The sequence below is a fragment of the Pseudoalteromonas piscicida genome (genome assembly GCF_002208135.1).
GTDB classification, from domain to species: domain Bacteria; phylum Pseudomonadota; class Gammaproteobacteria; order Enterobacterales; family Alteromonadaceae; genus Pseudoalteromonas; species Pseudoalteromonas piscicida_A.
The window spans coordinates 475,172-590,514 of record NZ_CP021646.1 but is presented as its reverse complement, the minus strand read 5'-3'; the positions used below and the strand labels follow the sequence as shown (position 1 = coordinate 590,514).

Below are 115,343 nucleotides of genomic sequence, written 5' to 3'. Positions count from 1 at the left end.
ATGTGTTTCGCGGGGGTTTGAGCCCATTCTTACTTATTTATATGGCTAACTGCAACGGCAAAGGTCATAAAAAAACGGGTACAGACGGACTTTTTCCGACCATTAAAAAAGTTTGCACAATTTTGGACGTCTAGGCGTAAAATAACTAGTCAATGCCTAGGTTTTTTGGTTAGAATACGCCCCTTAATTTTTCGCGCTGTCCCTGATGTTTGTGAAGCGCAATATTTGTGAGCATAAATACAATGGCTAAACATTTATTTACTTCTGAATCTGTTTCTGAGGGCCATCCAGATAAAATCGCCGATCAGATTTCTGATGCGGTTCTAGATGCCATCCTTGAGCAAGATCCAAAAGCACGTGTTGCGTGTGAAACTTACGTTAAAACCGGTATGGTTATGGTTGGTGGTGAAATCACAACTAGCGCTTGGGTTGATATCGAGGAATTAACTCGTAAGACCGTGCGTGAAATTGGTTATACCCATTCTGACATGGGCTTTGACGCTGATTCATGTGCAATCCTTAATACGATTGGTAAGCAATCACCTGATATCAACCAAGGTGTTGATCGTTCTCGTCCAGAAGAACAAGGTGCTGGTGACCAAGGTCTAATGTTTGGTTACGCGTGTAACGAAACTGACGTACTTATGCCTGCGCCTATCACTTACTCACACCGTCTAGTTCAGCGCCAAGCACAAGTTCGTAAAGACGGCACGCTACCTTGGTTACGTCCAGACGCTAAGTCTCAAGTAACATTCGCGTACGAAAACGGTAAAGCGGTAGGTATCGACGCCGTCGTATTATCTACGCAGCACTGTGATTCTGTATCACAAGCTGATCTCGTAGAAGCGGTTATGGAAACTATCATCAAGCCAACCCTACCTGCAGAGCTTATCACTGAAGCAACTAAGTTCTTCATCAATCCAACAGGCCGTTTCGTTATCGGTGGTCCTATGGGTGACTGTGGTCTAACTGGTCGTAAAATCATCGTAGATACATACGGCGGTATGGCTCGTCACGGTGGTGGTGCATTCTCTGGTAAAGATCCATCAAAAGTTGACCGTTCTGCTGCTTACGCAGCGCGTTACGTTGCAAAGAACATTGTTGCAGCAGGCCTTGCTGACAAATGTGAGATCCAAGTTTCCTACGCAATCGGTGTTGCTGAGCCAACCTCCATCAGTGTAGAAACTTTCGGTACAGCTAAGCTTGATGAGTCGCGTTTAATCGAGCTTATCCGCGAGCACTTCGACTTACGTCCTTACGGTCTTATCACAATGCTAGACCTTGAGCGTCCAATTTATCAGCCTACTGCTGCGTACGGCCACTTTGGTCGTGAAGAGTTCCCTTGGGAAGCGACAGATAAAGCTGACGCACTACGTGCAGCTGCAGGCCTATAATCTCCTGCCGCAAAAAGTAAAAAAGGCGCCTAGTGCGCCTTTTTTAATGCTCTCGAATAATCTTCCTATCCGATAAATACTTCGTCGACATCATCTTTTAAGTTTTGATACTCATCTTCATGCAGATTAAGCTCAATCATCACCTTATCTTTAAATTGGTACCAATCAGCTGCGCTTCTAAAGTGCTTTGCTTCAAAGCAAAGGTTTTCAGCCAGTTTAAGTGCCGCAAAAGTTTGCATATGTTGCGCATTTTTTTGTTCTTCAAGATAGCTAACGTCATGGTGGCGCAAAATCATCTGACATATTTCTTTGGGTAAGTGCCAAGACGTCGCAAGAAAGTAGCCTATCACAGTGTGAGGCACTGGATACTTTTGCTGCTCGTAGTAAATCAACGTTTGCTCTGGTCGCTCTACAGACTGCTTTATTACTTCAGCATAATCAGGATACTTTACGGCCATCGCTGGGATCCCGGCATCGTGAAACAATCCGAGCAGCTGCAAATTCTCCATGGGTAATGACGCTTTTAGATAATGTCCAACTACCATTGCCGCTTTTGAAATATCCGCAGCGTTATCCCAAAACTGCTGCAATGAAATGCAGCACTTTGACTGCTCAAACGCGTTTTTAAGTAGGTACCCTGTTACTAATTGCGTAATACAGGTGACGCCCAAAAACATCACGGCTTGTTTAATGTCTGTGATGGTACGGGCAAGGCCATAAGCAGGTGAATTAATTACCTTTAATACCGCAGCTGATGCACCAACATCAGCCGCAATAATACCTGCCACGCTAAATAAATCAGGTTCAGGTTGTGATAACTCATTTTGTAAGGCTTGCAATATTTCAGGCTTAGCAGGTAAGTTGAACCCGCCGCGCAAATCATTCAGCACTTTATCGTCAATATCGATCATTGGGCTACCTCAGAATTGATACACCCAAGTTTAGTTCATTGCCTGATATTTGCAGTATTGATTGTAATGAAGTGGTACAAAAAAGCGGGGGAAAACCCGCTTAATCTGGTTAGAACCAATATGGTTCGCTATGCACGGAAGATTGTCGACTCTGCTCCATGGCACTGATCAAAAAGTCAGATTTTTGCTTAAGCCATGCTTGCACTTCTTGTAACTCGTCTGAATTTTGGCTTTGGCAGAGCTGATATAAATACGCCAGTGTTTCTAGCTCATAAATACCATAAACGATATCAATCCACGGCGTTCTAAAGGCTTTACGCGCTTCTTTATCGTAAAGCTTGCCCAAACAGTTACCACTTAGTAGCGTATTTTCTAACTTTATTCTCACATGTAAATAGTCGCCCTCAGAAAGCGACTTATCCTGTGGGAGTAAGTTCTTAAGCTCTTGCCAGTCTTTATCAAATAATTGGCTTGCAATTTCTGTGACGGGCAACTCTGCTGCACTCAGCGCTTTTTGATCCCAATTTTTACGCCAAGCTCTATCAACAAGCCAGCGAGTAAGTGAGAGAATTAAGCGGTTATAACGAGTGCAATGAAATAGATCTTCAATGTCCGTCGGTGTCGGCTGAACATCTTGCAAATCGGTAATGACCTGCGCCAATTCAGGAAACTGATTAAGTTTCTTATGGTAAGCATGGCGCTTTGAGGTATAGGTTTTTAAATGAATTGCATTTTCAACCCAAGCAAGTTCTGACAACAACCATTTTAACTCGTTGCGAATACTTTCGGTCGAGCTTTTATCAACGATGTCATCGAACAACCAAAACGCATGACGAATAAGCGAAACCCCATCAATAACGCGCTTTAACGTCTTGAGACTTGGCTTATTAAAATAGCACTGTTCGTGCTTCTGTACGAACTGAATACCATAACTTACTGTCGCAATTAACGCTTGCTCTTGTGTTACCTGAGATTTTAGCGGTACAAAGCCTATAAACTTATTTGGTTTTAAAGGCTTATCATCGGCGATGCGATACCCTCTAGCAGCCTTTGAGTAAAGCCCCAAACGCATACCAGCTTGTTTAATTAGGTGATCGGCTAATAAGAAAAGATCTTCTTTGTTTCCCTCAATCAGCTCTATTTCAAGCTCATTGATTGGCTCCATCTTCCCTTGGGCTGCTATTTCCCCTTTATCCAACACGACTTCGATTTTGGTTCCTGAATCCGTTTCGATTAACCAAGTACGACGAATGAAATTCGTACTGAAGATCGGGAATATATTTTCTGCGATCGGCTCAAGTTGCATGCCGTGAGGCCAAATATTCGCGTCAAACGCTAACAAGTCAGGACGTCCTGACTGAATAGGTAAATTGTACTCAGGCCGTTGATGTAACCCTCCTACAACTTCTCCCGCAAGCTTAATCGTTTGCTCGCATTCATCGTTGCAACAACGTGTTCTTAGGCCAATATCTAGCGCACGCAATTCACGATTTGGCGTGTCAAAGTAGGCGTTAGTTAAGTTTTTAGCAGGCTTGTTAGTGACCGTTTTTGCAAACTGTGTGATGAGTGCAGGGATCAGCGGAACTTCATTATCTGAAACCAAAAATTTCAGTTCTATTTCAGTGTCCATTAGGGCAGTGTTTTACCTATTTGTCTAAGGGAGGATCAAAATATACAAAGGAGGCTAAGTTTGCAATCTTTTTATCCGATGAGAAGTGCACCAAATATGCGCTAAATCAATAGATAGTCGGGCTAATTTCGCTGAACGTCAACGGATTAATAACATCGTATCATTGCGTTAAATGCCGCAATTTTCATTATGTAATCAATTATTTCGCGCCATTCAAAATAAACAAAGCCTTGCTATTAGGCCGCGAAATCCCTACTATTTTGTAAACTTTACGACCCAAAGAATAAAAGGCCAACGCATGTTCAACTTTAAGCAATTTATCATTGCGAGCCTGCTCTTCACCAGCTTTGTAAGCTTGGCCGAAGAGCCAGACGAAAATAGCACAGTAAACGCGGCAACACCAAACGGCTATATTAGTGACAATCTTTTTATTTTCATGCACACAGGTCCAAGTAAAAATTATCGAATTTTAGGTTCTGTCGATGCTGGGACGCCAATCACTATTTTGAGTGGCGCTAATGACGAGTTTGTCCAAATTAAAGACGACAAAGCAAGAGAAGGTTGGGTAGAGAGTAGATTTGTCACCACTGAGCCTGGTTTAAAGCAGCAATTAGAGACGGTTAACCAAACCTTGGTAGAAACCCAAGAAGCGCTAAATGATGCCCAGCAACAGCTTCCAATGCTGCAGCAAAATAATACCAATCTGCTGGCGGAAAATGCTTCACTTCAAGACACTATTTCAGGGCTTGAAAAGCAGCTACAAAATGAGCGTTTAGCACAACAGCAAAAAGTCCAAAAAGAACAACACCAGTTGCTCACTTACGGTGGCATCATCGGGATCAGTGGCATTATTATCGGTGTGATCCTGACGCTATTTTTATCTCGTAGAAAGCGTTACGACGGCTGGTAATTAGTTATATACCTATTGAGGTTAGATAACTTCGTCACTGACGGTGCATCTAAACTTTCTTGTCAAAAATAAATAAAGGCCGGAAAAATTCGGCCTTTATTTATTCCATCTAAAACGTATTAGACTGAACTCTTTGCATTAATTTTACCCCAAATGCCAGACTCAGTAACTCCTTGCACTTTGACCTTATCGACTTCGAATACAGGTTCTTTCCCTTTTGCTCTTTGCAGATGATAATCAGCCGTAACCGCCAAGATAGTGGGTGTAAGACGCACGATGGCAATAACATTCACCACCGTCATTAAACCTAATGCGATGTCGGCAAGATCCCATACCTGTTTTAGCGTTGCCGACGCGCCCCACAACATCATAGATAAGTAGCATGCGGTATAAATTGAACGGCCAACTTTATTATCCAGATGGAATAAGTGTAAGTTACTTTCAGCATAGGCGTAATTAGCCACTACAGAGGTGAAAGCAAACAAAGTGATCGCCGCCGCGACAAAGTACACGCCCCCAGTTGCTAAATGCGCGGTCATCGCAGATTGTGTTAGCCGTATGCCTTCCATCTCACTGCCAATATCTATATCTGCCAATAAAATGATCACGGCGGTACAGCTACACAATACAATGGTATCAAAGAATACACCTAGCATTTGGATGTAGCCTTGAGTCACGGGATGATTGGGAATAGGCGTCGCACTTGCCGATGCATGCGGTACACTGCCCGCTCCCGCTTCGTTAGAATAAAGCCCGCGCTGAATACCATTTTTAATGGCCGCGCCCAGTGCACCGGCGCCCGCTTCTTGCAAGCCAAAAGCAGATAGCAAAATATCTTTGATCATGGCTGGGACTTGCGAGTAATTCATCAAGGTAATAATAATGGCTGCAAGGACAAAGACTAATCCCATCACTGGCACTACCTTTTCAGCAAATCGCGCAATCGCTTTAAAGCCGCCAAGAATAATAGAGCCAGCAAGGACAGTGATCACAATACCTGAATATAAGGTTGGAATATCAAACGCATTATTGAGCGCATCGGTGATGGTATTGGTTTGCATGGCACTAAAAGTAAAGCCATATCCCAAAAACAAGCAAAAGGCGAAGCATACTGCAAACGCCCTACTTCCCAACCCCATTTGAATATAATAAGCAGGACCACCTCTGAACTCACCTTGGCTATCTCGCACTTTATAGACTTGTCCAAGCACACTTTCGGCAAAGCCTGTCGCCATACCCAGAATAGCGATCATCCACATCCAAAATATCGCACCACTGCCACCAAGAGAAATTGCAACCGCAACACCTGCAAGATTACCGGTTCCAACTCGAGCTGATAGCCCTGTGCATAATGCTTGAAAAGAACTAATCGTATTGTCATCGCCCTGACTACTGCCCCGTAACAGGCTAAACATGTGGCGAAACTTTACAACTTGTATCCCTCGCAAAAGAATAGTGAACCAAAACCCTGCAAATAACAGGATATAAATAAGTATCTGGCCTTCTCCCCATAAGAACCCATTGATACTCTTAACTGCATGTTCAAACATAGGCGATTCCTGTTTTGTTATTATTTGCCGTTTATCTAGGGCATATTGCCCTTTGCTGTTTGATTTCTGTTCTCCTGAGTGCGCTACAAGCCCTAAGTATTGTTTAACGGTGAAGCTTGTTTTTACGCTTACTTAAATGAACTCCAGCGATCATACAACGCACTGAGCCACCAGCGGCTTCGATTGTCGGTATATCGATAGCAACAAGCTTAGCTGACTTTTCAATGACAGCAATTTGCTCGGGCAATAGCGCCCGATAAGCCGTTGTGGAAAGCGCGAGTATGCGTCCCATACTGCCTTGTAGCTCAATCGCGTTACCGCAAAAATGTTGGATCTGCTGATAAGATAGCGCAATCAGCGTGTGCCTGCTTTGCGTAAAACGATTGATAAGCTGTGCCCGCTGATATTCTGGCACCATATCTAAGCATATCATGGCGAAATCGGTGGCGACACACATTAAGACATTGGTGTGATAAACAGACATTTCATTCTTATCATAGGCATTAAATATCTCTGCCTGTAGTCCCAACTGCTCGCAAACTTGATTAACTAACACGGTGTTGGTGCGCTTGGACTCTACCGCATAGGCCACTTTTGCTTGATGATCGATAACCATAGAGCCGGTGCCTTCAAGGAATATTTCTTCAGCGGTTAGATGACTATAATCATTGATGTTTGTCACCTGATAGTGAGCACTCAGAAAATCGATAATATCGCGACGGATCTCAAGTCGCCTATTTCACATTTAACGACTTCAAAAAATATAGCGATACAGAACTGCCCCAAGCCAAAGCCTGAGGCAGTAAAGGCATTTCGCGATTAGTTTACAGAGTGTTTATATACATTGAATAAATCATGCTGTAGAGGATCTAGCACCTTCTTCTCGAAGCCAACAAACTCCTCAATTAATTCTTGCGCAGTAAGTCGTCGTGATGACTGACCTTGAATATAATTCAGTGTCGAAACTGCGATAGGAGTAGAAAATGATGAACTGTGAAAAACTGAGTATATTGGACCAGCTGTTAACACACCATAGAGAGTTAATGGGAATGTGCGTTTTCGATGTTTGATACCGTCATCTTTGTACCCTCCAGTCGAAATATAAACATCACTACAATTCCAAATATTGTAATCTTGAGTGCTTAGCTTAGCGTTGTCAATGATCCCCTCCAAAGGCACAGCTTCAACACCTAAATTTTTCATCGAGGCTAGGGGATTCGCGACCCTTAGGCGCGGGCTAATGTCCGAATCGCAATCAATCGGAAACGCAGCATCATCTTCGGAAAGTGCACGAGAAGCAGAAGAAACGGCAGCTTGAACTAGCAGTGGATGGCGAACCTCGTTCAACTCTGTAGTGTAAGACATCATTGAAAGTTTATCTATATAGCGATGCTCTAAATTGAGTAATGCACTCATCACAGATTGGTTAAATATTTTACCACATTTTGCCGCTACTGTTTCATTTAGAATTTGTCTAGACACACCAAACGACGCATTGATCATTCCAATTTCGTGTTCTTGAATCGCTGTTTGTAGGCCAGTTAAAGCGTTATCCTGTTTGCTTTTTAGCTTATTAAGCTCACTTTGAACAACATTCTCATCTTTACTATCAAGTGCATCACATGAGCTAGTCGTCATCCAATGTTTATCTTCTACCAAAAGTAATTGCGCTTTGGGATTATACTCAAATAGAAAGCTGGCTATATGAGCACCATGACCATCACCCAATGAGAAAGGTGCATCTTTCTCATTTATCAACGGAAGAAACTTAGCTGCAAAGTCTGCTGAGATACGTGAGAAGTTGATGGCTGATAAGCTTTGTGTCGAGTTACTTATTCTTTTAAAAATAAGTTCGGCGTCTTTTGGCATCTCAATTACCGGTCTATATGCTATTAAGTTAAGATTTTCATCAAACGACATTAGGTCAATAACTCGGTCCTGATAAGCAGATATTGCTTGTTTCGCAAGGCCAAAATCGATTAGCAATATGCGTTGATCTCTGTCATGCTTTTGGGGGTTAAAGGGTTTAGGCTCAAATACCACATCCACTAATTGGCAGTTTTCTTTTAGTCCATCACAGGTTGATTCTGCTGTAATCAGAGCAACTTCATCTATAATCCCTTGGTCAACTCCAAGTACAGGATACTTTGGAAAAATAACGCCTCGCTGTAAAACCAAGCGATCTTTAGGGGTTTCTTCATGAGGTTTAGGATCTGGGTTCGTTACTACAGGCTTTGATGTATCATCATGTGGCTTTGCTGAACTATCCCCTCCACAGGCGCACAATACAGTGCTTATCAACATCGAATGCATTAGTGTTTTCATAGTTGCTCCTTGACTAAATTTAATCGAGTTTTTAATTCTTCCATTTTGCTATCGGGCAATAGGAGTACTGTTTCAGAGAGAGATAGTCCCGTTGTAAATAAATCATGACTTTTTTGAGAGTATCCTGAAAATTCAACAATAACCTCAAAGTTGCTCATTAACTCATCTTGCGAGAGAGAATCCGTATATTTAAGTATTAAATCGACATAATCGTGTTCAATTCCTTTGCTCCATTCTTCATTATTTATTCTTTGGGAAAGAGCTGAAATCGTTTTCTCAATTGGTTTTCGTTGACCATTACTAGATAAGTAGCCAAGGTAGTCAATTGCAAGTAACCTTGCATGTGCTTGATTCTCGCCAAAAAGTGAGTCGGCTATGTCTTTTTTCACTAAAATATCATGTTGCAATTCGAGTATGTCTGGGTTTAAATCCCAGTTTTGAAATAATGCGGTCTTTCTTTCAGCCCGATCTGCGTACTGGTTAAAACCAATATAATCATTCACTCCCTGCTTGGCAGTTTCTAGAGCTTCACTGGTGGGTGAAATAAATTTAAGTTCTTGCTTTATTTTTGTTTCGCTTTTATGTACAGGTTTGTCTATATCGTTATTTGTATTATGATTGTCAGTTGAAACTTGTCTTGTAACTCTCTCGACTTTTTGCTCCTCTTTATAATCAAAGAGAGTTTCGCTCCCAAGGTAGAACAAACCTAACAGGGTAAAAAATGTGATAATGGCCAAGTATTTTTTATTTATCATAATAAATCCTATAAAAACTAACTGTTGATAAATAATCTCAACAGCTAGTTTTTTGCTAGATTGAATCATTGATTAAATCACTGTCTAACTTCGAATTTTGCCATTTCACTCATCAAAATGTTTTGCCAGTAAAGGTCTCCCATGACTAAACCATTAGCAATGACTAAGTGGCCTTGTTCGTCTTCAGAGTTTGTCAGTAAATTATAAACATCTTGGTTTTCTGCGCCTTGCTCAAGCGAGGTAATAATATCAATTGAGCCATCTTCTTTTACTAGCTGATCACCAACATGTAGGTTACGTGCAACATCCATCTTGCCAGAAGCCAGCAATACACCATGTTCTTCTGTTAAACCTAAACGAATACCAGATGCCGTCTTGATTACGATTAGAGGCTTTTCCTCAGGTCCTTTCGTAGTATCTGCGATCTGTTCTAGGTCAAATTGCACATTAGATAGGGTGGCAGTGTCAGCCATTGCAAGTACATTGAACTGTTGTTCATTGCTGAACAAGTTTTCAATGTTGATTTGACTATTAATGTTTGAACCATTTTCACGAGCTGAAATTTTAGTTCCTATTTCGAAACAACCACAACGACACACAGCGATTAATTTAGAAGGATCGAATTGGTTACACACTGGAGCGAAGTTCTTTGTTTTCGCGTAATAATATTCCGTATCGTTGATACAGTTACCACGCGCATAGTCACGATACTGTCTACACTCCTCTTGACTCAATTCTGTACCGTTACAGCGCGACCTTAACTGATCTACATATTTTTGGTCCAAAAACCGATTTGTTTCGGATGGTGTTGTAGGGCCACCATCTCCACAGCCTGATAACTCACATCGGTCAATTGGAATTGGTACGCGAGCTTCCGCTTTGCTCGCTAGAGTTAATGCAAATAATAATGTAAATAACAGAACCAAACTTTTTGTAATATTCATCATCTTATCCTCATTATTTTCGAAGAAATTTTATTCAGCTAAGCGAGGTTTATACCAGCACTTAGGACGAAATGCGTCGTTTGCGTTTGGAACCTCAAGGATCTTAGAAATACTTGCACAGTGATTGCGAGCAGCTTCTAGTTCTGCATAGATAGATTGACGTCCGAAAACAACATCTTTACCTGGGATCAAGTAGCTATCATCTTCTATCTTGCACAGCGCTCCTTCGACGTAAGTGTCAAGACGGCATTGTGGCTGAGGGTGGTTTTCATAGGTTTGTGTAACAACCGAATCATCTCTATCATCAAAGCTAACTCGCTGTCCGCGTCCGGCCGCTAATAACTTTGCTAGTGATAACCCAGCCATAGATGTTCTATAGCAAAGATTTTGTTCATAGAAATCGCCGTACGTTGCATTACATTGCTGTTTTGCGGTTGAATGAACACTATATCTGTATTCACTATTGTCTTCATTCCCCCAGATTTTCTTCGCGCAAGAATGTGAAGCAAAGTAGTCCGATTGACCCTCACTTGCAGCCCACCGAGTTCCTTTGAAAGGAAAACCGCCTAAGTGGTGGCCTAGCTCGTGGCAAACAACCAAGGCAAAGCCATCCTCCGTTATTTCGGGAGCTCGGGCTAGGCCACCAAACATTGACACAATCCAATTGCTACCTTGCTGCAATGCATAAGCGTTGACCGTATCATCGTTCCAGTTACGCCTCCAAACTAGATTCGCACCATGGGAGTTAATTAATGGTTCATAGTGCACACTAACTGAGTTAATAATGCGATTAAAAACCGCTTCTGTTATAGCACCGCTATTAGCGTTATGCCTTAAATGTAAATTATTTTCAGGCATAAATACCTCAGCATTGTTTGCCAGCGATATTTTCTTAAGCACACCTTCACTCATAGAGTGCGCATGAGAACTGCAAACAAATGCAGCAATAGTCCATGCAACTACCGCCCGTTTTTTCAATTTAAGCATTTTATAACCTTCCTTAATTGACTAATTTGTACACTTAATGTGCACTTGAATAATTTAGACTAAAGGAAAAAAGATAAAAAGGTGTTAAAAGTACCAAAAAACAAAATATTCACAAAAGCTGACTATTGATAAATCACGAACAATTAGCGAATTCTGCCCCCTCTCTTTGTACCTAAAAAAAATCAAAAAAAACACAAGCTTAATCTTTATTTACACTTTTGTTAAATGATTCATTTTTATTTAATGTTTTTACTTATTCAATCTTGTTATTAAAACCAAGATTATTGCACAATAAAATATAAAAAAAATTCATCAATAATCTTTATTAAAAAAACAAACTATGCCCCTTAATTATCTATAAAGAAATTTAAATATAAGACACTGATTTTAAATGATCTTAATATTAGATATAGCGTCATATAGATTACAAACCAAAGTAAGAAGACACGTGCAACCATATACATTTTTGCAACATCCCCTCCCCAACAATAAGTCCTATTTTGTTTCGGTTTAAAGTACTTTATATCATTTCAGTGATTTACTTTGAGGCCTCGGCGGGATCGCACTTTGTAAAAAGCTCTAACATTCGGCCCTTTTCTGATCTAATAATCCCCAATTTATCACTATCTACTTGTCAGTTATGTCGTTATTTAGTTACCTTGAGCTTGTTGAAGATAACCACTCTTCCATCAACCAACTCTATCAACACTAACTTCGAGAGGAGCTGACTATCTAGTTCAAGTCAAAGCAAATCAGAAAACGCTTTATAAAGCAGTCACTTCGTGTGTTGAAAAAACCTTTGAACAAGAGGAAGATTTGCTTGAAGACGTACAAGTCAGCAATGGTCATGGACGTTAGGAAACGCGCATTACTTATGCTCTGCAGCAGGCAAACTGCCTGAGAGAAAATATGACCACCACTGCATTAAGATTGGCAAAGCTTGCTGATGAGCGACAACACTGATAGTGTGATTACGTCAAGGTCCCTTGGTAATCACACTTATTCAAATAATATTATCTCCTTCTTCTGGACTTCGAGCACGCTCTGCTTGTTCTCTGATCTCGTCCGCATCGCTACTCACATCATCAATATCCGCATCAACTGCAGCTGTTGTGGTTTTGATCTTTTGTTTCACTGATTCTCTATTGCTACTACTCGGATTACTATTCGCTTCTTTAGTTGCTCCTTGCGTCTCACTATTTGCAGCTATGATTATCCGTTCTCTAGCATCATCAGGCATGCTAATTCCGTGTTCAGTAAAGCAATTAACGGTTTCTCGCATGAGTTGAGACGCCACTTTTATCGGGCTGTGCTGTTCACTATTGACCCAAAAATAAATGGTTAGATTGATAGTTGCGGAGCCTAATGCTTCAAGTAAAACCTGCGGTGGCGGATCGTTTAAAACCGCGCTTTGTTCTTTGAGTAAATCAATTGCAATTTGCTGCGTCAGGCGTATATCGTTGTCATAACCAATACCAATCTTAAAGTGTCCACGAGTCTTGGGGTTGGCGGTAAAGTTTTTAATCACATTCTTGTATACGGTCGCATTGGGGATTTGAATATGATTGCCATCATAGTCAACTAAGGTCGTTGCTCGGGCGGTGACCTTTTTAACGATACCTAAACGGTTATCCACTTCGATAATATCATCAATTCTAAACGGGCGTTGGACGCTAAGTAGCATACTCGAAATAAAGTTCTCGGCGATATCACGAAACGCAAACCCGAGAATGAGACCGACAAGTCCAGTGCCACTCATTACTGCGACGGCAAACTCACTCAACCCGGCCAAGCGCAAAAAGATATAAATACCAAAGAATATGACTAACACACTGATAAAACGGCGAGTGACTAAATGCAATAACCGACTTTTACTGACATAACCTATGGGTTTAATCAAAAGATAAGAGATTGGCCGTGCTAAATAATAACAAAGCACAATAACCACAATTCCCAACGCCAGAGCAGGTAATAATTGCCATGCAGTTTGTAAAAAGTGCACAACTTGTGCGCTTAAACTTAGCATATCTGAAGTGCTCACGGCCTCAGTCGCTTCGCGAGAAGCTGCCGCCTGAACCATATTAGCCATTTGATTTTTAATAAGATTAGTGATTTCCATATTGCACTCTTTAGGTTTTTATTCACAAGGTCACGAGTTGACTAGTAGCAAATATAACGCCAAACGAGATTGGCAGACCTTTTGCTGTATATCACTTTAGATCAACCGACCCAGAATTGATTTAGGAAAAACGAATGGCAACTCATAAACACGGCTTTAATGCAGACAGACCAAGTGATATTCCAGCACTAGGTTGGTGGGATGTAAGTAAACGTCTATATCACAGCTTAACCCAAGATAATTTATCGCTGGTTGCCGCTGGCGTGGCATTTTATGCCCTGCTGGCTATATTCCCCGCGTTGGCGGCCGTTGTTTCTGTCTATGCCTATTTTTCCTCGCCCACAGAAATGGTCGGACAGTTGCAGCCGCTTATCGAACTCCTACCACCATCCAGTCAAGAAATTATGCTGCAACAGCTCAAAGCGCTCACTCAAAAATCGCAGGCAAGCCTAAGCCTAGGTGCTGTTTTTACCCTCTTTTTAACAATATGGAGTAGCAGTAAAGGCTGCCAGGCGCTGATCACTGCCTGCAACATTACTTATCACGAGCACAATAAAAGGCAGTTTTTGCAAGCGCTAGTGGTGCGCTTTTTGTTTTCTGTGGGGCTATTTTCGTTGCGATTGTGGCGTTGTCTATTATCGGAATCTTACCCATTGTGCTTAATCTAGTGGGATTTACTACAGCGATAGATTCGATAATCCAGCTAATCACTTGGTCTATTTTAGCGGTGCTATTTCACTTTTCCTTAGCATTTGTTTATCGTTATGCGCCTCATCGCAGAGCCGCAAAATGGCGTTGGATAACACTCGGCTCGTTTACCGCCACCAGTTTATGGATCTTGGCGTCATTGGGATTTTCATATTATGTCGCACAGTTTGCTTCTTATCATGAGACTTATGGCTCATTGGGAGGCGTCGTCATTATGATGATGTGGTTATACTTAAGTGCTTACATTATTATTTTTGGTGCCGCATTAAACGCCAGCGCTGAACTTCAAACTTTAAAAGATAGTACCGTTGGCCCAGAAAAAACTAGAGGACAACGAGGTGCATTTGTTGCTGATAATTTAACCACAAGACAACGTCAAGAAAAGCAATAACAATACGTGGAATGGGTTATAGGCATAAAAAAGGAAGCGAATTCGCTCCCTTTTAAACGCCTATCTAGATAGCTTAGATACAATACCGAGCAAACAAACTCGCAACGGTTGCAGCGGTTGGTTTGCCATGTTGCCAGTCACCACCTTCAACGCCGCTACCTGCAATATCCATATGTACATACGGAATTGGCAATTCTGCATTACAACCATGCTTGTCTAAGCCACCAACAATTGCCAAAAATGCCATTGGGAATTGGTGACCACGGGCTGTCACCGCCGATGGAGCGTTGTTGCTCGATAGCACATCATCCGCAAGGGTGCGTGGTTTTACAAAGTCATAGTCTTCGCGTCGGCTACGCGATACTTCCGCGCAATCAGCCCATAGGTCGCCCATATCTGCAATCTTGCGAGATACTTGTGCTGCTCGCGCAGGACCATTCTCAACATAAGCACTGTAAGGGCCCATGGCGCGCGCCGCATGACCCGTTAGTGTTGCAACCGTAAAGATCTCAGGGTTTTTCTCACCAAGCGCTAAGTCTTTCGCTTCGCTGAGTAAATCCCCCATCGCCAAGCGACCTTCCGCATCGGTGTTACCAATACGAACGCGAACGCCTTCTCTGCTCTCAATGATTTCATCCGGCACGAAACAGTCAGAACCAATCGAATTACGAACCACGGCAAGGTAAGCAATTACCTTAATACCTTTTGGTTGGTACTTAGCAACCGCTTCCATAAAACCAACCACTGACGCCGCACCGCCTTTATCACGGCTCATGCCCGCCATAAAACCGCCCACTTTGAGATCTGCACCGCCGGTATCGTATACAAGACCTTTGCCAACAAAGATAAGGGTACGTTCAACGTCACCTTCAGGCTCGTATGCCATTTTTACAACACGAGGATGATGACGTTCAACGGCGTAAGAGGCTCGCGCTACGGTACTTAGCAGTGGATATTGCTCATCCATAACTTTACGATCAGCGATAACCTCAACGTTTACCGCTGAACCTTGGAATAGCTCAACACAATAGTCAGCAAAACGAGGTGGAGCCATGCGCTCAGGCTCTGTACCACACAGATCGCGCGCAGCATATTGGCCTGCAGCGATTGCGCTCAGTTGATCGCAGCATTGTACTGACGCTTCAAAAACATAAATCGCTTCGATTGGTTCAATCGCTTCGCCACGGTACTCACGTGCTTCTAATGGCTGCCATAAGCCTTGGCAAGCACCTAAAAAGCTGACTGCACGCGCATTTTCGTAACGAGCATCAGCAGGCACATTTACAACAGCAAGCACAGGCTTTACCGCGCCTGCCGCTTTCGCTTCTAAAATACCGGCTTTTGCCGCTTCAAAATAACGACGAACGTCATCGTAATCTCTATCGAGTGGTCCGGTTGGCGCAATCACCAATCGCTTGCCTGGTACTTTGTCTGAAACAAGCAGACTTGCCTTTTGTGCAATGCGCGCATCCACAGCTAAAAATGGTGCAGCAACGTCGTCAAGCTCTGCACTGCCAAGGTTTTGAATATCATGAGTAATAACAACGATAGCATCTGCATCGCTTTCAAATAGGGTGTTACAGGGTAATGCGATTGGAAAAGACATAAAAACGGCCCTTTTCTATATTAGAATTAGGGCCGACTATAGGTGATTTGTGGTCAAGTTCCAAGGGAACTACGACATATCACGGGCTTCATCTGGTTTCGCTTTGGTTTTGCTGATCACGGACCAAGCTTCTAACATCACCAAAATACTGACCACCAGCACGATAACGTCAAGCACAACCAACAGCCAATTGCCTTTTTGATAGTATTCACCTAGCTTGATCACTCCGGCAAAAAACGCCATCACCAGCACAAATACCATAGGGATCAAGGTGTACTTAGCAGGACGGCCTAATTTGATGAGATACACTGAGATAACCAACAAGGTTAAGCTTGCCAAGATTTGGTTGGTTGAACCAAACAGCGGCCAAATCACCATACCACCACTACCCGATGCGCCACCAGCGCCAAAGGCAAGTAGCAAGCAACATGCAACGGCCAATAAAGTCGCGATGATACCGTTGTTCAGGAACTTGATGTTATAGATCTCGCCCCACTCTTGAATAATATAACGCTGAAGTCTAACGCCAGAATCCATGGTGGTGCCTGCAAAAAGTACAACCATAACGGCAAGTAGGGTTGATGCAATTTCAACTGGTAACCCCCAACCTGTGCTGATAAGATTTGAACCACCATTAATAAAGGCTGATACACTGCCGGCACCAAGATGACTATAAATTTCATGCCATTGCTCAGGTGATACGGCAAGCATAACACCACTCACGGCGACTAAAGTGATAAGTGCTAGTGAGCCTTCACCAACTGCACCTAAGTAGCCGACAAAACGACCGTCTTTTTCTTTGTCTAGTTGTTTTGAACTCGTTCCCGACGAAACAATACCGTGGAAACCAGATACCGCACCACACGCGATGGTCACGAATAACAGGGGTATAATGCTTGGGGTATTCTCCACCGTTTGAGTATTAAACGCAGGCGCGGTGATATCAGGCATGACAACAAATACTGCACCATATAGCAGGATTAATCCCACTAACAGCTGCATGCCATTAATAAAGTCACGAGGTTGCAATAGCATCCAAACCGGTAACAATGACGCCACGGCAGCATAGATAAACAGAATGATGATCCAATTGGCTTTGTCGCTTAGACCAAACATTTCGGTTGGTAAGGTGATCGGCATACTACTGCCCATATAAATGGTCGCGTAGAGCACAATAACCCCGATAATACAGAGTGGTACTAGCGGCACTTTTCGTTTCAGCAATTGGCCGATGATAAGCGCCACGACGATAGCAGACCAAGCGGGGAATACCGCATTTGGGTTACCCACGAAGGAGTTGGCTATCACCACACCGAACACGGCATTTACCATGAGCAGTACCAGGAAGACCACTATCATAAACAATGAACGAGTGCGCTTGCCAATCACGCTTTCGGACAACGCGCCCATTGATTTACCTTTGTGGCGAGCACTTGCCCATAGCGCGCCCATATCGTGGACACCCGCAAAGAATATGGTTCCGAATACAACCCAAAGTACTGCAGGCACCCAACCCCAATAAACGGCTATAGCAGGACCTACAATTGGTGCGGCGCCAGCGACTGAAGTAAAGTGGTGTCCCCACAATACTACCTTGTTGGTAGGAACATAGTCTACGCCATCTTCAAGCTCATGGGCCGGCGTGACAAAGTTATCATCCATTTTAAATATTTTTTCAGCAATAAATTTGGAATAGACAAACCATCCAAATAACATCCCTATGATGCCGAAGAGTACGATCATTATGGATTGCATAATGCTTACCTCTTGTTGTTGTTTTAATTACACGCAGTTCGCGTGATTAGTTTGTTGCACGACAACTTCGAAGCTAGCACAAATTAAACTAATTGCAGTTATCTTTTAGTCTAGGTAAGTCAGAATTAGCCATCAAAAAGTCCCAGTTGAGCCTGAGTATTAGACTTTTCATTTAACCCCAAGTGCAAGCCCACTAGACGCACAGGTTTAAACTTTTGCCGTGACATCGCTTCAATCAATAGCTCTTCGAAAACGGGTAGATCAATATGCTGATATTGGCATTCTTTGGTGGTTTGGGTGAAATCGTAAAACTTCACTTTAACGCCAAGCTTATTAAAGCCGCGCTGTAAATAAGGCTGTGCTCGGCGAGTCAGTTCAGGTAACAATTTTTCTTTTATGACTTGTTTTAAAGTATCCAGATCGAGCGTGTCTTCTGCAAATGTGGTTTCAACACCTATTGACTTGCGCACTCTATCGGTCTCAACTCGGCGCTCATCAATACCTTGACAACGCCGCCATAATACAGCGCCAAACTTGCCAAATGACTGGCGTAACTGAGTTTCAGAGAGTGCTTTAATATCTCGGCCATACTCAAGTCCCATGGCCAGCAAACGCTGTTGAGTCACTTTACCTACACCTGGAATTTTCTTAAGCGGTAACACATCAATAAAAGCGCTCACTTGGTGAGGCGGGATCACACACTGACCATTTGGTTTGTTTTCATCGCTGGCAATTTTGGCCAAAAACTTGATTGGCGCAATCCCCGCTGAAGCTGTCAGGCCTGTTTCTGCAAATATATCTGCTCGGATCTGCTCAGCGATAAGCGTTGCACTGCCGTTACACTGCTGACATTCCGTAACATCTAGATAGGCTTCATCCAAAGACAATGGCTCAATTAGCTCAGTATAGCGGGCAAAAATAGCGCGAATTTGTTGCGAGATTGCTTTATAGACCTCCATTCTACCCGGCACAATCACCAGCTGTGGGCAGAGTTTTTTCGCTTGATAATTTGACATGGCCGAGCGCACACCATATTGCCGAGCAATATAGTTAGCCGTGGATAGCACCCCGCGATGGCTGCGGCCGCCAATCGCCATCGGCACTTTTGCAAGCTCGGGGTTGTCGCGCATTTCTACCGATGCATAAAACGCGTCCATATCAATATGAATAAACTTACGCATACCAAGATACTGTCTAAATAAACAGTGTTTATTATGTGCTAATTTTCCAGCTGTTGCAATCTTGAACATAAGCCTAAGTGTTCTGGGCTATACTTGTGTGGATGTGTGTTGCAACTTACACCGTAAAACAGAGATAATGCTAACAATATCAATACAGTTCAAAGTACTAAATCCGTTACTTTGACTATATTTAATCATTCAGCAATCAATCAGGAGCCTGCATGAAGTACTCACGACTTGGTAGTAGCCCATTAGAAGTTTCGCGCATTTGTTTAGGAAGCATGACTTGGGGCGTACAAAACAACCAGCATGATGCCGACGAGCAAATCAATTATGCACTAAGCCGTGGTATTAACTTCATCGATACCGCTGAAATGTACGCAGTTCCTCCATCCCCTGAAACCTATGGCAAAACAGAAGCAATCATTGGCAATTGGCTAAAGCGACACCAAGAAAAACGCGAAAAGCTCGTACTTGCCACAAAGATTGCGGGAAGCGGATTGCCTTGGATCCGTGAAGGTGGCCCTATTACGGGACAATCAGTGATCCAAGCGGTGGACGATTCTTTAGCGCGCCTGAATACCGACTATATCGACCTATACCAACTACATTGGCCAAACCGAACTTCTCCGCACTTTGGTAAACAATGGCCTGGTATGGTCCCTCTGAGTGCGCTTGACCGCGATGAAGAGCGCGCTGGCATGCTAGATATTTTAGAGGGCTTAGCGAGTTGTATTCAAGCAGGTAAAATTCGCCATTGGGGTCTTTCGGATGATACGCCTTGGGGCATTCACACTTACCTTAATTTAGCCACGCAACATGACTTACCTAAGCCGGTTTCAATTCAAAATGAGTTTAGCTTGCTACATGCCAAAGATTGGCCTTACTTAATTGAGAGCTGCGTAAACGAAGATATCGCCTATTTACCTTGGTCGCCGTTGGCTGGTGGGATGCTGAGCGGTAAATATTTAGGGGGCGCAAGACCTGAAGGCAGCCGCTTTACCTTAGTGCAAAGACAAGGCCTATTTAGGGACACACAACTAGCACAAGAAGCCGTTGCAAAATATTTAGAAATCGCCAAAGAATTTAATATGACTGCAGCGCAACTGGCGCTAGCTTGGTGCAACCAAGTCGATGGCGTGACTTCAACCATTATCGGCGCGACAACCATGGCGCAGCTTAAAGAAAATATTCAAGCGTTTGAAAAGCCGCTGTGTGCAGAATCTTTAGCCGAGATTGATACGGTATTTAAAGCGTACCCAGCTCCGTTTTAATATCTTCATTCACGATACGCCGCTTTTACGCTGGCGTATCTCACCTTTGTTACCTAGATTGAAGTTAAACTCCCCATGCAAAGCTTAAATAACACCCCAGCCACTCCACTTCAAGGCAGCTGCTTTACCAGAAAAACCACTCGTGCCATTGTCCTTAGAGGCAACGACATTCTTATGCTTTACACCAAGCGTTATGACGATTACACCTTGCCAGGTGGTGGTGTCGATGAGGGTGAAAGCTTAGAAGCAGCATTGGAGCGCGAGCTAAAAGAAGAAACCGGTGCAGTATCCATCACAGGTTTGACCCCTTTTGGCCGCTATGAAGAATACCGTCCTTGGTATAAAGCCGATCATGACAATGTGCATATTATTTCTTATTGCTACGTTTGTGAGATCTGTGGCGAGTTTGATGCACCTGCGATGGAAGATTATGAACACGCCAATGGGATGAAACCTTTGTGGATTAACATAAATCAAGCCATAGCTCACAATGAAGCTAAACTCAATGATGCAAATAACAAAGGGATGTCCGTTTTGCGTGAATTAACTTTACTGAAACACATATCGGCGCAACTAATCACAGAATAATTCGTCTATTGAGGGAACATTTACACGTTGATTAAGCTCTAACTCTGCATAACTCAAGGATTAATAAGAATAATGCGGCCGCTCCAAAACAACCTAATTAGTTTCACCATTATCGGCTCTATTGTGCTGCATCTACTGCTCGGCTGGTATTTGCAGCAAAGTATTTATATCCCCTCAAAGCCTTTAGAAATTAAGGCAATGAAAACCTATTTGGTTATTGAGCCTGCCAAGCCCAAGGTGGAGCATATTGAGACACCGACGATAACTGAAGATAAGCCAGTAAAGGAGTTAAAACCAACGCTGCCGGACGATACAGTTGAAGTACCAAAAACTGCGCAAACGGAACCAAAAAAGCCTGCGGTTGAAAGTACAACCAAGCACATAGCCAAAGCAGCAGTCGTCACGCAACCTAAAAAGTTAGACCATCGCAAAGCAATCTCTCAATTTCGTCAGCAACTTTTAGAGCGCACTCCCAGTGACGTTGTACTCAGCCAAAACCAAAAAAAGCCGCAGCAGATCACCGTGCCTAAAGCGCATCAAACCAGTGCTGCGAGCAAGCCAAGAGAGCTACTCGCGTCCACACCACATTATAAAGTCTACCGTGAAAATGGCCTGTGCTATACTGAGGTTAGACTCGATCCGAGTACTCCTACACCAGAGGGATTAAGTAATAACTGGCGTACTCCGCCTCGCCCTTGCGATGGCGGTGCCATTAAAAAAGCCTATGATGCCGCGATGAGTAAATGGCTAAACAAACGCTAATCTTGCTATCATAAAGCAAATTTATTGCTAAGAGTCCATTATGGAAAAAGTCACCATTTTAGTTGACGCCCAAAATGTTTATTACACCACCAAGCAAGCCTACCAAACAGGCTTTGACTATAACGCGTTTTGGCGTAAAGCAACGGCTAATCGCGAGGTATATCAAGCCATTGCCTATTCCAGCGAACGGGGTGACGATAAACAAAGGCAGTTCCAAAATATCCTGCGAGCGATTGGCTTTGAGGTGAAGTTAAAGCCTTATATTCAACGTGCCGATGGCTCCGCAAAATGTGATTGGGATGTTGGCATTACCATTGATGCCATGGAATGTGCATCGGGATCCGATGTAATTATTCTAGTTACTGGCGATGGTGATTTTGACTTACTCGCGAATAAGCTCAGAGATAAATACCATACCCGAGTCGAAGTTTACGGCGTACCGCAGCTTACCGCGGCTTCACTGATCCGTGCTGCCAGTGAGTTTATACCAATCGAAAACGAATTGTTGATTGGCAAGAAATAAAAAAGCAAAGCACCTTGATAGCAGCGGCTTTGCTTTTTGACGAATTCGTCACTTTTGATTGCTTAGTCGCGCGATAAACGCGTTTTAATCCGATAAGTAATATTCCACGCTCGTCACAACACGCACGATTTTGATCTGCGGCGTATTACTGTCTCTGTCGCGAATACTAAATTGTCCTTGCCTTGCCGATTTTATTTTGCCAAGCACAGAGTCGGAATCTTTAGCAAATTTGACCGCCACTTCTCGAGCTTTTTGTGTGGCTTCTTGCACCATTTCAGGCTTAATATCATTAAGACCAGTAAACAAATATTCAACCCGATTTTGATAGTCGTCTTTGGTGATTGCAATACCTTGTTTAGCAAGCTCACTTAACTGCCCTAGTGCTTGCGAGACTTTATCTGGATTATTGGAGTACACAGTCACTCCGGCTTTTGCCACATACCGAAACCCTTGATTGTTTTGGCCGTACTCTTGTGCGTATTTATCCGTAATAGAGGGCGCTGATAACGAAAGCTCTGAAGCATCAAAGCCATGCAAGGTTAAGAACGCGCGGATCGCTGCGTTTTTCTTTTCTGTGCGCTCAACCAACGCTTCCAGATCGTTATCTGCATCACGATAAAATACGGGCCAAATCACTGTGTCTGCTGTTACTTCCTTTTCAGATAACCCTTTTACACTTACCGTTCGTTCCATTCCCTTTACTTCTAGAATGGTCGATTTTACCATCCAGCCACTCATTATCACCGCCAGTGATAGCAAAGCCGCAGGAGCCAAATATTTACTCATAGTAGACATATCTTTGTCCTCAACGTTACGCCTCAGTCATGGTTTTCATACAATTATTATGGGGATAGATCAAAGTCTACCTGAATTGCACTCGAAAACTGCGAGCAAAATGGTAGAGTGGTGCTTATGAGCTGCGGCTGAACTAGGAAACAGTATGAGCGTAAAGCGTATTAGCCAATTTTTTAACCCCCAATCTATCGCGGTGATTGGTGCTTCTAACAATCCTGATCGCGCCGGCTTTATCGTAATGCGTAACTTGCTACAAGGCGGCTTTAAAGGGCCCATTATGCCCGTCAGCCCAAAGCATACCGCCGTGCATGGGGTGCTTGCCTACAGCACCATCAAACAGCTACCCAAAGTCCCTGATCTCGCCGTTATTTGTACCAACAAACAAACCCTAGTGCAAATCATCAATGAGCTTGGTGAGATTGGTTGTCAACATGCAATCATCATCGCGGCGGGGCTTGATAATCAGCATAAACACCAATTAAAAGAAGCGGCCAAAATAGCCAAAGTCACCTTGCTTGGTCCTAATTGTCTCGGTCTACTCATTCCTCACTTGGGTATTAATGCCAGTTTTTCTCATACGGTTGCCACGCCAGGTAAGCTTGCTTTTATTTCACAATCGGCGGCGGTATGCTCAACCATTTTGGACTGGGCACAACATAAAAAAATCGGCTTTTCTTACTTTATTTCCGTTGGAGATTGCCTTGATATTGATTTCGACGAACTACTCGACTTTCTAGGACGGGATCCAAAAACCCAAGCTATTTTGCTTTACATTGATAATATCGACGATGTTAGGCGCTTTATTTCCGCAGCTCGAGCTGCTGCATTTAGTAAGCCCGTCATTGCAATAAAAACCGGAAAAACCAAGGCTGGCGCAATCGCTGCGCTGAACCACACCGGCGGCAATACCTCCGATGACGCGGTTTATGATGCCATGTTCCAACGTGCAGGTATGCTGAGGGTAAACGATCTTAGAGAACTATTTGCTGCTACTCAAACCCTTGCTTTACACCCCAAATTGCTGCAAGTAGAACAGCTGACCATTTTAACCAATGGCGGCGGCCCTGGCATTATGGCAGTAGATACCTTACTGCAGAACTCAGGCAAACTGGCGGTGCTAAGCGAGCAAACCAAGCAAGCGCTCAGTGCCCTGATCCCACAAACGGATCATGCTTGTAACCCGATAGATATTTTTGGTGATTCCGCACCAAAACGTTACCAGCAAGCACTAGAGATTTTATTAAAGGCCGACGAAGTCAAAAACTTACTGATAATTCATACTCCATCAGCACTTGCGCCAAGTACCGCTTATGCCGAGATCATTGCACAAACGCTAGCCAAAATTCCAAAAATGGCACGCCCTTATGTGATGACGAACTTTATGGGTGAAGAAGCGGCATACGCAGCAAGGCTCGTGTGCGCAAACGCTAAGATCCCAACCTATCGCACACCAGAAGGTGCAGTTGGCGCTTTTATGCACTTGGTTAGCTACCGCCGAAACCAAAAGCACCTCACGCAAACGCCTGAATCCTACAGTGATGAAGGCCAGCTGCAACACCTGCAAAGTAAACGCTTAATCAATGATTTTTTAAACTCAGGTGCCAATAAACTCGCGACCCATTTGGCTTCTCAGGTGCTGGCTAATTACGATATAGAATGCATAGAGACGCAAATCGCACTCACCCCCTCAGAAGCAAAAGAACAAGCTCAGCAGCTCGGTTTCCCCGTTGCACTTAAACTGATAAGCCATGATATCCCCTCTAAATCGGAAGTTGGTGGAGTTGTACTCAACCTCAACGACGCCGAAGAAGTAGAACAAACCGCATTTTCTATGTTACTAAGGATCCGTGAGGCAGCACCCGATGCTGAAATAGAAGGCTTCTCCTTGCAACGCATGGCAAAACGCGCTGGTGGACAAGAATTACGGATAGCAGTAAAAACAGAACCCGGCGTTGGCCCAGTTATTTTACTTGGTGAAGCGGGCACCGGACTGAATTTCTCGCAAGCCGCAGTGGCACTGCCGCCACTGAATATGAACCTTGCGAAGTACCTGATTGCAGCCGCCCACGACAAAGGCTTTATCAAAGATCGGGCACTGCCTGAAAAGGTCGATAAATACCGCCTGTGCGCCCTACTCACTCGTGTCTCTCAAATGGTAGTCGACCAGCCCGATATCATTGATATGGAGCTCAATCCTATTTTGGCCTGCTCTGGCCAGTTCCAAGTACTCGACGCCAGTATTACGCTCAGACGATACGAGCCTGTATCTGGCCGTAAACGCTTGGCTATCAGACCTTACCCTCGAGAGCTGGTAAAAACCGTTACGTTAAAGGATGGCCGCCCTGCAACCTTAAGGCCTATTCGTCCTGAAGATGAAAGAGCGCACCAAGAGTTTGACCAGTCTTTAAGTAAAGAAGATAGATACCGCCGCTTTTTTGGCGAGCTGCCACAATTTAATCATGATCAGCTCGCCAAAATGACACAAATTGACTACGACCGAGAAATGGCGTTTATTGTCACTGTGCCTAACAAGTCTAGCTATCAAACGCTTGGGGTATCACGCGTGTTGATGGATCCGGATAACCAAGTGGCTGAATTTGCTGTGGTTGTACGCTCAGACTGCCAAGGACTTGGGCTTGGACGCATACTAATGGAAGCCGCGATAAAGCACTGCCGTAAGCAAGGCGTACAAAGCATAGAAGGGATAACCCTACCAGAAAATAGCGGTATGATTGGTCTTGCTAAAAAGCTCGGATTTACTGTATCTCGAGATTTTGAGGAAGGCACGATTCAGATGGTGTTACACTTAAACTAAAACGCAAAAAAGATAAGGGACGTTGACAACTTGATGCAACTTCACATCAGAGAAAAAACGGCTGCGGTACTCGAGGCCACAGGGCAATATCGCCGACTAGGGCGCGTAGTCGATATCTTCCTCATCACCCTGATTTTAACCAATGTCGTTGCTATTGTGTTGGAGTCTGAGCGCGACTTAGCAAGTGTATACCATCACTACTTTCTCACCCTAGAATTAGTCAGTGTGACCATTTTCGCCATTGAATACTTACTGAGATTTTGGTGCTGTGTCGATAAGCTTGATTATCGTCATTTGGAAATACCAAATTGGAAAAAGCGCCTAAAGTATTTGATATCACCGCTTGCGGTGATTGATCTCATTGCTATTTTACCAACCATATTAATGGCCTTTATCACCTTTGATCTGCGTTTTTTACGTGTTATTCGATTACTCAGGATCTTTAAGCTGACGCGCTACTCTCGGGCTATGCAGCTGCTACTCGCGGCATTTAGAGAAGAATCGAGCTCGTTGCTTGCCGCCTTTTTTATCATGAGTGTGGTGCTTATCATGGCCTCTTGCGGGATTTATCTTATAGAACACGATGTGCAACCGGATAAGTTTGGCTCCATTCCCAAAGCCATGTGGTGGGCGATGGCCACTCTAACCACAGTGGGTTACGGCGATGTTGTACCAATCACCCCGCTTGGACAATTTTTTGGTGGTCTTATCACCTTACTCAGTATGGGCATGGTCGCAATCCCCACAGGCCTCTTGGCTTCAAGCTTTGCCGACCAAATGCGCAAACGTCGAGATGCGTTCAATGAGGCTGTACTGCATGCATTAGTTGATGGCGATGTCGACAAAAGTGAAAGAGCCCATTTAGAAGCGCTACGTATTGAGCTTGGCTTAAGTCAACTGGAAGCAAACCAAGCGATTAAACTGATGAGTAGCCAACGCGTCCATCATATGTACTGTCGTCACTGTGGTAAAAAGCTGTAGCAAAAAGCTACAGCGATGTTTCAGAGAGTAATTGCGCGACTTGTTCGCCACTAATCGCCGAGCTAAACCTGTAACCTTGATAATAATCGACTTGCTCAGCCTTGACGCGCTGATACTGAAGGTCGTTTTCCACCCCTTCTGCGACACATTTTAATCCCAACCCATGCGCTAAATTTACACATGAGCGAATGATTAAATAGCTTTCTGGATCCTCAGCAATTTGTTGTACAAAACTTTTATCTATCTTAATGACATCAATAGGCAACTGTTGCAGATAGGTCAAAGAGGCGTATCCCGTCCCAAAGTCATCCATATAGATATGACAGCCCAGTGCTTTTATTTCTTTCATCACTTTCACTGCACTATCGATATTAGAAAGCAGAGCGGTTTCCGTTATCTCAAAAGCCACAGAGTGACCAGACACTTTACTGCGACTCAGTGCTTGTTGAATATCCTCAACTAAGCTTGAGGATTCAAAATCGATAGCCGATAGATTAATGGATATATATAAGTCGCGCTCAATGGTTTGCCAGTGTCTCAATTCAACTAATGCCCGAGATAGGGTTTGCAGGGTAAGCTCGGTAACTACACCGGCATGTTCAGCTGCGAGCGCATACTCCTGAGCACAAAACTCGCTATTTTCAGGCCAGCGTAATAAGGTTTCAAAGCCAAGCAAGGTATCACTTTGCACATCGACAATAGGCTGATAATGATTACTAAATTCACCATTTTTTAGCGCTCTCATAAGCGCTTGTTCGACCTCTAGAGAACGCCTGACCTTGCCATTCATCTCTTCGCGGAAAAACTGATAACTGGAGATTTGTTGTACATTGACATGCTCAAGTGCAGCCTTTGCCGCTTGATTGAGCTCAAAAGCGTCAGACGCATCATCGGGATACATCGCAATCCCAATCGCTGGTTGCATCAGTACGGTGTGTCCTGCGGCCTCCAGCGGTATGCTAAATGAGTGAACTAAACACTCTACATATTGATGAACCTTTTCAGGGTTGTCGAGATGCTCCATCAATACATAAAACGACTTATCATGCCCCGTTGCTAAACTATCTAATTCACGGAAGCAACAGCGTAGCTTTGTTGCAAGCAGCGGAAGCAACTCGGCAACAAAGTCCGCACCATAAATATCGTATAGATTCTGTAAACGATTGAACTTGATTACTAACAGCGCAAATTGTGTCTCTTGGGCCTCAGACTGCTTGATTGCATGCTGTACTCTATCCATCAATAATGCTTTATTTGGCAACTTAGTCTGTAAATCGTAGTTAGCGAGCTGATATAACTCTTTTTCAGTGCGCTTTTGCTGGCTAATATCAGTCAGCACTACAACATAACTGTATAGTTCGCCATCACCATTCGCCACAGCACTAATTTTAATCAATACGTCTCTTTCGTCACCATTTGGCAGGCTAACGACTTCCTCAGAACTTAAGTGCTGATGTACAGCCAACGCCAACGTTTGGCGTAGATACATCATCCGCTTTTGTCTCGACATCCCAAGTTTCACCGCTGTGCTTGATGACGGGATGGACTCAAGATTAAAGGCATTTTGCATCGCCCGATTACAAGCCTGGATACGCAGTCTTTTGTCTAAGATCATGACCCAGTCACGGGTCTGCTCAAACGCAGCCCCAAATAATGCGGCACGCTCTTCAAATAAACGTTCACGCGTTAAGTTGGTATAGGTACCAGCCACTTGTGTGGGATTACCTTCATCCCATTCGAGCACCTTGCCAAAATCCTTATACCAACGCCACTGACCTTTACTGTCTTTTAATCGATAAGTACAGTCGATAAAACCTTTGTTCGTTGTGACGAACTCAAGCCACTGTAAGCGGAACATGGCTCTATCCGAGGGGTGTATCTTTTGCAGATAATCATCCAAACCAACACTCTCAAGCTCGTAATCAAGCTCCGTCACAAGTCGAGGCTGATAGATTAACGTACTACCCGCATGCCACTCCCATACTCCAGAATTACTCCCTTCTAGCGCCATTTTCAATCTAGCTTCTCTGTCTTGTGTTTCCTTATGGGCGGCAAGAATAAGTTGCTCAACGCGATACTTTCGATAACTCCAAAGAGACAATAGTAAGAGCGTAAGAAACACATATCCGGCAATCGCAACGGGTGAACGCCACGCAGGGTAATTTACATTAATGGTTAATTTTGCAGGCGGTGTGTAATCTCCCGTTAATGGGTCTTTCGCCCACACTTTTAATGCATATTCACCGGGGTTAAGTTTAGGGAATACTACGCGGTTTTGATTACGACTTAGGATCTTCTGACCACCCGATATTTGATATTCATAAATAATCCGATCCTGATAACTAAATGCCATCGCAGAAAAAGAGACTTCGAGTCCGATATCATCATGCTCAAGTTCGATGTGATCAAATTGCTTTAATCCGGCTTTTTGATTTGGACGAGAAATTAAATCCACGCTGGTGATGTTTACATGATCAAGTAATGGCTTTTTAGGCCGATTGTCATCAGGAGAAAACACTACAAACCCTTTCAACATACCATACGCGATGCGACCGTCTTCCAACATCACTGATGCGCCACCGTTAAACTCGTTAGAGAGTATGCCATCTTCGGTCGTGAATTGTTGTAAGTGCAAATTATCCGGGTCTAGACGCCAAATCCCCTTGTGAGATGACATCCAAATCATTCCCTCTTTGTCTTGGCGCATTTCATACATCAAAGTATCTATTTTGTGGGCTTTTAAATCGATGTTATAAATTGGCTCATAACCGTCCAGCGTCAGGCCAATCAAACCAAACGATGATAACGACAACCACAAAATATTGTTTTTATCTATGGTGTAGGTCGTAATATCTACAGCTAAATGCTTATTTGCCTTCGGCGCTTTATAAATCTCAGTTAACGTTTCTAACTGCGGATCATATTGCAACAATACGCCAGCATAGTAATAAAGGGGTTTATGCGGTTCATTTGGAAGTGGTGGATAGAAGCCATAAGTGAGAAACGGGTCAACATTTTCAAATGACTTAGTAAGGTGTGTTAGCTCAGCGGTATTAATGTCATAAACAAACATTCCTGCATCACTATTGACGAAATAAAACTTACCGTCAGCTAACAACTCCCCTCCTTTCACAAAGGATGTCAGTATCTCTTGGTCTTCTGGGTTATTAGCCTTGGGTCTTGTCACTTCGTGAGTAATAGGGTCAAAGACAAACAGTCCTTTTACGGTCGTTAGCCAAAGCTTATTTTTATACTCCGCGATCTTCCAAATAATAAACTCTGAGAGAATTTCGTCACCTAAGTAACCCTTAAGAAACTGTTTGGTCTCTCTGGTTTTTGGATTGTAACGCGTTAAGCCGTCATTCGTGGCCAACCACAAAAACTGATTAGATTCATGCATCGCCCAGACATTACTGTGAGAAAACCCCTCACCTTCAACAGTGAGATCGCTGACGTTATCAAATGCTAGCGTGCTGTCTGGCAAGTAAAATGCGCCATCTTCTTTTGTGGCAACCCAAAGTCCCCCGTAACTATCCTTAACGATATCTATAATGCTAGTATTGGATGGTAAGAATATGCTTGAAGACAAACGCTTATCACGAACTGCACTGCCATCTTCAACCGTGTAATAAACAAGGCCTTTATCGGTACCAAGCAGCAAGGTATGTTCATCATGCCTGAGCATTTTCCATATGTTTAGCTCAGGAAGCAGTGTTTTAAACGATACCTCTGCGTCAAAATCTTTTAGCAATTGAGAAATATCTAGCTCGTACATCCCCTGAACTGCACCTAAGAGCAAGGTATCTTGGTCTAAAATAAATAGCGATTTAGTATTTGTTTGGTAGGGGTGATCAATAGGAGCAAGGTGCTCCAGAATTCTTAGTTTTTTCGCTGTTAAATGATATGCGAATAAGCGCTCAGAAGTGGCGATAAACAAGATGTCTTGATGTTGATAAACGGCGCGTATAAAACCGCTTTCTTCATCAAGTGGTAAGGTCACCTCACTCTCGAGTTTGCCAGTATGGATATTAAGGATGGCTACATCATTAGTGCGTACGACCCACATGTGGTCATCATCTTTGGTCAAAACAATATTAACCAAATTGGAATAAAACTCGTCCTCTGTGGAAGGGGGTTCTATGTACTTTCTATATTCATCTTTCATGGGATCGTATCGCAACAGTCCCGCGATGCCCGTGGTGATCCAAATCCCACCAAGGTTGTCCTGATAAATATAATTCACCTGCACTTTATCAAGTACGCCATCGGGTCCATTCACATCCAGTACTTGATAACCATCGTAGCGGTTAAGTCCACCTTCGGTAGAAAGCCACAAATACCCCTGCTCATCAATAAGCAAAGTATTGACATAACTTTGTGATAATCCTTCCGCGGGTGAAAGTCGTGAAATTTGTGCGGCACTTACCAGTCCTGTAAACAAGCAAATGCAAAATATAAAACACAGGCGAAACATAAAAAGCCGAGGTTGTTAACTAGACGTAATACATTGCCACGAGTTGGCGGTTTTGTCCAAGATAACTAGATAAGCGAGAAGCAAGTTCGGGTGGTAATTCTCGTGAATTGCTTTGAAACCCAAGTGCGCTGTAAAAGTCATGGAGATAGCAATATGCAAAAGTATAAATTACCTGCTGTGGCTGCAGACTTCGAAACTGTGTAATCACTGTTTCAATTAATTTTTTCGCAATACCTTGTTTTCTATGCTGTGGTGCAACATAAACGCCCACAAGCAACCAATAGCCGTCTACAGGCTGCAAACGACAAGCCGCGATAATCTCAAAACTATCTTTGACCACCCAAACTTTATCGTGCTTTGCTGCTCGTCCTCGCGCCTTGTGTGCATCATAAAACTTGTTTACAAGCGGCGTCATTACCGCTGGAAGCAATTCAACGCTCAACATCAAGCAAGCATTAGACTCAGGTAATACTCAAACTTTTGCTTTAGCGTGTCTTGTTCAGACAAAGGCCTCTGATTGATCGCGTCATAAATCGCTTCTCTACTTTTTTTGCCTCGTTTAATTTGGTAAGCCCAAAACGACGCTTCATACTCAAGTTGAATTTGGTATTTTTCTTGTCTAGGTAGCAAACACAGGTTATAGCTCATTACGCATCATTCAGTTCTAAACAAAGGAGAACTTGAGTGTATCACAAGGCAGTACATCTATTGCAGCAAAATCTAGTTTTGATTAAAGCGCGATAGCGTGCCTTTTATTGTAAAAATTATGTATACTTAAATCCACGTAAATCACTGAGTGACCCACCGAAGGAGTTTGATTGAAAGCCGTATTACTGTGTGTATTAATGATAATTTCAATTGGTGCACACGCTACTAATGAACTACCAAAAGTGATGCGCTTCAATAAACCTCCGCACACTCCGCAAGCACTCTACGTAATCGAACTGATGAGAATGGTTTATCAATCTCTCGGAATAGAGTTACGACTAGAAGAGTTTAATCATAAAGGCTCTTTAATTGCAGCTAATGCAGGTAACTTGGACGGACAGCTGGCTCGAGTTGCTAGTGTAGAAAAAGAGTATCCAAACCTGCGCCGTATTGACTATCCGTTATTTCAGTTCAATTTACAGCTATTTACCCTATGTGGGCATTGTGAACTTAAAGAGCTTCAATCGTTAACTGTCCGCAGCGGCTATCCAGTGGCAGCTACTTACTTGGCTGAACACCATACTACAGCCTATATTATTGGCGTTAAAAGCGCGGTGTCACAGCTCAACTTAGTCATGCAGAAGCAAGTTGAAGGCGCATTGATACTCGACTTCCACTTAAAGCCACACTTAAAAAATATCAATGAAGAAACATTACAAATAAAAAACTTAGCCGTTGTTGAAAGCTTTCACTTTGTGCATAAGCACCATGAACAACTAGTTCCACTTATCAAAGCAAAATTAGAAGAGTTTGAGCAGGAAGGAGTAATACAAATGCTCAAAGCTAAATATCAAATTTAAAGTTTTCTCCTGTTTGGTTCTCAGTTTGCTCCGCTTTTGATTTACGTTGCAAATACCTTTTATAACGCTGCTGGCACAACGCGATAACTTTACGCTTTTGCTCGTTATTCAAATTATTCCACTCAAAGCGCTCCTCACGACTGCGATAGCAACCTTTACAATAACCACGATTATTTACCTGACAGATCCCCTTACACGGACTTGGGATCTCAAATATCTCAATTTGTTCCATGTATACGCTACGCCATTAACCCTAACCTAAGCATACTGGCTAGGGTAGGCTCTGCCAAGGTGTAATTCTTATTAGCTTTTTTGCATCCAACAGCAATCAAATAACGTTTATATTCAAAATCACTTAACCTTCGAGGGCGACTTTCTCGACCTTTTTAAGGATAAAGCTTGCTTGTGAATTAGCGAAATTGAAATGGGAACTGACATGCCTTCAAAAAACAATAACTACAAATATCAACTGTATCTCACTCTTTTTACATCCCTAAATGAAAAAGGCTAGATACTCTGTAGCCTAGCCTTTTTAAAATGAGATGTAGGTGAACTAATTTAGTTTACCGTTACTTTTGCAAACTTACGCTTACCTACTTGGTAGATTTCGCAAGAACCTTTGGCAACTTCTAATTTGGTATCCGTTACTTTGTCTTCACCATTTAGTTTCACTGCGCCTTGCTTAATCATGCGCATCGCCTCTGAAGTACTCGCCACTAAACCTGCTTCTTTTAGCAAGTTAGTGATAAACGTGCTTTCACCTTCGATAGTTACCGTCACTTCTGGGATCTCATCAGGTAACGCATTCTTTTGGAAGCGTTTGATAAAGTCTTGATGTGCCGCTTCAGCGTCTGCTTCACTATGGAATCGAGCAATCATTTCCTTGGCAAATTCAATCTTAATGTCACGAGGATTACGGCCGCCCGCTACTTCATCTTTAAGTGCAGCGATATCATCCAGCGTTTTCGCGCTTAGCAATTCATAGTAACGCCACATTAAGTCGTCAGAAATCGACATTACCTTACCGAACATGTCGTTTGGTGCATCAGTGATACCGATGTAATTACCTAATGACTTAGACATTTTTTGTACGCCGTCTGTGCCTTCAAGTAGCGGCATCATCAGTACAGTTTGCGGCTTTTGCCCTTCGTCTTTTTGTAGCTCACGACCCATTAATAGGTTGAAGCGCTGATCGGTACCACCAAGCTCAACATCCGCCTCTAATGCTACAGAGTCCCAACCTTGAACCAGTGGATATAAAAATTCGTGGATCGCGATTGCTTGGCCATTTGCATAGCGCTTTTTGAAATCGTCTCGTTCAAGCATACGCGCCACAGTTTGACGTGCAGCGAGCTTGATCATGCCAGCTGTGCCTAGCTTTTCCATCCATTCAGAGTTGAACGCAACAGTGGTTTTGGCTGGATCAAGGATTTTGAATACCTGCTCTTTGTATGTTTCTGCATTTGCCAGCACGTCTTCGCGAGTGAGTGGCTTACGAGTTACATTTTTGCCCGTTGGGTCGCCGATCATACCAGTGAAATCACCAATCAAGAAAATCACCTCATGACCTAAGTCTTGAAAGGTTTTCATTTTATTGATTAGCACTGTGTGTCCTAAATGCAAATCAGGCGCTGTTGGATCGAAACCCGCTTTAATACGTAGTTTTTTACCTGACTTCAGCTTTTCTTTTAATTCATCCTGCAACAGAATTTCTTCTGCACCACGGCTAATCTCTGCAAATGCAGTTTCTAAATCCACTATTCTCACTCCAACAGCTATAACTTGTAATCGCTCGATTCTAGCCTATATTTAACCGAGTTTAAATGCACAAAACACTGGTATTACGGGTTTATTACGTATATCCTGCAATATTATCTACAATAATTCTTGACAGCAGAAAAGGCGCATTATGGTTCATGTGGTTCATAAGCTCCCCAAAAAGCACAAAGTGCTCATCATCGGCTTCCTATCTGCGATGGTCGGAATTGCCCTGATCCCCTCTGAAAAAGCAACAGCTTCAAAAGACAATGACGGAAAAGCTTTGGAAGTTGGGAAACGTTACGAGTTGCCAGTAAAAATATCAGAAAAAACAGAGCAACTGACTGAATTAGATGCAGCGCCAGTCATCACGCCTGAGTCAGCTCCTAAACAACCTGTATTTGAATTTAAAGATCACAAAGTCAAGTCTGGCGATAGCCTGGCCGTGATTTTTAAACGCGCAGGTTATTCTGCCAAAACGTTACACAATCTGGTCAATACCAACGCAGAAACTCGCAAGCTGACAAAAATCCACCCGGGAGAAGTGCTTAGCTTTGCTAGCAATGATGGTGGTGAATTAGCTCAATTAAAATACATCTTGTCAAAAACAGATACCTTATTGGTAACGTTAAATGACGAGGGTAGTTACGAAACCAAAATCGAAAGCAAAGAAATCGAAACTCGAGAAAAGTCAGCGGGTGGCGAGATCAACTCCAGCTTTTGGAGCGCAGGTATTTCAGCTGGTCTTAGCGAACGTCAGATAATGAACTTCGCCGACATTTTTGGCTGGGATGTCGACTTTGCAAACGATATTCGTAAGGGCGACTCTTTCGCATTAGTGTTTGAAAAGCACTATGTAGATGGGGAAGAAATCGGTAATGGTAAAATTATTGCCGCAGAATTTATCAACCAGGGCGAGCGCTACAGCGCGGTTCGTCATACTGATGATGAGTTCTATACCCCTGAAGGCCGCAGCATGAAAAAAGCCTTCTTAAGAGCACCAGTTAACTTCAAATATATCAGCTCGAGCTTTAATCCACGCCGTCTTCACCCTGTGACTGGCCGAGTATCTTCTCACAATGGTATAGACTATGCGGCACGCGTAGGCACACCGGTGGTTTCCTCCGGTAATGGTAAGGTACTAAAGTCTGGCTACAATAAGCTCAATGGTAACTATGTGTTTATTCAGCACGGCAGCAAGTATGTGACTAAGTACTTACACTTAAATAAACGCGCCGTGAAGACAGGTCAAAAAGTGAAGCAAGGACAGAAAATTGGTACCGTCGGCTCAACTGGTCGCGTTACAGGGCCTCATCTTCATTATGAGTTTTTAGTGAACGGCGTACACCGTAATCCTAAAACAGTAAAACTGCCGAAGTCTGAGCCATTACCTCAGTCTGAGCTTGCGAAGTTCAAACCCATCGCAGATGCGATGCTGGTAAAACTAGAGCGCAATAGAGAATTGATGCTTGCAGCAGCAAATAAAGACTAAAAACAAAAAGGTAGCCAAGGCTACCTTTTTACTATGTTAGATAAAATTAATGCGTTTATTTTCGGTTAAACAAAGCCAGTGCGCTATTGGTCATTGCTCTTACCCCTGTCGCGATGGCAATAGGATAATCCGGCGCAAATTTACTAGAGTGCAACGAAGGTAAAGGATCACCGCTTTTCTGCGCTTCATCAAATACCGCTTGGTTAACACCACCTAGCCAAAAAATCGTGATTGGTACATTGTCATCAGTACGGCCATATAAACCGAAGTCTTCTCCCGCCATAACAGGCTGAGACTGCTCAACATTTTCAGCACCTATTTCTTGCTCAATAGCAGTTGTTACAAACTTTGCCAGCTCTGGATTGTTGTAGGTAGATGGAATACTTTCGCTTTCATGAACGATAACCTCAGGCACAAGACTGTCTTCTAATCCAGCACTTAGTGCTATACCTGCAGTCAGGCGTTTGATCGCAGCTATTTGCTGCTCACGCACATCCGGATTATAAGAACGTAGCGTCAATTGTAGCTTTACTTCGTTTGAAATGATGTTGTGCTTAGAACCACCGTGAATGGAGCCTACCGTGATCACTGACGGTTCTAACGGAGAGATTTCTCTTGATGTAATGGTTTGTAGTCCTAGTACAATCCGAGATGCCAACACCACAGGATCAATAGTAGTATGTGGATAGGCTCCATGCCCCCTTTGCCTTTAACTATGATGTCAACTGAGTCAACATTAGCCAACGCATAACCCGGTGCAATCGCTACTTTACCTGCAGGGACGGCCGCGCTTACATGCAAACCAATAACGTGATCAGGTTTAGCAAACTTAGTATAAAGCCCTTCCTTTAACATAGCTTTCGCGCCGCCCCCCACTTCTTCTGCGGGCTGAGCAACTAGCATCAATGTACCTTGCCACTTTTCCTTATTAGCCATTAGCTGTTTCGCAGTACCGATTAAACTGGTCATATGGATATCATGACCACAACCGTGCATCACACCAACCAAATTCCCCGCATCATCTTTCACCTTTACTTTTGACGCGTATGGCTTCCCTGTTTCTTCAATAATTGGTAAACCATCCGTATCAGCTCGGATCATCACAGTTGGACCGTCACCATTTTTCAGCATGCCAACAACACCAAAGCCACCTATATTTTCTGTGACGTCATATCCAAGCCTGCGCATTTCATCGGCCAAACGCCCTGCTGTTTTTTCTTCTTTATAAGAAAGCTCCGGATTTTGATGTAAATGTAGGTACAAAGACTCAAGTGCAGGCATAGACTCTGCAACTTGTTGTTTCAAATCGGCATTTGCTTGCCAAGATAAAGTGGTAATGAGGCCAAAAGCCAAGGGAGATAAGCGCATAAGATAGACTCCTTTTCGTTTCTTTCAGGATGCGGGTTTGTCGGCGAAAAATCAATCATATTTATGTTTTAGTCCTTTCTATTTTACTAAGTTTTGCTACGCTTAAATACACAACTTAAGGAACCTCCATGCCAGAGATTAACATTAATATCAGTAATTTAGAGCCAGGTATGTTTGTTGTCGGTGTGACAAAGCAGACAGGCTCAGTTGCGATTAAAACCAAGGGCTGGGTGAGAACGAAAACAAGCATTACAAAGCTACAAAAAAGCGGCGTTTTAGAGGTAACAGTCGACCCCAGTAAGCGCCTTTCTGAACACGATCCTAACGATGAACCTCCTCATGACGAAAACATAGAGGAGCCGCACAAGCCAGAGCATGACCCTTGGCAGATAAAGTGTAGCGTTGCAGCAGAAATGCAGCACGCCGTTACGCTTTACAACGAAGCAAAAGCAATTCAAAGCAAAGCATTTGCGGACATTAAAGCAGGTAAAGCGATAGAAATAGAGGCTTTTAAAGCAACAGCAAGCGGCTTTATCGACTCCGTGTTTCGTAATCAAGACGCGCTTTCCTGTATTGCTCGGATCAGAGAAAAAGACACCTATTTATTGGAGCACTCTATTAATGTTTCTATCTTAATGGCAATTTTCTGTAAACACCTTGGTTACTCACGGGAGTTAACAGAGGAGATGACCACAGGAGCGCTGCTCCACGACATTGGCAAGATAGAAATTCCTGATGATATTTTACATAAGCCAGGGAAGTTGAGCTTAGATGAATACAGCATCATGAAGTCACACGCAAAATATAGCTTTGATATTTTGCTCAATGCTGGTCTTGGACGAGTTGCTTGCGAAATAGCTGGCTATCACCACGAGCGCCTAGATGGCACAGGATACCCTTATGGTAAAACCGCAGATGAACTGCCTCAGCATGTCAGAATGGCCGCAATTGTGGATGTTTATGACGCATTGACCGCCGAGCGCGTCTATAAAGAGGGGATGACGCCAATCAAAGCCTTTAAGCTAATGCGTGAAGGATGTCCTCATCATTTTGACGAACAATTACTAAGTCGGTTTATTGCTTGCATTGGTGTATACCCAGTAGGCACTCTAGTAAAGCTCACCAGTGGTAAGGTCGGTGTTATTGCCCAAAGCAATCCCCAAACGCCACTAAAACCCGTAGTTAAAGTGTTTTATCACGCTAAGCACATGCATTACATTGAAGTTCAGGATATCGATTTAAGCGCAAAAAAAACAAACGATGAGCTAGAGTCAGCGATCAAGCCTGAAGAATTCAAGCTTGATCTTATTCGGTTTTTTAAACACTCAATGCTGCCTTGATATTAAGGCAGCCAGTCCTCCATTGCCTCGAGGCTGAATTCTATACCGTCAAAATCAAAACGAGTTTGTTCTGGTGTAATTTCTACAACGGTTAAAGCCCCTAAGCTATCGCCCTCGTATAAGGGTCTATTGTTTATTTTTATCCACCGCTCATGAGAGTCGGTAGCATAAATATGTGCTTGATAACGCAAGCTTGGAATACTATTTTGCAGTCGCGCTGGCAGCAGCGCGATGGGCGTAGCTGAAGCAGAGTCCTTAGTCGTAGAAAGCACCTCAGGCTCTTCATGAGGCGCCGTTTCTTTCACTGCCTCGGCAAAGGCCTTTTTAAGCTCTTCAGATACACCGGCAAGTTCATCATCTTGTGGTTTTGGCTTAGCGCCGAATACGCGATAACCCGCATATTCTCCCGCAGTTCGGATCTCTCCTGGGGATGAGTCTTGGGTAACCTGATTAGGTTGAACGGTATCTGGTTCAGGGGTTGAAACAACAGGCACAGCTTTAACGGAATTTACTGGTACCAATTGTTGTTGATATAAAGGCTTGCCTTGGTTATCAACGCCAATTTGCACAGATACCCACTGGAAGTGCTGCTCAGGCTCAGCAGTTTGCGTCGCTAGATTAGGATTAACAGTGTTGTTTGTCGCTGAAGTAGTCGCTGGTGTACTCACTTCTTGACTAGCAACATTGGCTTTTTGCGCCTGCTGTTTATTCTCCACCGCAAGATCTGTAGCAAGCTCAGCTTGCTCTTCTTTTTTCGACTCCACTTTAGACGTTACTGCTGGTTGCACTTCTGCTGGGGTCGTTATCTTACCAATATAATACCCTGCACCAAATGAAGACAAAGATAAAATACCCGCACCGGCATAGGTGACGAGCTTTTTATAGAAAATGAGTTGGGCGTCCTGCCGTTGGCTCAAATAATTCTGCTCGGCATCTGCGCCTTGTTGCGACTGTTTCATTGCACTTGTTAAATACGACATGTTTCCCTCTACACCAATTTTGCAAGACTAAAGCCTGCAGCAAATAACACGCTCAACCAAACAGTGAACAATAATGGTACGCGACGCTTTTCTTGGCTTGCTACTGGAACCAAATTAGTTGGTAACGCCTCCTTTGCTGCTTGAACAGCTATCGCTTTCGTTACCTGAGTTTGCGATGCTGAGTACGCACCTAATAAGCATCTGTCAGCCAATAAATTTATTAATCTCGGGATCCCAGCTGTCACTTGATGTACATAGGCTACTGCATCATGGTGGAACAAAGCTTGCTGACAACCGGCTTTTTGAAGTCGGTGCTGTATATAAGCAAAGACTTGAGATTCGCTAAGTGGTAGCAAGTGATAACGCGCCGTGATCCTTTGTGCCAATTGCCGCAACTCGTTGCGCTGTAACAAATGCTGTAGCTCTGGCTGACCTACCAATACAATTTGTAGCAATTTTTTATGATCTGTTTCTAGGTTAGTCAGCAATCTAAGCTGCTCAAGTACCTCTGGTGCTAAATGCTGAGCTTCGTCAATGATCAACATGGTATGACCACCACTATGATGGTTCTCTAACAATCTATGCTTAATCACATCTGTAAGTGATTTTAATGTGGCGTTGTTGCTGTCATAGTCGATACCCAGTTCATCACAAATCGTCGCGAGCAGTTCGAGCTCAGATAGTGACGGGTTAAGTATAAAAGCAACCTTCGTTGATTCAGGTAGTTGAGCCAACATGCTGCGCGTTACGGTGGTTTTACCCGTTCCCACTTCACCTGTCAGTAGCACAAAACCGCCCGCGTCACCCAACCCATAGGTTAAGTGTGCAAGTGCTTCCTTGTGACGTTCGCTCAGGAATAAAAATTCAGGATTTGGAGCAATCGAGAAGGGTTTTTCAGTTAACCCAAAATAGCGTAAATACACGACTTGTCTCTTTATTGTTATGATGCGATCTATAATGGCAAAATCCGGTTCAAGATAAAACCTCGAATCGCAGAAAATGGAACATAGAAAATGAAAATCTACCTCGTCGGCGGTGCAGTTAGAGACGAACTGCTAGGGCGCCCAATAAAAGAAAGAGATTATGTGGTCGTTGGCAGCACACTCGAACAAATGATCAAGTTGGGGTATCAGCAAGTTGGTAATGATTTTCCTGTGTTTTTACATCCAACCACCAAAGATGAGCACGCACTTGCACGCACTGAGCGTAAAAGTGGTCAAGGATATACCGGATTTATTTGTGACTTCGGCCCTGAAATCACACTGGAAGAGGATTTGCTGCGCCGAGATCTCACTGTCAACGCTATCGCCAAAGATGATGATGGTTCCCTTATCGACCCATACGGCGGCAAGAAAGATATAGAAAGCCGCGTATTACGTCACGTAAGTAGCGCTTTTAGTGAAGATCCACTTAGAGTATTACGAGTAGCTCGGTTTGCGGCTCGCTATAAAGAATACAACTTCACCATTGCAACTGAAACTTGGCACCTGATGCAAACCATGGTTGCTAACGGTGAATTACAAACCTTAACCAAAGAGCGTATTTGGCTAGAAATAGAAAAGACGATCCAAGATAAAGGTTTAGGACACTTTCTACATACCGTTTGGAGGCTTGACGCACTTGATGCCGTTACTCCATACCTCCCCAAATGGGATCAAGCAATCTATGACAAATTCCAAAATGCACTCTCTAGACTTGAAAAGAACGATGCGTTCGATGGCTTAGCACAATTCAGCCTTGCCTGTTACTTTTCAGGTACTTGCTTGATTCAGTTGGAGCAAGCAAAACAATTCAAAGTGCCGAATGTTTACATAGAAAGCAGCAAAGAGCTCATCACAAATCTTGATTTATTGAGCAAGGAAAATAAAACGTCGGATGATTGGCTTATCATATTACAAAATATTGACGTATGGCGCAGACCAGAGAAACTAGAGCGTTTTTGTTATATTTGTAGCAAGGTAAGTGATAATTTCCGCGCGCTTTGTGACAAACTTACGCAGAACTTTTTAGCAACTCGCAACATAGACGTACAAGAGATCATTGCAGAGGGCTATCAGGGAAAGGCTATTCAAGAGCAGCTCAATCTCAGGCGCTTAAAAGCTATACAAAAATAGCCATTTCATATAAAAAGATAGGTTGATTTTCAGCCTATCTATAAAAGTTCCAACAAAAATGACCACCAGAATACCAAACGCTCATTTTTAGCACAGCAAATACCACATAAAAGTTACAAATCCAGCTACAAAAACGCTCAAAATTACCGCTAAAACTTATACCACTTCTATCAAATTTGAATTTATTGTTTTCAAAACAATAACAGCATTTGTAAACGCTCACTAACCGTAAACAAAAGATGACACAAAGCAATACGCCAACCACCTGATTTACAATGGAAAAATAAAATCGAGAACAACAAAATCACACATTACACCTTTTATAAACATCATACACATTTAAACAAAAGCTATATTTAACAATTGTTTATGATAAAAACACGGCACCTATATTGCGATATATCACCTTTCAAAGTATGGAAAGAGTTGACCGTCGTTATAAACAAAGTAAATAAGGGTCAAAATGTTGAAGAAGTTAAATCTAGTTACCGCAGGTATCCAAGTTGCCTTAGTGGCTGGTGCCGTAAGTAGTTCAGTAGCTGTTGCAAACGAACAAACAGAAGCAAAATCAGTAGAGCGTATTCAAGTTACTGGTTCTCGAATCAAACGTGTGAACCTAACTTCACCTACTCCAGTTACTGTTATTGGTGGTGTGGAGCTTGAAAACCAGGGCATCACAAACGTAAATGACCTTTTAGCTGAAATGCCTCAAGCAACAGTTGGCCTATCTCCAGAGAATACAACTAACTATATCTATGCATCAGGCTTAAATACAACTGACCTACGTGGTTTGGGTTCAGAGCGTACGTTAGTACTAGTTAATGGTCGCCGTTTTGTGCCTGGCTCTGTTGGTGACACTGCGGTAGATTTAAACAACATCCCAACTTCAATCATTGAGCGTGTAGAAATCGCAACGGGTGGTGCTGCGGCAGTATACGGTGCTGACGCTGTAGCTGGTGTTGTAAACATCATCACCAAAAAGTCATTCGATGGTGTAGAAGTTGATGTATCTACAGTAAAGCCTGAACAGAGCGGTGGTGAAGAATACTTCTTCTCTATTACAGGTGGTCAAGAGCTAGAAAAACTATCTTTCATTACATCATTAAACTACACCAAAAATGAAAGCTACGCGAAACTAGACCGTGACTTCTTCAAGCGCGGCATGAGATCTATCTCTAACCCTAAAAATACAAGTGGTAGTGACGGTATTCCTGCTGATATCGAGTTTAATCACCCAACAGCTCTTGGCTATTACTCAGAGCGTGGTGACTTCTTTGCTTGGAAAGGTACAAAGACACGTGAAGCTTTTGAAAACAACCACTTCACTTTCGATGAAGACGGTACAATGCGTCCTTTCGATTACGGTCTTGGTCTAATCGACGATCCTAACCCAGCAATTTCAAAGCGTGCTGCTGGCCGTTACACTTACGACGAAGCAAACCCTGGTGATGCTATCTTCAGACACGGTTATAAAGATTATTTCCGCACACCTCTTGAGCGAATGATCGGTACTCTTTACGGTACTTATGAGCTGAATGATGAACATGCACTAACATTTGATGCGACTTATTCTAAGACAGAAGCAACGACTGAAAGTAGCCCAGCATTTTTCTCACACACAATCCGTCGCGATAGCGCATTTGTAAATGATGCCATGGGTAAAGTGATGGATGACGCAGGTCTAGACTCAGTAACACTTTATCAAGCAAATGAAAACTTATGGGGTGACCGTAAGTATAACCAAGAGCGCGAAGTGTTCCGTTCATCAATTGGTGCTGAAGGCATCATTAACGATGACTGGAGCTACAGCACATACTTCCAATTCGGCCGCATCGAACAAGACACGCTGTGGACTGGTGAAGTTTATAAAAACAATCTAGCATACGCTATCGATTCAGTAGTTGATGATAACGGTCAAGTTGTGTGTGCTACCCGTGATGCTGACGGTAACGTGACTGGTGCGCGTGAAGGTTGTGTACCATTCAATCCAATGGGTGCGACAAGCGCAACTCAGGAACAACTAGGTTATATTTCAACGACTGCAACTCGTTTTGCAAGACACGACCAAGCAGTATTTGGTGCTACGGTTGATGGTGTATTATTTGAATTACCAGCAGGTTACGTAAGTGCAGCGTTTACAGCTGAGCACCGCCGTGAAGTTGCTAAGATCCGTCCATCTGAAAACATGGAGCTTGGTCTTATCAAAGGTAACTCAAGCCTACCTATGGATGGCGAAATCGAAGTTAAAGAACTCTCAGCTGAGATTTCTGTACCGCTACTGATGGATGAGTTCCTAGCGACTGACCTTACTTTTGAAGGTGCATACCGCTACATGGATTACTCTGTAACAGGTGGTGACGATGCTTGGAAACTAGCACTAAACTGGGGCGTAACTGACGAACTACGTGTACGTTTAAACCGTTCTAAATCAGTACGTGCGCCAAACCTAGGCGATCTGTTTACTCCTAACTCTAAGACATACAGTTCAGGCCGTGCAGACATTTGTCGCGCAGATTCAATCGCTGAGCTAAGCGATGACTACAAGTACAGAAACAACATCATCAACAACTGCCAAGCTGCTGGCCTAGCTGCTGGTTGGATGCCTTCTGATGAGTGGTTATCTGGTGGTAGCTTACCTGGTTACATCCAAGGTAATACAGAGCTAAAGAACGAAGTATCTAATGACTACACTATCGGTGTGATTTACACGCCAGAGTTTGTTGAAGGTCTAGACCTAACTGTTGATTACTGGTCATTTGAAATCGACGGTGCAATTGAGTACTTTGGTCGTGACAGCATTAAGCTATGTTACGAAGCCTCTTCTTTAGACAATCCTTTCTGTGGTAACTTTGTACGTAACAAAGATACGGGTGAAATTGAAAACTTCTACTCGCGTCCAATTAACGCAGCACAAATCACCAAAAAAGGCATGGACTTTGAATCTGCATACAAATTTGACGCATTAAACGGTGAGTTTGCACTTAAACTAACTGCGACTTATTTGATTGAAGATAACCAAAACTCAACAGGCCGTGCGGAAGACTTCCGTAACTACATGGGTGAGACTGATGACGCACCTCGCTGGAAAGGTCGTTTCAGTGCACTATACACGCATGATGATTCCGCATACGTAGTAACAGTAAACTATCGCCACAGCACTGTTGAAGATAACGAGTGGACACCTGAAGATAACAACTTCAATGCGGTTTCTTCCTACACTACTGTAGATTTCATGTATAAAACATACTTGGTTGAAGATCTACAATTACGTGTTGGTATAAATAACGTATTTGATAGAGAGCCGCCTCGTACACCGTATACATACGATGACGGTGAATTCTTCGATGTTAAAGGTCGTCGTCTATCACTAGGTATGAAGTATAACTTCTAATCTGCTGTAAAATTACGACCTGTAAGCCTCCTTTTTGGAGGCTTTTTTATTTAATCCCCACCTTTTATCGTATTTTCGACGCAATTGGACAAACTTGAGTATTCACCTCTCCCGCTTATGATTTAATACTCTTGTTAATTTTTTTGTAATAAGCATTTCGTGTAGCAAGGCAGCTAATCATCCATGAAAACAAGCAAGTTAAGCATTCGACTTCTTTGGTATATCACACCACTTGTGATACTACCCTTGTTGTTTCTTGGCGGCTTTACACTCACGAACGTAACTAGCTCAACGCAAAAACAAGCCAAACTCATTGTTAGTCGTTTCGTTGAACAACAACAGCAGAAGATGTTCAATTATATTGAGATCTACCAGTCCACAACAAAACTGCTCTCAACCTCTCCTGTACTTAGTGACTTTCTTAATTCTGCCAACCTTGAAAGGATGGAAAAAACCAAGCGTTTAGGTGCACTGATGGATGTTTTTGCCAGTTACAGTGAAGCGTATCCTGATATTATCAGCATCAATCTTTTATCTCCCAATGGCAGAAGTTCCGCATTTTATTCCAGTAACTTGGGGGAAGCACCAAACCTCTACCCTTTCGCCAAACAAATCATGCAAAGTAACTTGCGCCAACATCAATTTATGGTTGCCTCAAGTGCAGGTACTCAGCTGTATTTTGTCCAGCAAATCTACAGCGTAGATTACGAACTCAAGCAACCTAGACAACAAGGTTATATCGTCGTACAAGTCTCTCCTTCTCTTTTAAGTACCAGTATTCTCGAAGCACCATACGACAATACGCTAAACCTATTAGTGAGCATTGATGGTGAGGTGCTATTTAGTTCAGACACGAACCTCATTGGTCACTACTTAAGCGCCAGTGAAATAGAAGAAATTGGCTATATTGCTGACCTTGGGCAATTAGACTCAACCGTTATTCATAGTATTGATAACGTAGAAAGGATGACCTATAGCGCTCAACTAAGCGGTGGCTACTTCTATATTTCAACGATCCCCAAATCACTACTTTATCGCTCAGGTAAAACCATTAGTCTGATCACGGCTCTGATCGTTATTCTATCTGTCGTTACATTGCCGATTTTGATTTTTATTGTGGTCCGCAATCTGTTGCTCAACCCCATAGAATTACTGGGGAAGCGAGCCATCGGGTCGGAGATGGCGACCTGATGGTGGCGCTACCAGAGCATAACAGTGACGAAGTTGGCATTCTTTTCAGAGATTTCAACCATATGATCGGCCAAATTCGTACCTTTCAGCGCGAGCTTGAGGATTACAAAGAGCACTTGGAAGAGAAAGTTGAAGACAGAACCAAAGAACTGGAAGAAACCAATAGCAAGCTAGAAGTTGCCATTGTGGAAGCAGAGCAAGCAAACCAGCTTAAAAGTCGCTTTTTAGCTAACATGAGTCATGAGATCCGTACTCCGCTTACCGCTATTATGGGGTTTACCGAGCAGCTTATACAGCATCCTAATTCTCCAACCTCAAAGCAACATCTAGACACTATTTTGAGAAACTCTAAACACCTTTTAGAGCTTATCAATAACATCTTAGATCTTTCGAAAATCGAGGCGGAGAAACTCGATGTTGAGGAATCTGAGGTTATGGTTATGCCACTCATCAATGATATCGAGTCCATCATTGAACCGATGACAAATGAAAAGTTACTGAACTTTTCCACAGAGTTTATTCTCCCCTTACCTGACAAGCTTTACACCGACGTTACTCGCTTAAAGCAAATCTTGCTTAACATCGCAACAAATGCAGTGAAATTTACTGAATACGGCGGCGTTCATTTAAAAGTAGAATTTAAGCCAGAATCCGAGAAGTTTATCTTTAGTATCAAAGACACCGGAATTGGCATGTCGCAAAATGAGCTAGAGCGTGCATTTAAGCCATTTGAGCAAGCTGACACAACAACAACTCGGCGCTTCGGTGGCACAGGACTTGGCCTTTGTATTTCAAAGAATCTTGCACAATTGCTTGGCGGCGATGTACACGTACAAAGCCAACAAGGCACAGGAAGCTTATTTTCTGTTGAAGTATCGGGTAACTTCAAAGATCGCGCTTACACTTGGCTAAACGCGCTTGAACGACCTACACAGCCAGATAATCAGAAAACTCATATTGCGGCGGTAAAAGAGCTTGATGCCAAGGTCCTCGTTGCGGAAGACAACCCCGATAACCAAGAGCTTATTAGGCTGCTACTGTCTAACTGGGGTATAGTTCCTGATATTGCTAATAACGGTGCTGAAGCGGTTGAAATGGCGCTGGTTGAAGACTATCAACTGATCTTAATGGATATGCAAATGCCAATCATGGGTGGTGAAGAAGCGACACAAATGCTCAGACATGCAGCCTATGATGGACCAATCATCGCGCTTACCGCTAATGTGATGAAACACGATATAGACAACCATGTTAAAGCAGGGTGCGATGCCACTCTTGGCAAGCCGATAGATAAAGAATTACTAGGTAAATTGCTACTAGAGTATCTTGAACTTCAAAATGACAAGTCCTCTTCGTGGGATGCCTTGTTACACACCGAAAAGTTCTTACAAATAAGTCGCAATTACGTCGAAAAACTGCCGTCACAGCTAGTTGAGCTGCAAAAACTTTATGATACACAAGAATGGGAATCTTTAAGGGCACTGGCACATAGTATCAAAGGCAGCGCGGGTTGCTTTGGCTTTATGAATATTCATGAAGCCGCAGGGGAATTAGAAACAAGTTTGCAAAAAACACAAAATAGTAACCGCCATTACTATTTGCTTAAGCTCACTGAGGCTATGCGCTATACCCTATCAATAGACCATCAAGCGGATAATAGTCACTTAGGCTAATGGTAAAGCCATGAGCATTGCATCTTCACGACCATGAGTGCTCGGGTAGTAGTTTTTTCTCAAGCCCATTTCGACAAAACCATAGCGATGATATAACGCGATTGCCGCAGTGTTTGACGCTCTTACCTCAAGAAAGATATTTTCTGCCTGCAAGCTCTCCGCTTGCGCTAACAAATCTTCCATTAATGGCTTCGCGTAGCCCTTACCTTGATAATTAGGACGAATACAAATATCCATCAAGGTTAAGTCTGGGCCCGCACGCTCTGCAACGTAGAAGCCTACCAGCGTATTACCATCAACAATAGCCGTATTAAAGTAACGACCGTGAAGGCAAGACTGCATGGTTTTCTCACTCCAAGGAAAAGCATGACAAGCTTGTTCTACTTGCATAATCTCATTAAGTGGAAACTGCAGTAAACCACCTTGCTTAACTTGCATCTTGCTGACTCCAGATTAATTGCCACAACTCACGCTTTTGACTTGTACTTAGTTGTACACTTGGCAAACTCAATTGGTTATTCTTAAGTGCGATCGTATTGCCCATGACAACCTCAATTTTTCTACCCATCACCAATTCAAAGTCCTGCAACAAAACAGCCGGTAAAGTTACTTGTTGAAGCTCATTCGCAGCAGTAGTAACAACAGCGTTAGGGTCAAGATGTGCAAATGTAGAATTTAGCTTTAGCGGTACAATATCAAGAATATCTGCGTAAATCGGATTCATGGCTAAGCAGCTTAATTTTTTAAGGGAGTTTACTTTGAAAAAATGCGAAGTGCAAAATAAGAAGTGGCAGGGGCGGCAGGACTCGAACCCGCAACCATCGGTTTTGGAGACCGCTGTTCTACCAATTGGAACTACGCCCCTGCAATGTCGACGCATTATAAAGCGCTTTTTTGAAAGGTAAAGTGAAAAAATCACTTTTTTGATTCAACTGCTTCTAAAACAAGCAAAATGGCGAATATTTATCATATTCGCCCTTTTCTTAAGCGGGGTGCTAACTCATTTTAGAGTCATTATTCCCGCTAGAAGATCAACAAGAAGAAAATATATCTACATAGCAGCTAGTTAGAAAGCTAGCTGTTCTCGATACCATCATCTATACTATGCGCAGAATTTTTTTGATTTTTTGCGTCTCGTCGACGTTTTAGTTCAGCTTTGCCCCAAGCTGAGGACTCTTGCATATCACGACGAAGCTCTTTTTCTCTTCAATACTCAGCCATCGCGGACCCGAGGTAATTCTATCCATCTTGCGCCCCCCAACTTATCGCAGTACATTTTAAAACACATTAAAGCATGGGTTACCAGCAAGAAATATTGGGGATATCTTTAGATTATTCCTCATACACATCTTGAAAGCCATCAATACTGCCCAAAAATCACACAGCGAGGAATAACCTCATTAAATAAAAGGATCAAATCATGGGTTTGAAACCAGGGCCAAAACCAATTGCCAAATCAACTGGCAAGCCAGTTCAACGTCGACGTGACAACAAAAAAACGCCAGGCAACACTCCGGGCTTAAAGCCGAGCAAATCCTCGACTAAGTAACGCCACCTCAATATCGGGTCAGTGTAAGCGGTACTGACTCTTGTTGTTAAAACCCCCAAACACGCTTCTGCCCCAAAATGAGTTAGAGTTAAGGTCTCAGTCGAGCGAAAAGCAGATCTTCTCCTTATCTATTTTCGGCTGTCCATTTACAAGTTTCTCGTATAGTCAGGAAAACGAGCGATTGGATCCTTTTCGCCCTCAAGTAACTTTAGCTGCAAAGGCTGAAAGCTATTTGTAGCAATAAGTTATCCATTATGATAAAAATCCCTTAGATAGAAACTCGAGACGGTTCACGGCAGAAAAACGACCCAATCGCTCGTAGATTAAGATTGTTATGTTCAAAGTCGAGGTTTATAGTGCAGTTTGTAAAAAGATACGAAGAAGCTACTGGTTTAGATTTAGGTGGGGCTATCACTTTATTTATCGTGTTTCTTGTATCGTTATTATTACTCGCCTGCGTATCTAGCTTTTATGACTTAAAAGAAACTATATTTGGTGCAAGCATAACTAAACATGTTAGTGACATAATGACAGAACATGAAGCTGGTAAGAGTATTTTTTTATTATCATTTGTAGTGCTAGTTTTAGGGTTCATTAAATCAACACAAATAAAAGAAGGGGTAAATCAGTTTTTTGAAAATCGTATCGTGATCCCAACTACGAATTTCTTGATTGGATTGATTTCTGTCATGTTGGCTGTTTCAACCTCTGTATCTGTTAGTTTAGTTGCTACTTATGGTGTTACTGACCAAGTTATAATAATTTTATTCTATGCTTATTTGAAAAATATTGTATTAAGCTTATTTCTTTTGTATCCATTAATTATTTTAAATTTCAATTCTTCAGGAACAATGCCTAATTCTAAAAAATACATTTTAGCTTTAGTCTCTGTTGTTATGTATATAGCTACCCTTTCTTTCTATCACGAAATAGACATATTTTAATAAATTGAACATAACACATATGAACCTTATCCGGTCAAGTAAGCATAACGATTCTTTTTAGCTGCTTTTAAGCAGCTAATTTGTATTGGCAAAGAGTACGAATCGATGACACCCAATACTATTTGCATCAACGCTGGACAAACTTAGGTTAAAAAGTATCAAAATACTTAAATCACTGGGTACAGAAACGCTCATCTATAGGCCAATTTTGAGCGCCCAAGCGTATCTCCGCACTAAAATTGGGTTATCACGCACGGCAACGCGCTGCAAATACGGCAGTTATAGATTTTCGAGTTGATAGTGTTCGCTTTACTAAGCCAACAAGCGCTCGCAGTTTGTTAGGTTTGTCCGTCGTCGTTTTTGCAGTGTTTCACAGTAAGCGGTTATTGTTCGCTCTCGACCAACTGCACCGTGGAATACCCGAGAAAATTGCGTAGTGAGTTTTATCCAGTTCTCAGGTTCGATATTTAGTCGAGTAAGAATGGGTTGTGACTCAAAGATATAGCCTCGTTTGTCGGCGCGAATACATTGGCCTGTGAGTTCAACCAACTCAATATAGGATTTGAGTTCAAAAGGTAGGCCTTTAGGCATATGTTTTCGTGGGCTACCAGCAAAGCGTAGGAGACTTTTTGGTTGTTTACCTAATTTCGCATGGTCAATGCGCTTTTTGATGCTGGTGTAGTCTGAGGTCTCGGGCGTTGCGGCGATTTTGGCTCTAATTGGGTTTAGGTCTACGTAAGCGAGACAAGCAGCCAGTGCTGCCTCGTCTAGTAATGCTTGGGATTTAAACCGTCCTTCCCAAAACCGACCTGTACAATTATCTTCTTTATTTGCTCGGCGGGCGATGTCTTCGTTAAGTACCCGCATAAACCAGCTAATATCTGCGAGTCTTTCTCTGTACTCATGAACCAGCTCGTCGAATATCAATTGTTCCGACTCATTGAGTGGCTCACCTTCAGTAAATTTACGGCTTATCCAATTACCTTTAAACAACTTGTGCCATCGTATCACAATCGTTTTATCCGACAGGCGCTTAGCCTTTTTATCATCAACATATAAAACAATGTGGGTGTGATTACTCATCACAGCATAAGCACAGACATCAATACAAAACACGGAGCCCAACATCAGGAGCTTTTCTTCAACCCAATCACGGCGGTGTTCGTATGATTTGCCAGTAAATTTATCTTCACCGCACAAAAATGCGCGCCTTACGCAACGGGAGATGCAGTGGTAGTATTTGGTGTCGGTTAGACTGATTTGTCTTTTACGGGCAGTAGCCATAGTTTGGTTTCCTCAATCCTTTGAGTGCAGAATTAAAGCTTAGACGGCATCTTAGGATGATGCAAATTAGTGATGGGTGTCAGCGATTTACTTTCTGCGAGCCAAAGGGTATCTGTTGTTGATGGCAGCAATACCGTGCTCTGGCCATGTTTGAATTGCAACAGTGGCGGCTGGGGACGGGCGCTGGCACAGCAGGCTGAGCAGCCACAAAGGAAGACTGAGATTTCTGAGGCGCTTTTTTCTTATGATGCTTAGCGCGATGATAATAGAAGGATTTTGTACTGAGGTTGTGCTGCTGGCAAAAATCAGTGATAGACAAGCCACTAAGCGCTTGCTGCTCGATAAGTGTAAACCATTGCTGCGCGGTCTTATGTTTAGGCATGATTAGCTCCGAGTTAAAATCAGAGCTTTACTTTATAAGTTCTGATCACTCAGCGGCTAGGTGTGGTTTGGCCGACGCTTACAGCCTTTCTATCATCAACATATAAAACAATATGAGTGTGATTACTCATCACCGCATAAGCACAAATATCAATACAAAACACGGAGCCCAACATCAGGAGCTTTTCTTCAACCCAGTCCCGGCGGTGTTCGTATGATTTGCCAGTAAATTTATCTTCGCCGCACATAAAAGCAAGCCTTACGCAACGGGAGATACAGTGGTAGTATTTGGTGTCGGTTAAACTGATTTGTTTTTTTACGGGCAGTAGCCATAGTTTGGTTTCCTCAATCCTTTGAGTGCAGAATTAAAGCTTAGGAAGGTGCAAATTAGTGGTGGGTGTCAGCGATTTGCAGCGATTTGTTCACTAGCGTAATTGCTTATTAAGGCGAATTTAGATGTAATGAATACATAATGAGCGCTGAGCAATGCAGGGAAAGCTTACATAACACTAGCTAGGAAAGTGAGGGCCTCCAAAAAGCTTATTTTTTCTAAGTAAGCCATAGCATAGACAACACCAACTCTGACACACCGAGCAGGTAGCGGCTCAGTCCAACAAGCGATTATGCTACACAAACTGCGTGTCGCATAAATACTAAATGTTAGTAGTCTATTTAGACTACTACCGAATAGGATTCAGATGTCTGAGAAAAACGATAACATAAATGATTTCCTAGATTACTATTTTGAGTTTGAACAGGCTCCAGAATATGCTGTCATGATCAAAGGAGCATGGGGTTCGGGTAAGTCGTGGTTTATACAAAAAGCGCTTGACCGTCTGACGGAAAACTCAGGTAAATATTTATATGTAAGTCTTTATGGGATGGTTTGCTTTGAGGATATTGAAAACTCGTTTTTTGAGCAAATGCATCCTGTGCTTTCTTCAAAGGGAATGAAACTGACTTCAAAGATTGCTAAAGGACTATTAAAAGCAACGATTAAATTAGATTTAGATGGTGATGGGAAGAGTGAAACAACAGCTAAAATCCCAGCTGAAGAGTTAAAATTGCCAGATTACCTGAAAAACACAGATAGCTTTGTACTCGTCTTTGATGATTTAGAGCGATGTTCAATGAAAATTGGTGATGTATTAGGTTATATAAATCAGTTTGTTGAGCACCAAGGCTATAAAGTACTAATCGTTGCAAATGAAGATGAAATACTTGATAAATCTGATGACAATAAATGTTACTCAAGAGCAAAAGAAAAACTAATTGGCAAAACCTTTGAGCTGGTTCCAAATACCGATTTAGCACTTGAATCTTTTATAGATTCTTCATCATCAGATAAAATAAAAAAAATCTACAAAGATAACTTGACCAATATAATTTCAGTTTATTCCAGTTCGCAATGTAAAAATTTACGGCACTTAAAACAAGCGCTATGGGATTTTGAACGACTTTACAATGCGTTGCCAAGCTCCAGCTTTGATAAAGTAGATTTGATCACTGAACTTCTTAATTTATTCTTATGCTTCGCATTTGAAACAAGGAGCGCAAATTATTCAATCCAAATAATATCTCGCGTAAAAGATAGTATATACGATGGCTTACTCGATAAAGACAAAGATAAGCCCAAATCACTATATTCAGTTTTATCTTCAAAATATCCGATGATCAATTTTAGTGATTCTTTAGTAGAAGAATCAGTATGGGTTGATTTTTTGATAAGGGCATAACTGATAAACAGAAGATAAAAGAATCAATAGAGCGTAATAAGCATTATCAAGATACTAATACTGAAAACTGGGTTAAGTTATGGCATTACCATGACCTTTCTGATTCGGAATTCGAATCGCTTTTTGAGATTGTGAATCAAGAAGTAATTGACCATAAATATACGCATCATCAGATTGTTAAGCACTTGGCCGGTTTGTTCATTCGACTATCAGATATATCTTTAATACCTTTCGATAAGTCTAAGGTTTTAAGCTTGTTTAAAATATATGTAGATTTCCTTTTTGATAATAACCACCTTCCCTCTGAATTAAATCACAATAGCTTTGAATATGACAGAGATGGCTGGGGTGGCCTAGGTTTTTCTGGAAGGGATCTTAAAGAGTTTGAGCAATTTGAAGAGTACCTTAATGAAAAAATAGAGCTATATAAAGTAAAGTGCATACCAAACATTGCTGGAGAGCTGATTGAATTAATGCAGAGTGATACAGACTTATTTACACTTAAATTAATCCAGTGTAATAGGGAGGAAAATTTATATTACAACACTCCAATATTAAAGGACATTGACCCAAATAAATTTGTTGAAATACTGCTTTCTCTTCCTGGAAGTAAATTTAGACAAGTCGGCTATATGTTTAAACATCGCTACTCGGTTAAACAATTTAATGCAAACCTATTAATTGAATTAGAGTGGCTAAAAAATATTGAATCATTACTGGAGCAGAAACAAATCGAGTCAAGAGGTAAATTAAGTGGTTACAGAATAAGTCTTTTAATCAATGGCTACATAAAAACCTCTATAGAAGCTTTGGAAGAAGACAACTAACAAGGCACTCAAGTCGGAGCAGAAACAAGTTACAGCTTCACCATAATCGGTTTGATATATGTGAAATGAGGTGCTGTGTAGCCACGGCCCCAAAAAAATAGCAGGCCTGCATCACTATAAACATCACTGCGAAGAAACCGAATACCTCCGAAAGGTTTTTAGGAAAGTAAAAATTCATAAAAAAGGCCAGTCAGAAATACTGACTGGCCTTTTCTTAATCTAACGAAAGCTAGGTTAAGTTTTTACAAACAAGCTTATTCCCACTCGATTGTCGCTGGCGGCTTACCTGATACATCGTAAACCACGCGAGAAATACCATCGATTTCATTGATGATACGGTTTGAAACGTGGCCTAGTAGCTCGTATGGTAAGTGTGACCAACGTGCCGTCATAAAGTCAATCGTTTCAACACAACGTAGTGAGATCACCCAATCGTATTTACGTGCATCGCCCATCACGCCAACAGAGCGTACAGGTAGGAACACGGCGAATGCCTGAGACACTTTGTGGTAAAGGTCCGCTTTATGTAGCTCTTCAATGAAGATAGCGTCAGCACGGCGCAGTAAGTCACAGTATTCTTTCTTGATTTCGCCAAGTACACGAACACCAAGACCTGGGCCTGGGAACGGGTGACGATAAAGCATGTCATATGGTAGGCCAAGCTCTAGACCAATCTTGCGAACTTCGTCTTTAAATAGTTCACGTAGTGGCTCAACCAGACCAAGCTCCATATCTTCAGGTAATCCACCCACGTTGTGGTGAGATTTGATCACATGCGCTTTGCCGGTTTTTGATGCTGCCGATTCGATAACATCAGGGTAAATCGTACCTTGTGCTAGCCATTTCGCATTCACACGCTGGCTTGCTTGCTCATCGAATACTTCAATAAAGGTATGACCAATTGCTTTACGTTTGTCTTCAGGGTCGTTTAAGCCGTTCAGCGCGTTAAGGAAGCGCTCTTCAGCTTCTACTTTGATGATGTTCAGACCAAACTTATCACCGAACATATCCATTACTTGCTGGCCTTCGTTCAAGCGCAGTAGGCCATTATCAACAAATACACAGGTTAGCTTATCGCCAATCGCACGGTGAATAAGCATTGCAACCACTGACGAATCAACACCACCAGATAGGCCAAGGATAACTTCGTCATCCCCTACTTTCTCTTTGATACGCTCAATTGCATCTTCAATGATTTGCTCAGGCGTCCATAGTTTTTCACAACCACATATATCAATTGCAAAACGCTCTAGTAAACGCAAACCTTGCTGAGTGTGCGTTACTTCTGGGTGGAACTGTACACCGTAAAAACGCTTTTCTTCCCAAGACATTGCCGCATGAGGGCAAGTATCCGTTCTCGCTGAAGTTTTGAACGTATCTGGAATTTTAGCAACTTTATCGCCATGGCTCATCCACACGTCTAGGTAACCTGCACCATCTTCGATGTGATCTTCAATCGCTTCAAATAGCTTACAGTCACCTACTTTCTCTACTTTTGCGTAGCCGAACTCTTTTTTATCTGAGCTATGAACCTGACCACCAAGCTGCATTGCCATCGTCTGCATACCGTAACAGATACCCAGTACTGGCACGCCTGCTTCGAATACGTAATCTGGTGCTTTTGGGCTACCTTCAAGCGTCGTTGACTCTGGGCCACCTGATAGAATGATACCTTGAGGATTGAACTCACGGATCTGCTCTTCTGTCACATCCCAAGCCCAAAGTTCACAGTAAACACCTATTTCACGTACACGACGTGCAATTAGCTGAGTATATTGCGAACCAAAGTCTAAGATCAAAATTCGGGAATCGTGGATATCTTTGCTCATTGATAATCTCGTTAGTTAGGAACTAAACAGGATAAAGCCGCATTGCGCCTCTATCAAAAGTAATAAGGGCTAGCAATTTGCTAGCCCAGAAACACGCCTTGAGGCTTAACCCATACGGTAGTTAGGCGCCTCTTTGGTGATCTGCACGTCATGTACGTGAGACTCACCCATCCCCGCAGAAGTCACACGGACAAACTGCGGCTTAGTATTTAATTCTTCAATGGTTGCACATCCAGTTAGACCCATTGCACTACGAATACCACCGATTTGCTGATGGATAATCGTTGCGATTGGTCCTTTGTATGCTACGCGGCCTTCGATGCCTTCAGGTACTAGTTTGTCAGCAGCATCGCTCTTCTGGAAGTAACGGTCAGACGACCCTTCTTTTTGGTTCATCGCACCAAGTGAACCCATACCACGGTAAGACTTGTAGTAACGGCCTTGGTACAGTTCAACTTCACCAGGAGACTCTTCAGTACCCGCCAGCATTGAACCGACCATTACGCATGAAGCACCAGCAACTAGCGCCTTCACGATATCGCCAGAGAAACGGATACCACCGTCAGCAATCACTGGAATATCACGGCCTTTTAGGCCTTCAACTGCGTCTGAAATCGCGGTAATTTGAGGTACACCACAACCCGTAACGATACGAGTAGTACAGATAGAACCTGGGCCGATACCTACTTTAACGGCATCCGCACCAGCGTCAGCCAGTGCAATTGCACCTTCAGCTGTTGCTACGTTACCTGCAACGATCTGTAGTTCTGGATAAGTTTCACGCGTGGCTTTAACGCGGTCGATAACGCCTTGAGAATGGCCGTGAGAAGTATCGATTAGTAGTACATCAACACCCGCTTCAACCAAAGCAGCAATACGCTCATCAGTACCAGCACCGACACCAACAGCAGCACCAACACGCAGACGGCCTTGCTCATCTTTACATGCGTTTGGTTTATCTTGCGCTTTTTGGTAATCCTTAACGGTGATCATGCCTTTTAGTGCAAATGCGTCATCAACCACTAAGATTTTTTCGATACGGTGTTCGTGCATTAGGCCAAGGATCTCTTCACGAGATGCGCCTTCTTTTACGGTCACTAAGTCATCTTTCTTAGTCATGACCGTTGAAACTGCTTTTTCTAGCTTAGTTTCGAAACGCATATCACGGCTAGTTACAATGCCTTCAAGTTGGTTGTTTGCACCAACAACCGGGAAACCTGAGAACCCCTTGTCCTGTGCAAGTTCCATTGCTTCTGCAATCGTAAGATCAGAAGTAACTGTCACAGGGAAAGAGATAATACCCGCTTCATACGTCTTAACTTTACGTACGTTGCGAGCTTGTTCTTCGATAGTCATGTTTTTGTGGATAAAACCAATACCACCTTCTTGTGCCAGAGCGATCGCTAAGCGTGCTTCTGTCACTGTATCCATTGAAGCGGAAACAAGCGGTAAGTTTAATTCAATCCCACGAGTCAAACGCGTTTTCAGGTTTGCTGTGTGAGGAAGAACAGTTGAATGAGCTGGTACTAAAAGTACGTCGTCAAAGGTAAGGGCTTCTTTTGCAATTCTTAGCATGTTCGCGGCTTCTCTCAAGTGAACTGAGTATAAGGAATTGCGTGCGAATTTTATCAGCGTTCCTTATGGGAGTAAATAAAATTTAGCAAAAAATGTGATAAAGTGACTGTGAATTTTTTATGGAGGCCAACATGGGATACCCCAATAATAATAAAACCTATTCTGTATCAAGACTTAACAGAGAAATACGCGCGCTCTTAGAACAAGGTTTTGCCTCTGTACAACTTACCGGAGAAATTTCAAACTTTGTTGCTCCGGCCTCAGGGCATTGGTATTTTTCTCTAAAAGATGACAAAGCACAGATAAAAGCGGCCATGTGGCGAGGTAATAATCGTTACTGTAACCACCGCCCTGCCAATGGTCAGCAGGTAATGGTACAAGCTAGAGTGTCAGTGTATGAACCGCGAGGCGACTATCAATTGATAGTCGAGCAAATGGCCCCTGCTGGTGAAGGTTTGCTCAAACAGCAGTTCGACGCCCTTAAAATGCAGCTAGCCGCAAAAGGCCTGTTTTCAGCTAGTCACAAAAAGCCTTTGCCAAGTGCCATTAATCGCGTGGGGGTCGTCACCTCAGCGACAGGGGCTGCCATCAAGGATATTTTGACTGTACTTAAACGCCGTGCCCCACAGTTACAGGTCGTTATTTACCCAGCCTTAGTGCAAGGCGATGAAGCCAAACAGCAGATTTGCAAACAAATCGCTCAGGCGAATACTAGACGCGAGGTAGACGTATTGATCGTTGGCAGAGGTGGCGGCTCATTAGAAGACTTATGGAGCTTTAACGAGGAATCCGTCGCAAGGGCCATTTTTGCCAGCTCAATTCCGGTGATAAGCGCAGTAGGCCATGAGATAGATACTACCATTTCCGACTATGTTGCAGATGTCAGAGCGCCAACCCCATCGGCGGCCGCAGAGCTAGTGAGCCCAGACTCAGAAGCGCTAAAACAGCGTACTTCACAATTGCTACAATATCTCCATCAGGCTTTTAAACGTCGCCTTGAAGGTGCATCACAGCGTTTGGCAAATTTTGAAGCCCGACTGCAGCTACAACACCCTAAAAATCAACTTATGCAGCAAACACAGCGAGTTGATGAATTAGAGCAACGATTAATTCGTGCTCAAGCTCATCACTTACGTCAAAAGCAATCACAATTTCATTTGCTGCAACATCGATTTGATCGATTACATCCAGAACAAAGGATTGCTCAATTCAAGCAATTGGTCGCACAACTCAGTGATAAGTTGCAGTATGCAATGGAGCAAAAGCTTAACACACAAAGGCACCAACTCGCGGTATCAAGTGCAAGGCTGGACAGTGTCAGTCCACTGGCGGTGCTAGCTCGAGGCTATAGTATCGCTAAACAAGAAGATAAAGTGATTAAGTCTGTGGCGGATGTCGACCCAGAAAAGCCGATAGTCACACAACTTGCAGATGGTGAGGTGGTGTCTATGGTAAAAGCAACCCAATAAGTGGATATAAAAATGGGGAAGTTGATTTCCCCATTTTTAATCTAATAACCTTACAACATCGCTGAAGTGATTGACTCGTTTTCGAGCTTATCATCATCTTCGAGGAAGTTTTGGTTCATGCTCTCGGCAGGACATGGGCAAGACGGCTTACCAACCACCTTAGCAGGAATGCCCACCACAGTAGTATGCGGTGCAACAGGGCTGAGTACAACGGAACCTGCCCCAATTCGAGCGCCCTCTCCTACTTCAATGTTGCCAAGTACTTTAGCACCCGCGCCAATCAATACACCGGCGCGGATTTTCGGGTGACGGTCACCCTGCTCGTTACCCGTACCACCAAGCGTAACTGATTGCAAAATAGAAACATTATCTTCAATAACTGCGGTTTCACCAATGACTATACCAGTCGCATGGTCAAACATAATACCATGACCGACTTTACAAGCAGGATGGATGTCAACACCGAATACTTCAGAGGTTCTGCTCTGTATAAAGCGAGCCAGCTCTTTTCTGTCTTGACGCCATAAGCAGTATGCCAATCGATGTGCTTGGATTGCATGAAAACCTTTCAGATTTAAAATTACGTTGAGATAACTATCGGCAGCCGGGTCGCGATCTTTAACCGCTTTTATATCATGTGCAACATGAGTCAGCATGGTATCGCAGTGCACAAAGGCTTGATCGAACAGCTCGCGAATTGTAAATGCTGAGACCACGGCATCCGCTAGCTTATTCGCGACGATAAAGCTCAGTGCAGAACCAAGACACTCGTGATTTAAAATACTCGAGTAAACGTGACTAGCAAGCAGTGGTTCGCGAGCAACCAACTCATTGGCTTCTTCGCGTAACTTATTCCAAATCTCATGTCTCATGTGACGAACTTCCGATAATACTGATACTTCTCATAGTGTAACGCTTAGAGTCATTGAGTGTCATGTATTATAAAAAATCAGGCTTCAAACACTTGGTTATATCTAATAACCAATTCCCTTTTTCTATCTCAAAGCCATAGCGGCAACACAGTCCCAAGTATTCTTACAATTTAGCACTGTCGAACTGAACAGATCTTCGTATAATAACGCCCCATTGAATACTACCAACGCGGGATCGCTAATATGTCGATAAAGATCAAGACAACGAATACCAACAAACCAAATGGCACAGGGCTTGCGCGGATAATCAAAGCAACGCATTGCTCAGCGAAAGGAATGAAAGCAGCCTATAAAGAAGAGTCGGCATTTAGACAAGAAACGTGGCTACTGGTGGCAAGTCTTCCTTTATCAATCATATTGGCGCAAAGTATTGCTCAGTGGGCCTTATTGGTCGGTAGTGTACTGTTGATATTGGTCATAGAACTTATCAACTCGGCAATCGAAGCGCTGACAGATCGAGTGAGTACCGAGCACCATTTACTATCTGGTCGTGCAAAAGATATGGCGTCAGCGGCCGTTACGCTGACATTATTAATTAGCTCGTTAATTTGGATAGCTGCCGCAGTGGAGTGGTTCAACACCATAACCTAATATTACGCGTGGTTTTGACACAAAAAATGGCGGCTAAGTTTTTAGCCGCCATTTTTATTACTTATTAATAGTTATTCAAACACTTTTTCTACATCTAACGTTTTAACATTCTTACTTGGAATATTCAGCGGATATGTAGCAATTTCAGCATCTTCTGCCAGTAATACATCAGGCTTTTTCGTGTTATAAGTCATAGGAGATGACTGCTCAGCACTTAAACGCTGCGCCATATCTTTGGCATCACCGGTGATAAACACATAGTGAATATCGTTGGTCTGCAAATTCTCTTTGATCACACGATTGATGTCTTCAACAGACAGCGACTCTAGCTGCTTTGTCACATAAGCAACAAACTCTTCCGTGTCGTAGAACTGGCTATCTAACGCATAACCAAGCTGTCTATCTTGGCTCGCCACCATTTGCGGCACAAAGTTGATCAAGAAGTTACGTGTCGCTTCAAAATCTGCTTTGCTCATCCCTTCTTTGATCAGCTTGTCGAGTTCAAACAATGCGGTACGCGTTGCAAAATGGGCATCGTTATTAGAGCGAAGTGGGCGTAGCCACACTTGGAAAATTTGCTCACTACGGCCTAAGTTTGCATCCGGCTTAGTTTGGAACATACCGCGCGGAAAGTATTCGATGTAAGCATAGTCACCATAGTTCATACCACGAACCTGACGGATACGCTGGTACAAGTGGCTGTTTGAACTGCGGTGCTCACCAAAGTATGAACGCACTAACCAAAGCGCAGCCCAATCTTTGCTGCTACGAACGGTGTCGATTGGGAAACCAAATGAGACCGCCGTTGATTTTGCATTCTTTTCTACGATGGTTGCATGATGGCCAGATAGCTTAGGGGCATCAGGCACTTGTAAACGTGCTTCTTCACCTTTAGGTAAAGCCGCAAGATCGTTAAACATCGCTTCTTTTAGCTGTTTATCGAGTGCACCTGTGATACCCACGTTTAGTTTAGCTTGAGTAAATTGCTCAGCATAGAAGGCCTTAACGTCATCCAATGTGATTGCTTCTAAGTCTGATAGATCACCAAAGTTATAGCTTTCGTATGGATGGCCTTTGTACAGCTCGTGATAGAGCACTTCTTTACCTAGCTCTTCATCATTTGACGCTTTCAAACCTGCCTTAATACCGTCGATTAGCTCTTTTTTCAGGCGTTTAAAATCATCTTCTCTGAACCCTGGGCTCAAAAGCTGCTGACTCACAATGCCATACCACTGGTCGGCATTGTCTTTATGAATACGACCACGTAAAGAAATCATTTCTTTATCGATTTGATAGCCAAAGCTACCAGCAATCGGGTACAGCGCCTTTTGAATTTCTTTGTATGATTGCGACTCACTTCCACCATTGGCAATCATAGCTGCAGTAAGCGCAGCAAGACCTTTTTTACCTGCAGGATCGGCAGCAGCACCTGTGTAAAAAAGAAAGTTCACATCTACCAGCGGTGAGTTATTGGTCTTGTCTAATACGTTGAAATGACGCGTTACTGGCTTGTCCATTTTTGCCACTAACTTATCTAAGTTAACTTCTTTATCAAAACCAGGCACAGATTCAAGCGCAGACATCGTCACCGTGGTGCGGCTGCTGTCCACAAAGTATTTATTGGCAATATCACGAATATCTTTTGCTGTGACTTTATCTGCACTTGCATACAGTTCATTCACCACTTCGGGGTCACGCTCAAAATGCATGTAGCTTGCAAGTGTCGAAGCAATAGATTGTGATGAGTCAAGGCCGTTAATAAAGCTGTACTTTAGGTTTGATTTAAGTGCAGCAAGTTTATTTTCATCTACCAGCTCTGTGCGTGCTTTTGCGTAAGTGTTATTGATTGCATCACGCACGGTTGCTAAATCTTTTTCATCTTCTACTTTAACGAAAACATGCAGAAGACCTGGGTCTTTGGTTTCAGGGTTATAGGTAAACATTTGGCTTGCAAGCTGTTTGTCTACCACTAACTCTTGATACAACGCTGAATTTTCAGAGAAATAAAGCTGCGAGATCAAATCAAGTGCCGCTCGGTCTTTTTTCTTCGGCTCCCATGCAGCGCCTTTATACGAAACTAGCAACCAGTGACCCGGTAAGCCATCATACTTTTCGTGAACGTAACGCGCTTTGTCTTGCTTTGGCTCAACAGGAATATCGGCTTGGTAGTCACCCTTTTTCCAATTACCCCAGTGCTTCTTCACCATAGCCATAGTTGCTTTAGGATCTACATCACCTACGATCACAAGTGATACATATTCAGGCTTGTAAAAACGCTCAAAGAAGGTTTTACCATAGGCCATTTGATCAGGCATTGCTTCGATGTCTTCAAAAAAGCCCATCGTTGTGTGTTTATAGGTATGTTTATCAAATGCTTCTTTTCTTACCGCAGAAAGCAGTTTTCGAACTGGGCTGGCATTATTTTTAAGGTATTCACCTTTCACGGTTAGTGCTTCAGTACGGAACTGCTCTTCACTGTAAGTCAGATTTTGAAAAATATCTGCTTCGATTTCTAATACTTTATCTAAATGCTGCTTCGAGAAATTTAGGTGATAGTTAGTGTAGTCATTGGTCGTGTAGGCGCGATTATCCACACCTGAATTTTTCAAAATGTCTGAATAAACATCTTGCGGATACTTTTCTGAGCCTTTGAACATCATATGCTCAAAGAAGTGAGCAAAGCCGGTTTTACCCGCTTCTACTTCATTACGCGAACCAACAGAAACCGGAATTTGTAGCGATACCACATCAGGATAGTTAGTTTTAACTACCATGACGCGAAGGCCATTTTCTAGCTCTTCCAAAACATAATCTTGGGCGAATACTTTATTGGATTGGGCAGCTTGAGTACTTACAGCTGACTGTTGAGCTTGGTCTGAATTCGTCGCTGCGCAGCCACTAAGCGCTAAGCTTACGGCAAAGCTGGTTGCTAGTAATTTGAATTTCATGAATTTGGTCCTAATCATATTTTTTATTCTAAGTAAGTCGTGTTCACTTACGTTAGCAAACCTCCTGATTATGCCCCAAAGTCATACTAATTCGCTAATTTCCAAGGTGATTTACCACCCTAATGTGTAAACAAATATGAAATTTTGGTTTGAGCACTTGAGATAAATTCATAATTATTGAAATTCTTTCATTAAAAAAATCTATCTAGACGTCTAAATGGCTGCTATATTAGTAAAGAGATACAGAAATGCTTTTGTGGAATGAGGATTATGGCTTTAACGCTTCAAGAGAAAATCATTGACCCTAACCAAGGGGTATATTTAATTGGTACCACACCACCTAAGATTGGCACCGACCCAGAGCAGCTAAAATCAATTGCCGCTAAACTTTTGGGCCGTTTACATGAGATTGAATACGACGGCGTGATCATCTATGACATTCAAGATGAAAGCAGCCGTACTCAAGTACCACGTCCATTTCCTTTTAAGCACACCGTTGATCCGTGTGAATATAGCCAGTTGATCCGCGAATTGTCGCATCTTGATGTAATTACGTATAAAAGCGTGGCACAGCGCGATAGTGAAGCTTTCGGTAATTGGTTAAGCAGCACTAAACAACAATATGGGTTAAACAATCTAGTATTAGTGGGTAGTCCGTCTTCACAAGGCGACATTAAGTTGCCGCTTTCTGAAGCCTATAAAGTACTGAAGCATCACCAAGATGACTTTTTCTTGGGTGGTGTGACCATTGCAGAGCGCCACGCCAGTAAGCGTAATGAACACGAAAGGCTGATTGATAAAACAGAGCAAGGCTGCCAATTCTTTGTTTCCCAAGCGGTGTATGATGCTCAAGCAACCATAGATCTTATCACGAGTTATGCTCGCACCTGTAAACAGCAAGGGCAAACACCAAAGCGCATTATTCTTACCTTTACTCCATGTGGTGGAGAAAAGACCTTACAGTTTATGGAGTGGTTGGGGATCTCAGTGCCAGAAGCGACTAAATGGCGCATGTTAGATGCGGATAATACGCTAAGTGAATCAATCCGTATTTGCAGAGAAAATCTTGATCAAATCTTAAAGAGCTGCTCACATCTAGATATTTCTCTCGGCCTAAATATTGAGAGCTTAACAAACCGCAAAGAAGAAATTGATGCGTCTATAAACCTTTATAGACTGTTGAAAGCGACCATGGAATTATGCCTTGCGGAAAAGCAAATTGCTTAATGCACTCTAGGGCCTGTTGATCTTCCAAGTTTGTTTTTGCAGCAGTTTGATTGGTATTTATACAAGACAGAGCCTGCGTGGCATAGTCATTCTATGTAAATCTGGCGATAAAGACTTTGTGCTCCTGCAAAGTCACCTTACCCCACATCCTTGTGGGGCAACACAGAAGAAATACCAATCAAGCGCTGGCCTTTGGGTTCACCTGAGTGCGCTTTGTTCATTGTTGCTCAACTTTTGCCTAGATTACTAGGCGGCAAGTCGAGCGTCGCGACCAAAACACACTCAGGAGAACAAAAGTCAAACAGCGAAGGCCAACAGGCCCTAGTAAATTGAAAAAGCCAGCTTCATCAAGCTGGCTTTTCTGTTAACCTTGCTGGATTATTCAAAGCCCAGATTAACTTAGACTCAAGAAAGCGATTAATCCCACCCCAAGTAACAAGCGGTAAATGACAAATGGCATCATGCCCATGCGCTCTATAATTTTCAGGAAAAAGAAGATACAGGCATAAGCCGAGATAAACGACAGTGCCGCACCACTTAATAGTGCATTCCAATCAACCACTTCATCGCCTGTTGCGAGCTCTAAACTGTAATACAGCCCCATCATAGAAATGACCGGAATAGACATTAAAAACGAAAAGCGCGCCGCACTTTTCTTATCAAGCCCGAGTAATAAACCTGCGGTGATGGTAATGCCTGAACGCGATGTGCCGGGAATAACAGCGGTAATTTGCGCAAGCCCCAGTATCAATGCGCTTTTCCAGTTTAAGGCAAATTCGTCTTTGATTTGTTTCGCTTTCACGTCGGCATACCAAAGCAGTAAACCAAATACTATCGTCGATGTTGCAATCACCCAAGCGCTACGTAAATAAACTTCTACGATATCTTTAAGTAGTGGAGCTAAGATCACGAATGGTATGGTGGCAACCACAATACACCAAGTCAGCCGGCTTTCTTTCGAGTGCGTACCTGAGAATGACTTGAACCATCCTGCCAGTAGGCTGACAATGTCTTGTCGAAAATAAATAACGACAGCCAGCAAAGTACCAACATGAACAGCAACATCAAAGGCAAGGCCCTGATCTTGCCAACCTAGTACCTGAGAAGGTAGTAGTAAGTGGGCAGAACTCGAAATAGGTAAAAATTCAGTGAGACCTTGAATAATTGCAAGGACGACAATCTCAATAAAGCTCATTGCTTGGGAAACTCCACTTTCCATAATTTTTGAGTTGGGTTGTGATACTCCTGCCATAACTGAGCAATGGTTTTACCCTCAACAGGATGGATAAAATCAGGAGCCAGTTCAGCTAATGGTTGAAGCACAAAGGCATTTTTGGTTATTTCATCCCGAGGCAACTGAGCGGGTGATGAACAAATAAGGTGGTCATAAAAGAGAATATCGAGATCTAATGTGCGTGGACTAAACTTCTTTTCACTACAGCGACGACCATGATCGTACTCTATCGATTTGAGTAGTTTATACACGTCATCCAAAGACATTTCCGTTTCTGCAGCAAAGACTGAGTTATAGAAGTTATTCCCTGCAAAGCCGACGGCTTCACTCTCAAAAACATTCGAATGTTGAAAATTCGGAAAGTGTGTGATCAACTCGTTCAAACCACTCAGCAAATTTTTTTCTTTTTCTATATTTGAGCCGAGACTGATATAAATTTGTGCCATGATAATTCTACTTCTTACGCACGATTTCTACACCAACCGTTTGCGCTTGTGGCACGGCTGCGGGTTTACTCACTTTTATAAGCACTTGTTGTACATTAAATTCGTTTAGAATCATTGCGGCAAGTTGTTCGACTAGAGTTTCTAATAGCTCAACCGGCTTTGCTTGAGTATGCGCAATAATACGCTCACTTACTTTGGCATAATCAACCGCCAAATTAATATCGTCATGACGTGCAGCGGCGCTAATATCAGTCAACATCTCAACATCAAAGTAAAGGCTTTGTTTACTTTCTTTTTCAAAGTCGTACACTCCTATTATGGCTTCGACGTGTAGCTGTGAGATATAGACTTTATCCATGTAAACTCCAAACATGTTTATCGCTGTAATTCACCCGCATTTACTAATCGCATCTCGCGAACTATGCAGGACTTAAGACCGCCGATCATAGCCCAAAACACCGCAATAAAAAATAAGGAAGACAGTGTTAATCAGTTTAATGTGCGTATGTGCTTATTTATTGGGATCGATTTCTTCAGCGATTCTGGTGTGTCGGTTGTTCAAACTTCCAGATCCACGGTTTAATGGTTCTAATAATCCAGGCGCAACCAATGTATTAAGATTAGGAGGAAAGTTCCCTGCAGTGCTGGTGCTCATCTTCGATATTTTAAAAGGAACTATTCCAGTTTGGGGAGCATACTTTCTGAAGATAGAGCCGGTATGGTTAGGTGCTATTGCCGTAAGTGCATGCCTTGGTCATATCTATCCTATTTTCTTCCACTTTAATGGTGGTAAAGCGGTAGCAACTGCATTTGGTGCGCTGTTGCCCATCGGCTTGTCATTGGGTGGACTATTGATTAGTACTTGGCTCGTGGTGCTAGCGATAACACGTTACTCTTCGCTCGCGGCTATCGTTGCAGTCGCTGCGGCTCCACTTTACACATGGTGGATAAAACCGCTGTATACGTTGCCAGTGAGCTTCTTAACTGTGGTGATTATTATTCGTCATAGAGCAAACATCAAAAGGCTCCTAAGTGGTAAGGAGCCAAAAGTGGGGAAAAAGTCTAAAGACTAAGGCCTAGACTTTTTCTAGACTATCCAGCGGCCAACGCGGTTTAGTCTTCATATCAAGTGGTGCATGCTGACCTGCTTTTAGGCGCTGCATTCCAGCATAAGCTATCATCGCCCCATTGTCCGTACAAAATTCAGTGCGTGGGTAATAAACTCGCCCTTTCATGCCAAGCATCATGCGCTCAAGCTTTTGCCTAAGTTCAGTATTGGCGCTGACACCACCTGCAATCACCAGGCTTTTAATGCTAGTTTCTTTCAGTGCCCGTTTACACTTAATCGCTAGCGTTTCTACGACCGCTGTTTGAAAGGCATGAGCAATATCTGCTTTGGTTTGCTCATCACCGCCTTCGTTACGGATAGTGTTTGCCGCTGCGGTTTTTAATCCACTGAAACTGAAATCGAGACCGGGCCTGTCTGTCATCGGCTTTGGAAAAGTAAATCGTCCTGCCTTCCCCTTTGTAGCCATTTTCGCAAGCATTGGGCCGCCAGGATAATCGAGACCGAGCAGTTTGGCAGTTTTATCAAATGCTTCACCAGCGGCATCGTCCACAGATTCACCAAGTACTTCATATTCACCGATACCTGAGACTTTTACCATCATAGTGTGACCACCAGAGACTAGCAGTGCAACAAATGGGAAATCTGGTTTATCGTCTTCAAGCATAGGGGCAAGCAAATGACCTTCCATGTGATGCACGGCAACGGCAGAGATCCCCCAACCAAATGCTAACGAGCGACCAATTGAGGTGCCAACTAGCAAAGCCCCGACTAACCCCGGTCCTGCAGTATAGGCTATACCGTCAAGATCTTTAGGACCACAGCCGGCTTCCGCGAAAGCAGCTTCAATAAGTGGAATCGTTTTGCGTACATGATCGCGAGAAGCGAGCTCAGGCACGACCCCACCATAATCGGCGTGTACTTTTACCTGAGAATATAATTGATGTGCCAACAAGCCTTGCTCATCATCATAAATAGCAATGCCCGTCTCATCACATGAGGATTCTATACCCAAAATACGCAAGTTACTTTCTCCAAACTCTTTACTGCAGCCGCTGATTATACGAAATCAACTACTCAAGTTCCAAACCAATATTTGTTTGGCCGTCAGCGAGTGCCAAAGCCTTTAGCGACTTCACCGATTCGCTGCTAATACGCCCCATATTCTCGACATGCTCGATAAGCTCAGCGAGGATTTCGATTTCATACTGCATCTGCGGGTGCTCACGAACCAACTCATTCGTTGGAGATATATCCTCCGCCATCAACATAAACTCGATGTACTTAGCGACCGTTGCCTGAGAAATTTTGGCAACGCTAACAAACTCATGTTCATCTTTTGTCATCAGGCCTTGCAACATGCCTAACAACGCCGTAGCTACGTCGATTGCAGGGTACGTACCAAACATATCAAAATCACTCAGCTCCGGCACATTAGGTTCTACCTTTTCAACCAGCTTTTCTAAGCTAATTTTGCTCTTTGGCAGTAATATTTTCTCCCAAATTAAATTAAGTGCATTTCTGAGCACCTGCTCGTCGCCAAAACCCGTTGCCTCGCTAAATAGTGAATAGTTTGGCAACATACGCTCAATAATGGCAGCACCTAAGACTGCCTTTTGAAGATAATTTAACTCTCTAATTCTTTGAAAGTTATTTGCTTTGCTCATGCTTATTTCCACATTGCCAGCAATATTCAAACGCTGGTCCATTTAATTCTGCACAGTGGTTACACAGCCAATCCGAAAGTTCAGCGGCACTGCGATGACGTGATTTGTTATAGTTTACCAATATTTCTCGAGCCTCGGGTAACTTTATTGCATAAACAAAGAGCTTGATAGCAGCTTGCTCTGCTGGAATTTCACCGATTGCGCCTGACAAATGTTCACCTTGTAAACGAACTTGAATATTCGCTTGCTCTAGTTGACCTTTGAGCAGATGGGCATCAACAAAGCCACCGATAGCGCATAACTGCACCCAATGAAAAGGCTGTTCACTCATTGTATTATCTTCACGATTGAATAAGCACTCAATGTGCTCATTTGTTTCTTGATAAAATCACTCATAATCATCACACTTAAACATCTAGATATTCCATTAAAATACAACTATGACTCTAACAACACCGGGCCTACTATTCCCAGCAATTTCTTTACTGTTGCTCGCTTACACCAATCGCTTTTTGGTGCTCGCACAATTGATCCGTGAATTAAACGCCCGAGAAGGCGACACCATAAGATCCTTGGTCAAAGCACAAATAGAAAATTTAAGAAAACGAATTAGATTAATCAGACGAATGCAAGTATGGGGCGTAATCGCGTTTTTACTTTGTACTTCTTCAATGTTTGCCTTGTTCCTTGAAATATCCTTACTTGGCGTCACATTGTTTGGTGCTAGCCTCTGCAGCCTAACGTTGTCGTTGTTACTTTCACTTTATGAAATCCACATTTCTTGCGATGCAATCGAACTAGAATTGCAAAATATCGAGAAAAAACCTCAACAAGATTAGCGACCTTGTTACTGCCGACTATACTAACGTTGAGTCAGCATAAAAAGAGGAGCAATCTGTGAGCGGATTCTTGTTCTCAGATGAAGTGCTAGAAAGCCCTACGAATAAAATGGCAGATAACTACTGGGATATTCTGGTTGTAGATGATGAAGAAGATATTCACCAAGTGACTAAATTGGTGTTGTCTGGCTTTAAGTTTGAGAATAAAGCACTGAGATTCCATCATGCCTACTCAGCACAAGAAGCAAAAGCCATTTTGGACACGGAGCAAAATATCTCTGTAGGCCTAATTGATGTTGTAATGGAAAGTAATCATGCTGGGCTTGATTTAGTACGATATATCCGCGATGACTTGGAAAACTTTGATATTCGTCTTGTACTTCGTACAGGTCAACCAGGAGAAGCCCCGGAAGAATCAGTCATTCGCGATTACGACATTAATGACTATAAGAACAAAACCGAACTCACTGCCGTCAAGCTCAAAACACTACTCTATTCTGCTTTGCGCGCTCACCGAGATATTCAAACCATCGAAAAACACAAAATGGGACTTGAACGCATTATTGATGCATCTTCTAACTTTTTGAAGTGTAGCAATATTCAAGATTTTGCATCAACCATATTATCCCATGTATCCGCCGTAATGGGATTATCTGATTCGGAAATATATTGTGCAGCAGCGATAAATCACCAAGCCAATGAGCCGACAAAATTTAAACTACTTGCAGCCTCAGGAGCGGGCGTAGAGCCAAGTAATGTTACCTTGCCTAAGAATGTACAAAAACTGTTTATAGAAACACATAATAAAAAAGCATCGATAAAAACCCGTAACGAATATATCGGCTATTTCCCTTCACGAGAAGGGAGTGAAACGATGATTTACGTAAGTAAAGATAGCGAACTTCATAGCATGGACTTCCAGCTACTTGAATTTTTTGCAAACAACATTGCGCTAGCCTATGACAATTTAAAGTTACGTGAGACCGTCAAAGATTCTCAAAAAGAGCTTTCTTATATTCTTGGTGAAGCCGTCGAAAAACGCTCAAAAGAAACGGGCTCACACGTAAAACGCGTGGCACATTATAGTATGCTTTTAGCTCAGCTTTATGGCCTCTCTCACTACCAGGCAGAAATCATTAAACTTGCCTCACCGCTCCATGACATTGGAAAAATCAGTATCCCAGATCAAATCTTAAATAAGCCTGGAAAACTCACTGATGAAGAATGGATAATTATGCAGACCCATGCGCAGCAAGGTTTTGAAATCTTAAAAAATTCAACAAATGAGATTTTGCAATGTGGCGCATTAATCGCCCATCAGCATCACGAAAAGTGGGATGGCTCAGGGTATCCTAGAGGTTTAAAGGGAGAGCAAATTAACATCGTCGGCAGGATCACCGCGCTGGCGGATGTATTTGATGCACTCGGGAGTGAGCGCTGTTACAAGCCCGCTTGGCCACTAGATAAAGTAATAGATTTGCTAAATACTCAAAGTGGTAAACAATTTGAACCTAAATTGGTTGACCTTTTTCTAAAAAATCTGGAACAATTTATTGAGATACGTGACAGGTATCCTGACTAACTTTGTAATCAGAATGTAAAAACTTCACTTTCTTTTTCCCGTTTGGTGTATTATTATTGGGAAAAGACGTAATAAATGTGTTTTAGTTGAAATTAAAAGGAATTTCACATGAGATTTGAACAACTCGAGCAGTTCGTAGCATTAGGTAATCTAAGACATTTTAGACAAGCCGCAGAACAAACCCAGATCAGTACTTCAGCGCTTACTCGAAGCATCCAAACCCTTGAAGATGAAATAGGTTGTGAACTCGTTAAACGCTCAACACGTTCAGTAAAACTGACTGAACAAGGTGAGCTGTTTTTAAAGTATTGCAAAACAACCTTATCAGAACTCGATCTAACCAAGAAAACCATTAAGCAAAGCTTGTTTGGCCGTGATAACCAAAAGTTAATTATTGGTTATACGACTCAAGCTAGTAGCATCGTGCCAGTTTCTTGCGGTCAGTTTTTAGCTCAGTACCCTAATGTAAAGATCGAAATGCAGTTGCAAGATGAGTTGGAGCTTACGCGTAAGCTGCAGCTTGGTGAGATTGATATCAGCGTATATTTACAAAGTGCGAATAGCATAGTGAGTGATATTCACCTGCCTGATCAGTTAGTTTTATTTGTTTCGAGAAACCACCCTCTGGCAAATCAGGACAGCATTAGAAAAGCCGAATTAACGCAATACCCTATGTATGGCTGTTTCTCACAGTCGAAGCAAGTACAAAGTATGTTAAATGAAGCCGTTGACTCGTTAAATAAATCAACGAGCGTTAAAATTGGTAATATTGAACAAGTTATTGATGGTTTGAAGAATAGCAATAGCTTTGCAATCGCAAGTATCGAACATTCAAAAACCATCGCACAAGATCCTAACTTAGTTTTCTTAAAAACCAATAAGGCATTGGACAGAGAACAATTGATTGTACAAACCAATCATCAAGTTGGTTCAAATGCACATATAAACCATTTGCTTGAGTTAATTGAAGATGCTGCATCTTCATCTAGTAAGCAAACAGTAACTTATTAGTTGCTAAAAAACGGGCAAATAATCTACATTGCTTGCCCGTTTTTAATAACCTGCTTTAGAGCGGTAAAAACCCCAGCACGACTCCTACAAAAATCGCCAAACCAACATAATTATTGTTTAAAAAAGCCCAAAAACATTTGTCTCTATCTCTGTGGCGTATGACATATTGTTGTCTAATAAGTAACACTGAGGCAGCGAGTAAGCCACACCAAAAAGCAAGATTCAACTCAAACGCCATACCAACTGCCGCCATAATCGCGACAAATGTGAGGTTAAGTAGCGCAATAATATGGAGATCCCATTTGCCAAATAAAATCGCTGTAGATTTTACCCCAATTTTCAAATCATCATCCCTGTCTACCATGGCGTACATAGTGTCATAAGCGACCGTCCAAATTAAATTAGCAGCAAACAAGACCCAAGCAAGCACTGGCACATTCTGATTTACTGCCATAAAGGCCATTGGTATTGCCCAGCTAAAGGCAGCCCCTAACACGATTTGCGGTAAGTTTGTATAACGTTTCATAAACGGATAGATAGAGGCCAACACTAGCGCGCCAAAGGATAACGCAATAGTCTGCCAATTTAAAAAAAGCACCAGAATAAAAGCGATTACAACTAAAAAAGCAAATAGACCTAGTGCTTCTTTACTCGTCACAGCACCTCTTGCAAGCGGTCTTGTCGCCGTACGCTTTACAGCCCCATCAACCTTGCGATCTGCAAAATCATTGATAACACACCCCGCACTGCGCATTACAAACACACCCATCGCAAAGATAACAATGAGCCAAATACTTGGCACACCTCCAGCTGCAAACCACAGTGACCAAAGCGTTGGCCACAATAATAGTAAAGTCCCGATGGGCTTATCTAATCGCATAAGTTGGCTGTAAGCTTGCCATTTCTGGTTATCAATCATAAAAGCTTTCCGATATAAAGACTTCGCAAACTAAAATTTTTGCCTTACCGTTTTTAAACCAGCTTCTTCTGGCAAATAAACTTTTAGGGACACTACGGATTGGTGCCATGAGTTCAATAAACACAGGATAGTCGCAAGTAGATAAGCGAAGATACTCAAGTGCTCCACGCTGCCAATTTGAATCAGTGAACAATAACTCACCTAACGGTGTTTCACCAATTGCATCCATGCCGACGATACATGCTTCCTCATTGAGCCAACTTTGTCCAAATACAGCCGCTTTACCGTTACAATTTAACGTTACCTCTCGACACCAAACCTGTTCAGAAAGCTCCGAACGTAAGGCATCAGGAGCGTTCCTGTGTTCATTAGCAAGCACAGTCACTGAAAATCTCTCACAAGTGTCTTTTAATTTTGCGGTTAGAGATTGAGTCTCTAGTAAGTAGGGAGAAAGTGCAGGCTCAACATCCACCAACTGCGTGTTTTTCAGCCAAGGGAGCTCTAAGGGTAATTGCAAAGGCAACGTTCTATTTCCGTTTTAAAAATCCGCGGTCATAATAGCAGAGCAGACGCTTTCTAAAAAGTTTATGTTTGTATTGAAGCTACCTGTAAAATCAACGCAATTATGTATAAACTAAGTAAAAAGTAATTTGTATTGGGATACCTAATTAAACATGAGACTGTTGGCTGTTGTACTCACACTATGCATTGCATTAACCACGGCTTTCCCTGTAAAAGCGGACTCAACTATTGGGTATTTCGGGTTTGAGCCAGATATCATCACAAACTACATAGGCCAGTCCAACAAAAAGCTTGGTTATGTCCGTGTTACCGTTGACCTAATGTTAAATGACGTTGCGAATATTGCCGTGGTTGAACACCATACTCCTCTACTAAGAGATGCGATCGTACAGATCCTGAGTAAAGAAAACGAAGAAACCATTAAATCATTAACTGGCAGAGAAGAAATCAGAAAACGCTGTGCTGAAAAGCTAAAGACACTGCTAAAAGAAGAAACTGGGCAGGAGATTGTTCGTGATGTGCTTTTTACCAAATATTTATATCACTAACCGAATCAACTCATACACGAACTCGGAAGCGCAAGATCCCGAGTTCGAAGTAACTAGCTACTCTCTTTAAGCAGCCTGTTGATAGGCCAAAATATCGCAACCAACATACCTGATAGTAATCCAAACAAATGCGCCCAGTTAGCCATGTTAATAAAAAACATATCCGTAAATCCAAACAGCATCCAAAGCAGCATAAAACCAATAACAGGCTTAGAGACCAAAGCGGTTCCGGCAGGATTTCGATGACCAATTACCCAGCAAAAGCCTAGTAGCCCGTAGACCACACCACTTAGTCCACCAAAATTAGCATCAACGAATAGGAACTGCATAAAATTACTGGTTAAGCCGGTTACAAAGTAGATGCAAACTAATGCCCAGAGCCCGAGTTTCTCTGAAATTTGCGCTCCAAGGTGTAACCACCAGCTTAAATTAAAAATCAAATGTATGGCGCTAAAATGTATGAGTGTAGGTGCTATCCAAGTCCAAGGTTTATCTAGGGAAAAACGTAGTGCAGAAAAGATGCCATTAGCGTCACCAAATAACATGGCCACAAAAATAATAATACTGACACCAAAAACGCCCTGCAATAACCAGTTTAATCCCGCAAAGCGCCGCACCAAGTTTAAGTTTTGGCCTTGATAGCTAAATAACCCCTGTGTACTTCCCGTTTGCCAAGAAGCCGCTTGATATAACTCAGCATCGGGATGTTCCAAAAACATTTGCCAAAGGCGCATGGCAAGTGCTTCATCACCATGCTCTAGCCAAACTTCAACTTGTTGCCCATCATGACTTTGCAAAACACAATAAATCCCTTGTGTCTTAAAATAATCGACCGCACCTTGTGCAAGCCGTGCATTGTGGTAATGGGCTATTAATTTCACTTTTCAATCTCGTTTGGCAACTCACTTGCCCACTGCGTAAAACCACCATCCATACTGTAAACATCTTCAAAGCCCTGCTCTACTAGATAGTTGGCCGCGCCTTGTGAGGAGATCCCGTGATAACACACAACCACGATTGGTTGGTCAAACTCTTTCTCCTGCATGAAATGCGCAAGATTAGCGTTAGATAAATGTTCAGCGCCTGGAATATGCCCTTGTGCAAAAGTATTTTCATCGCGAATATCCGCTACCACAACATCATCATTGCCTAAAAGCGCTTGTGTGTCTGCTACTGAAATATGTTTAAAAGACATGTGTTACCCATTTAAAACTAAAAAATAAAAGACGGCTTAAGCCTTATCGACCTAGCCGTCTTTCTATTATAACTACTCATTCATGCACTAAGCAAAGTTGAGCATTAATCCCAATTCAGAATAACTTTACCTGATTGCCCTGAAATCATCGTATCAAAGCCAGTCTGGAAGTCATCAACATGGAACTGATGTGTAATGATTGGATCAAGGTTTAAGCCTGACTGGATCAAACTTGCCATTTTGTACCAAGTTTCAAACATTTCACGGCCGTAAATACCCTTGATCACTAACCCCTTGAAGATCACTTGGTTCCAATCCACCGCCATGTCAGAAGGAGGAATGCCCAGCATTGCAATCTTACCACCATGGTTCATGCTGTTTAACATGCCTTTAAATGCAGAAGGAACACCTGACATTTCAAGTCCAACATCGAAGCCTTCTGTCATACCAAGATCTTTCATAACCGTTTCTAGGCTTTCGCTTGCAACATTTACTGCTCGCGTAGCACCCATTTTAGTGGCAAGTTCAAGGCGATATTCATTTACGTCTGTGATCACCACATGACGCGCACCAACGTGTTTCGCCACTGCCGCAGCCATAATACCAATTGGGCCCGCACCAGTAATGAGTACGTCTTCACCAACTAAGTCGAACGACAATGCGGTGTGCACTGCATTACCGAATGGGTCGAAAATAGAGGCGAGTTCGTCAGAAATGTTGTCAGGGATCTTAAACGCATTATAAGCAGGAATAACTAAGTATTCTGCAAATGAACCTTCGCGGTTTACGCCGACACCAATAGTATTACGGCATAGATGCACGCGACCAGCACGACAATTACGACAATGACCACATGTGATATGACCTTCACCAGACACTCGGTCGCCAATGCTAAAACCGCGTACCTCTTGGCCCATATCGACCACTTCGCCCACGTATTCGTGTCCCACAACCATTGGTGTTGGGATCGTGTTTTGTGCCCACTCATCCCATTTGTAGATGTGTACGTCGGTACCACAAATTGCCGTTTTACGGATTTTGATCAATAGATCGTTGTGCCCTACTTCCGGTTTTGGCACATCCGCCATCCAAATTCCTTCTTCAGCTTTCAACTTGGATAATGCTTTCATAGTATTCGCTCGTTAGCTGCACCGACTTAATGCCGGTGACAAAATTAAATGACGCCTAGGTCTTTACCAATACGGGTAAAGGCTTCGATTGCTTTATCTAGCTGCTCAGTAGTGTGCGCAGCTGAAATTTGTGTTCTGATCCTAGCTTGACCTTTTGGTACGACTGGATAAGAGAAACCGATTACGTAAATCCCTTCAGCTAACAGTCTGTCAGCCATTTCTGAGGCTACTTTGGCATCGCCTAACATGACAGGAATAATGGCGTGATCTTTACCCGCACAAGTAAAGCCAACGGCTTCCATCTTAGTACGGAAGTAAGCTGCGTTATCCCATAGTTTAGCACGTAGGGCGTCGCCTTCTTTCATCATGTCTAACACTTTGATTGAAGCGGTGACGATTGAAGGAGCCAGCGAGTTTGAGAATAAGTAAGGACGAGAACGCTGACGTAACCATTCTACGATTTCTTTCTTACCAGAGGTATAACCGCCCGATGCACCACCTAGCGCTTTACCAAGCGTTCCTGTAATAATATCCACTCGGTCTAATACACCACAGTATTCCGGTGTACCGCGGCCATTTTCACCAACAAAACCTACTGCGTGTGAATCATCAACCATCACTAGCGCGTCGTACTTATCCGCTAAGTCACAAACCGCTTTTAAGTTACAGATAACGCCGTCCATTGAGAATACGCCATCGGTCGCGATAAGCTTGGTTTTCACACCAGCTTCATCAGCGGCTATTAACTGCTGCTCAAGATCAGCCATATCGTTGTTTGCGTAGCGGAAACGCTTAGCTTTACATAAACGCACACCATCAATGATAGAAGCGTGATTTAATGAGTCCGAGATAATTGCATCTTCAGGGCCCAAGATAGTTTCGAATAAGCCAGCATTGGCATCAAAGCATGAAGAGTAAAGGATAGTATCTTCTGTTTCTAGAAATTCACTGATCTTTGCTTCAAGCGTTTTGTGAATATCTTGCGTACCACAGATAAAGCGCACCGACGCGACACCAAAACCATGGTCATCAAGGCCGCCTTGCGCCGCTTTAATTAGCGCTGGGTGATTCGCCAAACCTAGATAGTTGTTTGCACAGAAATTAATTACACTTTCGCCAGTCGATACTGCAATTTCAGCTTGCTGCTGAGAAGTGATAATACGCTCTTTTTTATATAATCCTTCAGCTTTTACTTCTTCAATTTGTTGCTGAAGCTGGCTGTAGAAGGCCGATGCTCTCATCTGGGAGTCTCCATTTTTTGCACGGTGATAGTAAGCTACGCATCGCCATAGGCGGTTGTCATTCTCACTATCAGAAGTTAACGCTTGCGCTTATTCTATATTAATTAGCTCAAGTTAATTGGAACGTACCAATTCAATCATACCTGGTACATTAAAAGATATCTTTATTTTAAAAGGTTCACACAATAAATGCACGATTTGCGACAACTGGCAGCAAACTTTATTTTACTCAGACAAAGATAATACGGCTGGTACCTCCGCCAACGAAGCACATACTTTATCCGCGAGCTGTTGTTGCTCTTGACTAAAACTCTGCCCAGACTCAACTAAAATGGCTGTTTTTACGCCAGCAGCGCGGGCAGCCTTAATGTCTGAGACTTTATCACCAATCATAATACTTTGCGCAGGATCCAAGTCATGCTCGGCTATCGCTTGCAGCAGCATCCCAGGTTCAGGCTTACGACAGTCACACTCTACTTTATATGGGCCTTGTGCCTTTTCAGGGTGGTGAGGACAAAAATAAACACCTGCGATGTCAACACCATGCGCCATAAACTGCGCGCACATCCACTCACTTAACGCGTGAAATTGTGCTTCATCATAGTAACCTCGGCCAATGCCCGACTGATTCGTCACGACCACAATTTTATAACCGGCTTTGCTAAATGCTTGGCAGGCACTGAATACCCCGTCGATAAACTCAAAATCCGCGATTTGATGAACATAGGCGTGATCTTTATTAACAACGCCGTCTCTGTCTAAAAATACAGCCTTATGCATTGGTAACAATCCCCTGCTCTTTTATTACTCGCTCAAACATCGTAATTACGGCATCAACGGAAATTTGAGACATGAGTTCGCTACCTTTTACGCGTGTTCCCCACGGTAATTGCTCAGCGGCTTTGCCCTTTTGCGCAATGAGATTTTGATGATAAACCTCAACCACATAGTCTTGATATAGGTATGGCCCTGTGCGAGTTGGGTTGGAGTGAGCATATAAACCGATCACCGGCGTTCCAACTGTCACAGCCATATGAGCAGGCCCGGTATCAGGTGCTAGCACCAATTCGGCTTGCTCCAACACACAAAGTAGGGTTTTCAAGTCAGTTTTTCCCACTAAGTTTAATAACTCAGCTTGGCTGTGTTTTTGAATTTCGGCTGCTAAGTTTTGCTCAAGCTCCGTCGGGCCACCCGTTATCACCACCTGAAACCCCAATGCAGCAGCATGATCTGCAACCCTAGCATAACGCTCAGGAAGCCAATTGCGCTCGGCTTTACTTGCCGCTGGCGATATCACAAACACTTTCCCTTCGGGCAACAGCGATTTTGCCGTAGCTTGATGCGCTGCCGTCACTGGCATCTGCCATGTCGGCTCACCACATTCAGCTCCAATTGCACGGGCAAAGTTTTGGAAACCTTCGAGCACATGTGGCGACTTTTGAGGTTCGATCCGCTTGTTAATAAACAAACTGTGTAACTCTTTTGAGCGCCCTTTATCAAAGCCTATTTTTTGCTTTGCAGGAATAACTCGCGCAACAAGGTTAGCTCGTAACGCGACCTGCATATGGAGTAATACGTCAAACTTTTGCCCTTTGAACTTTGCCTTTAACGCCTTGAGCGCGGCTTTACCCTGTTTTTTGTCAAATACGACGAGCTCAACGCCGGGTAAGTCAGCCAGCAACATAGCTTCCACTTTACCTATCACCCACGTTATTTTCGCTTGCGGATGTGCGCGTTGGATCGCCTGTACAGCACTCACTGCATGGCACACGTCGCCAATCGCAGAAAGTCGCAAAATACAAATAGAGGTCAAGGATTTGCTCAAAACAATAGTTCTCATGGAAAGTAACAAGCGCTTGATCTTAAATTAATCAAACAAGTTTGCAAGTTTCACTAAGAATGAAAAATCGTTAGAATGTCACAATTGACTCTTAAGAATCCTATATTGTGCAAATCACCAAACAGCCGCATAGCTATTTACTAACGCCTTCAACCCTAGATTATGATGTTTCAGAAGAAATGTTTGACCCTGAATATTGGCAGAAAAATAATGCGATTGTCGGCTCGAAAGAAGGCCGAGCAACGGCGTGGTTCGTGCGATTTAATCAGAGCATTGCGGTACTTAAGCACTATTATCGAGGTGGCTTAATCGGCAAGCTGTTGAGTGATCAGTATATTTTCACCAAACTAGAAAATACTCGCGTATATCAAGAGTTTGCTTTGCTAGAGCAACTACAACAGCTAGGTTTACCGGTCCCGACACCGCTCGGCGCAAGAATATCACTTCATTTTGGTATCTATCGTGCAGATATATTGACCGAAGCCGTGTCTGACGCCACCAGTGTTTGCGAAATTTTGCAAGCAAGAGCGCTTAGTACAAATGAACTGGAAAGTATCGGCCACACCATTGCTCAGTTTCATCAAGCCGGTGCCTATCATGATGATTTGAACATCAACAATATTTTGTTTGATGCCGACGGCAGAGTATTTCTGATTGATTTTGATAAGGGCAAAATCATGCAGCCAAATCCAAGTTGGCAGCACGCAAACATGGAGCGTTTGCAACGTTCATTTAAAAAAGAGGCCGGCAAATGGCCGACCTTTTATTTTGATGAAAATCAGTGGCAAGTATTAATGCAAGCCTACCGCAGCGCACGTTAACTTTTTTGTAGCTGTGCCTTTTTAATCACATTGGAAGTCGAGCAGCCATCCAAAAATGCTAACACCTCAACTTTTCCACCTTGATTAAGCACATGCTCTGCACCTGCGATCTCTTCTACTTTATAGTCACCACCTTTGACCAAAATGTCAGGGCTGACCATTTCTATCAACTTAGCTGGTGTATCATTTTCTTCAACACTGCCAAACGGAATAACCCAATCCACAGAAGCGAGTGCAGATAACACCATGGCCCGCTCTTTCAATGGATTGATTGGACGTTCAGGCCCTTTGAGACGCGAGATTGATTCATCATTATTTAACCCAACGACGAGTCTGTCGCCCATCGCTTTAGCTTGCGCTAAATAACGCACATGGCCAGCATGAAGAATATCAAAGCAGCCATTGGTAAATACAATGGTTTCGCCGTTTTGCTTGGCAAAAGTAATGTGCTTAAGCACTTCTTCAAACGGCGTTTGGTAGTGTTCGCCCGTTTCTCTAAGATATTGACCCAGTTTGCGACTCAACTCTTCCGGTGACACCGTTGCAGCACCTAACTTACTCACGGCAATGCCTGCGGCAATATTTGCAACTTCCACTGCGTCTTTAGCAGACATTCCCGCACCTAACATAGTCGTCAGTGTGGCGATCACGGTATCACCAGCTCCCGTAACATCACTTACTTCCTGTACTTGAGCTGGGAAATCAAACTTTTCGGTATCGGTGATCAAAGACATGCCTTGCTCGGAGCGCGTCAGCAACATCGCGCCGATCCCTGACATTTTCAGCAGTTCGCGCGCACTAGAGGTGAGTGCTTCCTCGCTACTTGCATCTCCACCAGCGAGTTTAAATTCGTTTAGGTTCGGCGTGATAAAATCAGCGCCTTGATAGAGGCTCAAGTCACTATTTTTAGGGTCAATAAGTACCGTTTTACCAGCAGCTTTAGCCACCGCAATCATTTCTGAAATGGCGCACAAAGCGCCTTTGTTGTAGTCGCTAAACAACACAAAGTCATACTTATCAACTTCTTGCTTTAGACGCTCAAGCAGTAGTTGACTATGAGATAACTGAAAGGGCTCTTCTACATCGAGTCGGACTACTTGCTGATGACGGCTGATCACACGCATTTTTGCGATAGTCGGCAGCTCAACGACGTTAACTAAGCTAGATTCAATGTTTTCTTTGGTAAGGATAGCCTCTAGCGTTTTGCCATTGTCATCTTCGCCGATAAGCCCAAGCAAACCCACTTTACCATCTAGGTGAGCGATGTTTTTGGCAACGTTCGCCGCACCACCAGCTTTGTCTTCCAATGCGCTGACTTTAACCACAGGTACTGGAGCCTCAGGAGAAATACGCCCGGTATCTCCATGCCAGTATCTATCCAACATCACATCACCAACCACCAATACCTTGGCTTGATTCAGCTGTTGAAGCGCTGCTAACTTCATGCCTTTTGCTCCGCCGCAACGAGCATATCGACCGCTTCGCATAGCCAGTGACCAATAAACATATGCGCTTCTTGAATACGTGCTGTCTCGTCGTTTGCGATAATAATCGGTAATTTAGCAATGTCCTTCACTTTGCCACCCGTTCTTCCAGTCAGTGCAACGGTAAACGCGCCAATTTCATTTGCGGCTTGAAGTGCCAAATTGATATTAGGGCTCGTGCCTGATGTGGTTAAACCAATCACCATATCTTCCGGTTTACAAAGTGCCTGAACCTGACGTTCAAATACGGAGTCAAAGTGATAGTCATTGCTGTGTGCTGTCAAAATTGAGGTGTCGGTCGTTAGTGCAATCGAAGCCAAAGGGCCTCGCTCTAATTTGTAACGCACCACAAATTCTGCAGCCAGGTGCTGCGCATCTGCCGCGCTGCCACCATTACCAAACCAAATGACCTTACCACCGGCTGCTAATGTGCTTTGGCATGCTTCAAGTAGTTCAACACATTCTTGGTGATAGTTTGCCATTGTTTCAAAAACATCAACATGGCGCTGTAAGCTTGCGAAGTAGCTTTGTGCTACTTGTTCATTCAATGACATATTTGTTCCTAAACTATTCTATGCTTGTCCCGCGTGATACCTACCAGTATACATGGACTGATAACCAAGTGTAATTCTCACCGAAGACATCTTTACCCAAGGTTAATTTCGTTTCGATTTGCTTGCTATAGGCTTCACCAATATGTGCCAGTTCAAACTCGTAACCACGTTCGTACTCAGCACCAAGCTCACCAAGTTCATTCAAATAATTACTTTCATTATCGATAACTGAAAGCTGAGCTCTCCATAATGAACGATAATCTGATTGGTAAGTACCTTCTAACACATGAATTTGCGTCGGTGCACCATCATCGAACTGGCGATGGTTTGCAGCAAAATGCCCAACGCCAAATCCGTCGATTGTATTTCCATAAGTATCGTAAATTTCGTTTACATACCATAAGCTTTCCATATCAGTAAACTCATAGCGTAATGAGGTCGTTGAGGTCAATTGAGGGAGAAAAACACCAACATTGACAACCGTATTACCAAACAAATAGTTTTTATGGTTATTGCTATCCTCACCACCGTATTCTAAATACCATTGTGCTTGAGTGCCGTAATTTGTGGTAAAGCTGGTCGTGATAGTTGCCCATTGATCGCCCAATTCATCATCTTGAGTCAAGTCACCTATCTTATTATCGTTTCCAACAGGGTCAAAATATGCCTTAATAAAGTCCTTAAAATCTACTTCTCTTGGTCCGCCTCCGAATTGCATGACTCTGTTTAGACCGATTTTCCATCCTGCTAATGGCTCTATACTAAAGTGACTACCCGCTATTTTAGGTGTTCCATCGTGAAGCGTGCCTTGAAAGCGAATTCCGTCATGGACTTTCTCAAGTTCAGAATAAAACAGCTCAAAATCGAAGTTCCACCAATTTCTAATAGGCACAATTAAACCCAAAGAAGCTGATAATGAAGGTCTCGCGTTATTAGAGTATACTTGAGCCGAATGCTTAAATGGTGAAAACCAATGTTCCTTGTAACCTAAATTAAGCTGCAAATTACCGTAGGACATGCCATAAAAAGTGTTGTAAGGAACAAGCTTATTTGCATCCACTCGATACTCAGCACCTATTTGTAGAATACTCGAGTCGCTTCCACGCCAAACACCACCGAGTCCTAACTCAGCATATTCACTGCTGTAATTTCCTCTGTCGTTGGCGATTTGCTTTTCTTCACCATTATCTACGCGTAATGTTATCGATCTTTGTGTCACCGCATCATTCTGCAGATAAGGCGCTATCCCTTGACTAATACTCTGCTGTAACGTTGCATCAATATGCCTAAGTTTCATCAAATGCATCTTGATTTCACTGATACGGTAAGGCTTAGCCATAGGTGTACCAACGGTCAACGCAAACATTTTATCAATTTGATATTCCAACAGCGGATCTTGCCCAATGGGTAAATAAGCCGTGGGGCTCGCAAAAGCGAAATTCGAAGCTAATAAACTACAGCAAGCCAGTACTCGAGCTAAATTCATTTTGTTATTCCATTACTTTTAATGCGCTAAATACTATCAAACCAAAAGCTCATAGGCATCTGTTGAACTGTGTAAAATTGTGTTGTTCATTCAATTTCGCCTTGGAACAAGGTAAAATACTGATTTTTGAGCTTAAGCGACTCCTATGGCGCGCCGACTATATTCCTTATTGTTGCTAGTATTAGCACCTATTTTATTGAGTTATCTGTATTTTATTCGAGGCAGGAAAAACCCTGACTACCGAACTCACTTTACAGAGCGCTTCGGCTTTGGCCTAAACAAGCTTCCGTCAGATGCTGTTGTGATCCATTGCGCCTCTGTTGGGGAAGTGCTTGCAGCCACCCCCCTCATAAAATCAGTACTTAAAGAACAAGCTGCAGCTCCAATCATTGTCACTTGTAATACCCCGACAGGTAGAGAAGAGATAACAAAGGCTTTTCATAACAATGTTCAAGTACATGTCTGTTATTTACCCATAGATTTTGCTTTTGCGGTCAGAAAATTCTTCACTACCTTGAAGCCCAAACTCCTTATTGTGATGGAAACCGAGCTGTGGCCTAATCTTTTTCATTACGCCAAACAAAACCAATGTAAAACCTTGGTAGTCAATGCTAGGCTCTCTGAAAAGTCATACCAAGGCTATCAAAAGCATGCTTGGTTAACGAAAGGCTTGATAAGCAATATAGATCTGCTTGCAGCCCATAATGAAGAAGACGGCGAGCGTTTCATCAAACTTGGGCTTGTTCAATCTAAGCTTCACATTACCGGCTCAATCAAGTTTGATATTTCAGTCACTGAAGAAGAAATTGCAAAGGCAAGACAATTCCGAATAGGTTACCCCGAGCGGCTAATTTGGCTTGCAGGGTCTACCCATCCTAAGGAGCATGAGCAAATCATTGCTGCACATCAGCGAGTATTAAAGCAGGTAAGTAATGCGCTACTCATTATCGCGCCTCGCCACCCTGAACAGTTTCAAGCGGTAGCTGACTACCTCGACGAACAAAAGGTCGCTTTTACCAGAAAAAGTAGTAACAACATAGACACTGAAGCACACGTGTTGCTAGCTGATACTCTAGGCGAATTAAAGTGGTTATTTGGCAGTGCCGACATCGCTTATATCGGTGGTAGCTTGATTGAGCGCGGCGGTCATAACCCACTAGAGGCGGCATCTCATGGAGTGCCAATTTTAACCGGCCCACATACCTACAATTTTGCGCATATATATCCTCAGCTACTAACGCAACAAGGTGCCATCATCGTCGATAATACGGGCGAGCTCGCTGCGCAAATTGTTAGGCTATTTGAAGATAAATCACTTCGAGCACAAATCGGTACTAACGCTAAATCGGTGTTACTTGAAAATGCCGGAGCTATTGCTAAAACCATGAAACTAATCAATAAGAGCTTGGAGTAATTCATGAATACAGTCACCTCTACAATGCAAAACTGGGTTAGCCAAGTCATTGTGAAATACAACTTTTGCCCGTTTGCTCGAAAAGAAGTTGAAAGTAACAGCATTCATTATTTCGTGTCTCCGGCGATAAGCCACGACGATGCTGTGATGGATATGTTAGAGCAGTGCTCTGAGCTAAACCACACCCCAGAGCGAGAAACAACATTAGTTATATTTGATAAGGGTTTTAGCAATTTTGACGACTTTTTGGATCTCGTCGACCTTGCAAATGCTTTATTGGTAGCGCAAGGGTTTGAAGGTACTTATCAAATTGCCAACTTTCATCCCGATTATGTTTTCGCTGATAGTGATGAGCATGATGCAGCAAACTACACTAACCGCGCGCCCTATCCGACACTCCATCTGATCCGTGAAGAAAGTATGGCTCAAGCATTAGAAGAGTATGATGATCCTGAACAGATCCCAGAAAATAATATCCGTCTCGCAAGACGTAAAGGAGAGGCGTTTTGGCAGCATTTGCTGCAGCAATGCCATAAGGTTGAATAACCTAAGCTTCGGTTAAATAGTCAAAAGGCTGGTTTAGCCAGCCTTTACTTGTCAGGTTTTGGAGTGCTACTTTTTCACCCAGCTGCCATTGACTTGAATAAAATGACCTGATTGCGTTTTGTTATACGCTTTTTTAGCAGCTAAGGCTTCCACTTGTTCAAGGGTAATGCCGTTCTTTTTCGCTAATTGCTGGTATTTCTCTTTGCGCTTTTCATTCACTTCATTAACTAGCTGCTGTACACCTTGACCATTTTTAACAACACCAAGATAGCCCGATGTGGTTTCGCCGACTAAACCCTGTGATTTAGCATCATCAATGGAAATTGCGAATGCGGCGAAACTCATACTGAGCCCAATAATTAGGGTAGAGATTGCTTTAAGCTTCATAAATCCTCCTTAGAATAGCTCGCTGTCTTCGCTGAATAAATTGTCGAGTTCTTTATCCACTTTCACGCGGATCTCGTGATCTACTTTTACATTTAAGTTGATCGTAATGGGCTCTTTAGTTTCTACCTGCACCTTGTGGGTACAAGCACTCAACACGAACAGAGCTGATATCACTAGCATCCATTTCATTCACTAACGCTCCTCTTTATTTAACGCATTTTCCACTTCGCGCGTAATCTCGTCGCTTAAGCGTAAGGCTCGTAATAAGGTAAACACATTTTCTGAGTGTGTATAGTTAAAGTTTACTGGTTGTTGTTGGAGTTTGTTAATTCCTGTAATTTTAACATCTAAGTCCAACCAGCCGTCTTCACTTAAATTTACGCCACTACTCAATTGCTCAATGGTCAATTCGTCAAGCACACCAATCACCGTTTGTAAGCTAGGTTGCTGCTCTTTTAGGGCAGTAATTGACGCATTGTTTTCAACCTTTAACAGCCCTTCACCAACACTGTGTATCTTGCCTGAGTCAATTCGCACACCCGATGAAGAGAGTTGCACTGGCAATTTCCCTGAGATGAGCCCTCTCAGCTCAACGCCGGCATCATGACCAGAGGCAGCGATACGATCTAAACTCAATTTATCTAGCGACACCTGAACAACCTGCGGCCTTGGTACCAAACTAACTTCATCAATACTCACGTTACCGGCAAAAACCTGTGCATTAATGTCTTTCAGTTTTGCCACACCAGCTTCGCTGAGTAGTTGGGCAGTTATTGCTTGAACGATAACACCGGCCCTCAACTCTTCAACACTCAGTGTGGTTGGCTTGAGTTGAATATTAGCTGAACTTAATAAACCGGAGACATCAACCGCTGCATTTTGAACAAGCCGTTCATTAAATAACGCAGAGCCTTCTTGAACGCCCCCATCTAGGGTAAATATACGCGTGGATAAATCCCCTTCGAGTACTGCATAGAAGTTACCATGGGTAATTTTAAAGTTTGGTAAAAGCGCGTCAATATATGGCTGAAGTTGAGTGAGTTGCTGCGTGGGTACGTATAATTGTACTGGATGTTTTAAGCTTGAATATTGATGCTCAAGCAACGCCTTTACACCATCAATATTAATCACGTGTGACGCCATCAAACCACGGCTTTGCTGCCCTTTGCTTTCAATGTTTACGTTTTTCAAACTGAGATCAGCTAAGTTAACTTCTCCGGCCTTAGTATTACCAGTTAAGGTTGAAAAGATTTCACCTGTTGCGACTGAGCCTTGCCAGTGGAGTGTCTGCGCTAATTCATTCAGTTTGTAATTCTGCTGTTGTATCTGTGCACTGGTTAAGGTGAGGTTGATGTCAAAATCGTGTGTAGGCTCAAGCACAACTCGCCCGCTCAACGCACCCTGTTTTGCTGTTACATTCTCAACACTCAGGTTTTGCAGTTTTGAATCAAGCGTTATCGCAAAACTCATTCCTTCAGGTAAGACTCTGTGTAGTAGATGTCCACTTTTGAGCTTTGGCACATCTAGCTGCGCATGTAAATCAAGCGTCAGAGATGGGTTATCAATCACTAAACCTGATGTCGACAACTGGGTTGAGAAAATGGTCGGCTGAGCCTCAAATGTAATTAGCTCGGTTGGATCACCCAATATTTTGAAGCGGCTATTGAGCTCGAGATTCTCAGCAATAACACCTGACAGTGTAAGCTTGTTAAGATCACTTGTGATTTCCCCGCTTATATTGACAAAATCTGGCCGCGCACTAAGCGCTCCAGCCAGTGTATGCGCCCCCCACTTTTCGTTAGAAAGTTCAAGGCGAATACCACCATTGACGAAAGGCTCAGTTAAGTCGACTGCCAACTCGTTAACTTCAAGCTGTAACAATTTATCTTGACCTGTCACTTCAAGTAAATCTGTCGCGATTGAATCGGTAGAAATGGTAATTTCACTCGGTAAACGGACCTGCCAAGTGGTCGGTAACAGTTTGCTATATTTAAAAGTAAGACAATCAAGCGTTGATTTCGCTGAAATCGGCTCGGCAAGTGCTACCTTCCCTTGCTGCGTGGCTAAATCATAGCGCCCTGACAAAGTGCCTATATAGGCAGCGCTACCTTTACACTCAGCCTGTTCGAGCGCCACTAGAGTCTCAAGTTCCAGCTCTGCGTCCATAGCCAGACCATCGAATTCAAGTTGGCTAGTTCCTGAAAGGGCTTGGATCTGAGGGGGTAACAAAGCGCCAATGTACTCGCCACCAAGCTCAACTTTTGCAGCAATACGCTCTGGCTGCAACGTAACTTCGGCAGCGATGTCACCTGCTATTACAAATTGATTCAGCTCGGACTCCGAAATCGACACAACTAATGGCTTTGGTAATGGTTCGCCAGATATGGATAGTTTGGCAATACGCACATTGGGTCTGGTGATGTCGAGTGGCAATGCAAGGCGCTGTGGTTGAGTTACATCTGACTTTTTGGGCTGAAGAAGTTGCATGTCCGCTTTTTCAATATTGACTTGTTGCATGCTTAGTTGCGCATCATAAAGCAGGGCATTGAACGCATCTGTTCGCACACATGCTTTTGTAATATGGATACGATTGAAGCCCGACAAGCGCCAGTCAAGACAACTGACCTGAAGTTCATTAACAGGTATAAAATGTTTAATGGCCCAGAGCGAAAAAGGAACTCTGGCAAGGTAAACACCCACTAACACAATGAGTATCAACACTAAGCTCCAAAGCCATTTTTTCATTCGTATCCCTAAAATATGATTGGTATTTTCCTTTCAGTGTATCCGATAGATAATTATCAAGCCATGAATAAAAAAGGTCACCGAAGTGACCTTTTTCAAATATATCGCGTTAGCCTACTAGCTTACGCGCATTGCGGAACATACGCATCCAAGGGCTATCTTCTTGCCACTCATCTGGGTGCCAAGAGTTTGCTACTGCTCTGAATACACGTTCAGGGTGCGGCATCATCACAGTTGCACGTCCGTCTGTTGACGTCATGCCCGTAATACCAGCAGGAGAGCCATTCGGGTTAGCAGGGTACTGAGTGGTTGGATTACCGTAGTTATCAACAAACTTCACAGCAACTGAACCTGAATTCAGTGCAGTTTGTACCGCCGCTTCGCTTGCAAACTCGGCATGGCCTTCACCATGTGATACCGCGATTGGCATACGAGAGCCTGCCATACCATCAAAGAAGATTGACGGGCTTTGCTGTACTTCAACTAAGCTGAAGCGCGCTTCAAAACGCTCTGACTTGTTGGTAACAAAGCGTGGCCAGTTTTCCGTGCCAGGGATCAGCTCTTTCAATGTAGAAAGCATCTGGCAGCCATTACACACACCTAAACTGAAGGTATCTTGGCGTTGGAAGAAGCCTTGGAATTGCTCGCGTGCAGAGTCATGGAATAGGATTGATTTAGCCCATCCTTCACCAGCACCTAAAACGTCACCGTATGAGAAGCCACCACACGCCACTAGGCCTTTGAATTGCTCTAGTGTTAAGCGGCCTTCAAGGATGTCACTCATGTGTACGTCGATAGCTGCAAAGCCAGCACGGTTAAATGCTGCTGCCATTTCGATATGCGAGTTAACGCCTTGCTCACGCAAGATGGCAACTTGAGGCTTCACCCCTTTTGCAATGTAAGGTGCAGCGATATCTTCGTTAAGATCAAAGCTTAGTTTCACATTAAGACCCGGATCTTTGTCATCGAACTTAGCGTCAAACTCTTGCTTCGCGCAATCTGGATTATCACGTAGTGCTTGCATTTGATAAGTTGTCTCAGCCCAGATAGTACGAAGCTCAGTGCGAGTATTTTCAAGTACCGCCTGACCGCCACGAGTAAAGATAACCTTGTCTTCACCGTTTAGCGTACCGATGCGATGCGCAATATCAGCAACACCGTGCTCGGCAAATATCGCTTCAACCTCGGCGATATCGTCATTGCGAACTTGCAATACTGCGCCAAGCTCTTCATTGAATAGCACTTCTAAGTCAGTACCGTGCAGCGCATCTAATTCAATGCTCACACCGGTGCGGCCTGCGAACGCCATTTCCGCAGCTGTGGTGAATAGACCACCGTCAGAGCGGTCGTGGTAAGCGATAAGCTTGCCAGACTCAACTAATGCTTGTACGGCATTGTAGAAACCTTTTAACAGCTCAGGGCTGTCAACATCAGGCGTCTTGTCGCCAAGTTGCTTGTACACTTGCGCTAAGCTTGACGCGCCAAGGCGGTTTTGGCCCGCACCTAAATCAAGTAGGAACAGACTGGTTTCGCCCTTATCAGTACGAAGCTCAGGCGTTACTGTTTTGCGAATATCTTCAACACGACCAAATGCAGTGATGATAAGTGATAATGGCGCAGTCACTGATTTTTCTTCGCCATTCTCATCCCACTGAGTCTTCATCGACATCGAGTCTTTACCAACTGGAATTGTTAAACCTAATGCAGGACATAGTTCTTCACCAACCGCTTTAACCGCTTCGTAAAGACCTGCATCTTCACCTGGGTGACCTGCTGCCGCCATCCAGTTTGCAGAAAGCTTAATGTTGTTTAGGCTACCGATGTTAGCACCAGCGATATTGGTTAACGCTTCTGCCACCGCTAGACGAGCAGATGCTCCATAGTTAAGTAATGCCGCAGGGGTGCGCTCACCCATCGACATCGCTTCACCGTGGTAAGTATCGTAAGTTGCTGCTGTTACCGCACAGTTAGATACTGGTACCTGCCATGGGCCAACCATTTGGTCACGAGCAACCAGACCCGTTACGGTTCTGTCACCAATCGTGATAAGGAATGTTTTCTCAGCAATCGTTGGTAGACGAAGTAAACGCTTAGCCGCATCTTCAAGTTCAATAGCCGCAGTATCTAATGCAGTACCCACTACACGCTTTGACTCAACGTCACGATGCATTTTAGGTGGCTTGCCAAGTAATACGTCTAATGGCAGATCCACAGGATTATTATCAAAATGACTATCAGCTACTGTTAGATGACGTTCTTCTGTCGCTTCACCAATCACCGCATATTGTGCGCGCTCACGCTTACAAATCGCTTCAAAGCGAGCGAAGTCTTCAGCTGCAACTGCCAATACATAACGCTCTTGCGACTCGTTACACCAGATTTCGTGTGGTGCCATGCCTGGCTCATCGTTCGGGATGTTACGCAACTGGAATTTACCACCACGGCCGCCATCGTCGACAAGCTCTGGAAATGCATTTGATAAACCGCCCGCGCCCACATCGTGAATAAACGCGATTGGATTGTCATCACCAAGCTGCCAACATTTGTCGATAACTTCCTGACAACGACGCTCCATTTCAGGGTTTTCACGCTGAACTGAAGCAAAGTCTAAATCTTCATTTGATTGGCCAGATGCCATTGAAGAAGCTGCACCACCACCAAGACCGATGTTCATAGCAGGACCACCAAGTGCGACTAGCTTAGCTCCCACAGGGATTGAGCCTTTTTGCACGTGATCTTCACGGATGTTCCCTAAACCACCTGCAATCATGATTGGCTTGTGGTAACCACGTACTTCAGCGCCATTGTGGCTTTCTACTTTTTCTTCGTAAGTACGGAAGTAACCCAATAGGTTTGGACGACCAAACTCGTTGTTAAATGCAGCGCCACCTAGTGGGCCATCCAGCATGATGTCTAATGCATTAACAATACGTCCTGGTTTACCAAAGTTGGTTTCCCAAGGCTGTTCAAAGCCTGGAATACGCAGGTTAGAAACCGTGAAGCCAACCAGACCTGCTTTTGGCTTGGAACCACGACCAGTTGCACCTTCATCACGGATCTCACCACCAGAGCCTGTGGATGCGCCAGAAAACGGGGCAATCGCCGTTGGGTGGTTGTGCGTTTCCACTTTCATCAGAATGTGGATATCTTCCTCGTGGTAAGCGTATTCGCCGTCAGTATTTGGGAAGAAACGACCCGCTTTAGAGCCAGTCATTACTGCCGCGTTATCCTTATAAGCCGACAATACATTGTCGCTATTGGTTTCGTAGGTGTTCTTAATCATTTTAAACAGCGACTTAGGCTGCTCTACACCATCGATAGTCCAATCAGCGTTGAAAATTTTGTGACGACAGTGCTCAGAGTTTGCTTGAGCAAACATGAACAGTTCGATGTCATTAGGGTTACGACCAAGCTTTTCGAAGCTTTCTACTAGGTAGTCGATTTCGTCATCAGCAAGTGCAAAGCCCTGCTCAACGTTCGCAACCGCTAATGCTTCACGGCCACCGCCAAGAATATCCACTGAAGACATTGGGCGAGGCGTTTCCGTGCGGAATAATTTAGCTGCATCATCAAGCTCTGCGTGAACAGACTCGGTCATGCGGTCGTGAAGTAACTGTGCTACTTCTTCGAACTGAGCTTGTGTTAGTTCACCCTCAACATAATAAGCAATACCACGCTCAACACGGTGTACTTGCGTAAGACCACAGTTGTTTGCAATATCTGTCGCTTTAGAAGCCCAAGGAGAGATGGTTCCGATCCTTGGTGTTACCAAGATCAGTTTGCCCTCTGGCGTGTGCTCCGTAATAGTCGGTCCATACTTTAACAGGCTATTTAGCTTAGTTAACTCAGTCTCTGAAAGCTCAGCCGTTAAATCAGCAAAATGCATGAACTCGGCATAAACATTGGTAACTGGTAATTGAGCTGCAGCGCAGGTTTTAAGGATCTTTTGGACTTTGAAATCTGAAAGTGCAGGTGCACCACGTAGGATTAACATAGGTATTTTCATCCGGGGTTAAGGATTGAACGATATCTTTGGGCGCTCATTATAGTGGAAATAGCGCGCGGAATTAACACTAATTTGTCAAAACTAGAAAATATCATGCAAATCTATCATTACCTTAAGTTAATTCGGCTTTTGCAATTATGATTTTGCTGCGGTAAGTTGAGATTTCGAGCGCAAAAGAGAGCCTAGGTCATGTTTAAATACGTCTTTATGTGCTTTGTTGTCATCTGTTTAGTTGGGTGCGACAAAGCCCTCTTAATCAATTGCAACATATAAAACAAAATAAGGTATTACGTGTTGGCACGCTCGCGGGACCGGGGAACTACTACCAAGGCCCCACTGGAGAACAAGGGTTCGAGTATGAGTTGGCGAGTGAATTTGCCAATGAGCTCGGTGTTGAATTACACATCGTTCCTTATTTTAACTTAGATGAGTTATTTGCAAGGCTAGATGCCGGAGACTTAGATATCGTTGCCTCCGCGGTGAGCTTTCATCCATCAAGAACAGCGCAATATCGTTTTGGCCCAACATATAGAATGATCAGTCAAAAGCTCGTGTACAAACAAGGGAGAGAGTGGCCCAGAGACTTTGATGATATTAAAGCGCCAATTACCGTACTTGCACACAGCAATCATGTTATCGCGCTTGAAGAGGCGAAAACAAGCCATCCTCATTTGAGTTGGGAAGTTGTCTCAGATAAAGGTGAGGAAGAGCTGCTTCAGGCCATCATTGACGGAGAGATTGACTACACCATCACAGACTCTCATTCTCTGGCCCTATTTAGACGCTACCACCCAACCGTCAGCATTGCGTTTTCTGTTACTAGAGATGAACATGTAGCATGGATGATGCGTAACGAAAAGGACGATTCGTTATATGCGTTGCTGCCTGCATTTTTCGCTCGAGTACAACAAAACAACTTTTTGGCCACGCTCGAAGAGAAGTATTTCGGTCATATCGAAGAGTTTAATTATGTAAATACTTTAGCCTTTGTCGAAGCCGTTCATAGTACCTTGCCAGCCTATCTCAAGTGGTTTAAAAGTTACTCGAAACAGCACAATATCGATTGGCGTCTGCTTGCTGCAGTAAGCTATCAAGAATCGATGTGGGACCCCAGAGCTAAGTCTCCCACAGGGGTTCGTGGAATCATGATGTTGACACAACCTACGGCTAAAAAAGTTGGCGTGACAAACCGTCTTAATGCACAACAAAATATTGAAGGTGGCGCCAAATACCTACGTATTTTATTTGACCGTATGCCTGAAGAAATACAGCAGCCCGATAGTACCTGGCTCGCCCTTGCTTCTTACAATGTGGGCTGGGGACATGTACGAGATGCACGTAACATTACTGCTGATCAAGGAGGCGATCCGAATAACTGGGCAGACGTTAAAAAACGACTACCACTACTGACTAAAAAGCGCTACTATCGAAATACAAGATATGGATATGCTCGTGGTGATGTCGCGGTAACGTATGTAGATAATATTCGCCGCTATTATGATGCACTCGTGTGGTTGGAAGACAACGGTGCACTCCTACCAGATAGCAGTAAAGCCTCTTCGCAAACGACTCCGGTTGATAATCCTGGCAAAGCCAGTGAAGTCGAGAAGCAACAGTAATTTAATATTTACTAAACTGGCTTGATAAATGCTTCAAATGGTCATAGATCTGTCATAGGCATAGCGTATTTATACTAATTATCATTGGGGATCTCCCCAGTTAATCTCTCACATTCGGAGGTTCTATGTTGAGAAGACGTCGGAATCATCAATTTAAACGTAACACCAAATACACGTCGCCAAATCGCCGCCGTGTAATGATGAAAAATGCACACCGCAAAATGCTATTACGCCATCGTATTTTTGCGCTAATCCAAATGGAAGAGCAAAGAGACGCGAAAGCAGCCACAGCGGTAGTACAGTCCTAAGTACTACCGTTTTTCAATTTTTTTGCCGCTTTAATCTCTTGGCGTCTGCGCTTAAAAAATGCAGACAACTTTTCGCCACATGCCTCACCCAGTACACCCGATGTAACTTCTAGTTGATGATTGAGCTTATCATGCTGTAACAGATTCATTATCGAACCAGCCGCGCCCGTTTTTGCATCAGAGGCGCCAAAAACCACTCGACTCAAGCGGCTATGGACCAATAAACCGGCGCACATTGGACATGGTTCAAGCGTCACATACAAAGTGCAATCAATTAGCCGATAGTTTTCAACGACTTTGCCTGCTTCTCTAATGGCAATCATTTCAGCGTGAGCCGAAGGATCATGACAAGTAATTGAGCGGTTCCAACCTGCAGCTATCATTTCGCCATTTTTGACTACTACTGCTCCGACTGGGATTTCGTTTTCGCCTTCAGCCTTACCTGCATACTCAAGCGCCAATTGCATCCAGTATTGATCGTCTTTTACTTCTGGCATGGGTAACTTTGTTTTCATATTCACTTAATTTGAATTATATCACCTTGAGCAGGAGTGCGGTTAAGCTGCTATTCTTAAATAATCACAGCCTCAGATAAAGGTGTTTTTATAAGCAAACTCAGGATGTTACCAACACTTTTTTAATATTTTGCGGACATTATTGATAATTTTCGTAATTTTGCCGTGGCTCACAGGGTTGGATTTACGCTATAATTCGCCGCTTTTTTTATTTCGTAAGCTCTAAAACACACGGGTAGAATATGAAATTTCCGGGACGCCGTAGGCATAAACACTATTTTCCGGTGGAAGATAAAGATCCGCTTATTAACCAGTTACACGCTGATGATCGGCTAAAAAGGAGCTATATCTGTGGTATAGATCAAATCGTCGTTGATATCGAAGCGAAAGTGGATCAAGCTTTTCTTGATGAATTCCACTTACAGCGTGGTATGTCACAAGTGATAGACAATGATGTCACCAACGCCCTTTATGATAGGCTAAAACGTGATGACATGATCGACTATGAATTTGCCGGCGGTACCATAGGTAACACCATGCACAACTATTCGGTGCTAGCAGATGACCGCTCAGTACTGCTTGGGGTGATGAGTGAAAACATAAAGATCGGCAGCTACGCCTATAAATTTTTATGTAACACCTCAAGTCGAGTTGATCTGGACTACTTGCAGCCGGTTGACGGCCCTATAGGTCGTTGCTTTACACTTATCGATGATAGTGGTGAGCGAACTTTTGCTATCAGCGCAGGGTTAATGAATCACCTACGTCCTGAGTCTATTTGCCAAACACTGATCGAAGAATCATCGGCGTTAGTGATCAGCGCTTATTTGATGCGTACTAGTGGCGACGAAACCATGACACAAGCAACGGTGCAGGCGGTTGAGTATGCCAATAATGCAGGTATACCCGTAGTATTAACGCTTGGCACTAAGTTCTTAATTGAACAAGACCCAAAATGGTGGGCAGACTTCGTTGCTAAACATGTTGATATCCTTGCGATGAACGAAGAAGAAGGTGAGGCGATCACAGGCTTTAGCGATCCTCTTCTTGCTGCGGATAAAGCGCTAGATTGGGTTGATCTAGTCATCTGTACTGCAGGCCCTAAAGGGCTGTTTATGGCAGGTTATGTTGATGATAGCTGCAAGCGTGTGACTGAATACCCGCTGCTGCCCGGTGCTATCCCTGAATTTAATCGCTACGAATTCTCACGTGCAATGAAAAAGGCCCAATGTGAGCAGCCGATCAGAGCATACAGCCACACTGCCCCTTATATGGGTGGACCGGATATCATCAAGAATACCAACGGTGCTGGTGACTGTGCCCTTGCCGCTGTTTTGCATGATATTTGTGCCAATGAATACCATAAGCTGAATGTACCAAACTCAGCAAAGCATGAGCAAAGTGCAATTACCTATTCATCTCTGGCACAGATAAGCAAATATGCAAACCGTGCAAGCTATGAAGTACTTGTTCAGCATTCTCCAAGGCTTTCTCGAGGTCTACCTGAGCGTGAAGACTCGCTAGAGCAATCATACTGGGAACAATAACGGTTCTTGGACAGCTTTAAGTTGTATAAAAATAGCGACTACGGTCGCTATTTTTATATTCTATAGTTTGGCTAGCTTGAAGATGTCTTGCCATCAAAAAATAGCGGTACTAAGTTCGTTAGATAGATATTCTAATGCCGCGATCCCTGCTAAAGAGTTACCAACTTTATCAAGCCCAGGTGACCACACCGAAATCGTAAAACGATTCGGCACGATAGCGATTATCGCCCCCCCGACACCCGACTTGCCAGGCATCCCCACTCGATAACCAAAGTCACCTGCGGCATCGTAAAGGCCACTAGTGAACAGCAGCGAGTTCATTTGCTTGGTTTGTTTTTTGGTAAGTATCCGCTGTTTTGATAGGTTGCAGTAACCCTGACTAGAGAGGTATGAAAATGACTTTGCCAGCTCAGTGGTATTCATTTCAATTGCGCAAAAATTGAAATATGACCATAACACATCCTCGACTTCATTGTTGAAATTACCAAATGACTTCATCAAATAAGCCATTGCTGCATTTCTATATCTGTGATCATATTCAGACTGTGACACAACCTTATTGATACACAACTTGTCGTTACCAGACATTGCTCTATAGCTTTCTAGCATAGTATGAATTGGCGCGGATAAACGAGAGTAAAGGGCATCACAAGTTACAATGGCACCTGCATTTATAAAGGGGTTTCTTGGAATACCATTTTCGAACTCAAGCTGAGTTAAGGAGTTAAAAGCGGTGCCCGAAGGCTCTTTCCCTACCCGATTCCAAAGCTCGTCACCATATCGCTGCAGCGCTAGCGTCAATGTCATTACTTTGGATACTGATTGAATTGTAAATCTGGCTTTAGTATCACCGGCACTATAAGTTTCGCCATCTACCGTATGTAATGAAACAGAAAATTGCTCTAATGGCTGCTCAGCTAAAGCGGGAATGTAGTCAGCAACTTTTCCTTGGCGTAACAACGGTTGAACTCGCTGCGCAGCCTGATCTAAAATTTCTTGGTAATTTGGCATATGCTCGTAATTAAGGCTAGCTTGGATGATTGCTGAAGTGTATCAAAAAAGGCCCCGTAGGGCCTGATGTTTATTGAAAACTAAGGTTATTTCAGTTCCATTTCTTGAATAATCTCGTGCGCAATTGGTGGGGTTGTACTCACCGGCTTCTGATGTTTATTGGCTTTTAACTGACCTTTACGGTGCTTCAAGGCTGCATCGAGCTTTTTAGACGCTTTAGCAATAGCTGGATACATCACTTCATCTTCACCTTTTACCGATATTCGACTACCAGCGTAGTTGGTACTTATCTCCGTGTAAAATTGTTTGTGTTCTTTGCTGACGATGATGTCTAGGGATAACAACGACGGAAAATGGTTGGCGATCTTGGCAAACTTTTCATGAACGTGGTTTTTAACAGCATCGGTTACATCTACGTGATGGCCAGATAAATTAATCTTCATATGCAATCCTTCTTTTGCGTTTACCCTTAACAATAGTATTGGCACGATTACTCGATTTCTCAAGAGCCTTAGCAGAAATTTATTACAATAATTGGAAGGAAGCTGATTCTAGTCAAAAAACATTATGGGGTAATTAATCTCAAGTTTAGGTTTATTAGAAAGATCAAGCATAAAAAAAGCCCTAAGTAAGGGCTTTTCTCATATTGCGTAAACTTTAAAATTAAAGGCCTGCACGCTCTTTGATTACAGCAATCAATGCTGAACCACTGTGGTTTGACTCAGCCCATGCTAAATCTTTACCGTCTTCTAACGCGCTTTTTGGAATACTTTTAATAATGTACTCGCCTGCATCGTTTGCGTTGCTAGCAATTGCATGTCTTAGTAAGTTATTACCGTTGCACAGGATTGCATCGTAAACATTGCGCATTTTCAGGCGTGATGTTTTCAAAGTGTTACGAATGCGATTTTTATCGTCCGCAGCGATATATTCACATATAGAAAGCGCCAACTGATCGTTTGCACTTACTGGTTTGCTGAAAGAAAAAGCTGCAATAGCGATGGAAGCTGACAGTAGCACGGTAGTTAATTTCATTACACAGACCCTTTAATACTTTATTCGTAGCATATAACTGGCTATATTTTAGCAACCTAAACAATTGTTAGCAAGAAACTCATAGTTTTTTGTTCAGAGTTACGAATTTATAACTATGATTATTTCTTTCATCAGGTTCATTACACTCAGTTTCAAGCACTTCCCATTCAGCAACTTGCTCATAGTCAGGGAATTGAGTATCCCCTTCAACGTCTAAATCGATGAAGGTCAAATAGAGTCGCTGAGCATAAGGTAGAAACAAGTCATATATATGACCACCACCAATTATCATCATTTCGTCGCAATCCCCAACAGCACTGAGTGCCGCTTCAGGTGAAGCGACGACTTCTATACCTTCTTGAGTATAGTCAAGATTTCTGGATATCACTATGTTTCTACGACCTGGCAGAGGCCTACCAATAGACTCAAATGTCTTTCGGCCCATAATCACAGGTTTACCTAGCGTAACCTTTTTGAAATGTTGAAGGTCTGCAGGTAAATGCCACGGCATATCGTTATCTTTTCCGATAACACGGTTATTTGCCATCGCAGCTATCATTGAAATTACCACAACGCACCTTTATAGTATTTTAGTATTAGTTTTTACACACAATTAGCATGCAAGATGTTTGGTTAGTATATCACCTTCAACGGAACTGCGGCGAGAATACTGAGTCGAAGTGATACTGCACCATTCGAATATGCATAAAAAAGGCCCATATAATGGGCCTCTTAGAGTAAAATCAATGCAACTTAGCGCTCGTAAATAACTTCGACATCGTAGTCGTCGTCATCCCAATCATCCCAGTCATCATCGTCGCTCTTATCATTTTTAGTTGCATGTCTGTGGTAGGTGTCCCACTTAAATTCAACTTCTTCTTGCTGCTCTTCTTCGAATTTATCTTTTGGCATGCTTTCAAGAAGGGTCATGATATCAAAGCACAAAGGCTGTGTGTTTAGCTTGTTCGCAGCGGAGATCATATAAAAGTTTTCAGCGTCTAGCTCTTCTGCAATACGGGCACATACTTCTTCTCTTTCTTCTTCAAGCAACAAGTCCACCTTATTTAGCACTAGCCAGCGAGGCTTTTCAGCTAATTTAGGACTGTATTGATGCAATTCGTTAATAATAGCGAAACCATTCTCGACAGGGTCGCTGCCATCAACCGGCATCACATCAATTATGTGTAATAACACTCGACAGCGCTCTAAGTGCTTCAAGAAACGAATGCCAAGACCCGCCCCATCCGCAGCGCCCTCTATTAGACCTGGGATATCAGCAATTACAAATGACTTGCTCGCCTCTGGTCTCACAACACCCAAGTTAGGTACTAGTGTGGTAAAAGGATAATCAGCGACTTTTGGTTTAGCAGCAGATACACTGCGAATAAACGTAGATTTACCAGCATTCGGCAGACCTAATAAGCCGACGTCTGCAAGCAACATTAATTCTAAGCGAAGGTTACGGATTTCACCTTGGGTACCCAGCGTTTTCTGTCTTGGGGCGCGGTTAGTACTTGACTTAAAACGCGTATTACCAAGTCCATGATACCCACCTTTCGCTACGATCAGCTTTTGTCCATTTTTGGTTAAATCACCTAGACATTCTTCAGTATCGACATCTGTAACTCTTGTACCAACTGGTACCTTAAGCACTAAATCCTGACCTTTTTTACCGGTACAATTACGGCCTTGACCGTTGGTACCACGTTCAGCCCTGTGAAAGCGTTCAAACTGATAGTCGATAAGCGTATTTAAATTTTCATCAGCCTGCAGGAATACACTGCCGCCATCGCCACCATCACCACCGTCTGGGCCACCATCAGGCACAAACTTTTCGCGGCGGAATGAAACGACACCACTGCCCCCATCTCCGGCTTCCGCTCTAATCTCTACTTCATCGACAAACTTCATGGTTTAAACTCTTTAACTCTGTCTGAATTCACTACACCATTATAGCAGCAGCGACAAATCGCTCCTAATACCAATTGTATTAATACGCCTTGATATAGCTAATTTGGTAATTGATGTGCTGAAAACAAAAAACCCCGCCTAAGCGGGGTTTTTTAGTATCTAATACCGATTACTCAGCAACGATGCTAACGTATTTACGGTTTAAAGGACCTTTCTGCTCAAAAACAACTTTACCGTCTGCTTTTGCGAAGATTGTGTGGTCTTTACCGATACCTGCGTTAGAACCAGCGTGGAAACGTGTACCACGTTGACGAACAATGATGCTACCCGCTAGAACTGATTCGCCACCAAAACGTTTAACACCTAAGCGTTTACTTTCTGAATCGCGACCGTTACGAGTACTACCAGCTGCCTTCTTATGTGCCATCTTTCTGTACCTCTAAAAATTAAGCGCTAATGCCAGTGATTTTAACTTCAGTGAACCACTGACGGTGGCCCATCTGCTTACGAGAATGCTTACGACGTCTAAACTTAACAATCTTAATCTTCTCGCCACGACCGTGTGATACAACTTCAGCTGTAATTTTTCCACCGTTAACAAACGGTGCACCGATCTCGATCTTTTCACCATCAGCAATTAGAAGTACTGAATCAAATTCAACTGCTGCACCAGTTTCAACGTTTAGCTTTTCTAAACGAATTGTTTGACCTTCAGTCACACGGTGCTGTTTACCACCACTTTGGAAAACCGCGTACATAATTAACTCCGTCTGTGCGCCCTCAAATCGACGCAACTTAATATTCTTCAATAGGGCGCGAAGTTTACGCTAATGCGTATCTTGGCGCAAGAGTAAATTTGAAGAAAGTGAATAAAATTTAGCTCGCATGAGGGCAATCAAATATTTTCCCCTATTCTAGTCAAAAAAATGTCAAAGCCAAGCTCTTTTTTCTCTCAATTCATCAGACAAAAGGCGAATCTATGGTTTACCTAATACAGTACCAAACAAGATTTTAATGTACCCATTTCGATAACTGCACAACCATTAAAAGAGCAAAAAATAAGCATAAAAACGTTTTTTTATAAGCAACTACGACAATTTATCGAGTCGATGATTTTTTTGTAGTACAATTGCAGAGTTTATTCATTTTCGGTTAATAGATTGGCTCGGAGCGCAATGGATATAAAAACTATCCAAAATTTGGTTGAGCAAGATATGCTTGACGTCAACCAACTTATACATCAACAAATGCAATCTGATGTTGCACTTGTAAAACAGCTAGGTTTATACATTGTAAATAGCGGAGGAAAACGCATCCGCCCAATGTTAGCCCTTTTGGCTGCACGAGCATTAGGTTACGAAGGTGATAAACACATCACACTAGCGACAATTGTAGAGTTTATTCACACTGCAACTTTACTCCACGATGACGTGGTTGATGAGTCATTACTGCGCCGTGGAGAACCGACTGCAAATGCTGAATTTGGAAATGCAGCAAGCGTATTGGTCGGTGACTTTATCTACACTCGTTCATTCCAGTTGATGGTTGGTCTTGGTAATATGGAAGTCATGCAGATCCTAGCGGATGCGACTAATATTATCGCTGAGGGCGAAGTGTTACAGCTAATGAACTGTAATGACCCAGATACAACTGAAAAGAGTTATATGCAGGTTATCTACAGCAAAACGGCAAAGCTATTTGAAGCTGCAACTTTACTACCCGCAGTGGTGTTAGAGCAATCAGACGAAATTAAAACTGCGCTTAAGCTTTACGGTATGCATTTAGGCACAGCCTTCCAACTTGTAGACGATATTCTCGACTATAGTGCTAACGCTGAATTGCTTGGCAAGAATATTGGTGATGATCTCGCCGAGGGAAAACCTACGCTTCCGCTTATTTATGCAATGCAGCATGCAAATACTCAGCAAACAGCTCAGATCAGAACAGCGATTGAAAGTGGTAATGGGCTTGATCATCTTGAAGATATTTTGGCAACATTAGCTGAAACCAAAGCACTTGACTTCACGATGGCTAAGGCTCAAGAAGAAGCCCAAAAAGCGATTGCACAATTGAGTGTTTTACCCGACTCAGTGCATAAAGAGGCACTTGTCGCACTTGCTAAACTATCTGTGGATAGAGAATATTAAGCCAGATTAGTATTGCTATCATTAGCAAGTTTCTGAATGACAAAAAAGGTCGCTGATGCGACCTTTATTTTTCTGGTGGTCTGTAGCCTTCAATTTCGACTTCTTTATCTTCAAACAAAAAACCGACCATCTGTTCTTCAAGCATTTGCCTATGCTCAGGATCCATCATATTAAGATGCTTTTCGTTAATAAGCATAGTTTGCTTATGTTGCCATTGCTGCCAAGCTTCTTTTGAGATGTTATTAAATATACGTTCACCAACTTCTCCTGGATACAGTTGAAAATCCAGTCCAGGCGCTTCCTTTTGTAATTTTTGACAAAATACCGTACGTGCCATGCGTATCTACCTCTTCAATTTTAATCGTGCACTCAATGAGAGTCAGCACCAATGATGGTGTCAGTTTACCCTATTGCGGTTAATACTTTAACCAACTTTTTAGTCGGCGCAGCGAGCCCAACCTCTGGTGGGTTATGAATATCGAACCACAGTAATTGCTGATCATGAACACAATCAGGCATGCTTTTCACATCGACAACCACGGGAGTAATAGTTAACTCGAAATGCGTAAAAATATGCACAAAGGGTTCCAGTGTATTTGTACACTCGAGTTTAAGTTCTTGCTGCTTAATAAAAGCGTCTAGCTCACCTTGCTCAGCAAACTCAAAAAAGCCGAATAATCCCCCCCATATTCCACTAGAAGGGCGCTTCTCCATCAGTACTTTATCATCACATTTGATTATTAAGTGGTGGGCATGCTTTTTTGGTTTCGCTTTTTTTGGTTTAGGATTTGGAAACTCGTTAACCCGATTATTGTTGAACGCCGCGCATTCCTCGACTAGCGGGCAGGCCTTACAATTTGGCTTACTTCTGGTACATACACCTGAGCCTAAATCCATCATAGCCTGGTTAAACGCTCTCACATCACAGCTCGGCGTGACGGCATCACTCAAGGCCCATAACTGATTTTCGACCTTTTTTACTCCGTACCAACCCTCAACCATATAAAACCTAGCCAGTACTCGCTTAACATTACCATCAAGTATTGGGTGATGCTGACCAAGGGCAAGAGAGAGTATCGCACCTGCGGTAGAACGACCAATGCCCGGTAAGTCCATCACCGCTTCTAATGTTTGTGGGAATTCACCCTTATAGCTATCTCTGATCACCTTTGCAGCTTTATGAAGGTTTCTTGCTCTGGCGTAATAACCAAGTCCAGTCCAATGGTGTAACACTTCATCTTCTGGTGCATCGGCCAACGCAATTACTGTTGGGAAGCGCGCCATAAAGCGCTCAAAATAAGGAATAACTGTGGTTACTTGAGTCTGCTGTAACATCACCTCTGAAATCCATACTTTATACGGTGTTTTTCCGAGTTGCCACGGCAGTGTTTTTCTACCGTGAAGGTGATACCAAGACACAACTTGCTCACCAAACCACTTAGCTTGTTGCTGGCTAACTTTCATAAACCTGACTAGTACTTGCTACAAAAGCCGCCAGTGTAATCACAATTGCTTTAATAGTCACCACGTAAAATTTCACTCTATACTTGTTTATTGCTAACTGAATGACGATAATGTGCGACCATTTTCACGAGCATAGAAATGACCATGAACGAATCAAGCAAAAGTGCGCTCGAACAGGCGCAGGAAGAAGGCAAGTACATCAGAAAAGTGCGTAGCTTTGTTAAGCGTGAAGGACGTCTAACTAAAGGCCAAGCGGCATCGTTAGAAAAATGCTGGCCAGCAATGGGACTGGAACACCAACAAGGTTTACTGGACTTTACAGAAGTATTTGGTAACAGCAATGAAGTCGTTCTTGAGATTGGATTTGGTATGGGTAAGTCGCTCGTTGAGATGGCAAAAAATAACCCACAACAAAACTTTATCGGCATAGAAGTACACCGCCCAGGTGTTGGTGCTTGCTTGATGGATGCAGATGAACAAGGCGTAACTAACTTACGTGTTTTTGAACATGATGCTGTTGAAATCTTAGCGGATTGTATCGCTGATGGCAGCCTTGCTAAATTACAGCTATTCTTCCCTGATCCATGGCATAAAAAGCGTCACCACAAACGTCGCATTGTACAACTTGAATTTGCTGAAAAAATACGCCAAAAACTTAAAGTTGGTGGCGTATTCCACATGGCAACTGACTGGGAAAACTACGCAGAACATATGCTTGAAGTAATGAGTGCAGCACCTGGCTATCAAAACCAGTCGCAGAGCAATGATTATGTTCCTCGCCCAGACTTTAGACCGCTTACTAAGTTTGAACAACGTGGCCATCGTTTAGGGCATGGCGTTTGGGATTTAATGTTCAAGCGTATTAGCTAAGTAATCTATACGTGAAGCGGATTAGCCAATCTGCTTCATTTATTCGCCTCGCCTCACAATTTTACCCTATTACTAGGAGCTAGCGTTGCAGTTTACCAACCCGAGTTTATTACTACTTCGTAATGAAGAAGAGCTTATTGCCAACAATATTCTGGTTATTAACCATCAGCGCGATGGCTTCCTACGTGAATTAAAAGCGCTCAATCCAAGTTCGGCAATTCATGCGTTTAGTTTCGATTTTGCTGACCACCTTCACGCCGATAAAATCGCCGATGTTAAGAGCTATGTAGCTCATCAGCTACCGCAATTGCAAAATATTGATTTAGTTATTTATTATTACCCTAAGTCAAAACCTGAAGCGCAAATGGTGTTTGATAATATTCGTCACTTGAGCACGGCTGAAACTAGGTTACTCGTTGTTGGCGAAAACAAAAGTGGGGTGAAAAGTGCAGAAAAGCAACTTAAAGAACACGCTGCACACTGTTATAAATTAGAAAGCGCAAAACACTGCATTTTGTATGAGTTTGATCAGCTTACTGCCAACCCAAGTTTTGACGTAAGCCATTATGTACAGACATTTTCAGTGCGTATCGCCAAGACCGAGTTTACTGCCGCAAGTTTGCCTGGTGTATTTAATCATGGGAAGCTCGACGCAGGTACTCAATTATTGCTAGAAAATGTCACCCTGCCCTATAAAGGTAAAGTATTAGATTTTGGTTGTGGTGCTGGGCTTATTGCCTGCTACGCCTTATTGAACAGCCCAACTCTTAAGTTTACCTGCTTGGATGTCAATGCGCTTGCGCTGTTTGCCACGCAGCAGACTTTAGCTTTAAACAACCTCAGTGCAACTTTGTTACTTAGTGACGGTTTAAGTGAATTGAATGGTAAATTCAACCTTATTTTAAGCAATCCACCATTTCATACAGGCCTTTCAACAGACTATGATATCGCTGAGCAATTTCTACATAACATTAAGCGTCATATGGATACCAAGTCTAATATTCAGTTAGTTGCAAATAGCTTCTTAAAATACCCACCTATTTTAGAAGCTCAGTTTGAACAGTTTGAAGTTGTCACTAAAAACACTAAATTCGCCATCTATAAAGCGCAGTAGTTTACTAACTCTAAGGTTTACTTGCTTATATCAAGTAAACCTTAACTCAAACCCACCTTTTATCTTTTCATTTTCAAAGATTTGCTCTACTTTATTATAATGAGTTATTGGATCTCAAAAGCTCTGTAGCCGCAGCTAAGGCTGATCATACAGCTGGAATAAGAATGAGTAAGCAATTAACCAAAACGAGCATAAGAAAAGTATTGATCAGCGCAGTGATGCTTGTAACCGCGCTGTGCCTCTCTTTATCCATATCTATTTCCACTTACCTTGATGTAAAAGAGCAAAAGCAACTGATCATCAACAAAATAGAGATGATAGCCGACATCGTTGCGTTCAATTCTCAGATAACAATTTTATTCGATGATCGAAAAACTGAAGATGCACGTCTAAAGTCTTTTCAACAAGTGGATATCATTAAAAACATCCATATCTATGCCATGGATGACGTAACCAACAGCCCTGTATTTTTTACCAGTTACAACGCCAGTCGAACACCACCAGTACCGCTAAAGGTTAATCAAATTGAAGAGTTAAAAACCCCCAAGGTCTCAGAAGACTACATTGAATTGATTAAACCTGTCATTTATGAGGGGAATATTGAAGGTTATGTTTATGTCCGCGGCGGTTTAGAAAGGCTCTCAAACTATATAAATAAAAAAATATTGGTAGATATCGCGCTTACCTTATTCGTACTACTCCTCGTATTGTTAGTTTCTAGAGGTATCCAAAAACGTATAGCGACGCCAATTGAAGGACTCTCAGCACTATTGCAGGACGTTTCAAAAAATCATAATTACAGTGCTAGAGCGCCAGGCAGCAATATTGCTGAACTAAACGTATTAGCAAATAACTTAAATATCATGTTAGCTCGCACAGAAAATCAACTTGAGCGTCATAAAGCGGATAAACAAGAAATAAAACAGCTCAACCAGAGCTTGGAAGAAAAAGTGAATCAACGCACGATCGCGCTGAGAGAGGCTAACCAAGAACTGTTGAACGCTTTAGAGCGTATGCATCAATACCAGAACCAAATCATTGAGAACGAAAAAATGGCTTCGCTGGGGCAAATGGTGGCTGGTGTTGCCCACGAGGTAAACACCCCTATCGGTTTGGGTATCACAGGCTCTACGTTGTTAAGAGACAAATTATCCGATATTCGCGAAGCGTTTCAAACAAAGTCTCTGACTTCTAAGCAGTTAGAACGCTTCGTTAATGATGGAATTGAAAATCTTGACCTCATATACCGCAACCTGAACCGAGCAGCAGAACTGGTTTCTAGCTTCAAGCGCCTTGCCGTAAGCCAAGATCTGGAAGTGAACTCACAAATAGATTTGTCAAACCTGCTTACTGAAGTCGTAGCATCTATGCGAGCTGAACTTTCCACAAAACAACCTGAAGTGACAATTGACTGTGACACTGGACTTGCCATTGAAAGTAAAGCTGGACCATTACAACAAGTGTTAGAGCAGCTAATATCTAACTCCTTACTCCATGGCTTCAAAGACCAACAAAACAATAGCATTTCAATTACTGTGAAGTCATCAATGGGACAGCTTACAATTGAATATGCAGACAATGGAATGGGTGTACCCAAAGCAATTAAAAAGCGCATCTTCGACCCGTTTGTCACTACCCGTAGAGGCGAAGGTGGAAGCGGACTGGGTATGCATTTAGTTTATAACTTAGTAACCCAAGCACTTGGAGGCTCGATCACTTTAGATGAAGAATTTAGCCAAGGTGCCAAATTTATTATAACGCTTCCTCTTTCGGGTAATCTAAAATGAGGTTGATTAATCTAGTAATTTTGCTTTTATTTGTCTCCTTAAATACAGCTGCAAAATCACCAGATCAGGTTCGTTCCGCCTTTCTCTATCAGATGGCAAAATTCGTCGAGTTTCCCGACGAAAACACAAAAACCAGTATTCAATTTTGCTTCTATTCACTTGAGTCAGGACCGGCTTCTGAACTAAAAAGTGCAACAAAGCTAAATGTGCGAGGCAAACCCATTGAGCTCGTAGAAGCAAAAAAAACGTGGAGTTATAGTGAACTTTCCAGCGCTTGCGATATCACATACATTGATGAAACTAGCGAAAATGATATACTGTCCGCTTGGACCGATACAATAGAGTCAAACATGTTGACCGTGGGCGAAAGTATTGAGTTTTTAGAAAGAGGCGGGATTGCTTCTTTGGTCCAAGAAGGGAGCAAAATTCGACTGTATATAAATAAGCAAGCGCTAGAAAAACAGTACTTCATCGTGCGCTCAAGGCTGCTTGCCGTATCCAAGTTTCATCCCAACTGATTTTACTTGTTAACAATTGGATAAGCTCCTATAATCGTAAATATTCGGATTTATTATATAAGTCCGGACACATTGTAAATTATATATTCCGAAAAGGTTAATTAATAATGCAAACGCCAGTCATTCTAATTGTAGAGGATGAAGACGTAACTCGACTGAACCTCGTTAGTTTATTTGAAGCGGAAGGTTACAAAGTAATCGAAGCCATTGATGGCGATGACATGCATGACAAGTTGACATCACATGATGATGTAAACCTTGTAATCATGGATATCAACCTTCCTGGTAAAAATGGTTTAATTTTGGCGCGTGAGTTACGCCAGAAGAAAAACATCGGCCTTATTTTCCTAACAGGTCGTGACAATGATGTTGACCGTATTCTTGGTCTTGAGATTGGTGCTGATGATTACATCACAAAACCATTTAACCCGCGTGAACTAACGATTCGTGCTCGTAACCTAATCTCTCGTACAGGCTCGTCTGCAGAAGAGTCAACAATTGATAGCAACGGCGTTATTACTTTTAACGGTTGGGAGTTAGATGAAAACAGTCGCTGTTTAACATCTCCAACTGGCGATTCAAAGCGTCTACCGAAAGGTGAATACCGTGCACTTCGTCTAATGCTAGATTCTCCTGGCCGTATTTTTAGCCGTGAGCAGCTTATCAAGCACATGACAGGTCGTGAACTTCGTGCGAATGACCGCACTGTTGACGTTACTATTCGTCGTATTCGTAAGCATTTCGAAACTGATAACAATACACCTGAATTAATTAGTACAATTCACGGTGAAGGTTACCGTTTCATCGGTAAACTCGACGCTCAATAATCGTTTTTACTGATCTTCAGCGAGTTTTGCAATTAATGGATGAAGGGCTTCTTGCCCTTCTTCTATTTTTGCCTCTAGCTCAGATACCCAATCCAATAGCGTCTTTACTTCTTTTCCTTCTGACTCTAATTCCATTTTCTTTGCTTGTAATTGGGCAAGTTGCAATCCTACCGACCCAGCAGCACCTTTAACCTTATGCGCAACCGCACCGTATTCTTCAATATCATTTTGTGCAACAGCCTCTCTGAGCTCCTGGCAGTACTTAGGATTGAGCTTAGTAAATAAATCACAGCTTCTTTGGAACGCTGCCGCTCCCATAGACTCAACAAAATCGCAAATGGTCTCTATATCTAAATCTGAGTATTCAGGCTGTGACAATGCTTCTCGAATATCGATGCTTTGTTTGTTTTTCTGTGCCTCAATTCCAAATAACTCTGCGAGCATTTTGTCGAGCTTAGTGGTATTTATTGGTTTGGCTAAAGCCCCCTGAACATTGATCCCCTCTAGCTCTTGCTCGGCACTTCTGACGTTCGCGGTTAAGGCAACAATTGGTAAATGATCGAAGTGGCTATCTTCTCTTATTTGACGTGCCACCACGTCACCATTGATATCTGGTAACTGCATATCCAATAGAATTAGGTCTAGGTCGTCCTCAGTTTCAACAAACGAGAGCGCGTCCTCACCAGTTTCGGCCCAAATAACTTCATGCCCTCGCTGTTCTAATAGATTCGTTGCAATTTCCGCGTTTAACGGCACATCCTCAACAAGTAAAATGTATAAGCTTCTGCCAGCATAACTCTGTTCTTTCGGTGCGTTACATAGCTGCAATGGGATCTCAACATCAAAACGGCTCCCCTTTCCTTCTTGACTAGTAACCGCTATCGTTCCTTGCATAGCCTGAACGAGGGCTTTAGTAACCGCAAGGCCAATTCCCGAGCCAATCGCATTGCTACCTGATGCGTCCGGAGCCTTGTAATACATTTCAAAGATCCGCTCAAGCTGATCTTCGGATATTCCCATACCAGTATCTATGACACTAATTGTCAGCCATGGTCCATCGTCTCGATTCTCACGGCGACATTCCAGCGTTACATTACCTTTATGGGTAAATTTCACTGCATTGTTAATTAAATTCCAAAGTACCTGACGTAAGCGTGTCGGATCCAGTAACGCATAAACGTCTAATACCCCAGAGCGATTAATAGTAAATTCAAGGCCCTTTTGATCAGCAATTAGACCCGCAAAGTTGACCACATCGTTGATAAAATCAGAAACATTGATACTGTCTGTTGCAATATCCAGCTGCTCCCTGTCAATTTTATCTAAATCAATAATGTCGTTAAAAATATTGCCAAGCGTCTCCGCGCTTGAAAACACGGTATTACACCAGCTTTTTTGTTGCGCAGTCAGATCGGTGTCTAACATCATGCGCGTCAGACCAACGATACCATTAAGAGGGGTTCTTAATTCATGGCTTAGCGTAGCAATAAACTTACCTTTATCCTTGTACGCTGTTTCTAGAGCCTGCTCGGCTTCTTTACGACTAGTAATATCCCGACCAAAGGCCAACAAGCCTATATATTCGCCTTTATCATTGATAAATGGCAGCTTGCGCATTTCAAACCAACGCGGTTCGCCTTTAACTGGATATTCAACGTCCAGTGTTAATGGTTGCTGTGTTTCTGATACCTGACTATCTGTTTCAAGTACTTTCGGAAGGTATTGTTTTGAATATATTTGTTCAACTGACTTACCAATTAGCTCTTCACTGCTTTTACCCATAACTAATTCAAACATTTTGTTACAACCAGCGAATACACCGTTTTCGTCGCGGTAATAGAATAGGTCAGGAGATGAGTCAACGATGCTTCGCAGTAACATACCTTGCTGCGCAAGCTCTTGTTGGGTCTTTTTACGTTCAGCAATTTCTTTTCTTAGTTCATCTATCGCGCGGTGTTTAGCATGCAGAGCAATTTTACGCTCGTCAATTTCACTATTTAAACGATTTATATTGTCCTTTAGCGTTTGGTTCAGCATCTTTTCTTGTTGTGTTGCCGACTCCAAATAAGCTTTGGACGAGTGTACCTCCCGCATTGCCGCGACGGACATCATAATGAGGGCGGGCGCGATAACAGCGGTTAAGAAAAAGAGTGCCGATATATCGACAATTTCAACTACACCTAATGCAACATAGTAAAACATGCAAGACAGAATGACGGCAACGAAGAGCGTAAAAGCATAAGCGATGGCAAACGCCCGCTTGTTGCCATATTTTTCTACCAAGTTTGATAAAATTCGAGCCCACGAGCCAAACGAATTTTCTGTCATATTATTACTTCACCATTGTTAAACACTTGTCAGGTAAGTTTATATTTTACCGCTTGAGCTTGACTGAATTGCTTTTCAAGCCCTCAAAGTAAATATTATACAAAAGCCTTAGTAATAAGCGAGTATAGAAATTGCAGCGCCAGATCATTCCCCCAATTTCAAGCACACAAAAGAGAGCGATAGATAACGGAAATGAGACTCTGTATCACTAAATGCACAAATCATCTAATTTAGTGCGGATAGATTTAAGCTCACCATCCCAACTTAACCTGATTTCGTGTAATATGCCCGTTTTTTAAGTCGAGAGAAAAGAGAGCGTCGATGCAAAATAACATGCCAGACATTGCACACAATGCTAGTGCGTTACAAACAGGAACTTTAGACTGGGTAGGCATGGGTAACATAGAGTTGCCTTTAGTATTAGAAAGCAAAGGCCTAAATCAAGTTACTGTTACAGCCAAAGCCGATGCATTTGTTAATTTGCAAAAAGAAGACGCAAAAGGCATTCACATGTCACGCCTCTTTCTCGCACTCGATATTCTTTCTTGTGAGCAAGTACTTACACCAAGCACTCTAAAACAGCTGCTAGATAACTTTTTAAGTACACATAGTGACTTAAGTACAGGCGCAAAAGTAACATTGCGGTTTGAGTTGCCGATCAGACGTCCTTCGCTTTTAAGTAAAAAAATGGGATGGAAATCATACCCAATTACCCTTGATGCAACGTTGAATAACGGTATTTTTAAATTGGAGCTAGCACTTGATGTTGCCTACTCGTCGACTTGTCCCTGTTCAGCCGCACTATCACGTCAGCTGATCCAAAATGCTTTCCAGCAAAGCTTTGACGGTAAACAATTAGATTTCCATAGTGTGCATGATTGGCTAGGTAGCACAGAAGGGATCGTTGCAACACCTCATTCTCAGCGCTCAATTGCAAATATAAAAGTTAAACTTATAGATAATTGTAATGAGTTTGAGATTTTAGAGCTGATCGAATTGGTTGAAAACGAGTTGAAAACTCCCGTTCAAGCTGCAGTAAAACGAGAAGATGAACAAGAGTTTGCGCGTCTTAATGGCCAAAACCTAATGTTTTGTGAAGATGCAGCCAGGAAGTTAAAAGCATTACTAAACCAGCAAACCTATTCAGATTTCTACGTAAAGATAAACCATTACGAATCTCTTCATGCCCATGACGCAGTGGCTTATGCTGTGAAAGGGGTTGAAGACGGCTACAGCGTTTAATTTATTCCGCTCCGTTTGCTATTAATCAGAGCTAGTTCATAGCTCTGATTAATCTAAACCCTATATTCAATCTAGTCAGCACAATATTACTTTCAGTTACCTACTCAACGGTGAGTACTGTTTAATTTTCGAATAAACTGTTCAACTAGTACCTCTTGGTTATCAAGAGCCTGCTCTGTTTTTTTCATCGTCTCATGCGTCTTACGCGCACTTTCCATAGACTCATCCGCAAGGCCGGAAATTGTCACTGCATTTGCGTTAAGCTCATTAGAAACACTCGACATTTCTTCTGTGGATGTTGCAATTTGATAGTTCAACCCCGAGATTTCATTTACTATCGTATTTATCGTTTCAAGGCTCACTTTAGTGCCTTCGGCCTTTAATACACATTCAGAAGAGCGTTCTACTCCACTTTGAATTGCTGTAACTGCCCTTTCTGCGCGCTGTCTCAAATCAGCAATAATGCCGTTAATTTCAGCGGTGGAATCTTGGGTCCTTTGCGCAAGCGCTCTTACCTCATCAGCAACAACCGCAAACCCTCTGCCTTGTTCACCTGCACGTGCAGCCTCTATAGCTGCATTTAAAGCGAGTAAGTTGGTTTGCTCGGAGATCCCACGGATCACGTCGACAACCCCTTCAATGTTAACCGTTTGCGCATTAAGATCTTCTATATCTTTTTGTGTGCGAGATAACTCTTCCGATAAGGCATAATTATTCTCCATATTGTCATCAACAGCTTTATTGCCTTTAACAACAGATTCAAGCGCTGCTTCTGATTGCTGCGCTGCATTGTTAGTATTAGAGGCTATCTCACCAATCGACACTGTCATCTGATTAATTGCTGTTGCTAATGAACCGGTTTGCGCTTGCTGTCGATTTAAAATATCAGAACTCGTTTTGCATTCTTGCACCGTTTTGGTTGCGTACTCTGA

General features: G+C 42.9%; 98 protein-coding genes, 1 tRNA gene and 5 pseudogenes (1 of these 104 cut by a window edge). 40 read left to right on the top strand and 64 right to left on the bottom strand.

From position 1 onward, the window contains the following. Positions 1–242 precede the first annotated feature (242 nt). The gene (gene metK, locus B1L02_RS02810) at positions 243–1,394 is read left to right on the top strand and encodes a methionine adenosyltransferase (RefSeq protein ID WP_069022573.1); all 1,152 of its coding nucleotides are present in this window, start codon (positions 243–245) and stop codon (positions 1,392–1,394) included. Positions 1,395–1,459: 65 nt separating this feature from the next. On the opposite strand, the gene B1L02_RS02805 is transcribed toward metK, so the two are convergent. Together B1L02_RS02805 and B1L02_RS02800 are read right to left on the bottom strand one after the other, a co-directional pair. Continuing rightward, complete coding sequence (locus tag B1L02_RS02805) at positions 1,460–2,305, bottom strand: HDOD domain-containing protein (protein WP_088529834.1); 846 nt, start codon at positions 2,303–2,305, stop codon at positions 1,460–1,462. Positions 2,306–2,414: 109 nt separating this feature from the next. Further along, positions 2,415–3,935 (bottom strand): CYTH domain-containing protein, encoded by a 1,521-nt coding sequence (locus tag B1L02_RS02800; RefSeq protein ID WP_088529833.1) that lies wholly within the window; start codon positions 3,933–3,935, stop codon positions 2,415–2,417. A 172-nt stretch (positions 3,936–4,107) separates the two neighbouring features. Between B1L02_RS02800 and B1L02_RS02795 the strand changes: the two genes are divergently transcribed. Continuing rightward, positions 4,108–4,845 carry a TIGR04211 family SH3 domain-containing protein gene (locus tag B1L02_RS02795; protein WP_088529832.1) on the top strand — a complete coding sequence of 246 codons (738 nt, stop codon included), beginning with the start codon at positions 4,108–4,110 and terminating at the stop codon, positions 4,843–4,845. A gap of 119 nt (positions 4,846–4,964) precedes the next feature. Here B1L02_RS02795 and B1L02_RS02790 read toward each other — a convergent pair whose 3' ends face one another. The 7 genes and pseudogenes from B1L02_RS02790 to B1L02_RS02760 all read right to left on the bottom strand — a co-directional run bounded on the left by B1L02_RS02790 (position 4,965) and on the right by B1L02_RS02760 (position 13,525). Further along, complete coding sequence (locus B1L02_RS02790; RefSeq protein WP_088529831.1) at positions 4,965–6,395, bottom strand: alanine/glycine:cation symporter family protein; 1,431 nt, start codon at positions 6,393–6,395, stop codon at positions 4,965–4,967. Positions 6,396–6,498: 103 nt separating this feature from the next. Further along, a pseudogene (locus B1L02_RS02785) lies at positions 6,499–7,134 on the bottom strand (arginine deiminase-related protein); the annotation flags it as partial. 80 nt (positions 7,135–7,214) lie between these two features. Beyond that, complete coding sequence (locus B1L02_RS02780) at positions 7,215–8,720, bottom strand: hypothetical protein (protein ID WP_088529830.1); 1,506 nt, start codon at positions 8,718–8,720, stop codon at positions 7,215–7,217. Beyond that, the gene (locus B1L02_RS02775; RefSeq protein WP_088529829.1) at positions 8,717–9,544 is read right to left on the bottom strand and encodes a hypothetical protein; all 828 of its coding nucleotides are present in this window, start codon (positions 9,542–9,544) and stop codon (positions 8,717–8,719) included. Before B1L02_RS02775 ends, B1L02_RS02780 begins: the two co-directional genes overlap by 4 nt. A gap of 8 nt (positions 9,545–9,552) precedes the next feature. Continuing rightward, positions 9,553–10,422, bottom strand: coding sequence for a Hint domain-containing protein (locus tag B1L02_RS02770; protein WP_088529828.1), 870 nt, complete (start codon positions 10,420–10,422; stop codon positions 9,553–9,555). A 27-nt stretch (positions 10,423–10,449) separates the two neighbouring features. Beyond that, positions 10,450–11,406, bottom strand: coding sequence for a hypothetical protein (locus tag B1L02_RS02765; RefSeq protein WP_088529827.1), 957 nt, complete (start codon positions 11,404–11,406; stop codon positions 10,450–10,452). A gap of 1,003 nt (positions 11,407–12,409) precedes the next feature. Beyond that, positions 12,410–13,525, bottom strand: coding sequence for a mechanosensitive ion channel family protein (locus B1L02_RS02760; protein ID WP_088529826.1), 1,116 nt, complete (start codon positions 13,523–13,525; stop codon positions 12,410–12,412). Positions 13,526–13,659: 134 nt separating this feature from the next. Here B1L02_RS02760 and B1L02_RS02755 point away from each other — a divergent pair. After that, positions 13,660–14,624, top strand: a pseudogene (locus B1L02_RS02755) (YihY/virulence factor BrkB family protein). 73 nt (positions 14,625–14,697) lie between these two features. Here B1L02_RS02755 and B1L02_RS02750 read toward each other — a convergent pair. From B1L02_RS02750 to dinB, 3 genes are all read right to left on the bottom strand, one after another. Further along, on the bottom strand, positions 14,698–16,230 hold the full coding sequence (locus B1L02_RS02750) for a M17 family metallopeptidase (protein WP_088529825.1): 1,533 nt from the start codon (positions 16,228–16,230) through the stop codon (positions 14,698–14,700). A gap of 69 nt (positions 16,231–16,299) precedes the next feature. Further along, the gene (locus B1L02_RS02745; RefSeq protein ID WP_088529824.1) at positions 16,300–17,985 is read right to left on the bottom strand and encodes a carbon starvation protein A; all 1,686 of its coding nucleotides are present in this window, start codon (positions 17,983–17,985) and stop codon (positions 16,300–16,302) included. Positions 17,986–18,110: 125 nt separating this feature from the next. Further along, positions 18,111–19,235 carry a DNA polymerase IV gene (gene dinB / locus B1L02_RS02740; protein WP_088529823.1) on the bottom strand — a complete coding sequence of 375 codons (1,125 nt, stop codon included), beginning with the start codon at positions 19,233–19,235 and terminating at the stop codon, positions 18,111–18,113. A gap of 152 nt (positions 19,236–19,387) precedes the next feature. On the opposite strand from dinB, the gene B1L02_RS02735 reads away from it, so the two are divergent. The 4 genes from B1L02_RS02735 (at position 19,388) to B1L02_RS02720 (ending at position 22,313) form a co-directional block, all read left to right on the top strand. Further along, positions 19,388–20,440, top strand: coding sequence for an aldo/keto reductase (locus tag B1L02_RS02735; RefSeq protein ID WP_088529822.1), 1,053 nt, complete (start codon positions 19,388–19,390; stop codon positions 20,438–20,440). A gap of 75 nt (positions 20,441–20,515) precedes the next feature. After that, a complete protein-coding gene (locus B1L02_RS02730; protein WP_088529821.1) occupies positions 20,516–21,028 on the top strand; it encodes an NUDIX hydrolase in 513 nt (170 codons plus the stop codon). Between the two features lie 72 nt (positions 21,029–21,100). Further along, the gene (locus B1L02_RS02725; RefSeq protein ID WP_088529820.1) at positions 21,101–21,790 is read left to right on the top strand and encodes a hypothetical protein; all 690 of its coding nucleotides are present in this window, start codon (positions 21,101–21,103) and stop codon (positions 21,788–21,790) included. A gap of 40 nt (positions 21,791–21,830) precedes the next feature. Continuing rightward, positions 21,831–22,313 (top strand): NYN domain-containing protein, encoded by a 483-nt coding sequence (locus B1L02_RS02720; RefSeq protein WP_010374680.1) that lies wholly within the window; start codon positions 21,831–21,833, stop codon positions 22,311–22,313. Positions 22,314–22,397: 84 nt separating this feature from the next. Here B1L02_RS02720 and B1L02_RS02715 read toward each other — a convergent pair whose 3' ends face one another. Next, the gene (locus tag B1L02_RS02715) at positions 22,398–23,108 is read right to left on the bottom strand and encodes an SIMPL domain-containing protein (protein WP_088529819.1); all 711 of its coding nucleotides are present in this window, start codon (positions 23,106–23,108) and stop codon (positions 22,398–22,400) included. A 145-nt stretch (positions 23,109–23,253) separates the two neighbouring features. On the opposite strand from B1L02_RS02715, the gene B1L02_RS02710 reads away from it, so the two are divergent. Both B1L02_RS02710 and B1L02_RS02705 read left to right on the top strand, forming a co-directional pair. Further along, a complete protein-coding gene (locus tag B1L02_RS02710; RefSeq protein WP_088529818.1) occupies positions 23,254–25,923 on the top strand; it encodes a bifunctional acetate--CoA ligase family protein/GNAT family N-acetyltransferase in 2,670 nt (889 codons plus the stop codon). A gap of 33 nt (positions 25,924–25,956) precedes the next feature. Next, positions 25,957–26,904, top strand: a complete 948-nt coding sequence (locus tag B1L02_RS02705; RefSeq protein WP_088529817.1) for an ion transporter — start codon at positions 25,957–25,959, stop codon at positions 26,902–26,904. Positions 26,905–26,911: 7 nt separating this feature from the next. On the opposite strand, the gene B1L02_RS02700 is transcribed toward B1L02_RS02705, so the two are convergent. From B1L02_RS02700 to B1L02_RS02690, 3 genes are read right to left on the bottom strand one after another with little or no spacing between them, the layout of a single operon-like run. Continuing rightward, the gene (locus tag B1L02_RS02700; protein ID WP_410477286.1) at positions 26,912–31,378 is read right to left on the bottom strand and encodes an EAL domain-containing protein; all 4,467 of its coding nucleotides are present in this window, start codon (positions 31,376–31,378) and stop codon (positions 26,912–26,914) included. A gap of 19 nt (positions 31,379–31,397) precedes the next feature. Continuing rightward, positions 31,398–31,823: a GNAT family N-acetyltransferase gene (locus B1L02_RS02695; RefSeq protein ID WP_088529815.1), complete on the bottom strand. Its 426-nt coding sequence runs from the start codon at positions 31,821–31,823 to the stop codon at positions 31,398–31,400. Next, on the bottom strand, positions 31,823–32,026 hold the full coding sequence (locus tag B1L02_RS02690; RefSeq protein ID WP_088529814.1) for a DUF3283 family protein: 204 nt from the start codon (positions 32,024–32,026) through the stop codon (positions 31,823–31,825). Before B1L02_RS02690 ends, B1L02_RS02695 begins: the two co-directional genes overlap by 1 nt. Before the next feature lie 170 nt (positions 32,027–32,196). Between B1L02_RS02690 and B1L02_RS02685 the strand changes: the two genes are divergently transcribed. Next, positions 32,197–32,886: a transporter substrate-binding domain-containing protein gene (locus tag B1L02_RS02685; protein WP_223191941.1), complete on the top strand. Its 690-nt coding sequence runs from the start codon at positions 32,197–32,199 to the stop codon at positions 32,884–32,886. Here the strand turns inward: B1L02_RS02685 and B1L02_RS02680 are convergent. Together B1L02_RS02680 and tyrS are read right to left on the bottom strand one after the other, a co-directional pair. Continuing rightward, positions 32,870–33,118: a DUF1289 domain-containing protein gene (locus B1L02_RS02680; protein ID WP_088529812.1), complete on the bottom strand. Its 249-nt coding sequence runs from the start codon at positions 33,116–33,118 to the stop codon at positions 32,870–32,872. The two genes, B1L02_RS02685 and B1L02_RS02680, sit on opposite strands and share 17 nt — an antisense overlap. Before the next feature lie 326 nt (positions 33,119–33,444). After that, on the bottom strand, positions 33,445–34,644 hold the full coding sequence (gene tyrS / locus B1L02_RS02675; RefSeq protein WP_088529811.1) for a tyrosine--tRNA ligase: 1,200 nt from the start codon (positions 34,642–34,644) through the stop codon (positions 33,445–33,447). Positions 34,645–34,795: 151 nt separating this feature from the next. On the opposite strand from tyrS, the gene B1L02_RS02670 reads away from it, so the two are divergent. Next, positions 34,796–36,136, top strand: a complete 1,341-nt coding sequence (locus B1L02_RS02670) for a peptidoglycan DD-metalloendopeptidase family protein (RefSeq protein ID WP_088529810.1) — start codon at positions 34,796–34,798, stop codon at positions 36,134–36,136. Between the two features lie 55 nt (positions 36,137–36,191). Here the strand turns inward: B1L02_RS02670 and B1L02_RS02665 are convergent. Next, a pseudogene (locus tag B1L02_RS02665) lies at positions 36,192–37,504 on the bottom strand (M20 metallopeptidase family protein). Between the two features lie 128 nt (positions 37,505–37,632). Here B1L02_RS02665 and B1L02_RS02660 point away from each other — a divergent pair. Then, a complete protein-coding gene (locus B1L02_RS02660) occupies positions 37,633–38,844 on the top strand; it encodes an HD-GYP domain-containing protein (protein ID WP_088529809.1) in 1,212 nt (403 codons plus the stop codon). Positions 38,845–38,846: 2 nt separating this feature from the next. On the opposite strand, the gene B1L02_RS02655 is transcribed toward B1L02_RS02660, so the two are convergent. After that, complete coding sequence (locus tag B1L02_RS02655; protein WP_088529808.1) at positions 38,847–39,824, bottom strand: general secretion pathway protein GspB; 978 nt, start codon at positions 39,822–39,824, stop codon at positions 38,847–38,849. Positions 39,825–39,832: 8 nt separating this feature from the next. Beyond that, positions 39,833–40,747 carry an ExeA family protein gene (locus B1L02_RS02650; RefSeq protein WP_088529807.1) on the bottom strand — a complete coding sequence of 305 codons (915 nt, stop codon included), beginning with the start codon at positions 40,745–40,747 and terminating at the stop codon, positions 39,833–39,835. A 90-nt stretch (positions 40,748–40,837) separates the two neighbouring features. On the opposite strand from B1L02_RS02650, the gene B1L02_RS02645 reads away from it, so the two are divergent. From B1L02_RS02645 to B1L02_RS02635, 3 genes and pseudogenes are all read left to right on the top strand, one after another. After that, positions 40,838–41,938 carry a tRNA nucleotidyltransferase gene (locus B1L02_RS02645; protein ID WP_088529806.1) on the top strand — a complete coding sequence of 367 codons (1,101 nt, stop codon included), beginning with the start codon at positions 40,838–40,840 and terminating at the stop codon, positions 41,936–41,938. A 463-nt stretch (positions 41,939–42,401) separates the two neighbouring features. Beyond that, positions 42,402–45,329 carry a TonB-dependent receptor domain-containing protein gene (locus B1L02_RS02640; protein ID WP_088529805.1) on the top strand — a complete coding sequence of 976 codons (2,928 nt, stop codon included), beginning with the start codon at positions 42,402–42,404 and terminating at the stop codon, positions 45,327–45,329. A gap of 183 nt (positions 45,330–45,512) precedes the next feature. Continuing rightward, positions 45,513–48,193, top strand: a pseudogene (locus B1L02_RS02635) (ATP-binding protein). Here the strand turns inward: B1L02_RS02635 and rimI are convergent. The 3 genes from rimI to B1L02_RS02620 form a co-directional block, all read right to left on the bottom strand. Further along, on the bottom strand, positions 48,185–48,631 hold the full coding sequence (gene rimI / locus B1L02_RS02630; RefSeq protein ID WP_088529804.1) for a ribosomal protein S18-alanine N-acetyltransferase: 447 nt from the start codon (positions 48,629–48,631) through the stop codon (positions 48,185–48,187). The pseudogene B1L02_RS02635 and the gene rimI sit on opposite strands and share 9 nt — an antisense overlap. After that, positions 48,621–48,917, bottom strand: coding sequence for a hypothetical protein (locus B1L02_RS02625; protein ID WP_088529803.1), 297 nt, complete (start codon positions 48,915–48,917; stop codon positions 48,621–48,623). Before B1L02_RS02625 ends, rimI begins: the two co-directional genes overlap by 11 nt. 64 nt (positions 48,918–48,981) lie before the next feature. Further along, positions 48,982–49,058, bottom strand: a tRNA-Trp gene (locus B1L02_RS02620). Positions 49,059–49,613: 555 nt separating this feature from the next. Here B1L02_RS02620 and B1L02_RS24980 point away from each other — a divergent pair. Both B1L02_RS24980 and B1L02_RS02615 read left to right on the top strand, forming a co-directional pair. Further along, a complete protein-coding gene (locus B1L02_RS24980; RefSeq protein ID WP_257790106.1) occupies positions 49,614–49,742 on the top strand; it encodes a hypothetical protein in 129 nt (42 codons plus the stop codon). A 356-nt stretch (positions 49,743–50,098) separates the two neighbouring features. Beyond that, positions 50,099–50,686 carry a hypothetical protein gene (locus B1L02_RS02615; protein WP_088529802.1) on the top strand — a complete coding sequence of 196 codons (588 nt, stop codon included), beginning with the start codon at positions 50,099–50,101 and terminating at the stop codon, positions 50,684–50,686. A 312-nt stretch (positions 50,687–50,998) separates the two neighbouring features. Here the strand turns inward: B1L02_RS02615 and B1L02_RS02610 are convergent, their stop codons facing one another. From B1L02_RS02610 to B1L02_RS02600, 3 genes and pseudogenes are all read right to left on the bottom strand, one after another. Continuing rightward, the gene (locus B1L02_RS02610) at positions 50,999–51,970 is read right to left on the bottom strand and encodes a transposase (RefSeq protein WP_088529801.1); all 972 of its coding nucleotides are present in this window, start codon (positions 51,968–51,970) and stop codon (positions 50,999–51,001) included. A 79-nt stretch (positions 51,971–52,049) separates the two neighbouring features. Further along, entirely contained in the window at positions 52,050–52,352 is a 303-nt protein-coding gene (gene tnpA, locus B1L02_RS23655) for an IS66 family insertion sequence element accessory protein TnpA (RefSeq protein ID WP_157757219.1), read from the bottom strand. A gap of 82 nt (positions 52,353–52,434) precedes the next feature. Next, positions 52,435–52,684, bottom strand: a pseudogene (locus B1L02_RS02600) (transposase); the annotation flags it as partial. Positions 52,685–53,049: 365 nt separating this feature from the next. Here B1L02_RS02600 and B1L02_RS02595 point away from each other — a divergent pair. Together B1L02_RS02595 and B1L02_RS02590 are read left to right on the top strand one after the other, a co-directional pair. Continuing rightward, complete coding sequence (locus tag B1L02_RS02595; protein WP_088529798.1) at positions 53,050–54,087, top strand: P-loop NTPase fold protein; 1,038 nt, start codon at positions 53,050–53,052, stop codon at positions 54,085–54,087. Between the two features lie 131 nt (positions 54,088–54,218). Further along, positions 54,219–54,914: a hypothetical protein gene (locus B1L02_RS02590; RefSeq protein WP_088529797.1), complete on the top strand. Its 696-nt coding sequence runs from the start codon at positions 54,219–54,221 to the stop codon at positions 54,912–54,914. Between the two features lie 254 nt (positions 54,915–55,168). On the opposite strand, the gene guaA is transcribed toward B1L02_RS02590, so the two are convergent. Continuing rightward, positions 55,169–56,743 (bottom strand): glutamine-hydrolyzing GMP synthase, encoded by a 1,575-nt coding sequence (gene guaA / locus B1L02_RS02585; RefSeq protein ID WP_088529796.1) that lies wholly within the window; start codon positions 56,741–56,743, stop codon positions 55,169–55,171. A gap of 105 nt (positions 56,744–56,848) precedes the next feature. Beyond that, positions 56,849–58,318, bottom strand: a complete 1,470-nt coding sequence (guaB, locus tag B1L02_RS02580; protein WP_088529795.1) for an IMP dehydrogenase — start codon at positions 58,316–58,318, stop codon at positions 56,849–56,851. Positions 58,319–58,449: 131 nt separating this feature from the next. Between guaB and xseA the strand changes: the two genes are divergently transcribed. Continuing rightward, entirely contained in the window at positions 58,450–59,787 is a 1,338-nt protein-coding gene (gene xseA / locus B1L02_RS02575; protein WP_088529794.1) for an exodeoxyribonuclease VII large subunit, read from the top strand. Positions 59,788–59,837: 50 nt separating this feature from the next. On the opposite strand, the gene cysE is transcribed toward xseA, so the two are convergent. Then, positions 59,838–60,659, bottom strand: a complete 822-nt coding sequence (gene cysE, locus B1L02_RS02570) for a serine O-acetyltransferase (protein ID WP_045987778.1) — start codon at positions 60,657–60,659, stop codon at positions 59,838–59,840. Between the two features lie 243 nt (positions 60,660–60,902). Between cysE and B1L02_RS02565 the strand changes: the two genes are divergently transcribed. Continuing rightward, positions 60,903–61,310: a diacylglycerol kinase gene (locus tag B1L02_RS02565; RefSeq protein ID WP_088529793.1), complete on the top strand. Its 408-nt coding sequence runs from the start codon at positions 60,903–60,905 to the stop codon at positions 61,308–61,310. Positions 61,311–61,381: 71 nt separating this feature from the next. Here B1L02_RS02565 and B1L02_RS02560 read toward each other — a convergent pair whose 3' ends face one another. Beyond that, entirely contained in the window at positions 61,382–64,258 is a 2,877-nt protein-coding gene (locus B1L02_RS02560) for a M16 family metallopeptidase (RefSeq protein WP_088529792.1), read from the bottom strand. Positions 64,259–64,528: 270 nt separating this feature from the next. Here B1L02_RS02560 and B1L02_RS02555 point away from each other — a divergent pair, with 270 nt between their 5' ends. After that, positions 64,529–65,485, top strand: a complete 957-nt coding sequence (locus B1L02_RS02555) for a methylenetetrahydrofolate reductase (RefSeq protein WP_069022749.1) — start codon at positions 64,529–64,531, stop codon at positions 65,483–65,485. A 394-nt stretch (positions 65,486–65,879) separates the two neighbouring features. Here B1L02_RS02555 and B1L02_RS02545 read toward each other — a convergent pair whose 3' ends face one another. Genes B1L02_RS02545 through folB form a run of 3 tightly spaced genes read right to left on the bottom strand, consistent with a single transcriptional unit; the run spans position 65,880 to position 67,523 of the window. After that, positions 65,880–66,680, bottom strand: a complete 801-nt coding sequence (locus B1L02_RS02545) for an undecaprenyl-diphosphate phosphatase (RefSeq protein WP_010607635.1) — start codon at positions 66,678–66,680, stop codon at positions 65,880–65,882. Continuing rightward, positions 66,677–67,165, bottom strand: a complete 489-nt coding sequence (folK, locus tag B1L02_RS02540) for a 2-amino-4-hydroxy-6-hydroxymethyldihydropteridine diphosphokinase (protein ID WP_088529790.1) — start codon at positions 67,163–67,165, stop codon at positions 66,677–66,679. The genes B1L02_RS02545 and folK overlap by 4 nt, the downstream gene beginning before the upstream one ends. 7 nt (positions 67,166–67,172) lie before the next feature. Continuing rightward, positions 67,173–67,523, bottom strand: a complete 351-nt coding sequence (gene folB, locus B1L02_RS02535) for a dihydroneopterin aldolase (protein WP_017216518.1) — start codon at positions 67,521–67,523, stop codon at positions 67,173–67,175. 124 nt (positions 67,524–67,647) lie between these two features. On the opposite strand from folB, the gene plsY reads away from it, so the two are divergent. Next, positions 67,648–68,238: a glycerol-3-phosphate 1-O-acyltransferase PlsY gene (plsY, locus tag B1L02_RS02530; protein ID WP_088529789.1), complete on the top strand. Its 591-nt coding sequence runs from the start codon at positions 67,648–67,650 to the stop codon at positions 68,236–68,238. A 3-nt stretch (positions 68,239–68,241) separates the two neighbouring features. On the opposite strand, the gene tsaD is transcribed toward plsY, so the two are convergent. The 3 genes from tsaD to B1L02_RS02515 are packed head-to-tail and all read right to left on the bottom strand — an operon-like array spanning position 68,242 to position 70,229. Further along, a complete protein-coding gene (gene tsaD, locus B1L02_RS02525) occupies positions 68,242–69,255 on the bottom strand; it encodes a tRNA (adenosine(37)-N6)-threonylcarbamoyltransferase complex transferase subunit TsaD (protein WP_088529788.1) in 1,014 nt (337 codons plus the stop codon). 49 nt (positions 69,256–69,304) lie between these two features. Further along, positions 69,305–69,898, bottom strand: a complete 594-nt coding sequence (locus tag B1L02_RS02520; protein ID WP_088529787.1) for a YjaG family protein — start codon at positions 69,896–69,898, stop codon at positions 69,305–69,307. After that, entirely contained in the window at positions 69,882–70,229 is a 348-nt protein-coding gene (locus B1L02_RS02515) for a DUF2007 domain-containing protein (RefSeq protein ID WP_088529786.1), read from the bottom strand. Before B1L02_RS02515 ends, B1L02_RS02520 begins: the two co-directional genes overlap by 17 nt. Positions 70,230–70,338: 109 nt before the next feature. Between B1L02_RS02515 and B1L02_RS02510 the strand changes: the two genes are divergently transcribed. The 3 genes from B1L02_RS02510 (at position 70,339) to B1L02_RS02500 (ending at position 73,330) form a co-directional block, all read left to right on the top strand. Further along, positions 70,339–70,737 (top strand): DUF2721 domain-containing protein, encoded by a 399-nt coding sequence (locus B1L02_RS02510; protein WP_010374626.1) that lies wholly within the window; start codon positions 70,339–70,341, stop codon positions 70,735–70,737. Between the two features lie 58 nt (positions 70,738–70,795). Continuing rightward, positions 70,796–72,319 (top strand): DUF3369 domain-containing protein, encoded by a 1,524-nt coding sequence (locus B1L02_RS02505; RefSeq protein WP_088529785.1) that lies wholly within the window; start codon positions 70,796–70,798, stop codon positions 72,317–72,319. A 108-nt stretch (positions 72,320–72,427) separates the two neighbouring features. Next, the gene (locus B1L02_RS02500) at positions 72,428–73,330 is read left to right on the top strand and encodes a LysR family transcriptional regulator (RefSeq protein ID WP_017216523.1); all 903 of its coding nucleotides are present in this window, start codon (positions 72,428–72,430) and stop codon (positions 73,328–73,330) included. Between the two features lie 55 nt (positions 73,331–73,385). On the opposite strand, the gene ubiA is transcribed toward B1L02_RS02500, so the two are convergent. Together ubiA and B1L02_RS02490 are read right to left on the bottom strand one after the other, a co-directional pair. Further along, positions 73,386–74,249 (bottom strand): 4-hydroxybenzoate octaprenyltransferase, encoded by an 864-nt coding sequence (gene ubiA, locus B1L02_RS02495; protein WP_088529784.1) that lies wholly within the window; start codon positions 74,247–74,249, stop codon positions 73,386–73,388. Further along, positions 74,242–74,766 carry a chorismate--pyruvate lyase family protein gene (locus B1L02_RS02490; RefSeq protein ID WP_223191942.1) on the bottom strand — a complete coding sequence of 175 codons (525 nt, stop codon included), beginning with the start codon at positions 74,764–74,766 and terminating at the stop codon, positions 74,242–74,244. The genes ubiA and B1L02_RS02490 overlap by 8 nt, the downstream gene beginning before the upstream one ends. A 157-nt stretch (positions 74,767–74,923) precedes the next feature. On the opposite strand from B1L02_RS02490, the gene B1L02_RS02485 reads away from it, so the two are divergent. Then, positions 74,924–75,319 (top strand): flagellar basal body-associated protein FliL, encoded by a 396-nt coding sequence (locus tag B1L02_RS02485; RefSeq protein ID WP_010374621.1) that lies wholly within the window; start codon positions 74,924–74,926, stop codon positions 75,317–75,319. Between the two features lie 53 nt (positions 75,320–75,372). On the opposite strand, the gene glpG is transcribed toward B1L02_RS02485, so the two are convergent. The 6 genes from glpG to B1L02_RS02455 form a co-directional block, all read right to left on the bottom strand. Beyond that, positions 75,373–76,200: a rhomboid family intramembrane serine protease GlpG gene (gene glpG, locus B1L02_RS02480; RefSeq protein WP_088529782.1), complete on the bottom strand. Its 828-nt coding sequence runs from the start codon at positions 76,198–76,200 to the stop codon at positions 75,373–75,375. Then, entirely contained in the window at positions 76,197–76,514 is a 318-nt protein-coding gene (gene glpE / locus B1L02_RS02475) for a thiosulfate sulfurtransferase GlpE (protein ID WP_010374619.1), read from the bottom strand. Before glpE ends, glpG begins: the two co-directional genes overlap by 4 nt. Before the next feature lie 104 nt (positions 76,515–76,618). Then, positions 76,619–77,644, bottom strand: coding sequence for an L-threonine 3-dehydrogenase (tdh, locus tag B1L02_RS02470; RefSeq protein WP_010374618.1), 1,026 nt, complete (start codon positions 77,642–77,644; stop codon positions 76,619–76,621). A 44-nt stretch (positions 77,645–77,688) separates the two neighbouring features. Further along, positions 77,689–78,885, bottom strand: a complete 1,197-nt coding sequence (locus tag B1L02_RS02465) for a glycine C-acetyltransferase (protein ID WP_088529781.1) — start codon at positions 78,883–78,885, stop codon at positions 77,689–77,691. A gap of 225 nt (positions 78,886–79,110) precedes the next feature. Continuing rightward, on the bottom strand, positions 79,111–79,665 hold the full coding sequence (gene gmhB / locus B1L02_RS02460; protein ID WP_088529780.1) for a D-glycero-beta-D-manno-heptose 1,7-bisphosphate 7-phosphatase: 555 nt from the start codon (positions 79,663–79,665) through the stop codon (positions 79,111–79,113). Next, positions 79,658–80,725 (bottom strand): glycosyltransferase family 9 protein, encoded by a 1,068-nt coding sequence (locus B1L02_RS02455; protein ID WP_088529779.1) that lies wholly within the window; start codon positions 80,723–80,725, stop codon positions 79,658–79,660. Before B1L02_RS02455 ends, gmhB begins: the two co-directional genes overlap by 8 nt. A gap of 107 nt (positions 80,726–80,832) precedes the next feature. Here B1L02_RS02455 and B1L02_RS02450 point away from each other — a divergent pair, with 107 nt between their 5' ends. Further along, on the top strand, positions 80,833–81,546 hold the full coding sequence (locus B1L02_RS02450; RefSeq protein ID WP_088529778.1) for a 3-deoxy-D-manno-octulosonic acid kinase: 714 nt from the start codon (positions 80,833–80,835) through the stop codon (positions 81,544–81,546). Here B1L02_RS02450 and hldE read toward each other — a convergent pair. Genes hldE through B1L02_RS02435 form a run of 3 tightly spaced genes read right to left on the bottom strand, consistent with a single transcriptional unit; the run spans position 81,543 to position 85,070 of the window. Beyond that, a complete protein-coding gene (gene hldE, locus B1L02_RS02445) occupies positions 81,543–82,991 on the bottom strand; it encodes a bifunctional D-glycero-beta-D-manno-heptose-7-phosphate kinase/D-glycero-beta-D-manno-heptose 1-phosphate adenylyltransferase HldE (RefSeq protein WP_088529777.1) in 1,449 nt (482 codons plus the stop codon). The genes B1L02_RS02450 and hldE overlap by 4 nt on opposite strands. Continuing rightward, the gene (locus tag B1L02_RS02440) at positions 82,988–83,584 is read right to left on the bottom strand and encodes an SIS domain-containing protein (RefSeq protein WP_039491395.1); all 597 of its coding nucleotides are present in this window, start codon (positions 83,582–83,584) and stop codon (positions 82,988–82,990) included. The genes hldE and B1L02_RS02440 overlap by 4 nt, the downstream gene beginning before the upstream one ends. Positions 83,585–83,624: 40 nt before the next feature. After that, positions 83,625–85,070 (bottom strand): capsule assembly Wzi family protein, encoded by a 1,446-nt coding sequence (locus B1L02_RS02435; protein ID WP_088529776.1) that lies wholly within the window; start codon positions 85,068–85,070, stop codon positions 83,625–83,627. A 145-nt stretch (positions 85,071–85,215) separates the two neighbouring features. Between B1L02_RS02435 and waaA the strand changes: the two genes are divergently transcribed. Then, a complete protein-coding gene (waaA, locus tag B1L02_RS02430; protein WP_088529775.1) occupies positions 85,216–86,484 on the top strand; it encodes a lipid IV(A) 3-deoxy-D-manno-octulosonic acid transferase in 1,269 nt (422 codons plus the stop codon). Between the two features lie 3 nt (positions 86,485–86,487). After that, positions 86,488–87,030, top strand: coding sequence for a DUF1415 domain-containing protein (locus tag B1L02_RS02425; RefSeq protein ID WP_088529774.1), 543 nt, complete (start codon positions 86,488–86,490; stop codon positions 87,028–87,030). Between the two features lie 66 nt (positions 87,031–87,096). On the opposite strand, the gene B1L02_RS02420 is transcribed toward B1L02_RS02425, so the two are convergent. The 4 genes from B1L02_RS02420 to purL form a co-directional block, all read right to left on the bottom strand. Next, on the bottom strand, positions 87,097–87,417 hold the full coding sequence (locus B1L02_RS02420) for a YdbL family protein (protein ID WP_088529773.1): 321 nt from the start codon (positions 87,415–87,417) through the stop codon (positions 87,097–87,099). Between the two features lie 9 nt (positions 87,418–87,426). Further along, positions 87,427–87,606, bottom strand: a complete 180-nt coding sequence (locus B1L02_RS02415) for a YnbE family lipoprotein (RefSeq protein ID WP_088529772.1) — start codon at positions 87,604–87,606, stop codon at positions 87,427–87,429. 3 nt (positions 87,607–87,609) lie between these two features. After that, entirely contained in the window at positions 87,610–90,162 is a 2,553-nt protein-coding gene (locus tag B1L02_RS02410) for an intermembrane phospholipid transport protein YdbH family protein (RefSeq protein WP_088529771.1), read from the bottom strand. Between the two features lie 109 nt (positions 90,163–90,271). After that, on the bottom strand, positions 90,272–94,156 hold the full coding sequence (gene purL / locus B1L02_RS02405) for a phosphoribosylformylglycinamidine synthase (RefSeq protein WP_088529770.1): 3,885 nt from the start codon (positions 94,154–94,156) through the stop codon (positions 90,272–90,274). Between the two features lie 209 nt (positions 94,157–94,365). Between purL and mltF the strand changes: the two genes are divergently transcribed. After that, positions 94,366–95,787, top strand: a complete 1,422-nt coding sequence (gene mltF / locus B1L02_RS02400) for a membrane-bound lytic murein transglycosylase MltF (protein ID WP_157757270.1) — start codon at positions 94,366–94,368, stop codon at positions 95,785–95,787. A gap of 125 nt (positions 95,788–95,912) precedes the next feature. Further along, positions 95,913–96,095 (top strand): hypothetical protein, encoded by a 183-nt coding sequence (locus B1L02_RS02395; protein ID WP_088529769.1) that lies wholly within the window; start codon positions 95,913–95,915, stop codon positions 96,093–96,095. Here B1L02_RS02395 and tadA read toward each other — a convergent pair. After that, positions 96,092–96,592: a tRNA adenosine(34) deaminase TadA gene (gene tadA / locus B1L02_RS02390; protein WP_088532230.1), complete on the bottom strand. Its 501-nt coding sequence runs from the start codon at positions 96,590–96,592 to the stop codon at positions 96,092–96,094. The genes B1L02_RS02395 and tadA overlap by 4 nt on opposite strands. Positions 96,593–96,852: 260 nt before the next feature. On the opposite strand from tadA, the gene B1L02_RS02385 reads away from it, so the two are divergent. After that, positions 96,853–98,157: an inosine/guanosine kinase gene (locus B1L02_RS02385; RefSeq protein ID WP_088529768.1), complete on the top strand. Its 1,305-nt coding sequence runs from the start codon at positions 96,853–96,855 to the stop codon at positions 98,155–98,157. A 93-nt stretch (positions 98,158–98,250) separates the two neighbouring features. Here the strand turns inward: B1L02_RS02385 and glsB are convergent, their stop codons facing one another. The 7 genes from glsB to rplU form a co-directional block, all read right to left on the bottom strand. Beyond that, positions 98,251–99,168: a glutaminase B gene (glsB, locus tag B1L02_RS02380; protein WP_088529767.1), complete on the bottom strand. Its 918-nt coding sequence runs from the start codon at positions 99,166–99,168 to the stop codon at positions 98,251–98,253. Between the two features lie 86 nt (positions 99,169–99,254). Then, the gene (gene hpf / locus B1L02_RS02375) at positions 99,255–99,611 is read right to left on the bottom strand and encodes a ribosome hibernation-promoting factor, HPF/YfiA family (protein WP_010374586.1); all 357 of its coding nucleotides are present in this window, start codon (positions 99,609–99,611) and stop codon (positions 99,255–99,257) included. A 220-nt stretch (positions 99,612–99,831) separates the two neighbouring features. Then, positions 99,832–100,203, bottom strand: coding sequence for a DUF3718 domain-containing protein (locus tag B1L02_RS02370; protein WP_088529766.1), 372 nt, complete (start codon positions 100,201–100,203; stop codon positions 99,832–99,834). Between the two features lie 79 nt (positions 100,204–100,282). Further along, positions 100,283–100,774: a type 3 dihydrofolate reductase gene (folA, locus tag B1L02_RS02365; protein WP_340548635.1), complete on the bottom strand. Its 492-nt coding sequence runs from the start codon at positions 100,772–100,774 to the stop codon at positions 100,283–100,285. Between the two features lie 182 nt (positions 100,775–100,956). After that, positions 100,957–102,114 carry an Obg family GTPase CgtA gene (gene cgtA / locus B1L02_RS02360; protein WP_088529764.1) on the bottom strand — a complete coding sequence of 386 codons (1,158 nt, stop codon included), beginning with the start codon at positions 102,112–102,114 and terminating at the stop codon, positions 100,957–100,959. A gap of 169 nt (positions 102,115–102,283) precedes the next feature. Beyond that, positions 102,284–102,541, bottom strand: a complete 258-nt coding sequence (rpmA, locus tag B1L02_RS02355) for a 50S ribosomal protein L27 (protein ID WP_088529763.1) — start codon at positions 102,539–102,541, stop codon at positions 102,284–102,286. A gap of 19 nt (positions 102,542–102,560) precedes the next feature. Continuing rightward, positions 102,561–102,872, bottom strand: coding sequence for a 50S ribosomal protein L21 (gene rplU / locus B1L02_RS02350; RefSeq protein ID WP_010374575.1), 312 nt, complete (start codon positions 102,870–102,872; stop codon positions 102,561–102,563). Between the two features lie 417 nt (positions 102,873–103,289). On the opposite strand from rplU, the gene ispB reads away from it, so the two are divergent. Further along, positions 103,290–104,261: an octaprenyl diphosphate synthase gene (ispB, locus tag B1L02_RS02345; RefSeq protein ID WP_088529762.1), complete on the top strand. Its 972-nt coding sequence runs from the start codon at positions 103,290–103,292 to the stop codon at positions 104,259–104,261. 64 nt (positions 104,262–104,325) lie between these two features. Here the strand turns inward: ispB and B1L02_RS02340 are convergent, their stop codons facing one another. Further along, on the bottom strand, positions 104,326–104,598 hold the full coding sequence (locus B1L02_RS02340) for an oxidative damage protection protein (RefSeq protein WP_010379401.1): 273 nt from the start codon (positions 104,596–104,598) through the stop codon (positions 104,326–104,328). Between the two features lie 65 nt (positions 104,599–104,663). Then, complete coding sequence (gene mutY, locus B1L02_RS02335; protein ID WP_088529761.1) at positions 104,664–105,725, bottom strand: A/G-specific adenine glycosylase; 1,062 nt, start codon at positions 105,723–105,725, stop codon at positions 104,664–104,666. Positions 105,726–105,869: 144 nt separating this feature from the next. Between mutY and trmB the strand changes: the two genes are divergently transcribed. The 5 genes from trmB (at position 105,870) to arcA (ending at position 110,841) form a co-directional block, all read left to right on the top strand. Then, complete coding sequence (trmB, locus tag B1L02_RS02330) at positions 105,870–106,595, top strand: tRNA (guanosine(46)-N7)-methyltransferase TrmB (RefSeq protein WP_088529760.1); 726 nt, start codon at positions 105,870–105,872, stop codon at positions 106,593–106,595. A gap of 85 nt (positions 106,596–106,680) precedes the next feature. Next, positions 106,681–107,709 carry a methyltransferase gene (locus tag B1L02_RS02325; protein ID WP_088529759.1) on the top strand — a complete coding sequence of 343 codons (1,029 nt, stop codon included), beginning with the start codon at positions 106,681–106,683 and terminating at the stop codon, positions 107,707–107,709. Positions 107,710–107,873: 164 nt separating this feature from the next. Then, a complete protein-coding gene (locus B1L02_RS02320; RefSeq protein WP_088529758.1) occupies positions 107,874–109,496 on the top strand; it encodes a sensor histidine kinase in 1,623 nt (540 codons plus the stop codon). Further along, positions 109,493–110,014 (top strand): YfiR family protein, encoded by a 522-nt coding sequence (locus tag B1L02_RS02315; RefSeq protein ID WP_088529757.1) that lies wholly within the window; start codon positions 109,493–109,495, stop codon positions 110,012–110,014. Before B1L02_RS02320 ends, B1L02_RS02315 begins: the two co-directional genes overlap by 4 nt. A 107-nt stretch (positions 110,015–110,121) precedes the next feature. After that, positions 110,122–110,841: a two-component system response regulator ArcA gene (gene arcA, locus B1L02_RS02310; RefSeq protein WP_088529756.1), complete on the top strand. Its 720-nt coding sequence runs from the start codon at positions 110,122–110,124 to the stop codon at positions 110,839–110,841. A gap of 6 nt (positions 110,842–110,847) precedes the next feature. Here arcA and arcB read toward each other — a convergent pair whose 3' ends face one another. Then, the gene (gene arcB / locus B1L02_RS02305; RefSeq protein WP_088529755.1) at positions 110,848–113,169 is read right to left on the bottom strand and encodes an aerobic respiration two-component sensor histidine kinase ArcB; all 2,322 of its coding nucleotides are present in this window, start codon (positions 113,167–113,169) and stop codon (positions 110,848–110,850) included. A gap of 321 nt (positions 113,170–113,490) precedes the next feature. Here arcB and folE2 point away from each other — a divergent pair, with 321 nt between their 5' ends. After that, the gene (gene folE2 / locus B1L02_RS02300) at positions 113,491–114,411 is read left to right on the top strand and encodes a GTP cyclohydrolase FolE2 (protein WP_088529754.1); all 921 of its coding nucleotides are present in this window, start codon (positions 113,491–113,493) and stop codon (positions 114,409–114,411) included. A gap of 104 nt (positions 114,412–114,515) precedes the next feature. Here the strand turns inward: folE2 and B1L02_RS02295 are convergent, their stop codons facing one another. After that, a protein-coding gene (locus B1L02_RS02295; RefSeq protein ID WP_088529753.1) for a PAS domain-containing methyl-accepting chemotaxis protein crosses the window boundary here: on the bottom strand, positions 114,516–115,343 show its 3' portion. 762 nt of this gene lie beyond the right edge of the window; the window shows 828 of its 1,590 coding nt (coding positions 763–1,590); its start codon lies beyond the right edge, outside the window — the gene reads right to left on this strand; it ends in the stop codon at positions 114,516–114,518.

Excerpts from the sequence above, each read along its gene's own strand:
- B1L02_RS02735 (WP_088529822.1), top strand. The coding sequence starts at position 19,388 with ATGAAGTACTCACGACTTGGTAGTAGCCCATTAGAAGTTTCGCGCATT.
- hldE (WP_088529777.1), bottom strand. The coding sequence starts at position 82,991 with ATGAAGTTAGCAGCGCTTCAACAGCTGAATCAAGCCAAGGTATTGGTG.
- B1L02_RS02700 (WP_410477286.1), bottom strand. The coding sequence starts at position 31,378 with ATGTTTCGCCTGTGTTTTATATTTTGCATTTGCTTGTTTACAGGACTG.
- ispB (WP_088529762.1), top strand. The coding sequence starts at position 103,290 with ATGGATATAAAAACTATCCAAAATTTGGTTGAGCAAGATATGCTTGAC.
- hpf (WP_010374586.1), bottom strand. The coding sequence starts at position 99,611 with ATGAAGATTAATTTATCTGGCCATCACGTAGATGTAACCGATGCTGTT.
- B1L02_RS02595 (WP_088529798.1), top strand. The coding sequence starts at position 53,050 with ATGTCTGAGAAAAACGATAACATAAATGATTTCCTAGATTACTATTTT.
- B1L02_RS02695 (WP_088529815.1), bottom strand. The coding sequence starts at position 31,823 with ATGTTGAGCGTTGAATTGCTTCCAGCGGTAATGACGCCGCTTGTAAAC.
- B1L02_RS02565 (WP_088529793.1), top strand. The coding sequence starts at position 60,903 with ATGTCGATAAAGATCAAGACAACGAATACCAACAAACCAAATGGCACA.
- folB (WP_017216518.1), bottom strand. The coding sequence starts at position 67,523 with ATGGATAAAGTCTATATCTCACAGCTACACGTCGAAGCCATAATAGGA.
- B1L02_RS02465 (WP_088529781.1), bottom strand. The coding sequence starts at position 78,885 with ATGAGAGCATCGGCCTTCTACAGCCAGCTTCAGCAACAAATTGAAGAA.
- glsB (WP_088529767.1), bottom strand. The coding sequence starts at position 99,168 with ATGCCAAATTACCAAGAAATTTTAGATCAGGCTGCGCAGCGAGTTCAA.
- B1L02_RS02795 (WP_088529832.1), top strand. The coding sequence starts at position 4,108 with ATGCCGCAATTTTCATTATGTAATCAATTATTTCGCGCCATTCAAAAT.
- B1L02_RS02640 (WP_088529805.1), top strand. The coding sequence starts at position 42,402 with ATGTTGAAGAAGTTAAATCTAGTTACCGCAGGTATCCAAGTTGCCTTA.
- B1L02_RS02645 (WP_088529806.1), top strand. The coding sequence starts at position 40,838 with ATGAAAATCTACCTCGTCGGCGGTGCAGTTAGAGACGAACTGCTAGGG.
- arcB (WP_088529755.1), bottom strand. The coding sequence starts at position 113,169 with ATGACAGAAAATTCGTTTGGCTCGTGGGCTCGAATTTTATCAAACTTG.
- B1L02_RS02720 (WP_010374680.1), top strand. The coding sequence starts at position 21,831 with ATGGAAAAAGTCACCATTTTAGTTGACGCCCAAAATGTTTATTACACC.
- B1L02_RS02660 (WP_088529809.1), top strand. The coding sequence starts at position 37,633 with ATGCCAGAGATTAACATTAATATCAGTAATTTAGAGCCAGGTATGTTT.
- B1L02_RS02705 (WP_088529817.1), top strand. The coding sequence starts at position 25,957 with ATGCAACTTCACATCAGAGAAAAAACGGCTGCGGTACTCGAGGCCACA.
- B1L02_RS02690 (WP_088529814.1), bottom strand. The coding sequence starts at position 32,026 with ATGAGCTATAACCTGTGTTTGCTACCTAGACAAGAAAAATACCAAATT.
- B1L02_RS02680 (WP_088529812.1), bottom strand. The coding sequence starts at position 33,118 with ATGGAACAAATTGAGATATTTGAGATCCCAAGTCCGTGTAAGGGGATC.
- rimI (WP_088529804.1), bottom strand. The coding sequence starts at position 48,631 with ATGCAAGTTAAGCAAGGTGGTTTACTGCAGTTTCCACTTAATGAGATT.
- dinB (WP_088529823.1), bottom strand. The coding sequence starts at position 19,235 with ATGTTCAAGATTGCAACAGCTGGAAAATTAGCACATAATAAACACTGT.
- B1L02_RS02395 (WP_088529769.1), top strand. The coding sequence starts at position 95,913 with ATGTTGAGAAGACGTCGGAATCATCAATTTAAACGTAACACCAAATAC.
- B1L02_RS02725 (WP_088529820.1), top strand. The coding sequence starts at position 21,101 with ATGCGGCCGCTCCAAAACAACCTAATTAGTTTCACCATTATCGGCTCT.
- B1L02_RS02555 (WP_069022749.1), top strand. The coding sequence starts at position 64,529 with ATGGCTTTAACGCTTCAAGAGAAAATCATTGACCCTAACCAAGGGGTA.
- B1L02_RS02500 (WP_017216523.1), top strand. The coding sequence starts at position 72,428 with ATGAGATTTGAACAACTCGAGCAGTTCGTAGCATTAGGTAATCTAAGA.
- B1L02_RS02800 (WP_088529833.1), bottom strand. The coding sequence starts at position 3,935 with ATGGACACTGAAATAGAACTGAAATTTTTGGTTTCAGATAATGAAGTT.
- B1L02_RS02455 (WP_088529779.1), bottom strand. The coding sequence starts at position 80,725 with ATGAGAACTATTGTTTTGAGCAAATCCTTGACCTCTATTTGTATTTTG.
- B1L02_RS02545 (WP_010607635.1), bottom strand. The coding sequence starts at position 66,680 with ATGAGCTTTATTGAGATTGTCGTCCTTGCAATTATTCAAGGTCTCACT.
- B1L02_RS02340 (WP_010379401.1), bottom strand. The coding sequence starts at position 104,598 with ATGGCACGTACGGTATTTTGTCAAAAATTACAAAAGGAAGCGCCTGGA.
- tdh (WP_010374618.1), bottom strand. The coding sequence starts at position 77,644 with ATGAAAGCATTATCCAAGTTGAAAGCTGAAGAAGGAATTTGGATGGCG.
- B1L02_RS24980 (WP_257790106.1), top strand. The coding sequence starts at position 49,614 with ATGGGTTTGAAACCAGGGCCAAAACCAATTGCCAAATCAACTGGCAAG.
- ubiA (WP_088529784.1), bottom strand. The coding sequence starts at position 74,249 with ATGATTGATAACCAGAAATGGCAAGCTTACAGCCAACTTATGCGATTA.
- B1L02_RS02520 (WP_088529787.1), bottom strand. The coding sequence starts at position 69,898 with ATGAGCAAAGCAAATAACTTTCAAAGAATTAGAGAGTTAAATTATCTT.
- B1L02_RS02710 (WP_088529818.1), top strand. The coding sequence starts at position 23,254 with ATGAGCGTAAAGCGTATTAGCCAATTTTTTAACCCCCAATCTATCGCG.
- guaA (WP_088529796.1), bottom strand. The coding sequence starts at position 56,743 with ATGAGCAAAGATATCCACGATTCCCGAATTTTGATCTTAGACTTTGGT.
- rpmA (WP_088529763.1), bottom strand. The coding sequence starts at position 102,541 with ATGGCACATAAGAAGGCAGCTGGTAGTACTCGTAACGGTCGCGATTCA.
- B1L02_RS02715 (WP_088529819.1), bottom strand. The coding sequence starts at position 23,108 with ATGTCTACTATGAGTAAATATTTGGCTCCTGCGGCTTTGCTATCACTG.
- B1L02_RS02730 (WP_088529821.1), top strand. The coding sequence starts at position 20,516 with ATGCAAAGCTTAAATAACACCCCAGCCACTCCACTTCAAGGCAGCTGC.
- gmhB (WP_088529780.1), bottom strand. The coding sequence starts at position 79,665 with ATGCATAAGGCTGTATTTTTAGACAGAGACGGCGTTGTTAATAAAGAT.
- B1L02_RS02770 (WP_088529828.1), bottom strand. The coding sequence starts at position 10,422 with ATGATGAATATTACAAAAAGTTTGGTTCTGTTATTTACATTATTATTT.
- B1L02_RS02320 (WP_088529758.1), top strand. The coding sequence starts at position 107,874 with ATGAGTAAGCAATTAACCAAAACGAGCATAAGAAAAGTATTGATCAGC.
- B1L02_RS02790 (WP_088529831.1), bottom strand. The coding sequence starts at position 6,395 with ATGTTTGAACATGCAGTTAAGAGTATCAATGGGTTCTTATGGGGAGAA.
- cgtA (WP_088529764.1), bottom strand. The coding sequence starts at position 102,114 with ATGAAGTTTGTCGATGAAGTAGAGATTAGAGCGGAAGCCGGAGATGGG.
- B1L02_RS02515 (WP_088529786.1), bottom strand. The coding sequence starts at position 70,229 with ATGAGTGAACAGCCTTTTCATTGGGTGCAGTTATGCGCTATCGGTGGC.
- B1L02_RS02780 (WP_088529830.1), bottom strand. The coding sequence starts at position 8,720 with ATGAAAACACTAATGCATTCGATGTTGATAAGCACTGTATTGTGCGCC.
- B1L02_RS02670 (WP_088529810.1), top strand. The coding sequence starts at position 34,796 with ATGGTTCATGTGGTTCATAAGCTCCCCAAAAAGCACAAAGTGCTCATC.
- folE2 (WP_088529754.1), top strand. The coding sequence starts at position 113,491 with ATGCAAAATAACATGCCAGACATTGCACACAATGCTAGTGCGTTACAA.
- glpE (WP_010374619.1), bottom strand. The coding sequence starts at position 76,514 with ATGTCTTTTAAACATATTTCAGTAGCAGACACACAAGCGCTTTTAGGC.
- B1L02_RS02440 (WP_039491395.1), bottom strand. The coding sequence starts at position 83,584 with ATGTCATTGAATGAACAAGTAGCACAAAGCTACTTCGCAAGCTTACAG.
- B1L02_RS02510 (WP_010374626.1), top strand. The coding sequence starts at position 70,339 with ATGACTCTAACAACACCGGGCCTACTATTCCCAGCAATTTCTTTACTG.
- B1L02_RS02775 (WP_088529829.1), bottom strand. The coding sequence starts at position 9,544 with ATGATTCAATCTAGCAAAAAACTAGCTGTTGAGATTATTTATCAACAG.
- B1L02_RS02625 (WP_088529803.1), bottom strand. The coding sequence starts at position 48,917 with ATGAATCCGATTTACGCAGATATTCTTGATATTGTACCGCTAAAGCTA.
- B1L02_RS02420 (WP_088529773.1), bottom strand. The coding sequence starts at position 87,417 with ATGAAGCTTAAAGCAATCTCTACCCTAATTATTGGGCTCAGTATGAGT.
- B1L02_RS02385 (WP_088529768.1), top strand. The coding sequence starts at position 96,853 with ATGAAATTTCCGGGACGCCGTAGGCATAAACACTATTTTCCGGTGGAA.
- rplU (WP_010374575.1), bottom strand. The coding sequence starts at position 102,872 with ATGTACGCGGTTTTCCAAAGTGGTGGTAAACAGCACCGTGTGACTGAA.
- cysE (WP_045987778.1), bottom strand. The coding sequence starts at position 60,659 with ATGAGACATGAGATTTGGAATAAGTTACGCGAAGAAGCCAATGAGTTG.
- trmB (WP_088529760.1), top strand. The coding sequence starts at position 105,870 with ATGAACGAATCAAGCAAAAGTGCGCTCGAACAGGCGCAGGAAGAAGGC.
- B1L02_RS02425 (WP_088529774.1), top strand. The coding sequence starts at position 86,488 with ATGAATACAGTCACCTCTACAATGCAAAACTGGGTTAGCCAAGTCATT.
- tnpA (WP_157757219.1), bottom strand. The coding sequence starts at position 52,352 with ATGCCTAAACATAAGACCGCGCAGCAATGGTTTACACTTATCGAGCAG.
- arcA (WP_088529756.1), top strand. The coding sequence starts at position 110,122 with ATGCAAACGCCAGTCATTCTAATTGTAGAGGATGAAGACGTAACTCGA.
- B1L02_RS02415 (WP_088529772.1), bottom strand. The coding sequence starts at position 87,606 with ATGAAATGGATGCTAGTGATATCAGCTCTGTTCGTGTTGAGTGCTTGT.
- B1L02_RS02485 (WP_010374621.1), top strand. The coding sequence starts at position 74,924 with ATGAGACTGTTGGCTGTTGTACTCACACTATGCATTGCATTAACCACG.
- B1L02_RS02610 (WP_088529801.1), bottom strand. The coding sequence starts at position 51,970 with ATGGCTACTGCCCGTAAAAGACAAATCAGTCTAACCGACACCAAATAC.
- guaB (WP_088529795.1), bottom strand. The coding sequence starts at position 58,318 with ATGCTAAGAATTGCAAAAGAAGCCCTTACCTTTGACGACGTACTTTTA.
- B1L02_RS02435 (WP_088529776.1), bottom strand. The coding sequence starts at position 85,070 with ATGAATTTAGCTCGAGTACTGGCTTGCTGTAGTTTATTAGCTTCGAAT.
- B1L02_RS02745 (WP_088529824.1), bottom strand. The coding sequence starts at position 17,985 with ATGCAATCCATAATGATCGTACTCTTCGGCATCATAGGGATGTTATTT.
- metK (WP_069022573.1), top strand. The coding sequence starts at position 243 with ATGGCTAAACATTTATTTACTTCTGAATCTGTTTCTGAGGGCCATCCA.
- B1L02_RS02410 (WP_088529771.1), bottom strand. The coding sequence starts at position 90,162 with ATGAAAAAATGGCTTTGGAGCTTAGTGTTGATACTCATTGTGTTAGTG.
- B1L02_RS02765 (WP_088529827.1), bottom strand. The coding sequence starts at position 11,406 with ATGCTTAAATTGAAAAAACGGGCGGTAGTTGCATGGACTATTGCTGCA.
- folK (WP_088529790.1), bottom strand. The coding sequence starts at position 67,165 with ATGGCACAAATTTATATCAGTCTCGGCTCAAATATAGAAAAAGAAAAA.
- mutY (WP_088529761.1), bottom strand. The coding sequence starts at position 105,725 with ATGAAAGTTAGCCAGCAACAAGCTAAGTGGTTTGGTGAGCAAGTTGTG.
- B1L02_RS02370 (WP_088529766.1), bottom strand. The coding sequence starts at position 100,203 with ATGAAATTAACTACCGTGCTACTGTCAGCTTCCATCGCTATTGCAGCT.
- B1L02_RS02750 (WP_088529825.1), bottom strand. The coding sequence starts at position 16,230 with ATGTCTTTTCCAATCGCATTACCCTGTAACACCCTATTTGAAAGCGAT.
- purL (WP_088529770.1), bottom strand. The coding sequence starts at position 94,156 with ATGTTAATCCTACGTGGTGCACCTGCACTTTCAGATTTCAAAGTCCAA.
- xseA (WP_088529794.1), top strand. The coding sequence starts at position 58,450 with ATGGGATACCCCAATAATAATAAAACCTATTCTGTATCAAGACTTAAC.
- B1L02_RS02760 (WP_088529826.1), bottom strand. The coding sequence starts at position 13,525 with ATGGAAATCACTAATCTTATTAAAAATCAAATGGCTAATATGGTTCAG.
- waaA (WP_088529775.1), top strand. The coding sequence starts at position 85,216 with ATGGCGCGCCGACTATATTCCTTATTGTTGCTAGTATTAGCACCTATT.
- B1L02_RS02655 (WP_088529808.1), bottom strand. The coding sequence starts at position 39,824 with ATGTCGTATTTAACAAGTGCAATGAAACAGTCGCAACAAGGCGCAGAT.
- B1L02_RS02560 (WP_088529792.1), bottom strand. The coding sequence starts at position 64,258 with ATGAAATTCAAATTACTAGCAACCAGCTTTGCCGTAAGCTTAGCGCTT.
- tadA (WP_088532230.1), bottom strand. The coding sequence starts at position 96,592 with ATGCCAGAAGTAAAAGACGATCAATACTGGATGCAATTGGCGCTTGAG.
- B1L02_RS02315 (WP_088529757.1), top strand. The coding sequence starts at position 109,493 with ATGAGGTTGATTAATCTAGTAATTTTGCTTTTATTTGTCTCCTTAAAT.
- B1L02_RS02805 (WP_088529834.1), bottom strand. The coding sequence starts at position 2,305 with ATGATCGATATTGACGATAAAGTGCTGAATGATTTGCGCGGCGGGTTC.